Here is an 88,175-nt window from a genome sequence, read left to right on the forward strand (position 1 = left end):
GTACGGCAACCGCAAATATCTGGAAAAACAGGATTTCATTCTTGCCAAGCAGAAGGAGCGGCTTGCCGCCCAGCAGAGCAAGCTGGACGAGTTGACCCTGAAAGTTTCGGATATGGAGACCCTGCTGGAAAATGTTTCGGCTGCGGCCTATGACAAGGCGGTGGAGGTCGTGACGGACGTGGTACGCACCGAGACCCGCAAGGAAGATATGCGGATGATCGAGGACACGAAGAAGTGGGTGCTGTCCTCGGAACGCAAGGCTCCGCAGGCCACGAGAGAGTATGCAGCCCACCGTTTGGACGGCGTGCTGGACAAGTTTCTCAAGACCATGCAGACCACTACTGCACGTCTGCAAGAGAAGCTGCTGAAAACGGAAGCCCGGCAGAAGGGCAAGGAACAGGTCAAGGAGAAAGCACGGAATTCCGTTCTGCAACTACTGAACCGCTTGCAGGCAGAACAGGCGCAGCGGAATCCATCTGCACTTTCAACTGCGGAAAAGTCAGAAAATCGTTTTCAATAATAGTACGAGGTGATGTTTATTGAACAAAGAAGTCAACGAAGAACGTGCTCCCAGAACCGTTGAGGATGTGAAGGAGATGCTGGCAAAGCACTCTAACGGTGAAATCCAGCGGACGATCCAAAACTGCATCACGATTTTGCAGAACGACCATGTGCTGGCCGATGCCATCCGGCTGAACCTTTTGAGTGAACGCATTGACATTGTAAAGCCTGTGGGCTGGCCCCGCTCCGGCAAGACCCTGAACGACACCGACATGAAGTATATTCTGCGCCGGATGGAGAAATACGGCATCTCCAGCGAAAAGAAGATCGAATCCGCCATCCGCATCGTTGCCAACGAGAACCGCTATCATCCCATCCGGGATTACCTGAACGGCCTGAAATGGGATGGAACAGAACGGATAGCTCACGTCCTGCACCACTTTCTCGGTGCTGCGGAGGACGAATACACTTGCGAAGCCATGAAGATCTTCCTGCTGGGAGCCATCAAGCGGGTGTTCCAGCCGGGATGTAAATTTGAAACCATGCTCTGTCTGGTGGGCGGGCAAGGGTGCGGGTCGCCAGTGGCGACCTCAAAATGCTGCAGGCATTTTGAAGCACCGACCGAGCCGACAGGCGAGACCCGGGGAAGTCCACCTTTTTCCGGCTGCTGGCAGTCAAGGACGAGTGGTTCTCGGATGACCTGCGGCGGCTGGACGATGACAATGTGTACCGCAAGCTGCAAGGCCACTGGATCATTGAAATGTCTGAGATGATCGCCACCGCCAATGCCAAGAGTATCGAGGAGATCAAGAGCTTTCTCAGCAAGCAGAAGGAAACCTATAAAGTCCCCTACGAGACTCATCCTGCCGACCGTCTGCGTCAGTGCGTCTTTGCTGGCACGACCAACCGGCAGGATTTTTTGCCCCGTGACCGCACGGGCAACCGCCGCTTTATCCCTGTCCCAGTGGATGCGGAACTGGCCGAAGTGCACATTCTGGACGATGAAACCGAATCCCGCACCTATATCGACCAGCTTTGGGCGGAAGCCATGACCATCTACAACAGCGGCAACTATAAGCTGGCGTTCAGCCCTGCCATGCAGGAAACGCTGCAAGCCCACCAGCAGGACTTCATGCAGGAGGATGCGCAGGCTGGCATGATCTACGCCTTTTTGGAGGACTACACGGGTAACCGGGTGTGTTCCAAGCAGCTCTATGCGGAAGCGCTGGGCAACACGAACATCCCGGCTGAGTGGGAGACCCGCGCTATCTGCGAGATCATGAACACAGGCATTTCGCGCGGCGACATCCAAGGCTGGCAGGCTCACAAGACCGCCAAGCGTTACCCGAAGTACGGCGTTCAGAAAGGCTGGGAGCGCGTAACCAGCCCCGAAACCGGGGCTGAAGATTTCTCCGAAATAACGGATGCGGAAGCCAAGCAGCTGGGCTTTCCCTTCTGATGGACAGCGGTTAGACGGTCAGTTACAGGTTTGGTTACGCTGCAGTTACAGCGCAAAAACCGCATGATTGCTGCGTTTTCCGCTTTCTGTAACCATGTAACCTTAAAAAGATAAGAAAAAGTATAAAGTCCACCGAATGTCCTGCGTACAGAAAAAGAGAGTTTTCCTGCCCGGTTACAGGCGTTCGGTTACAAGGAATTGGAGGTCTGCCTATGAAGGAAGTTCGCGTTTGCGAAGCAATGAAGTCCCCGGTGGAGACTTCAAGCGACGGAACGGTCTTGCATCAGCAAGATGGAGGGACCAAGTCCCGACAAGTTCCGATTTGGGAAAAGAGCAATTTAACGCTGGAGGAAGCTGCGGCTTACTCCGGCATTGGCATCAACAAACTGCGTGAAATTACGAATGGAGATAAATGCAAATTCGTCCTTTGGGTGGGAAACAAGCGTCTGATTAAACGTCGCCTGTTCGATTGCTTTGTCGAGCAAGCATATTCTATTTGAGAGGCTGCCAAAGGCTGCAAATGTGAAACCGTCCTTTTCTCATTCGCTGCGGGTGGAAATCGCATGGTTGATGTGTTATACTGACACTGACCTTATAGATGCGCTTTTCACAGAAAGGAGTTTCTAAATGTCTGAAAAGCGCAAAGATAGCAAGGGCCGTGTTTTGAAGGATGGCGAAAGCCAGAGAGCAAACGGCACCTACGACTATCGTTATACCGATATCCACAAGAAACGGCGTTGTATTTACGCTAAATCCCTGACAGAGCTGCGGAAAAAAGAGGAAGAACTGTGGCGCGATCTGGCAGACGGCATCGACTACGCCGCCGGAGAGATGACGGTGGCTGATCTGGTTGACCGCTATATGAACCTGAAACGTGGGTTGAAACCCAATTCACTTCGGTCGTACAACACAGCGGTCAAGCGGATTCATGCGGACCCTTTCGGGCAAAAAGCCATCAAAACGGTAAAATTGTCCGATGCGAAAGGCTGGTTCGTGTTTCTGCATGACAGCGGTTTCAAGCAAAACACCATAGGAATCCTGCAAAGCGTTGTCAGACCGGCGTTTGAGATGGCGGTAGAGGATGACATCATCCGCAAGAATCCATTCAAGTTCAAGCTGTCGGACGTTGTGCCAAAGGACGCTTATGTGCGCAATGCCCTGACCAGAGAACAGCAGGAGAAATATCTGCAATTCGTTCAAGACTATGGCGGCAACTATTATGATGATATCGTCATTCTTATGGGAACCGGCTTGCGTGTGAGCGAGCTGTACGGCCTGACACGAGCAGATATCGACTTTGAGCGGCACTGCATCCATGTGCGGCGGCAGCTTTGTCGGACGGCTGAAAAGCCCTACTTTGTCACACCGCCGAAAACAAAAAGCGGCATCCGCAATGTTCCCATGACAGATACTGTTTGTGCAGCGTTGCGGCGTGTAGTAAAAGCCAGAGCATCCACAAAGGTGGAAGCGCTGGTAGATGGTTGCAGCGGATTTCTCTTTCTGGACAAGTCCGGGATGCCGAAGGTGGCAATGCACTTGGAAAACTATATGCGTGGCGTGCAGGGAAAGTTTGAGAAGGCGTACGGCAAACCTGTTCCGCGCATTACACCTCATGTGCTGCGACACACCTTCTGCACCAATGTTCAGCAGGCCGGGCTGGATGTAAAAAGCCTGCAATACCTGATGGGACACTCCAATGCCAGTGTGACATTGGATGTCTACACGCACAGCAGCTTTGAATCGGTTGAAAGAGCCTTTGAACAGATCGCCGGCAACCTGTGATTTTCGACGCATGAAGCGGAATTGCTTACGCCGAAACTTACGCCAAAACTTACGCCAATCACCCGGTAAGTGGCGTAGATTTGCGTAGAAAAGCGTGAATCGTGCAAAAACGGAGAATCTGGAAAAATCGGCTTGTGGCCTTGATAATTCTACAAAAGTCTACGTTTCCCGATATTCGTGATTCGACTCCAAAAGTGTGGTTTGGAAGGGCGGCATGTACTAAGCCGCAGCCCCATCCCATCCCGATGTCTTTTGAGGCAGGGTCTCTTCGGAGGCCCTGCCTCTTTTGCGTAACGGCTCCTTTTTCTGCCCATACTACGGGGCAGGGAAGGGGGCTTTTTATGTCGGGCCGGAGGGTGCTTGCGCTGTATGGGGCGCTTCTGCTGGGGTTTGCGGCGGTGGTCTGCCGGTTGTACTGGCTCTGCTCGAACACCGGATACGCAGCGCGGGCATCGGCGCAGAGCGAGGCCGTCCTGCGCCTGCCTGCGGCGCGGGGGAACTTCTACGACTGCGACGGCCTGCCGCTGACGGGGCTTTCGGAGCAGTGGCTGGCCCTCTGCTTCCCGGGGGAGGGCAGTTATGCGCGGCTCTACCCCTACGCGGACGCCGACGGACAGGCGGTGCTCTACCGGGAGCGGAACGCCTCCCGGCCCTTCCTGCTGGAGGTGGCGCAGGATGTGAGGGTGCTGGGCGTGCGGTGCTATGCTGTGCCCCGGCGGTACGCCGCCGCCCCGCTGGCGGAGCATCTCATCGGCTATCTGGACGGCGAGGGCCGCGGCGCGGCGGGCCTCGAAGCGGCGCTGGATGACATCCTTTCCACCGGCGGGCAGGACATCCTCCGGTGCGCGGTCACGGCGCAGGGGCGTTTGCGGCGGGGCAGTGAGCCGGTGCTGGAAAAGGCATCCGCCGCCGCGCAGGGGGTGCGGCTGACCCTCTCCCGCAGCATCCAGCGGGCCGCAGAGGGGGTGGCGGCAGAGAGCATGGCCGCCGGGTGCATCCTGATCCTAGAGGCCGGCAGCGGCAAGGTGAGGGCCTGCGTCAGCCGGCCCGGCTTCGACCCGGCCCATGTGGGCGAGAGCCTGACGGCCCCGGACAGCCCGCTCCTGAACCGCGCCCTCTCGGCCTATGCGGTCGGCTCGGTGTTCAAGCCGGTGGTGGCGGCTGCGGCGCTGGAAGCCGGGGAGGGGGACTTCGTCCGGGACTGCCCGGGGTACGACAGCTTGAACGGACAGGTCTACCGCTGCGCCGGAAGCGTGCCCCACGGCCTTGTGGGGCTGGGCGGCGCGCTGGAAAAGAGCTGCAATGGCTACTTCATCGAGCTGGGGCGGCGTCTCGGGCCGGAGCGGGTCCGGCAGATGGCGGCGGCGCTGGGCTTCGGGAAGGGGCAGGACATCGCGGCGGGGCTGCGGGCCTCGGCGGGCGTCCTGCCCGAGGCGGAGACGCTGGAAAACGAGGGGCAGTTCGCCAACTTCTGCTTCGGGCAGGGGGAGCTTCTGGCGACGCCTTTACAGGCGGCGGGGATGATGAACGCCATCGCGGCGGGCGGCGTCTACCGCAGCCCCCTTTTCGTGGAGTGCGTCGTGGACGAGGCCACCGGCGAGGAGCTTGCGCCGCTGGCCCACGGCTCGGCCCGGCGGGTGTTTTCCGAAGAGATGGCAAAGAGACTGCAAGGCCTGCTGGCGGGCGTCGTGGCGGAGGGGACGGGCCAGCAGGCGGCCCCTGCGGAGGGCACTGCCGCCGGAAAGACCGGTACGGCCCAGACCGGACAGTTCCGGGAGGGCGAGGAGCTGAAAAATTACTGGTTCGCGGGCTTTTACCCGGCGGACAGGCCCCGCTGGACCATCGTGGTGATGCAGGACGCCCAGACCGAGCCGGAGGTGTCCAGCGCCGCGGTCTTTGCCCGCCTGTGCGACGCACTGGCGGCGGGAGAGGACGGGTAGTTTTGCGTTTTTGCTTGCTTTTTTGGCCGGGGTATGTTACTATATACTTGTATCTGTATGTTTGTATCCCAAAATTGATAATAAAAGGAGCGTTTTCATCCATGGCAGTCAATGAAATCGTCGGCGGCGTTATCCTGCTCGTCGTCTCGGTCGCCATCTTTGCCCTTACCCTGATGCAGCACACCCACGGTCAGGGTCTGTCCGGTGCCATCAACGGCAGCGCTTACGGCGCAAACAACACCCGTCTGACCCCTGCGGATCAGATGCTGGCGAAAGTGACCCGCATCGCCGGTGTCGTCTTCTTTGTGGTGGCCATTCTGGCCTGCGTGTTCGCAAGCCGTCTGGCCTGAGTACGCGCCCGCAGCCCCGTGATGAAAGCGGGGCTGTTTTTCTGTTTGTATGGATAAGAGGGAAGAGCCGCGCCCCGGTGGGAGGGCGGGCCAAGGTAGTTAAGGAGAAAGAAAATCTATGTCAATGCGCGATAAGATCGAACACGCGATCCAGAACCAGCCCTGCACCGTCAAGGAGCTGAAGCAGAAGTTCGGCGGCGAGCGCGGCGCAGACCGCAAGGTGATGGAGGCTCTGGACGAGCTGGTGCGGGAGGCCGTCGTCTGCCAGCGTCAGGGCGTGTTCTTCACCGTCCGCTCCGGCCGTGCCGACAAGGCTCTGCTGTGCAAGGTGGTCAAGCTGGGCAAGAACTTTGCCTTCGTCATGCTGGAGGACGGCACCAGCGACATCTTCATCCCCGGCCGCTTCACCAAGGGCGCCATGCCCGGCGATGAGGTGCTGGTGGAGAAGTTCGAGCATCCCCGCATGGAGGGCAGCGACGAGGGCACCATCCTCGCCGTCCTGACCGAGAAGAACGATCTGGTGGGCACGGTGCGTCGGGTCGAGGGCCGTCTGCGCTTCGTGCCCGACGACTGCCCGGCCATCACCATGCCGCTGGCCCGGGACTGCGAGGGCGGCGCAAAGGACGGCGACAAGGTGGCCGTCGAGATCCTGAACCGCGGCAACCGGCAGGAGGATCACCGGGTGGGCGTCGCTATGCGCTTCGGCAGCTCCGACGAGGCCAAGCGCTGCGCCAAGGCCCTGCTCTACGCCAAGGACATCCGCACCCGCTTCCCGGATAAGGTCCGGGAGGAGGCCAAGAAGTTCGAGGGGGCAGAGATCTCCGAGAAGGACTGCGAGGGCCGGATGGACCTGCGCGCCCTGCCCATCTTCACCATCGACAGCGCCGAGACCAAGGACATCGACGACGCCGTCAGCCTGACCCGCACCTCTGACGGCGGCTTCGAGCTGGGCGTCCACATCGCCGACGTCTCCAACTACGTCAAGCCCGGCACCGAGCTGGACAACGAGGCCTTCAGCCGCGCCACCAGCGTCTACTACGCCGATCAGGTGGTGCCCATGCTGCCCAAGGCCCTGTCCAACGGCATCTGCAGCCTGAACGAGAACGAGCTGCGTCTGGCCTTCTCTTGCCTGATGCGTCTGGACAAGGACGGCAACCTGACCGACTACCGCTTCGTCAAGTCCATTATCCGCAGCCGGGTCAAGGGCGTCTACGCCGAGATCAACGCCCTGCTGGCCGGGACGGCGGACGCCGAGATCAAGGCAAAGTATGCTGACGTCATCGACCAGCTCCCCGCCATGAAGGAGCTGTACGGCCACCGCGCCCGCCTGCGGAAGGAGCGGGGCTGCATGGACATCGAGAGCGGCGAGGTCAAGCTCATCCTCGACGAGAACGGCCGCTGCATCGACGTCAAGAAGCGCACCTCCGGCGAGAGCGAGAGCATGATCGAGGAGTTCATGCTGCTGGCCAACCAGTGCGCTGCCCACTTTGCCCGGGTCAAGCAGATCCCCTTCGTCTACCGCGTCCACGAGGAGCCGAACGCCGAGAAGCTGGAGCGTCTCCACGCCCTGCTGCAGGCCTGCGGCATCAACGACCACTTCGCCAAGGAGGTGCCCACGCCCAAGGAGCTGAGCGCCATCCTCGAGGGGGTGCGGGGCACGCCGTATGAGCAGATCATCAACACCGGGATGCTGCGCTGTATGTCCAAGGCCCTCTACGAGGAGAAGCCCAAGGGCCACTACGGTCTGGTGCTGAAGGATTACGCCCACTTCACCAGCCCCATCCGCCGCTACCCCGACCTCGCCATCCACCGCATCATGACCGACCTGCTCAAGGGCACCGAGAAGGAGACCATGATCCTCCGCTACACCGACTTTGCAGAGCGCGCCTCCAAGCAGTCCAGCGAGCGGGAGGTCGTCGCCATGCAGATCGAGCGGAAGGCCGAGGACTGCTACAAGGCCGAGTATGCCCGCCGTCATCTGGGCGAGTGCTACGAGGGCACCATCTCCGGCGTGACCCAGCGCGGCCTCTTCATCGAGCTGGACAACGGCGTGGAGGGCTTCGTGCCCGCTTCCAGCCTGACCCCCTCCGGCACCAGCCTCACCGAGGGCGTCCGTCTGACCGACCCCGCCTCCGGCAAGAGCTGGAGCCTCGGCGACAAGATGATGATCACCATCGTCCGCGCCGACGTCAATCTGGGCAAGATCGACTTCGAGGTCGCCCCTGCCGCCAAGAACTGAGGAGGGGAAAACATGAGCATCCGTCATGCAGTCCCCGCCGATGTGGACACGCTGGCCGACATCGAAGCGGCATCCTATCCGCCCGCCGAGGGGGCGTCCCGGCAGAGCATCGCCGGGCGGGTGGCCGTCTACCCGGACCATTTCTGGCTGCTGGAGGAGGACGGCGGGGTGAAAGCCTTCGTCAACGGCCTCGTCACTGACCAGCCCGACCTCACCGATGCGATGTACGACGACCCCCATCTCCACACGCCGGAGGGCAGCTGGCAGATGATCTTCAGCGTCGTCACCGCCCCGGCCCACCGCCGGGAGGGCTGTGCGTCCCGTGTTTTGCGGCAGGTCTGTGCCGACGCAAAGGACGCTGGCCGCAGGGGCGTCGTGCTCACCTGCAAGGAGAGGCTCATCGGCTTCTACGCCCGGTTCGGCTTCGTGGACGAGGGCGTGTCCGCCTCCACCCACGGCGACGTCGTCTGGCATCAGATGCGCCTGACCTTCTGAACCTGTTTCTGTTCCGCCCCCGGTGCGCTGGGGGCGGATTTTTTTATGCAAACGGGGCGGTTTGCTGAAAAGTGCGTCAACTGGATGGTTTTGCTTGTTGTCTGCGGCGGGTGCGCAGGGTATACTGTTGCCATAAGGACGGCACAGAGATGTCGAAAAAGCGACCGAAACAGGGAGGTTTCTCTATGTACTATTCCAGTGGCAACTATGAGGCTTTTGCAACGCCGAAAAAGCCGGAGGGCGTCGATCACAAATCGGCCTATCTCATCGGCTCCGGTCTGGCGGCCCTGACGGCGGCCTGCTATCTGGTGCGGGACGGCCAGATGAAAGGCGGGCGTGTGCATGTGTTCGAGAAGGACCCCATCCCCGGCGGGGCCTGCGACGGCTATAAGTACGACGTGGGCTATGTGATGCGGGGCGGCCGCGAGATGGACAACCATTTTGAGGTCATGTGGGACCTGCTGCGCTCCATCCCTTCGCTGGAGACCGAGGGGGCCAGCGTGCTGGACGAGTATTACTGGCTGAACAAGGCCGACCCCAACTACTCCCTCTGCCGCGCGACGGTCAACCGCGGCGAGGACGCCCACACCGACGGCAAGTTCGGCCTGTCCGATAAAGGCGCCATGGAGATCATGAAGCTCTTCTTCACGCCCGACGAGGCGCTGGAGGATAAGAAGATCACCGATTACTTCGATGACGAGGTGCTTGGCTCCAACTTCTGGCTCTACTGGCGGACCATGTTCGCCTTCGAGAACTGGCACAGCGCCCTCGAGATGAAGCTCTACCTCAAGCGCTTTATCCACCACATCGGCGGCCTGCCCGACTTTACCGCCCTCCGTTTTACCCGCTACAACCAGTATGAGTCCATCATCCTGCCCATGGTGGCCTACCTGAAGGATCACGGCGTCCAGTTCCACTACGACACCAAGGTGGTGGACGTCCAGTTCAGCCTTGAGCCGGGCAGGAAGCAGGCTGTGGGCGTTACAGTGGACCACAAGGGCGAGGTGACGACCATCGGCCTGACCGAGAACGACCTGCTCTTTATCACCAACGGCGGCTGCGTGGAGAGCTGCACCGTGGGTGCACAAAACAAGGCGGCAGGCTTCGACCCCGCCATCCGGCCGGGCAACGGCTGGGATCTGTGGAAGAGGATCGCGGCGCAGGACCCCGCCTTCGGACACCCGGAAAAGTTCTGCTCGGAGCCGGAGCGGAGCAACTGGGAGAGCGCCACCATCACCACGCTGGATGAGAAGATCCCGCAGTATATCCAGAAGATCTGCAAGCGCGACCCCTTCAGCGGCCGCACCGTCACCGGCGGCATCGTCACCGTGAAGGACTCCAGCTGGCTGTTGAGCTGGACCCTCAACCGCCAGCAGCAGTTCCGCGACCAGCCCCGGAACCAGCTCTGCGTCTGGGTCTACGGCCTGTTCAGCGACAAGCCCGGTGACTACGTCAGGAAGCCCATGCGGGACTGCACCGGCCGGGAGATCTGCATGGAGTGGCTGTATCATCTGGGCGTGCCGGTGGAGGACATCGCCTCGATGGCCGAGAACAGCGCCAACACCGTGCCGGTGATGATGCCCTATATCGACGCCTTTTTCATGCCCCGGGCCAAGGGCGACCGCCCCGACATCGTGCCCGAGGGGGCAGTGAACTTCGCCTTCCTCGGCCAGTTCGCCGAGACGGCCCGGGACACCATCTTCACCACCGAATACTCCATGCGCACCGGCATGGAGGCCGTGTACACCCTGCTGGACATCGACCGGGGCGTGCCGGAGGTCTGGGGCAGCACCTACGACGTCCGCGCCCTGCTCGACGCAGCGGTCAAGCTGCGGGACGGCAGGAAGCTCACGGACATGGAGCTGCCCCTTATGGGCCGCATCGCCCTGAAGGAAGCGCTGAAAAAGATCGAGGGCACCGACCTCGAAAAGCTCCTGCGCCGCTACAACGCCATCTGAGCACGGCTCATTTTCAGAACGATATTCCTCCCGAACACAGAAGACCGGATGCTGCACGCCTGAGGCAGGAAGCAGCGCCCGGTCTTTTGTGCTGATTTGCGCGAGATTTCATAAAAAGTCGTACCCATAAAGGAGATTATTGTACAGGATGACCAGATTTGGGCTTGCCCTTTCGGCGGTTCTGTGGTAAGCTTAGAGCAAAGAGTGCGGCACGGCAGAAGAGAGGCTGTGCCGCTAAAGGTCCGGAACATAAAGGAGGTCATTTCTCGTGAAACACTTTATTTCTCGCCGCAATTTCCTGAAGGCCGCCGGTGTCACCGCCGCTGCCTCGGCCATGGCCGCTGCCGTCCCGCAGGCTTCCGCCGGCTGGCTGACGGGCAAGGACGCCGCCGTCACCATCCTGTACACCAACGACGTACACACCTACATTGATAACAAGTCCCCCAAGCTGACCTATGCCGCCATCGCCGCCCTGAAGCAGGGCTATGTCGATGAGGGCAAGCCCGTCCTGCTGGTGGACGCAGGCGACCACATTCAGGGCACCGCCTACGGCTCGATGGACGACGGCGCGACCATCATCGAGCTGATGAACGAGGCGGGCTACGATGTGGCCACGCTGGGCAACCACGAGTTCGACTACGGCATGGCCCGCGCCAAGGCCGTCATCAAGGAAGCGGACTTCCCCTATGTCTCCTGCAACTGGGTGGACCTGCGCACCGGTCTGCGCGTCCTGCCCGCCGTCAAGCTGTTCCCCGCAGGCGGCAAGTGGATCGCATTCGTGGGCATCACCACCCCCGAGTCCTTCACCAAATCCACCCCGGCCTACTTCATGAACGCCAAGCAGACCAAGTACATCTACGACATTCTGGGCGGTGACGACGGCAGAAAGCTGTACGACGCCGTGCAGAAGGGCATCGACAAGGCCAAGGCACTGGGCGCAGACGTCATCATCGGTCTGGGCCATCTGGGCGTTGACCCCTCCTCCTCTCCGTGGACCAGCGAAGAGGTCATCGCCAACACCACCGGCTTCGACGCCTTCATCGACGGCCACTCCCACACCGTTATGGAGAACAAGCAGGTCTACGACGCCGCCGGTAAGGCCGTCACCCTGACCCAGACCGGCTCCTACCTCGCCAACGTCGGCAAGATGACCCTCGCCGAGGACGGCACCATCACCACCGAGCTGATCTCCACCGCAGACGTCTCCGACGCCGCCGTGGCCGCTACCGCCGCAACGTGGATCAAGGAAGTGGACGAGATGCTGGGCGAGCAGATCGCCGTCACCGACATCAACTTCTACATCAGCGACCCCGCCACCGGCAAGCGCCGCATCCGCTCGGGCGAGACCAACCTCGGCGACTTTGTGGCCGACGGCATCTACACCTACTTCAACGAGATCGAGCAGCTGGACTGCGACATCGCCATGATGAACGGCGGCGGCATCCGCACCGACGTGAGCGCGGGCGCATGGTCCTTCAAGACCTGCAAGCAGATCAGCCCCTTTGGCAACGTGGCCTGCCTGATGGCCGTCACCGGCCAGCAGATCCAGGATGCGCTGGAGTTCGGTGCCCGCTTCGTCGGCCCGGAGGGCAAGGAGAACGGCGGCTTCCTGCACGTCGCCGGTGCGACCTATGAGATCCACACCGACATCCCCAACACCGTCCGCACCGACGACAAGAACGTCTGGCAGGGCAGCGCCACCGGCACGCCCCGCGTCCAGAACGTGCGCATCTACGACCGAAAGACCGGCACCTATGAGCCGCTGGACCTGAACCGCACCTACGCGCTGGCCGGTATGAACTACACCCTGCGCAATCTGGGCGACGGCTTCGCCATGTTCGACGGCGCAGAGCTGATCAAGGACTATGTCGCGGAGGACTACCTCGTCATGTCCACCTACGCCATGATCTTTGACGGCGCGACCGAGGGTATGCCGGTTCTGGCAAGCGCCAACAGCCCGCTGGCAAGCTACCCCGGCTACCTGCTGGATTATGAGGATCCGCATGGCGCAGGACGCATTCAGGTGGTCTGAGGGGTTTAGAGCGCTTTCCCGGCAGTAGCCCTCTCCGTCATTGCTTCGCAATGCCACCTCTCCCATGGGGAGAGGCACTGGCGTGCCGGTCAGGCCCACGCGGGACGAGCAAAGCTTACTCTATCCGAAAACAGTAGTGCCCTGCTACAGAGGGCAGCAGCTTCTAGACAAGAGAACTTTGTCAAGCTGCTGTGAATCTCTGTAGCAGGGCACTATATTTTATGCCATATTGAGCTTTCAGCGGTCAGCGGAAAGCGGCCCGACACGCCTGAGAGGGCAAGGCCGCTGACGGGGAGTGGCTTTCCTCCTGCGGCGACTTAACCCTTCGCAAACAACCCCTTCAGCACCAGAGGGGTGATGATGGAGGACGCGACGATAAGGAGGATGACTGCCGTGAAGAAGACGGAGTCCACCACCCCCACGCCGAGGCCCTTCTGGGCCACGATGAGGGCCACCTCGCCGCGGGTCATCATGCCGACGCCTACCTTGAGGGAGTCCGGCCAGCTGAAGCGGCAGACTTTCGCGGCGAGGCCGCAGCCGATGATCTTGGTGATGAGGGCCACCACCACGAAGCAGACGCTGAAGAGCAGGATGGTGGGGGTGAGGCCGCTGATGTCGGTCTTGAGGCCGATGCTGGCGAAGAAGACGGGGGAGAAGAGGGTGTAGCTGCTGATGTCCACCCGGCGCTCGATGTAGGACGCATCCTCAAGGGAGCAGAGCACGATGCCCGCGATGTAAGCGCCCGTGATGTCGGCGATGCCGAAATACTGCTCGGCGATGTAGGCCATCGCAAAGCAGAAGGCAAGGCTGACGATGGTGATGCGCTGGGTGTGGGGGTTGCGATGGTCCAGCCAGAGCATGGCCTTGTGGATGATGAGGCCGATGACGATGGCGGCCGCGAAGAAGAGGATGGTGTCCATCAGCACCTCCACGAGGCTGGTGTCCGAGCCGCCGCTGGCACCCAGCACGCAGGTGAGCACCACGATGCCGATGACGTCATCAATGACGGCGGCGCTGACGATGGTGGTGCCGAGGAAGCTCTTGAGCTTGCCCAGCTCCTGCAGGGTGGCCACGGTGATGGAGACGCTGGTGGCCGTCATGATGGTGCCGATGAAGAGGGCACGGTAGAACTCGGTGCTGCCCACCGCCGCAAAGCCGTAGAAGAGGCTGTAGAGCAGGGTGCCGCCCGCCAGAGGCACCGCCACGCCCACGCAGGCGATGAGGGTGGCGATGGGGCCAGCCCGCATCAGCTCCTGCAGGTTGGTGCCGAGGCCGGTGTTGAACATCAGCAGCACGACGCCGATCTCGGCGAAGATGGCGATGGAGTCGCTGGGCTGGACGAGATTCAGCAGACAGGGGCCGATGACGAGGCCCGCGATGATCTCGCCCACCACCTGCGGTGCCCGGCATTTGCGGGCCAGCAGCGCAAAGAACTTGGCGCTGATGAGGATGATGGCGAGGTTCCTGAATATGGAATACATAGATGATCCTTCCTTTGACGTTAGCAATCGTCCCGCTCCCCGAAGAAGCCCTGCCCCGCGCAGGCGGGCGGAAGGGGAGAAGAACACTTTTTATTATAGTCCTCCTCTCGCCGGAATGTAAAGGAAAACCGCCTCAGAAACGGCCAAAAATATCATGTAAAGAAGGTATGACAGGCATACTGGAAAACCATAAAGAGAATGGCAGGGCAGAGCGCGAAAAAAATCGCGCAGAAAAGCTTGACAATTTTCGCTGGGCTTGCTATAATAAGTTGCTGTCTGAACAGACACGCCGCACAGCCTGCGCGACGCCGCGCGGTCTGTGTACCCTTGGCCTCATAACCTTGAGGCCCTTAAGTCCAAAAGGAGGTGCTACAAAATGGCAAAGTACGAAACCATGCTGATTACCAGCGCTGCTCTCGACGAGGAGGCTTCTTCCGCCCTCATCGGCAAGTTCAAGTCCCTGATCGAGGCAAACGGTACCATCGATTCCATCGATGAGTGGGGCAAGCGCCGTCTGGCCTACCCCATCAACGATGAGGAGGAGGGCGTCTACACCGTGATCAACTTCACCGCCGATCCCAGCTTCCCCGCTGAGCTTGACCGTGTGTACAAGATCACTGAGGGCGTTATGCGCAGCCTGATCGTTGCCCACGAGGAGTAATCTTTTCGTGACGAAAAAGGAGTCCGTGTTATGTTGAATGTTGTAGCGATCATGGGCCGCCTTGTGGCGGATCCCGAGCTTCGCACCACCCAGAACGGCACCAATGTGTGCAGCTTCCGCATTGCGTGCGACCGCAACTTTGCCCGTCAGGGCGAGCAGCGTCAGGCCGATTTCATCGACATCGTCGCATGGCGCCAGCAGGCAGAGTTCGTCTCCAAGTATTTCCAGAAGGGCAGTCTGATCGCCATCGAAGGCAGTCTCCAGACCCGCCAGTATCAGGACAAGAACGGGAACAACCGCACGGCTGTGGAGGTCGTGGCAAACAACATCAGCTTCGCAGGCCCCAAGAACTCGAATGGCAGCAATCAGGGCGGCAGCAGCTATCAGAATGCTGCGCCGTCCTACCAGAACGCAGCGCCTGCCCGCCCGGCTGCTGTGGAGGCAGCTCCCAGCTACTCCGCCGGAAACGCAGACGACTTCGCCGTCATCGACGACAGCGACGACCTGCCGTTCTGATCCCGAACCGGTGTGAACCGTAAAAATCCAACAGGAGGTAATAAGCAATGGCTTTTGAAAGAACCGAAGGCTCTCGCCCCGCGCGCCCCATCCGCCGCGGCCGCAAGAAGGTTTGCAGCTTCTGTGTCGATCGCATCGACACCATCGATTACAAGGACGTGCCCCGTCTGCGTAAGTACGTTTCTGAGCGTGCAAAGATCATCCCCCGCCGTGTGACCGGCACCTGCGCTTTCCATCAGCGCGCCCTGACCGTGGCCATCAAGCGTGCTCGTCACGTTGCCCTGATGCCCTACGTCAGCGACTAATCTGAACTTATCAACCCAATCAAAATAATCAGCGATCAGCAAAGCGCCCCCGCCGATGACAAGGCAGGGGCGCTTTTTTTGCGGGGCGGCTTGACTTTTCCGCAGAATCGCATATAATAAAGATGTAAAGGTAATTGTAGAGCGATCCATTTCGTCTCACAAAGAAGAAAGAACCCCCTCGGAGCTGGTTCCTCCAAGGGGGTCCTTCTTTTGTTAGTGCTTACGGCCCGAGAACCATCCGTCAAGCCACTTGCAGATGTAGTAAGATGCTACATTCGCTGCGACGGACAGCATAAAGGTAATAAGAATATCCATTTCGCCTCACCCCCTTCCCAATAAAATGGGCGGAGTCAGACCGCAAGACTATTATAACATACGATATGACAAAAAGATACAGCAAAAAAGCGTCCGGCACCTCGTGTGAGATGCCGGACGCTTTCGCTTTCTTTGGTCGCTTACAGCGTCTTGCAGAACTCCTTCAGGTAGGCGCGGAAGGCCTCACCGATCTCGGGGTGCTGCAGGGCCAGCTCCACCTGCGCCTCCACGACCTTGAGCTTGTTGCCCATGTCGTAGTGCTTGCCGGTGAACTCCACCGCCGTCATGCCGCCGTGGCTGCGGGCATACTCGGCCATGGCGTCGGTCAGCTGGATCTCGCCGCCTGCGCCGGGCTTGGTCTGGGCGAGGATGTCGTAGATCTCGGGCGTCAGCAGGACGCGGCCAAGGATGGAGTAGTTGCTGAACTCCTGCCCCTTCTTGGGCTTCTCGATCATGTCGTCCACGAAGAAGTAGTTGTCGTGGATGGGGGTGGTCTTGAGGCTGCAATAGCGGCTCACGTCGGCCCATGGCACGGCAGACACGCCCGCGACCGGGCGGCCGAACTCCTCGTAGGCGCGGATGAGCTGGGCGCAGACCGGGTCCTCGCCCCAGATGACGTCGTCACCGTAGATGACCACGAAGGGGTCGTCGCCGGTGAAGGGCTTGGCCATGCTGACGGCGTGGCCGAGGCCGAGGGTCTGGTGCTGGCGGACGAAGAAGATGTTGGCCAGATTCGAGATGCCGAGGCACTCCTCCAGCATCTTCTCTTTGCCGGGGACGGCCAGCTTTGCTTCCAGCTCGGGGCTGCGGTCGAAGTGGTCCTGAATGATGCCCTGATTCCGGCTCACGATGATGAGGATGTCGGTGATGCCGGAGCGGACGGCCTCCTCCACCAGATACTGGATGGCGGGCTTGTCCACGAGGGGGAGCATCCCCTTGGGCATGGCCTTGGTGGCGGGCAGGACGCGGGTGCCGAGGCCCGCAGCGGGGATGACTGCCTTGGTGACTTTTTTCATGATTCAAACTCCTTCACGATAATAGTTTTACAGCTGGGTGCGATCAGCCGTAAAAAGCGTTGAGCAGGGCCTGCAGGTCGGGGCCGAGCAGCAGGGTAAAGAGGCTGCCGCCGAGGGTCAGGAGCAGGATGCAGAGAAAGACCGCCCCGAAGCTGACGCCGCCCTGTGCGCGGAGGACAGCCTGCCGCTGGCGGGCGTCGGGGAACTCGGACTGGATGCGGCGGATGCGGCTGGCCGCGCTGCGGCGGTAGAGCCATTTGCCGTACATCCCCCGCACCAGCATCAGCAGGAAGCTGAGAAGGGAGCAGACCCGGGCAAGGACCGTCAGGGCCGAGGCGCTGAGGGCCGGGGCGAAGCTGCTGCCCGAGAGCTGGAGCATCTCGATGAAGGTGGGGGCCGCCAGCAGCATCTCGGCGGCAAGGAAGCCGAAGGCCGGCTTCCACGCCTTGCGGTAGAAGAAATAGAACGGCCCGAACAGCAGCGCCGAGAAGCTCATGGAGATCTTGCTCTTTTGCAGCTGCATCCGGCTGTAGGCCGCCAGATAGGCGGGGGCGGCGGGGCCGATGTAGTCCAGCCAGTCCTGCCGGGCGATGCCGTCCATCCGGGCCTCTTTGCCGAAGGCCTCCTCGAAGAACTCCTTCTCGGGGTCGGCTGCGCCGCCGAACTGGCGGTACATCCGGGAGTAGTCGAAGCTGTCCTCCGTGGTGTCGGAGACAGGGGACGGCTCCTGCTCCTCGGGGGGGAGCACTGCGCCGCAGCAGCGGCATTTTTCTGCATCCCGCAGGGTGCGCTCGCCGCAGGCCGGGCAGGTGCGGAGCTGGCTCTCCTCGTAGGGGAACTTCCACTCGTAACCGGCGGCATGGGCGGGGCGGTGGATGCACTGGCCCAGCTTCTCATAGCAGGTGCGGTGATAGGGCGCGCCGCAGTCGGGGCAGACCACGATGTCATCCTGAAGGGTGAGCGGCTCGCCGCAGCCCTCACACGGACAGCCATAGTATTTTGGCATAACATCCTCCAATGATTATGGTAGTTATCAGTATTATACACTCAAAAGAGAGAAAAGAAAAGCCAGAAATCTTCAAATTTCCAGCACGATGGCATTTTTTCCTCTTTACTTTATCATGGATTCTGGGTATACTAATGAAGTATCTGTGTATAAACTGTATCTTTTGGGAGCGCCCCCGCCGGAAAGCCTCTCCCTTTGGGAGAGGTGGCATTGCGGAGCAATGACGGAGAGGGCAAGCCCGGCAGGACAGAGCTGCCATGCAGCGATAAGCAGGCCCTCTGTCAGAGCGATGCTGTTGCCGCGCCTGCAAGTCCGCGTCGGCGTCCTTGCCCTCTCAGTCACCTTCGGTGACAGCTCCCCCAAAGGGGGAGCCTTTGACGGAGAGAGCTACTGCCAGAGATGCTCCCAAAAGATTGAGACGAGAGGAATAAAACGATGATCACCACGGACGAACTGAAAGTACAGCTGGCCGACTACGGCAAGGCTGTGAAAGACCTGGAAGAGGCGCTGGCCATCGACGCCTCCCGCAAGCGCGTGCAGGAGCTGGAGCACACCATGTCCCGCCCCGGCTTCTACGACGACGCGGAGCTGAGCAAGAAAGTCTTCGACGAGGTCGGCGACCTGAAGGGCAAGCTGAACCGCTTTGAGAAGCTGCAGGGCCTCTACGACGACGCCGAGACCATGCTGGTCATGCTGGACGAGGAGTACGACCCCGAGATGGTGCCCGAGGCCGAGGAGGCCGTCAACGCAGTGGGCAAGGCGGTGGACGAGCTGCAGCTGATGACCATGCTGAACGGCGAGTACGACCACAGCAACGCCATCCTGACCTTCCACGCCGGTACCGGCGGCACCGAGGCGCAGGACTGGGCCGAGATGCTCTACCGGATGTACAACAAGTGGGCGCAGGCCCACGGCATGACCGTGGAGGTGCTGGACTATCAGGACGGCGACGAGGCCGGCATGAAGAGCGCTTCCATGATGGTCAAGGGCGCCAACGCCTACGGCCTGCTCAAGAGCGAGAACGGCGTCCACCGTCTGGTGCGCGTCTCGCCCTTCGACGCCAACGCCCGCCGTCAGACCAGCTTTGCCTCGCTGGAGGTCATGCCCGAGCTGGACAACACCATTCAGGTGGACATCCGCCCCGAGGACATCGAGATGCAGGTCTACCGCTCCTCCGGCGCAGGCGGCCAGCACATCAACAAGACCTCCTCCGCCGTCCGACTCATCCATAAGCCCACCGGCATCGTGGTCAGCTGCCAGACCCAGCGCAGCCAGTTCCAGAACCGCGACTACGCTATGGAGATGCTGAAGGCAAAGCTCTACCAGATCGCCAAGCAGCAGCATATGGACAAGATCGACGACATCAAGGGCGTCCAGAACGAGATCGCATGGGGCCACCAGATCCGCTCCTACGTCTTTATGCCCTACACCATGGTCAAGGACCACCGCACCAACTACGAGACCGGCAACGTGGACGCTGTCATGGACGGCGACCTCGACGGCTTCATCTTCGCCTACCTCAAGGCCGCCAGCCGTGGGGAGCTGCAGGAGGCGTAAGGTCTAAGGACTGGATAAAACAGAAGCACCCATCCTTTCCCGTGAAACGGGAGGGTGGGTGCTTTTTTGCTGAATAACCTCTCCGTCACGGCTGACCGTGAGCCGGAGCGAAGATAACCTCTCCGTCATCGCTTGCGCGATGCCGCAACCCGGCCTTGGCGAGCGGAGCGAGACTGAGAGGGCTACTCCAGATCCCCCAGTATCCCCGGCCAGAGGGCCTGCTCCTGCCGCATGGCGACGAAGCAGCAGTCGAGGTACATTTTATTCACCGCCGCGACGATGGTGCCCCGCAGCAGCCGCTTTTCGTCGTTGGCGTCGGGGTCGAGGTCGCGGATGGAGGAGCTGGCCCCGAAGATGAAGGGCAGGCAGTTCTCCACCTCGTCGCAGAAGGAGTCGTAGGCCTCGGCGGCGGTGCAGTGGGCGCGCTGCATCCGGAACAGCATCTCGATGTTTTCCAGCGAGAGGACGTTCTTGGACAGCACGATGTAGAGGAGAGCGGCCAGCTGCTCGCGGGAATACTTCTTTTTGACGGGGTGGGAGATGACTCCTTTCTTGACATAATTGCTCACCATCGAGGGGGTAAGCTCCACCCCGGGGAAGCCCCGGAAGCAGCTGTTGACCAGCTGTACGGTCTGGTCGAGATAGAGGCCCACGGCGGGCAGCTCCCGATAGCGCGGGAGGCTGAAGCCGGCGGCGCAGGCCGTGACACGGCGTTTCATTTCCTGATCCATGCTGGTAGTATAGCGCATTTTCACCTCCGGGTCAACCGTTTATGAAGGACTTGTAAAGAATTTTACGAATCACTTGACAGGGTTTTGAAAAACTGATATAGTGGACTCATCGAACGTAAAAAATGCGGCGGACACCCGCCGGAATGGAGATAGATGAGATGAAACGAATCGTTGTGGACTCTTCTGCCAGCCTGTATCAGCTGGACGGCGTAGATTTTGCTACCGTCCCCCTCAAGATCGTGACCGACGAGCGGGAATATCTCGACGACGGCACGCTGGACGCCGTGGAGATGGCGACCACCCTGCGGACCTACAAGGGCAAGACCAGCACCTCCTGCCCCAACATCAGCGACTGGCTGGAGGCCTACGAGGGTGCGGACGAGGTCTACGCCATCACCATCACCGGCACCCTGTCGGGCAGCTGCAACGCCGCCCAGCTGGCCGCCGAGGAGTATCAGGCCGAGCACCCGGAGGCAAAGGTCTTTGTGCTGGACAGCCTCTCCGCAGGGCCGGAGCTGGTGCTGCTGGCCGAGCACATCCGCGACCTGCTGGCCGAGGGGATGGCGTTTGACGACGTCTGCGAGGAGATGCTGCGCTACCGCCGCCACACCCACCTGCTCTTCTCGCTGGAATCGCTGGCAAATCTGGCCCGCAATGGCCGGGTGAAGCCCGCCGTGGCCGCTGTGGCGCGGATGCTCAACATCCGGGTCATCGGCAAGGCCAGCGATGTGGGCGAGCTGGACGTTCTGTGCAAGACCCGGGGCGAGCACGGCGCACTGGAGCGCCTCGTGCTGGAGCTGAAGAGCCACGGCTACGCCCACGGCAAGGTGGTCATCGCCCACTGCGGCAACCCCGCCGCCGCCGAGCGCCTGATGCATATGGTAAAGGCGGTCTTTGAGGGGGCGCAGGTGCGCGTGACCGAGTGCGGCGGCCTGTGTAGCTACTACGCCGAGCTGGGCGGTCTCATGGTGGGCTTCGAGGACGCAGACGCCTGATATAAAGCCTCTCCCTTTGGGAGAGGTGGCATTGCAAAGCAATGACGGAGAGGGCAAGCCCGTCTCCCGAGAGCCGCCGCACAGCGATAAGCAGGCCCTCCGTCAGAGCGATACTATCGCCGCGCTTATGATTCTCCGTCAGCATCCTTGCCCTCTCAGGCGCTCTGCGCCAGCTCCCCCAAAGGGGGAGCCTTTGACGGTGCGCTTGAAATCTCCGCATCTCTGCGCTATACTATTCCCATAAAAATGCTGCCGCAGGGCAGCAGGGGAGGCGCAGATGTTCTTTCGGCTGCCGGTCGTCCGGTTCTTCAATCGTGTCATCAACAGGGCCATGGTCACAGTGGCCTTTGTTTTGCTGCAGATCGGCTGGCTGCTCTGGGCCTTCTTCTCCCTCACGGCCGGAAAGGTGTGGGTGAATGCGGGGCTGAACGTCCTCAGCCTCTTCATCACCCTCTACCTCGTGCGGAAGGACGAGAACAGCGACTACAAGATCATCTGGCTCGTCCTCATCGGGCTGATGCCCCTGCTGGGCGGGGCGCTCTATCTGGCCTTTGGCAACAAGGCCCCCGCCAAGCGGATGCGCCAGCGGATGCAGGCGGTGGAGCGCCAGCACACCGCCGACCTCGCCCAGCAGCCGGGCCAGACCGAGGCCCTCGACCCCGCCAGCCGGGGGCTGTGCCGCTATATCGCCGACTACGGCCCTTACCCCGCGTGGAAGGACACCACGGCGAAATACTACCCCTGCGGCGAGGAGATGTACCCCGACCTTCTGGCCGACCTCGAGAGGGCGGAGCGGTTCATCTTCCTGGAGTTCTTCATCGTCCGCACCGGCAGGATGTGGGGCGGGGTGGAGGACATCCTCGTCCGCAAGGCCGCCGAGGGGGTGGACGTCCGGCTCATCTACGACGATTTCGGCAGCCTCTTGGGCCTGCCGTCGGACTTCGTGGTGCGGATGGAGCGGGCGCACATCCGGTGCATCCCCTTCAACCCCGTGGTGCCGCTGGTGTCGCTGGTCATGAACCACCGCGACCACCGGAAGATCGTGGTGGTGGACGGCAGCGTGGCCTACACCGGGGGCATCAACCTCGCGGACGAGTATATCAACGCCGAGGAGCGGTTCGGCTACTGGAAGGACGCGGCCCTGCGCACCGAGGGCGCGGCGGTGTGGAACTTTACGGTGATGTTCCTCGAGCACTGGAACGCCTTCCGCCCCAGCGAGACGGACTACACCCCCTTCGCGCCCCGGCCCGAGGCCCTGCCCGACCGGTCGGACGGAGTGGTGCAGCCCTACGGCGACAGCCCCCTCGACGAGGAGGCGCTGGCCGAGACGGTCTATCTGAATATCATCCATCAGGCCCAGCGGTACGTCTATATCTACACCCCCTATTTCGCGGTGGGGGAGACCATGCTGGAGGCCCTCAAGTCGGCGGCCAAGCGGGGGGTGGACGTCCGGCTGGTGCTGCCCGGCATCCCGGACAAGAAGCTGGTCTACCGGCTCACCCGGTCGTACTATCTGCCCCTGCTGCGGGCCGGGGTGCGCATCTACGAGTTCAGCCCCGGCTTCCTCCACGCCAAGTGCTACGTCAGCGACGACCGCGCCGCCGTAGTGGGCAGCATCAACATGGACTACCGCAGCCTCTACCTCCACTTCGAGTGCGGGGCGCTGCTGCTCTACAACAGCCAGATCGCCGTCCTCCGGGACGACGTCCTCCGCACCCTGCCCGCCTGCCGCGAGGTGCATCTGGCCGACTGCCGCACCTCCCTCCCGGGCACGCTGCTGGATACCGTGCTGCGGCTGCTGAGTCCGCTGATGTAGCCCTCTCAGGAGCCTTGCGGTATGGCGAAAGCCTCTCCCTTTGGGAGAGGTGTCACCGAAGGTGACGGAGAGGGCAAGCTCGTCTCCCGAGAGCCGCTGCGCAGCGATAAGCAGGCCCTCCGTCAGAGCGATACTATCGCCGCGCTTATGATTCTCCGTCAGCATCCTTGCCCTCTCAGTCTCGCTCCGCTCGCCAGCTCCCCCAAAGGGGGAGCCTTTGGCAAACCGGTCAGCTCTGTAAACTTTCCGTGCAGCGCTTGACTTTTGCGGGGAATCGCATATAATAAAAACAGAAAGTGTAAAGATAGTCCATTGGCTTCACCCCCAATGGAAAAGCCCCCTCGGAGCTGCAACTCCAAGGGGGCTTTCCTTTTTAGGCTTTGCGGTTCTTGTCGTACTTGTCAAGCCATTTGCAAATGAAGTGAGACACAACATCTGCTGCGACAGATACTAAAAGTGTAATAAGATAGTCCATTGTTTCACCCCCTCCCGTAAAGGATTACGGGGTGAACCGCAACACCAGTATAACACACTTTTCGACGAAAAGGAACACGAACGAACACATTCCGCCTGCCCGCGGGCGAAAGCCTCTCCCTATGGGAGAGGTGGCATTGCGAAGCAATGACGGAGAGGGCTAGCCCGTCTCCCGAGAGCCGCCGCGCAGCGATAAGCAGGCCCTCCGTCAGAGCGATACTATCGCTGTGTTTGTGATTTTCCGGCAGCATCCTTGCCCTCTCAGGCGCTTCGCGCCAGCTCCCCCAAAGGGGGAGCCACTGGCAAGTCGGTCCGCTCTGTAAACTTTCCGTGCAGCGCTTGACTTTTGCGGAGAAGCGCATATACTAAAGATGACGGATGTGGAAATAAATACGTCATCAGGCAACACCAAAAGAAAAGACCCCCTCTCGGAGCTGCAATCTCCGAAAGGGGGTCCTTTTTAGTGCTTGCGGCCCTTCAGCCATCCGTCAAGCCACTTGCAGATGTAGTAAGACGCTACATTTGCTGCGACAGACAGCGCAAAAGTAAAAACAAACTCCATTGGGCAACACCTCCCCTCCGATTGAAGTCGGCGGGCAAGGCCGCAAGACCAGTATAATACACTTTTCGACGAAAAGGAACACAAACGAACCCCTCATCCCCACTTTTCCGTGCAAAAAAGCGCGGAAAGCTTTCCTTGACGGCACAACCTTTCGTGGTTATAATTGGAGCAACAAAACAACACGAAAGGAGCAATTCTATGCAGGAAAAAAAGACCGAGCGCGCCCCGGGCAGCTACGAGGACTTCGTGGCCTACCTCGGCACGGTGCGCACCGAGGAGGAGCTGTTCTCCCCGCTGACCTACTGGTTCGTGGGGCAGAACTGCCCCGAGGACGTCTGCTTCCGCCCCCAGCTGGTGGAGGCGCGGGCCAAGGAGCTGGGCTTCTGGCAGGGCCTCACCTTCAAAGTCGAGCACTGGATGACCACGAGCCGGGCCGAGGCGGAGGCCGCGGGCCGCGAGGCGTTCCAGAGCCGCATCGGCGAGGACTACGCCGCCTACCGCGAAAAGGCCGAGGCCGCCCGGGAGCGGGCGCGCCGCCGCCGCCTCTCTTCGCCCTTCCTCTACATCCCAAAGTGCCTCGACGACATCCCCGTCCGGGACGTGAGCTGGCTGGTGGAGGGGCTGCTGCCGCAGGGCGAGGTGTCCCTGCTGGGGGCCGACGGCGGCACCGGAAAGGGCATCTGGCAGGCCCAGCTGGTGGCCTACGTCACGGCGGGAAAGACCTCCGGCTTCTTCCCCCAGCCCCCCGGACAGACCGGCCGGGTGCTCATCTTCGCCGGGGAGGACGACCCCTCCAAGGTGCTCAAAGCCCGCCTGATGGCGGCGGGGGCCGACATGAGCCGGGTGATGGTGCAGACCAGCGACGCCTACTTCTCCCGCACCGGCAACCCCCTGTGCATCCCGGACAAGAGCTTCGCCAAGTACATCGAGAGCGCCGCCCCCGCCCTCGTCCTCATCGACCCGCTCCAGAGCTTTCTGCCTGCGGGGGTGGAGATGGTCAGCCGCAACCAGATGCGGGCCGCCCTGCTGCCCCTCAAGGCCCTCTGCGCGCGGCTGGGCTGCGCAGCCCTCATCGCCATGCACACCAACAAGCGCTCCAACGTCTCGGGCCGCGCCCGCCTCGCCGACAGCTCGGACATCTGGGACATCGCCCGCAGCGTCCTCATGATGGGCCGGGACAAGAACAGCGGCCAGCTCTACCTCAGCCACGAGAAGAGCAGCTACGCCGCCCCGGCCCGCACGGCTCTGCTCCACATCGAGCAGACGCAGGTGGAGGGCGTGACCACGGCGGTGGCCGTCTTTGACAGCCGCACCGACAAGAAGGACGCCGACTTCGTGGAGGAGCGCCGCGTCCGCGTCGCCCAGACCAAGGCCGACGCCGCCCAGGCCATCCTCGACGTGCTGGCCGAGGCAAAGCTGGGCAGTATGCCCAACACCCAGCTCCGGGCCGAGGTGGTCAAGGAGACGGGGTGCAGCGAGAAGACATACAATCGTGCTTATGGTGAGCTGGTGAAGAGCGGCGAAGTGGTCAAACGAGTCATCCGACAAAAGGATGGAACGAACTCGTGGTATTCTTTCTCATCATACTGTAGTAAATTAGATGACCAAGTTCCAATATAATAACGTATATAAGTAATATTTTTGATGTTGGCCAATGTGGCCAAGTTGCTTTTGCTGACCAAATTCCAACTTGGTCTTTGGGCTTGAAGTTGGCCAGCATGACCAAGTTCGTTTTACGGCGTTGGTACGATGATATTTTGGAACTTGGCCAGATAACCTGCGTGGCTCGGGCCTGCCCGTGCATGAACCCCCGCGGGGCGGGGCATACTGCTCCCAAAGAGATGAAAGGGAGCGTATCGCGTATGACACACAGACAACAAGCCCTCCTGAGCTGGGCCGCTGCGGCGGCTGTGCTGCTGGCTGGCTGCCGCGGGGGCAGCCGCCCGGGGAGCATGAGCAGCTCGTCCGGCTCCACCGGCAGCGCCGTCACCACCCAGACCTCCGGCTGGCAGACCGGCCTCGGCGTCCTCACCGAGACCTCGGACGAGGGCCGCACCGGCACCATCCACACCATCGCCGCCGCCGTCCTGCTGGACGGGGAGGGGAAGGTGGCCGACGTGATGCTGGACGAGCTGGAGGTGGAGCTGTCCGCCGACGGCAAGGGGGCCGTCACCATGCCCACCGACTACCGCACCAAGCGCCAGAAAGGGGACGACTACCCGCTGGCGGCGGCGTCCTCCCTGAAAAAGGGCTGGGCCGAGCAGGCCGACGCCTTCGCCGACTACCTCACCGGCCTGACGCCCCAGCAGGCCGCCCGGCTGGAAACGGACAAGGACGGCAGGGCCGCCGACCCCGACCTGCTCTCCGGCTGCACCATCCGGGTGGACAAGTACCGGGACGCCGTGGCGAAGGCCTGCGCCAGCGCCGCCCCCCTCGGCGGGGCCAAGGGCGACCGGGTGAGCCTCGGCGTGGCGGCGGAGAACGCCTCCTCGGACGTCACCGCCACCGACGATAAGGACCTGAACGCCGAGGTGGAGCTGACCTTCGCGGCCCTGACGCTGGACGCCGATGGCCGCATCACCAGCGCCATCGGCGACATGGCCGAGCCTGCCCTCACCGTGGCCGCCGACGGCGGCATCACCGCGCCGGAGGCCGTCCGCACCAAGCTGGAGCTGGGCGACGGCTACGGGATGCGGGGCGCCTCCGCCCTCGGCAAAGAGTGGTACGAGCACAGCGCGGGCTATTGCAGCTACCTCAAGGGCAAGACCGAGGCCGAGGCGGCGTCCATCCCCGCCGACGGCTCCGACCCCGACCTCGCGGCCCTCTGCACCATCTCCATCGACGCCTTGCAGAAGGCCGTGGGGGATGCGTTTGAGAATGGGTCGCTGTGACAGAAAAAATCCCTCCCGACTTGACATCGGGAGGGAGAGTTGTTATACTAATAATAGAAAGGGCGCTGCGACAAGCGGTCAGCCCGGTTCAAGAGATTAGATTTTCAATGTGAAAACCGTCACCCTGCCCGGTGGCGGTTTTTTTGCGTCTTTCGCTCATGGGTAGCCTCACCTTTATCCAACCTCTCCGTCATTGCTGCGCAATGCCACCTCTCCTTGTAGGAGAGGCCTTGGCATACCGCAAAGCTTCACCTCTTCGCCAGAGGCTCCCCTACAAGGGGAGCTGGCGCGAAGCGCCTGAGAGGTTGTACGAAGGAGAGCCTGACCGTGAGCCGCAGCGATGACGGAAAGGTTTAGCAAAGACGGGCCTGCCCGTGAGCCTCTGGGAGCCTTTTCACCCCCAAACCTGCGCGAAAGGGCCTGAAACCTGCGTGAATCGCACTTGCGGGGGGCGGCAGGGCCGGTTATAATAGAATTACCGAAACACACCGCACGAATGGAGGTAACGACCATGAAGCGAACGAAACTTTTGGCCCTCGCCCTCGCGGGCGTGATGGCGCTGGCCATGCTGACGGGGTGCTCCGGCGGAAAGACGGAGGACAGGCGCATCGCGGAGAACGTCGCGGACATCATGAAGCGCAGTCACCCCAATGTGAAGGAGGTCTCCTACAGCGTCCCCGAGCTGAGCGGTGCGGTACGGTCTGCGTTCGCTCCGGGCTGGCTCAACGAGGCCGGGACAGGTCTCGAACGGGACGCCCTCACGAAGGATGGCCGGACGGTGGAAGTCTTTCTGAAGGACAGCCTGAAGGCGTATGAAGAGCGCAGCACCGTGTACTTCTTCGCCTTCGACGCGACCGGAGAGAGCGCCTATGCCCAGTCGGAGCGGTTCGTGCAGGGGAAAGCCCCGTCGCTCCCGGTCTTTTATCAGGGGGTGTCGATTACGGCCTACACAAAGATGCGCGTCGGGGTCTGCCATAAGACCGTCGGGGAGAAAGACTACTGCTTGGTGGTGCTTGTGTTGGCCTGAGTGGGGGGCCATTAGCAGGCCGGTCAGGCCCACGCGGGACGAGCAAAGTCTGATTTTTTCGGAAACAGTAGTGCCCTGCTACAGAGGGCAGGCCCTTCCGGTCTGTAAACTTTCCGCGCACCGCTTGACTTTTGCGGGGAAGGGCGTATAATAAAGATAGCAAACGTATAAATTACCCATCGGGCAACACCAAAAGAAAAGACCCCCTCTCGGAGCTGCTATCTCCGAAAGGGGGGCCTTTTTAGTGCTTGCGGCCCTTCAGCCATCCGTCAAGCCACTTGCAGATGTAGTAAGATGCTACATTCGCTGCGACAGACAGCACAAACGTATAAACGTATACCATCAGGCAACACCTCCCTTCCGAACAATGTCGGCGGGCAAGGCCGCAAGACCAGTATAGCATACTTTTCGACGAAAAGAAACAGAAACGAACACATTCCGCCTGCCCGTGGGCGAAAGCCTCTCCCTATGGGAGAGGTGGCATTGCGAAGCAATGACGGAGAGGGCAAGGCCGTCGCCCGAGAGCCGCCGTTGCCCCAAAAGGGGAGCCTTTTCACCCCCAAACCTGCGCGAAAGGGCCTGAAACCTGCGTGAATCGCACTTGCGGGAGGCGGCGGGGCAAGTTATAATAGAATTACCGAAACACACCGCACGAATGGAGGTAACGACCATGAAGCGAACGAAACTTTTAGCCCTTGCCCTCGCGGGCGTGATGGTGCTGGCCCTGCTCACCGGCTGCTCGGACAGCAGCTCCAAAGCCAAGCAGGTGGAAGAGTGCTTCCGCTCCCTAATGAAACAACAAGGGGGTGACTATCAGAAGGACGAGACGCTGGACAAAAAGCTCGAGGTCATCGCACAGCAGTTCCTGCCGGACTGGCTGGATGATAGAAATGGTGGGCTGACCGAGGATGCACGCAACATCATTAAAAATGAATTGGGAGACTATCTGGAGACAGGCTGTGTTTGGCTTTGGTATGGAGAAGTGAAGCCGGGCCAGAGCGCGCTGACGCAGGCGGAGAGTATGAAGCGATGCGATATGGTAGAGTTTACTATTCTGGAGCCCGGAACAAAACTGGAAGCCATAGCCTTTACAATGACGGGCGAGAAGAGTGACGGCCACCGCTATTACCTCGCACTGGAAACGAACGCCACCGTCAAGACCCCGCAGACTTGACACAGGAGGAGAGAGACTACTGCTTGGTGGTGCTTGTGTTGGCCTGAGTGGGGGCCAAAGCCTCTCCCTTTGGGAGAGGTGGCATTGCGAAGCAATGACGGAGAGGGCAAGCCTGTTTCCCAAAAGTATCTGCACAGCGATAAGCATTGGCTTTTGTCAGAGCGATGCTATCGCTGTGCTTTTTGTTTTACGATAGCATCCTTGCCCTTTCAGTCTCGCATTCGCTCGCCAAGGCCGGGTTGCGGCTCCCAGCGTCTGCTTCGCTGTCGCTTGCATCCTGCTGGCCGCTGCCCCAACAGCTCCTCCCTGTTTCCGCCGCTGGCGGCGGTCGTCGCCGTTGCCCCAAAGGGGGAGCCTTGGGCGGACGCCCCCCTGTCCTTTGTACAAATACACCGAAAACCCTGTCGGAAAGGGGCGGTCTGCGGGCAAAACGCAAAAAAATCGCTTTCCCTCTTGCCAAACGGGGCAAAACGCGCTATTCTATAGTCACAGTTTAACGGTTTAGCACGGTAAAGCGGTAAAACGAAGGCCGCGCCTGCTGACCCCTGAGGGAGGAACTTTGCATATGAAACGTCTGGTCTCTGCTTTTCTGGCCGGTGCGATGGCACTGAGCCTTGCGGCCTGCGGCGGTGCCGCATCCACTTCCACGGCTGCTTCTTCTGCCGCCGCCTCGGCCTCTGCCGCCCCGGCAAGCTCTGCCGTCGCCGACAGCGACCTCGCCTACATCCAGTCCAACGGCAAGATGGTCGTCGGCTACACCGTCTACGAGCCGATGAACTACACCGACGCCGACGGCAACTTCACCGGCTTCGACACCGAGCTGGCCACCGCCGTCTGCGAAAAGCTGGGCGTCGAGCCGGAGTTCGTGGAGATCAACTGGGACACCAAGGAGACCGAGCTGGCCGCCAAGAGCATCGACTGCATCTGGAACGGCCTGACCCTCACCGATGACCGGGAGGAGAACATGGCCTGCACCAAGCCCTACGTCAAGAACGCGCAGGTGGTCGTGGTGAAGGAGGGCACCGACTACACCTCTACCGCCGACCTCATCGGCAAGACCGTGGTGGCCGAGGCCGGTTCGGCAGGCGAGACCACCATCACCGAGAACGCCGACCTCTCGCAGGCCGACTACATCGCAAAGTCTGTCCAGACCGACTGCCTGATGGAGGTGGCCGCCGGGACTGCGGACGCCGCCATCCTTGACCTGACGCTGGCCTCTGCCATGATCGGCGAGGGCACCGACTACGCCGACCTCAAGATGGTGGACGAGCTGAACGTGGAGGAGTACGGCGTGGCCTTCCGCAAGGGCAGCGACGTCCCCGACGCCGTCAACACCGCCTTCGACGAGCTGAAGGCCGACGGCACCATGCAGGCGCTGGCCGACAAGTACGGCCTGACCCTCGCCGACTGAGATACATTATTATAATAAGATAGGTGTAGTGATCCTGTGACTGTGATTCTCGAGCGTCTGACCGGCGCATTCGCGCTCAACTGTGAGCTGTTTTTCCTGACGCTGCTCTTCTCGCTGCCGCTGGGCCTCGTGGTGGCCTTTGGCTCCATGAGCCGGTGCGCGCCGCTGCGGGGCGTTGTCAAGACCTTCGTGTGGGTCATCCGGGGCACCCCGCTGATGCTCCAGATCATCGTCATCTACCTCGGCCCGGGCCTGCTGGGCATGACGAACCCCTGGCCCTCCGGCGCTTCGGGCCGTCTGGTGGCGGCTGTGGTGGCTTTCGCCATCAACTACGCCTGCTACTTCTCCGAGATCTACCGCGGCGGCATCGAGGCTGTGCCCAAGGGCCAGACCGAGGCCGGGCAGGTGCTGGGCATGACCAAGAGCCAGATCTTCTTTAAAGTCACCCTCTTGCAGGTGGTCAAGCGCATCCTGCCCCCCATGGGCAACGAGGTCATCACGCTGGTGAAGGACACCTCGCTGGCCAACGTCATCGCCAACAAGGAGATCATCATGATGGCGAAGGAATACAGCGCCAAGGGCCTCATCTGGCCGCTGTTCTCGACCGCACTCTTCTTCCTCGTCTTTGTCGGCGCGCTGACGCTGCTGCTGGACTGGGCCGAGAAGAAGATGGACTATTTCCGCTGCTAAGGAGGATATAAACTATGGCATTACTCGAAGCCTCCGGCATCGGGAAGAATTTTGGGGAGACGAAGGTGCTGAAAGACATCTCCCTCACCCTCGAGCAGGGCGAGGCGCTGGCCATCATCGGCTCCTCCGGCTCGGGCAAGACGACCCTTCTGCGCTGTCTCAACTTCCTTGAGCGGCCCGACACCGGCGTCATCCGGGTGAACGGCGAGACCATGTGGGACGCCGCCGACCCCGCCACCCAGCGGGAGAGCGAGGTGCGGAAAAAGCGCCTCCACTTCGGCCTCGTGTTCCAGAACTTCAACCTCTTTCCCCAGTACACCGCGCTGGAAAACGTGATGCTGGCGGGGGAGCTTCTGGCCCGGGAGCAGCCCGGCTACAAGGCCGACAAAAAGGCCGTCCACGCCCGCCTCGAGGCGCAGGCCCGGGAGCTTCTGGCCCAGATGGGCCTGTCGGAGCGGGCGGGCCACTACCCCCATCAGCTCTCCGGCGGCCAGCAGCAGCGGGTGGCCATCGCCCGTGCGCTGGCCCTCCACCCGGACATCCTCTGCTTCGATGAGCCTACCAGCGCCCTCGACCCCGAGCTGACCGGCGAGGTCCTCCGCGTCCTGCGCGACCTCGCCGACCGCAAGACGACCATGATCATCGTCACCCACGAGATGCACTTTGCCCGGGACGTGGCCGACCGCATCCTGTTCATGGACGGCGGCGTCGTGGTGGAGGAAGGCCCGGCCCGCCAGCTCATCGACCACCCGCAGGAGGAGCGCACGAAGCAGTTTTTGGCGCATTACTCCGAATAAGATAGGCTATGGCCCTCCCCGCTCGGGAGGGCTTTTTTGCGTATGCGGCTCACGGTCAGGCTCTCCTCCGTCCAACCTCTCAGTCACCTTCGGTGACAGCTCCCCTAGTAGGGGAGCCTCTGGCGAAGAGGCGAAGCTTTGCGGTATGCCAAGGCCTCCCCTCGATAGGGGAGGTGGCACGCCGTAGGCGTGACGGAGAGGTTTAGCCCCTTTTGTGCCACTCACGCCGAAAACACCCCCATTCGCGCAGGTTTTATTGACATCCTCTTGATTTTTTGGTAAATTTGCATCAAGAAAGACCGGTTCTCGAATGACGAACAGACCAGAGGAGGACAGACTATGAGACTGAAAAGCGCACTCCGGCGGGGCGTAGCCGCTGCCGTCATCGCGGGCATCGTGGTAAGCTCCGGCATCCCGGCCTATGCGGGAACATGGAACATCGCCGACGGCGACATCACCGTGAAAGCGGGCGACGCCGAGGGGCCGAACAACGTCAAGCAGGGCGATAACGACTTCGTAAAAGATGAGGGCGACACCGTCATCACCGGCAAATCAGACGAGCACACCGTCACCATCGACACCTCCGAGGGCAACGTGGACGTCACCTTCGACGACCTGAAGATCGACGTCAGCGGCAAGAAGGAGGGGAATGGCAGCGATGACAGCCCTGTCCGGGAGAGCAATGCCGCCGTCACCGTGCAGGGCGACCACGATGCGACCATCGAGCTGGACGGCAAAAACGAGCTGAAGAGCGGCAGCTACAATGCGGGCCTCGAGAAGAACGAACACGAGTCGGAGGGCACCCTGACCATCAAGGACGACAAGGGCAAGGACGGCTCCCTCACCGCCGAGGGCGGCGACGGCGGCGCAGGCATCGGCGGCGGAAAGGAGAGTACCGGCAGCAACATCACCATCCGGGGCGGTACGGTGGAGGCTGTGGGCGGGAGCAGCGCGGCAGGTATCGGTGACGGCGCATACCGCGCGTCGGACGACACCGACGACCCGAACCCGGGAAAACTCTACATCTGCGGCGACGCCGAGGTGACGGCCAAGGCGGGGAGTCAGGTGGCAGACGCCAAGGTCCCGGCCATCGGCGGCAGCTACGGCGAGGTGCCCACGGAGGCCCTTTCTGACGCCGACCACAAGGTGACGGGGGGACGGCTGACCCGTCTGAACGCGGACGGCACCGAGATGGAGGGGATGGGCTACGACTACACCTCCACCCCTACGCCCCAGCCGGAGGAGGACGAGGACGACGACGATGACGACCCGCCCCCGGCACAGGAGAATGCCCCCGAACCCCTGCCCGGCGGCATGGTGGTCAAGGGCTTCTTTTCCAGCCGGGTCACCATCCAGCGGCTGGACGGCGAAACGCGGGATGACCTGTCGGAGCGCTTTCGGGAGTTGTGGATACCAGAGGTGGAGGAGTGGCTGATATTGACCCACGAACACGAAGAGGTAGAGCGAAAAACGAGTGAAGAACTCAGACGTGAACTCGACGAATTACTGAAACAAAAGCGGGAGATGGACTTCCAACTCGCGAAAAAAAGGGACGACCACCCGAGTTTGGATTGGTGGCTCGAGCCTGCGAGAGAGGAAACGCCGAGAATCGGGCTTGACGAGTCCCTGAAACAGCTGGCTTCCCAATTTGAGGACACCGCTCCCGAGGAGGATAAGCCACTGCTCGTTCCGGTCTACTCCCCTCGCACGGAGCGCCTGAGCCGCAGCGACGGCATTGCATGATACACAGAACGAAAGGAGACGTACTATGAGACTGAAAAGCGCACTCCGGCGGGGCGTAGCCGCCGCCGTCATCGCGGGCATTGTGGTAAGCTCCGGCATCCCGGCCTATGCGGGAACATGGGACATCGCCGACGGCGACATCACCGTGAAGGCGGGCGACGCCGAAGGCACGAACAGGGTCACACAGGGCGAGAAGGATGTGGAGGACACCGACACCGTCATCACCGGCAAGTCGGAGGAGAACACCGTCACCATCGACACCTCCGGCGGCGACGTGGACGTCACCTTCGACGACCTGAAGATCGACGTCAGCGATAAGGGCGAAGCTGCTGTCCGGGTCGAGGGCGGCGGCGATGTGACCATCGAGCTGGACGGCGACAACGAGCTGAAGAGCGGCGGCTACAATGCGGGCCTCGAGAAGGACGGCCACGAGCCAGAGGGCACCCTGACCATCAAGGACGACAAGGGCAAGGACGGCTCCCTCACCGCCGAGGGCGGCGACAAAGGTGGCGCAGGCATCGGCGGAGGAATGGAGAGCACCGGCAGCAACATCAAGATCACCGGCGGCACGATAGAGGCCGTGGGCGGCGAGGGCGCTGCCGGTATCGGCGGCGGTGTGTACGGCACAGGCCGCGACATCGAAATTTCCGGCGGCAAGGTGTCGGCCTCGGGCGGCGATATGGATGAAAAACTGGATCCCTCCCGCCCCGGCGCGGCTGGCATCGGCGACGGCGCAGGCACGGAAGGCCGCGAGATAGACCCGGATGCGCCGCCCAGCAACCCCGACAACCCCAATCACATCATCATCTCCGGCGACGCCGAGGTGGAGGCCAAGGCGGGAGCAAGCACCGGCGGCAAAACTGCGGCCATCGGCGGCGGAGATGTCGGCGAGATCTCCAATGACGTCCTCTCCAGCGGCCACAACGGCAGTCTGACCCGCTACGACCCCGACGGGAAGAAGATGGAGGACTACAGCTACGACCGGCGGACGCCCTCCCAGCCGGAGCAGCCGGACAAGCCGGACAAACCGGACAAGCCGGACAAGCCGGACAAGCCGGAACAGCCCGATGATACCGAGAACAACGACGACGAGGACGACGACGAGGACGACGCTCCGGACACGCAGGCTGGCGAGGTGCCGGGCCGTGTGAAGCAGATGTACGAGGCCATGGGCGTGATCACCCATCCGGATGGCACACAGGAGCTTGCAGATGTGACCACGGCAGAGTATGACCCGGTCAACAAGGTCCTGCGCTTCGATGCCCACGGTTCGCTCTTTTGGATGACAGGCGACTCGCTGCGGGAGCTTGCAAAGGAGGTCGATGAACTCCGCGTCCGATTCCTTGATGGGGAAGGGCAGGAGATGGAGGCAGTCATTCCGCTGGCCCGGATCAAAGATCTGGTCGGCGCGAAGGGTGCATTCGAACTCGAGCTGTCCCATGAAGGGCGTTATCGGTTCCGTGTTGTGGGGCAGACGGGATATGATAGAAAAACATTCTCGGATGAGACCGTCCTGCGCGAAAACGGCAAGGAACTGGTCCTCGTGTACCACGTTGGCGATGAGGAAGAGAAAGCACAGGAGACTGCCCGGGTGGAGGAGGCCATCGCCCGCCGCAGGCAGGAGAAAGAGCAATGGTGGGGAGTTGTCATCTCCGGTCTGGAAGGCGGCTCCCTGAGCGGACAGCCCGGGCTGACTCAGCCGGGAACGGGTGCCGTCGGTGACCTCAGCGGGCTGACGACTCTCTCGCCGGACAGCCTTACCACGGCCCAGCAGCCGAAGAAGCCCGCCTCCGACCAGACGGTGTGGAAGACATTTACCGGCAACATCGTGAAGCTCGCGGGCGGGAAGCAGGACGGCAAGAAGGACGACCCGGCCTCCTCCGTCGGAGACCTCAGCGGTCTCCCGACTCTCTCGCCGGACAGCCTTACCACGGTCCAGCAGCCGGAAACAAGCGCCCAGCAGCCGGAGACAAGCGGATGGGTAACGGACAGTCAGGGTGACTGGGTGTGGAAGCCGGGCAAGGATGACAGTCAGCCGCCGGATTTGAGAGGAAATTGGGAGACAAGAAAATGGATGGGGAGCAGCGACGATTATTGGTGGGAGTGGCAGCCGGTGCAGGAGGGTGATCAGTTATATTGGAAACCAATCCTGCAGACACGGATCAGGGATCCCTTTTATGACTCCGCAGATTGGGAGACAAGAAAATGGATAAGGGTCAGTCAGTCGCCGGATCATGCTTGGTGGAATTCTTTTTATGACTCCGTACGGGATTACGATTATGAAGGCTGAGAGCGTGCGCTGAGAGGGAGTGCAGCAGGAGGGTCCTGCGCAGGGGCAGACCTGCCGCTCCACTGCGCACAATCACCAAAAACCGCCGATAGAAAATAGCAATGTTGTACGAAGAAATCTGCCCAAAACCCCTTGCAAAATCACGATGAGCTGAGTATAATACCACTCATGAAACGCAAAACGTCCTGCCCCTCGTCCGGCAGGGCGTTTTTGTCGGCAAAAATCCGGCAAAGAAATGTTAAGTGACCGCCCGGGGAGGGGCTTTGTATGACAAAAGACATGACACAGGGCAGCCCGCTCAGGCTCATCCTTGCCTTTGCGGTGCCGCTGATGCTGGGCAGCCTGTTCCAGCAGTTCTACAATCTGGCCGACACCATCATCGTGGGCCGCTTCGTGGGCGTGGATGCGCTGGCGGCGGTGGGCAGCGTGGGCGGCCTGAACTATCTGGTGCTGGGCTTCGTCAACGGCATCGCCTGCGGCTTCTCCATCCCCATCTCGTGGACCTTCGGCGCGAAGGACTACCGCGAGATGCGGCGCTACACCGCCAATACCGTCTGGCTGAGCCTCTTTTTCGCCGCCGTGCTCACGGTGGTGACGGTGGCCCTGACCCGGGCGGTGCTGGTCTGGACCAATACCCCCGACAACATCATCGACATCGCGGACATCTACATCCGCACCATCTTCTGGGGCATCCCCTTCACCCTGCTGTACAACGTCACCAGCGCCCTCATGCGTGCGCTGGGCGACAGCAAGCGGCCGCTGTACTTCCTGCTGGTGGCCAGCGTGCTGAACATCGGCCTCGACCTGCTCTGCATCCTCATCTTCCGGATGGGGGCCTTCGGCGCGGCCTTCGCCACCGTGTTCAGTCAGGCGGTGGCGGGCATCGGCAGCCTCGTCTACATCGTCCGCCACTACCCGGAGCTGAAGTGGAGCGGGGAAGAGGGCCGTCTGAGCGCCAGCCACTGCCTCAAGCTCTGCAACATGGGCATCCCCATGGGCTTGCAGTGCAGCATCACCGCCATCGGCAGCGTCGTGCTGCAGGGCGCGGTGAACGGTCTGGGCAGCAGCATCGTGGCCGCACAGACCGCAGGCGGCAAGGCGGCCCAGTTCCTCTCGGTGCCGCTGGAGAGCATCGGCACCGCCATGACCACCTACGCCAGCCAGAACATGGGCGCCCACGACCTGAAGCGTGTGGACAAGGGCGTCACCACCGCGCTGGGCATCGGCTGCGTCTACAGCGTGGCCTCCTTCCTCATCCTGCGGGTGATGGACGTGCCCCTCATCAGCCTCTTCCTCGAGAGCAGCGAGGTGGAGATCATGGCCAACGCCCGGAGCTTCATCTTCTGGAACAGCCTCTTTTACATCCCGCTGGCCGTCCTCATCATCTACCGCTACACCATTCAGGGTCTGGGCTACTCGGGCCTTGCCATGTTCGCAGGCGTGGCCGAGATGGTGGCCCGCGTCATGGTGGGCTGCTGGTTCGTGCCCCTCTGGGGCTATTTCGCGGCCTGCATCGCCAACCCCGTGGCATGGTTCTTCGCCTGCTTCTTCCTCATCCCGGCCTACTTCGCCGTCCGCAAGCGCCTGACAAAGGAGCTTGCCGCAGCGCGGGTGGAGGATTGAGGGGGAGCTTCGCTCAAGCCTCTCCCTTTGGGAGAGGTGGCATTGCGAAGCAATGACGGAGAGGGCAAGCCCGTCTCTCAAGAGCCGCCATACAGCGATAAGCAGGCTCTCCGTCAGAGCGATGCTATCGCTGCGCCTGCGAGTCCTCGCCAGCATCCTAGCCCTCTCAGTCTCGCTCCGCTCGCCAGCTCTCCCAGAGGGAGAGCCATTGGCAGGCCGGTCAGGCCCACGCGGGACGAGCAAAGTTTGATTTTATCGTAAACAGTAGTGCCCTGCTACAGAGATTCACGGCAGCTTGACAAGGAATATTGTCCCGAAGCTGCTGCCCTCTGTAGCAGGGCACTATCTTTTATGCCATATTGAGCTTCCAGCGTCCAGCGGAAAGTGGCCCGGCACGCCAGTGCCTCTCCCTATGGGAGAGGTGGCATTGCGAAGCAATGACGGAGAGGGCTAGGACGCTACAGAAAAAACAAAAAGCGCAGCGATAGCATCGCTCTGACAAAAGCCGGTGCGTATCGCTGTGTAGATGCTCTTGGGAGACGGGCTTGCCCTCTCAGTCACCTTCGGTGACAGCTCTCCCAGAGGGAGAGCCTTCAAAGCTCTCCCATATTTACAAATCCCCCCAAAACCGCTATACTATATATAGTTGTGTCAAAAACGAGGAGGCGGGACGATGGAGCGGGAGCTGGAACAGCTGGAAGGCACGGTGGAGGACATCATCTACCAGAACGAGGACAACGGCTACACCGTGTTCGAGGTATCGGGCGGCGGTGTGGTAACGGTGGTCTGCGGCGTGGTGGGGGAGCTTCATGCAGGGGAGAGCGTCGTCTGCCGGGGGCGGTACGAGAACCACGCCACCTACGGGCGGCAGTTCCACGCACAGGAGTGCGAGACCGATATGCCCAAAGACCTCGAGGCCGTCTATGCCTTCCTCGCCAGCCGGTCGCTGCCCTACATCGGCGCACGGACGGCGGACAAGATCATCGACAAGTTCGGCGCGGCGGCGCTGGAGGTCATCGCCAACGACCCCGCCCAGCTCACCCTCATCCCGGGCATCTCGGCGGACAAGGCCGACCGCATCCAGCAGGAGTTCAAGCGGATGTTCGGGATGCGGGAGCTGATCGCCTATCTGGCCCAGTTCGAGATCAGCCCCCGCCGGGCGATGGAGGTCTTCCGCACCTTCGGCCCGGGGGCCATGACGGCCATCCAGCAGAACCCCTATCTGCTCTGCGGCGAGCCGCTTCAGCTGGACTTCCGCCACGCCGACAGCATCGCCCAGTATTACCAGATGGCAGGGGACTGCGCCCAGCGGCTGGAAGCCGCCCTCCTGCGCACCCTCCGCCACAACGCGGGCAACGGCCACACCTGCCTGCCCCGCGCCCAGCTGCTGGCCACGGCCTCGAACTTCATCCACCAGCCCCCCGAAAAGCTGGACGAGGCCCTCGCCCGCTGCCTCGGGGCGGAGACGCTGGCGGAAAAGACCTTCGACGGCACGGAATATATCTACCTGCCCGACCTTCTGGCCGCCGAGCAGGACATCGCCGACCGTCTGGCCCTGCTGACGAAGCGGGGGAAGCAGACGGCCCACGGCCTCGACAAAAACATCCAGATCTTAGAGCTGGCGCAGGGCTTCGCCTACGCGCCCCTGCAGCGGGAGGCCATCCGGAAGGCCATGACCGAAAACTGCCTCGTCCTCACCGGCGGCCCCGGCACCGGCAAGACCACCACCGTCAACGCCATCCTGCAGCTTCTGGAAGATCAGGCCGAGCGGGTGGCCCTCTGCGCCCCCACGGGCCGGGCCGCCAAGCGCCTGAGCGAGCTGACGGGCCGCAAGGCCTCCACCATCCACCGTCTGCTGGAGGTGGACTACACCGGCGGCGTGGTCAGCTTCATCCACAACGACAAGAACCTCCTCAAATGCGATGTGGTCATCCTCGACGAGATGAGCATGGTGGACGTCAGGCTGTTTCAGGCCCTTATCGCGGCCCTGCGGTACAGCTGCCGCATCATCATGGTGGGCGACGCCGACCAGCTGCCCAGCGTCGGCCCGGGCAATATCCTCGGCGAGGTCATCCGCTCGGGGCTGGTGCCCACGGTCTGCCTCAACGAGATCTTCCGGCAGGCGGCCCAGAGCCTCATCGTGGAGAACGCCCACCACATCATCTCGGGCGAGCCGCTGAAAAAGGGCGGCAAAACGGACGATTTCTTCTTCCTTGAGTCGGACGGCGACGCGGCGCAAAAGCTCGTCTGCGACCTCGTGACCACCCGCCTGCCCCGCAGCTACCAGTTCGACCCGGTGAAGGACATTCAGGTGCTCTGCCCCACCAAGCTCGGCCCCACCGGCACGCAGGCCCTCAACGTGGAGCTGCAGGCCCTGCTCAACCCGCCCCAGAAGGGCAGGCCCGAATTGCAGAGCGCGGCCCGGGTCTTCCGGGTGGGCGACAAGGTGATGCAGGTGCGCAACAACTACGAGATCACATGGCAGCGCATCGGCGGAGAGCAGGGGGTAGGGGCGTACAACGGCGACATCGGCATCGTGGAGTCCATCGACCCCCGCAGCCGCTCGATGGTGGTGCGGATGGACGACCGGCGGCTGGTCTATCCCGCCGAGAACCTCAACGAGCTGGAGATCGCCTATGCCATCACGGTGCACAAGAGTCAGGGCAGCGAGTTCCCGGCGGTCATCCTCCCGGCGGCGCAGGTGCCGCCCCGCCTGTGCTACCGCAACCTCTTCTACACCGGCGTCACCCGGGGCCGGAAGCTCTGCATCGTGGTGGGCCGCCGGGACGTCGTCAACCGGATGATGTCCAACGTCCGCCAGAACCTCCGCTACAGCGGCCTCGCGGCCCTGCTGGCGGAGGCTCTGCCGTCGGAGCAGGAAAGATAAAAGAGGATTGACAGGCGGCCTGCCCGTGAGCCACAGGCGGGGATAACCTCTCCGTCACGCCTGACGGCGTGCCACCTCCCCTATCGAGGGGAGGCCTTGGCATACCGGAAAGTTTCGCCTTTACCCGGAAAGTTTCCCTCTTCGCCAGAGGCTCCCCTACAAGGGGAGCTGGCGAGGAGCCTGCGACGAGACTGAGAGGTTGTACGAAGGACAGCCTGTCCGTGCGCCGCCGCAAAGCCCCCGCAAAGGGTTTCTTTTTCCCCTCAGATATGCTATACTATAATGTGTTTTGATGACCCTCGCCCGGAGATGGGCGATCGCAATAGAGAATGGGGCAGCAGAGAAAGGAATTCACGACTATGGCACAGAACGACATCGGTATCGATCTTGGTACGACGACCATCATCATTGCGCAGGAGGGGCAGGGCGTCGTCCTCAACCAGCCCAGCGTAGTGGCGGTGGACACCCGCAAGAACTGCGTGCTCGAGGCAGGAGACAAGGCCCTCGCAATGGTGGGCCGCACGCCCAACTACATCTCCGCCATCTTCCCGCTGAAGGACGGCGTCATCAGCGACCACACCATGACCCGCGAGCTGATCTGCCGCTTCGTCAATCAGGTCTACAGCTCCCACATGGTCAAGCCCCGGGTGGCCGTCTGCGTGCCCGCCGCCATCACCGGCATCGAGAGCGACGCTGTGGTGGAGGCCGTCATGGCCGCCGGTGCCCGTCAGGTCTACCTCATTGATGAGCCGATCGCCGCCGCCCTCGGCTCCGGCATCGACATCACCGTCCCCGATGGCCGGATGATCATCGACATCGGCGGCGGCACCACTGACATCGCCGTGCTGAGCCTCGGCGGCAAGGTCAAGGCCACCAGCGTCCGCGTCGCGGGCAATCACTACGACGAGGAGATCCTCAAGTTCGTGCGCAACAAGTTCAGCATCGCCATCGGCCAGCGCACCGCCGAGAACCTGAAAAAGAACGTGGCCTGCTGCCCCCAGAAGGCCGACTTCAACGAGACGATGGAGATCAAGGGCCGCAGCCTGCTCACCGGCCTGCCCGTCCGGGTCAACGTCTCCACCGCCGACCTCTACGAGCCGGTCATGCGCCTGAGCGAGCAGATCGGCACCGCCGCCCATCAGGTGCTGGAAAAGACGCCCCCCGAGCTGGCCGGTGACATCTACCGCAACGGCGTCGTCCTCACGGGCGGCGGCGCACAGCTCCACGGCCTGCCCGAGTACCTCAGTCAGGAGCTGAAGGTGGAGGTGACGGTCTCGCCCGACCCCGTCAACTGCGTGGCGCTGGGCACGGCCATGAGCCTGCGGATGGGCGACAAGCTGGAAACCGGCTTCACCGACGCCACCCCCCGCATGGGCCGCCGCTGAGGGCTTGTTCACAGTCTGGTGAAGAAGAACATGATTTTTGTTCATAGTTGTTGAATCGACCCGGAAAATATTGTATAATACTTTCAAATCGGTTTTTGCTGTCCGCCCGGCGGCCGGCAAAGAAAAAAGTAACTAGGAGGAAGACCATGGATTTAGGTTATGATGTGATCGTTACCATAACCGGTATTGTGCTGGTGTTTCTGATCCTCGTCCTGCTGATGGCCATCATCACGCTGGAGGGCAAGATCTTTGACGCCATGAACAGCAAGAAGGCAGCCGCCAAGGCTGCGTCTGCTGCAAAACCGGCTGCTCCTGTGAAACAGGCCGCTGCGCCCGCTGCCGCACCCGCAAAGGCTGCTGCCCCGCAGGTGGAGGCAGGCATCCCCGGCGACGTTGTGGCAGCCATCATGGCAGCCATCTACTCTATGGGCAACGGCAAGTACGTGCTGAAGGCAGTCCGCCGCGGCAAGAATGGCTGGGGCAAGGCTGGCGTCAACGACACCACTGCGCCCTTTTAACACAGGAGGAAAAACATGACTCAGTTTATTGATACTCTGGTCGGTATTTTCCAGAGTTCCGGCTTTGCCCGGTTCGGTGAGCCGGGCGGTATGCTCTACGCCGTGATGATCTACGTGGGCTGCTTCCTGCTCTACCTTGCGATCGTCAAGGAGTTCGAGCCTCTGATCCTGCTGCCTATGGCCTTCGGCATGATCCTGGCCAACCTCCCCGGCAGCGGCGTCATCCATATGCAGTATTTCGTCGGTGACGGCCTCGAGCACCCGATGTGGATCGAGATCCTGAACAACGGCGGTCTGGCCGATATGCTCTACATGGGCGTCAAGCTGGGCATCTACCCGCCGCTGATCTTCCTCGGCATCGGCACCATGACCGACTTCGCCCCCCTGATCTCCAACCCCAAGAGCCTGCTGCTGGGCGCTGCCGCTCAGTTCGGCATCTTCGGCACCTATATGGGCGCTCGTCTGCTGGCCGCGACCGGTCTGGTGGACTTCACCCAGAAGCAGTCCGCCGCCATCTCCATCATCGGCGGCGCAGACGGCCCCACCGCTATCTTCGTCACCTCCCGTCTGGCGCCTGAGCTGCTTGGCTCCATCGCCGTCGCGGCCTACAGCTACATGGCTCTGGTGCCCGTCATCCAGCCCCCCATCATGAAGGCTCTGACCTCCAAGAAGGAGCGTACCGTCGTGATGAAGCAGCTGCGCACCGTGACCAAGACCGAGAGGATCATCTTCCCCATCATGGTCGCCATCATCGTCTCCCTCATCGTGCCCGATGCCGCCGTTCTGGTCGGTATGCTGATGCTGGGCAACCTGATGAAGGAGTGCGGCGTCGTGGATCGTATCCAGAAGACCGCTGGCAATGAGCTGATGAACATCATCACCATCTTCCTTGCCCTGTCCGTCGGCTGCACCACCTCCGCCAACACCTTCCTGAACAACCGCACCCTGTTCATCATCGTGCTGGGCCTCATCGCCTTCTCCTTCGGCACCGCTGCCGGTGTCATCTGCGGCAAGGTCATGTACATCCTCACCGGCGGTCAGGTCAACCCCCTGATCGGCTCCGCAGGCGTTTCCGCTGTGCCTATGGCTGCCCGCGTCTCTCAGAAGGTGGGCCAGAGCGAGAATCCCTCCAACTTCCTGCTGATGCACGCCATGGGCCCCAACGTGGCCGGCGTCATCGGCTCTGCCGTCGCTGCTGGTATCCTCATCAACATCTTCGGCTAAGCATTTCCTGAATATCTCCGCTCCATCGTGGTATTTTCCGCGATGGGGCGGTTTTTGTTTTGGGGCTTTTGGAATCGTCTGAAAAGCTGCCCTCTTCGCCAGAGGCTCCCCTACTAGGGGAGCTGTCGAGCGATAGCGAGACTGAGAGGTTGTACGGAGGTGAGCCTGACCGTGAGCCGCAGCGGAACGAAACCTCTCCGTCACGCCTGCGGCGTGCCACCTCCCCTATCGAGGGGAGGCCTTGGCATACCGGAAGGTTTTGCCTTTACCCGGAAAGTTTCCCTCTTCGCCAGAGGCTCCCCTACAAGGGGAGCTGGCGAGGAGCCTGCGACGAGACTGAGAGGTTGTACGGAGGACAGCCTGCCCGTGCACCGCCGCCAAGCCCCCGCAGCTCTACCCGACGAGTTTCCTCTTATTATGTACAACTTTTTCGAAATGTGATATACTATAAATCAAGTGGTTTATCCAGAAATGAACGAAAAGAACAGGTGAAACAATGGCAACAGATCTCGCACAACAATTCTGCGCTTTGCGTGATACCTATATTGAAAAGCAGTTCGGACGGCTGAACGAGATGCAGCGGCAGGCGGTGTTCACCACCGACGGCCCGCTCCTCATCCTCGCGGGGGCAGGCAGCGGCAAGACCACTGTGCTGGTCAACCGCATCGCCAATCTCATCCGCTTCGGCTCGGCCCACGGCTCGAAATGGACGCCCCGGGAGGTCACGGAGGAGGACGTGAAGGCCCTGCGCACCGCCATCATGACCGGCACCGACGCCCCGGTGTGGCTGGACGGGATGCTCCGCCAGAACGCCGTCCGCAGCTGGAACGTCATGGCCATCACCTTCACCAACAAGGCCGCCGGAGAGCTGAAAGAGCGCCTGCGCCGGATGCTGGGCGGGGAAGAGGGGGATGAGGTCTTCGCCTCCACCTTCCACTCCGCCTGCGTCCGCATCCTCCGCCGCTGGGCCGAGGAGATCGGCTACCCCCGCAGCTTCACCATCTACGACACCGACGACGCCCAGCGGGTCATGAAGACGGTGTACAAGGAGCTGAGCGTGGACGACAAGTTCTTCCCCATCAAGAGCGCCATCAACCAGATGAGCCGCTGGAAAGACCAGCTCATCAGCCCCGAAGAGGCCCTGCGCACCCCCGCCCGGGACACCAAGGGCGCCCTCGCGGCCAAGGTCTACGCCGCCTATGAGCGGAAGCTCAAAGAAGCTGGTGCTTTCGACTTCGACGACCTCATCTACCAGACGGTCATCCTGCTGTCGGAGCACGAGGACGTCCGCGAGTTCTACCAGAACAAGTACAAATACCTGCTGGTGGACGAGTATCAGGACACCAGCGTGGCCCAGTTCCGCCTCGTCAGTCTCCTCACCGGCCCGGAGAAGAACATCTGCGTCGTGGGCGACGACGACCAGAGCATCTACCGCTTCCGGGGCGCGACCATCGAAAACATCCTCAACTTCGAGCGCATCTATAAGGGCACCAAGACCATCCGCCTCGAGCAGAACTACCGCTCTACCTCCAATATCCTGAACGCCGCCAACTGCGTCATCCAGCACAACACCGAGCGGAAGGGCAAGACCCTCTGGACCAAGAACGGCGAGGGCGACAAGGTGCAGGTCTACACCGCCGAGAACGAGCAGGATGAGGCCATGCACATCGCCGACGTCATCGGTCAGCACCTCAAGGCGGGCGGCCATCTGGCCGACCACGCCATCCTCTACCGGATGAACGCCCAGTCGGCCCCCATCGAAAGCTATTTCACCCGCGCCGGCATCCCCCACAAGATCGTGGGCGGCCAGCGCTTCAACGACCGCAAGGAGGTCAAGGACATCCACTCCTATATGTCCATCGTGGCCAACCCCCGGGATGACATCCGCCTCCGCCGCATCATCAACGAGCCTGCGCGTAAAATCGGCGCAACGACTGTCGAGGTCATCGCCGACCTCGCGGCCCAGCAGGGCGTGAGTATGCTGGACGTCATCTCGCAGGCCGACCAGTACGCCAAGCTCAGCCGCGCCATCGCGCCGCTGTATAAATTCTGGGACATCTACCAGAAATTGCAGGAGTCGCTGGAAACGAAGACGCTGGACGAGTTCGCCGCCGATGTCATCGAGCTGACGGGCTACCGCGCCATGCTGGAGGCCGACGCCGCCAAGGGCCATGAGGACGCCGCCGACCGCCTGCAGAACCTCGGCCAGCTGGTCAACAACGTCAAGAGCTACTGCGACCAGCACGGGGAGGAGGCCTCCCTGGAGGGCTACTTGGAGGACATCGCCCTCATCAGCGACATCGACAGCTACAACGAGAGCGCCGATCAGGTGGTGCTTATGACCATCCACTCCGCCAAGGGCCTCGAGTTCCCCTATGTATTCCTCATTGGCATGGAAGAGGGGGTCTTCCCCAGTGAAATGAGCAAGTATTCCGAGGCCGACCTCGAGGAGGAGCGCCGCTTGGCCTATGTCGGCATCACCCGCGCCAAGAAGGAGCTGTACATCTCCAACAGCGTCACCCGGATGCTCTATGGCCGCACCCAGCGCAACGAGCCGAGCCGCTTCCTCCGGGAAATCGAGCCGGAGTACCTCGAGGAGACCCGCAGCCCGGTGCTGGAGCAGCGCTCCCGTCTGGGCGGCTGGGGCAGCAGCTGGGGCAGCGACACCGTCCCGGGCGGTGCGTCGGGCTACTCCGGCCCCTCCGGCTGGGGGCGTTCGGCCTCCGGTCGCGGTGGCTACCTCAATCAGGAATACAACGCCCCTTCGTCCGGAAACCGCGGCTTCGGCGCGGACTATGCGGGCCGGGGCAGTACCGCGTCGGGCTATGGCAGCAGCTCCGGCCCGTCCGGCTTCGGCAGCGGCTATGGCCGCCCGACGGCCCCCAAAGCGCCGGTCCGGCCCGCAGGCGGCGGCGTAAGCCCGGCTGCTCCTGCGCCCCGTCCCGCCTCCACCGGCCCCAAGCACTACGAGCCGGGCGACATCGTGGAGCACAAGGTCTTTGGCCGGGGCGAGGTGCTGAAGGTCAAGCCCGCCGCAGGCGACCAGATCGTGGAGATCCGCTTCGAGAAGGTGGGCGTGAAGAAGACCATGGCAAACTATGCGCCCCTTGTGAAGATAACGACGGAGGAATGAGAAAAAATGATGACTGTCCGATTGATCGCACACACGCCGGAGCCGGAGAAGGTGGTGGCGGCGGCGGCGAAGCTCTGCTACTCCGACGCCCACATCACCGACCTTCTGGACGGGCTGGATGAGGAAAAGACCGCCCGCTTCCTGACCATGCTCAGCGACGTGGGCCACGCCAGCCCCATCGAGCACGCCAGCTTCACCTTCGGCATCGAGGGGGTGAGCCGAACCCTGCTGGCCCAGATCACCCGCCACCGCATCGCGTCCTTCAGTGTCCAGAGCCAGCGGTACGTCCGTCTGGACGATTTCCGCTACGTCATCCCGCCCGAGATCGAGGCCATCCCCGAGGCAAAGGCGGCTTTCCTCGAGAGCATGGACGAGGATGCCAAGCGCTACCTCGACCTTGTGCAGAAGCTGGAAGAGGGCCACACCGCCCGCCTGATGGCCGAGGGCCTGCCCGAAAAGCAGGCCCGGGCCAAGGCCTCCAAGCAGGCCAACGAGGACGCCCGCTTCGTCCTGCCCAACGCCTGCGAGACCAAGATGGTCGTGACCATGAACGCCCGCAGCCTCCAGAATTTCTTCCACCTCCGCTGCTGCAGCCGCGCCCAGTGGGAGATCCGGCAGCTGGCCGAGGAGATGCTGCGGCTGGTCTACCCGGTGGCACCCCATCTCTTCCGCACCGCCGGCCCGGCCTGCGTGTCCGGCCCCTGCCCGGAGGGCAGGATGTGCTGCGGCCGCACCGCTGAGGTCCGCGCCCGGTACGCCGCGCTGAAAGGGGAGAGGGCAGAATGAGCAAGGGCAGGCTTTTCGTCCTTGAGGGTCTGGACGGCTCCGGCAAGGCCACGCAGGCAAAGCTTCTGGCCGCCCATCTGGCCGGGAGCGGCCGCAGGGTGATGGAGATCACCTTCCCGGACTACGAGAGCGATTCCAGCGCGCTGGTAAAGATGTACCTCTCCGGCCAGTTCGGCAGCAGGCCCGACGACGTCAACCCCTACGCCGCGTCCAGCTTCTACGCTGTGGACCGGTACGCCAGCTATAAGACCAAATGGGGCAGCTTCTATGAGGCGGGCGGCATCGTCATCGCCGACCGCTACACCACGTCGAACGCCGTCCACCAGTGCTCCAAGCTCCCGCCCGACCAGTGGGACGGCTTCCTCCGCTGGGCCTTCGAATATGAGTACCAGCTTTTAGGCCTGCCCGCGCCGGACGCCGTCGTTTACTTACAGGTAGACCCCGCCGTGAGCCAGAAGCTCATGACCGGCCGCTACCACGGCGACGAGAGCAGGAAGGACGTCCACGAAAAGGACACCGAATATCTGGCCCGCAGCCGCCGCGCCGCCGAGTACTGCGCGGAGCATCTGGGCTGGGCCACCGTCCACTGCACGGCGGACGGGGCCATGCGCACCATCGAGGACATTCAGGCCGAGGTGCAGGCGCTGGCCGGAAACGTGCTCGGATAACCGCGAAAAAGGGAGGGATACTATCGATGTATCGTTTGATGCAGCCGTCTGAAGAGGCGGCAGTCGTGGCACTGTGGCAGGCAGAGCGGGGCGACAGCGCCGCCTTTGCCAAGACCGCTCTGGAACAGTTCGCCGGGGTGGAGAATGTCTATGTCGCCGAGGAGAACGGACGGCTCGAGGCCGCTGCGCTGGCCGTGCCGGTCACCCTCAGGGGCCGCAGCGGCAGCTATCTTTATGGCCTGTGCGGGAAGGGTGAGCTGCTCCTCGCGGGCCTCGTGGACTATCTCTGCGCCCAGCAGAAGCTGCGGGGGGCGGGCTTCACGGTGGCTGTGCCGCAGGGGCAGGAGCAGGCCGCTCTGCTGGAAAGCAAGGGCTTCCGCTGGGCCTTCCCCCTCCGCTGCCTGCCCCGGGAGGTGTCCCGCAACCTGTGGAGTCAGGCCGAGTTCGACTCCGTCACCGCCCGCAAGCTCTGTGAGCTGCGGGAGCGCTTCTGCCCCGACACCGTCCAGCTCCCGCCGGAGCGGATGGCCGTCGTGCTGGGCGACCTCTACGCCCGGGGTGCCACCATCGTGTCCAGCGGGAAGGGCTACGGCGTCTATTTCCGCCGGGAGGACACCCTCTACTTTGTGGAGATGATGGCCGAGGACGACCGCTCTGCCGAGGTGCTGATGGAAGCCGCCCGGGAGAAGGAGGTCATCGTGGAGCGCGCCGTCATCACGGTGGGCGCGGCCCAGAACCTCTTCCTCGGCGAGGGCAGACGGCAGGATTACGGCATGATCCGGTTCGACGCCGAACCCTTCGACGTGGAAGAGAGCTATATGCGGCTGATGATGGAGAGCTGAACGGACGATAAAGGAGTGCGTATGGCACAACAAGGAAAGAAGAAAAAAGGCGGAGCAGCAAAAGTTATATTAGCTGTGCTGCTGGTCGTGATCCTGACGGCGGGCGGCTGTCTGCTGGCCGCGAAGAAAGAAATAAACGGCAGCGCGTCTGCCCAGAGTGCGGTGAGCGTGAGCATCCCGCAGGGCAGCGGCGTGGCCGCCATCGCCAACCGCCTCAAGGAGGCGGGCGTCATCCGGTATCCCCACCTCTTCCGCTGGTATGTGGGCCGGCAGGGCGCGGCAGCGAAGCTCCAATACGGAGAGTTCGAGCTTGCCCCCGGCAGCTCCTACGATGCCATCATCGCGGCCCTCTCTGCCTACGCGCAGGCCGACAGCGTCCGGCTGACCTTCCCCGAGGGCACGACGGCCATCGCCATCGCCCGGAAGATGGAGGACGCGGGCTTGTGCAGCGCCGAGGACTTCCTTGCGGAGGCCAACACCGGCGATTTCAGCTCGTACCGGTTCTGGCAGTACGTCCCGGACGACAAGGACGCCCCCGACCGCTTCCTCAAGTGTGAGGGCTATCTTTTCCCGGACACCTACGACTTTTTGAAGGACGACACCGTCCATCATTATGTGGAGACGTTCTATGCCCACTTCGATAAGCAGATCACCGACGAGATGTATACGGCGATGGACGAGCAGGGGATGACCCTGCCCGAGGTGGTGACGCTGGCGTCCTTCGTGCAGGAGGAGGCGGGCAACGCGCAGGACGACAACGTGGCGCAGGTGTTCCGCAACCGTCTGGCCGAGGGTTCGCCCTACCCCAAGCTCCAGAGCAACACCTCCAGCTACGTCCAGAGCGACGCCGACAACAACTATCTCTGGAACTGGGTCGCGCCCTATTACGGCGGCTGGGACAGCATCCCGGAGAACATCCGGACGGCCTACGACACCTACACCTGCACCGGCCTGCCTGCCGGACCCATCTCCAACCCCGGCATCGCGGCCCTCTGCGCCGCCCTCGCCCCCCAGCCCGACGAGGAGGCAGAGGACGCCTATTTCTTCGTCACCGACCGCAAGGGAAACTACTACTACGCCCGCACCTACGCAGACCATCAGAAAAACTGCGATGCGGCGGCAAAAGTCAATAAAAGCTTAACGTAAAAGAGGAATATCATGTTACAGATACCGGAACTTCTGGCCCCGGCGGGCGACCTCGAGCGCCTGCGGTACGCCATCAACTACGGCGCGGACGCCGTCTACTGCGCCCTGCCCGAGTTCGGGATGCGCTCTGCACCCACCAACTTCACCCCCGAGCAGCTGACAGAGGGCGTCATCTACGCCCACGCCCGGGGCCGCAAGGTCTACCTGACCATGAACACCCTGCCCACCAATGAGGAGGCCGACCGCCTGCCGCAGGCCATCAAGGACGCGGCTGCCGCCGGTGTGGACGCCTTCATCGTGGCCGACCTCGGTGTTCTGGACGCCTGCAAGACCTTTGCGCCCGACATCGACGTCCATATGTCCACCCAGACCGGCATCACCAACTGGGCCGCAGCCCGCGCCGCCTACAACATGGGCGCGAAGCGGGTGGTGCTGGCCCGGGAGATGACCTTACAGGACATCGCCACCCTCCGGGACAAGACCCCGCCGGAGCTGGAGATCGAGGCCTTCGTCCACGGTGCCATGTGCATGAGCGTGTCGGGCCGCTGCCTGCTCTCCAACTACATGGCGGGCCGCGACGCCAACCGGGGCCAGTGCGCCCAGCCCTGCCGCTGGAAGTATTATCTCAGCGAGGAGACCCGCCCAGGCCAGCTCTACGAGATCGGCGAGAACGAGGACGGCAGCTACATCCTGAACGCCAACGACCTGTGCACCGCCCCCTTCCTCGACCTCATCTGCAAGGCGGGCGTGGACAGCCTGAAGATCGAAGGCCGCGCCAAGACCTTCTACTACGTCGCCAGCGTGACTGCCGCCTACCGCCGCGCCCTTGACCAGTATCTGGCCGACCCCATGAACGAGAGCTTCGAGCTGCCGGAGGAGGTGCTGGCCGAGCTGACCCGCACCAGCCACCGCCACTACTCCCCGGGCTTCTACTTTGGCAGGGAGCAGGCCCGTCAGGCCACCGACAGCGCCACCTACATCCGCGAGTGGGAGTTCGTGGGCACCGTGGACGGCTGGGAGAACGGCGTCGCCAGCTGCCAGCAGCGGGGCAAGTGGAGCCTCGGCGACACGCTGGAGGCCCTCTGCCCGGATGGCCGCAGCATCCCGCTGACCCCCGCGTGGATCAAAAATGAGGCCGGTGAGCTGGTGGAGTCCACCCCCCACGCCATGGAGCACTACACCATCCCCACCCCCGAGCTGCCGCCCCTGAGCCTGCTGCGGCGGAAGGTCTGAGGGATACTGCAAACACAACGGATGTACGAAAGCAACAAAAAAAGAGGGTCTGCTATGAGCAGTGTGGTAAGCAGCAAGATAACCGGAAAAGAATATCCGCTTTCCAAGATATTCAGCTCGGATTTTGAGTATCATATCCCGGGCTACCAGCGCCCTTATGCATGGACGGAAGATGAAACGGGCGCGCTGTTCGATGATTTATATGGATTTTTCCAGACAGAGAACACAGAAAATTTCTTTCTGGGTAGCATCGTCCTTATCAAGGATGAACAGAACCGCTATGCCGATGTCATCGATGGACAGCAGCGCCTGACGACACTGTCCATCCTGTTTGCAGTTCTTGCCGACACATTTGACAACGAAGACTATAAGATGGACTGCAAAAAATATTTGCAGGAAAAGGGCAATGTATTGGAGGGCATCGAGGCCCAGCCGAGATTATTCCTCAAGGAAAAAGACCAGCCGTTTTTCCATAAGTACATCCAGAATATTCAGCTGGACGCATTGGGGCAGCTGGATCCGGCGGTGTTGGACACCGAGGCAAAGCTGCATATCCAGAAAAACTGCGCTGTGCTTCGCGAGAGTTTTGCTGAAATGTTCAGCAATGACGATGATCGGCTAAGATTTACACAGTTTTTGCTGACCCGTTGCTATCTGGTGGTCGTTTCGACGCCGAGTCAGGAATCCGCATTCCGTATTTTTACGGTCATGAACAGCAGGGGACTCGACTTATTGCCGACAGACATCATCAAATCGACTGTTATTGGAAGTCTTCCCAAAGAAAAACAGCAGGGCTACACGGAAAAATGGGAAGGGCTGGAGGAGTTGACAGGACGTGACGGGTTCAATGAAGTGTTTACTCACACCCGTACTATATTTGTAAAGGAACGCCAGAAAAAGACCCTTCGGGAAGAGTTTGAAGAGTACGTGTTAAAGACGGTATCCCCGGAACAGCTGATCGATGACTATCTTGTACCTTATACGAATGCCTACGTTCAGCTGAAAAATTGCGAGTTCACTGCTACGCATCATGCAGACGAGGTAAACGGGCTGCTTTTCTGGCTGAACAAGACCAATAACTCCGACTGGATGCCACCTGCTATCAAATTTCTCGCAGAGCACCCGAATGATTCGAAATACGTTCTCTGGTTTATCCGAAAGCTGGAAAGGCTGGCATCTTATCTACTGGTGACCGCGCAGGATGTCAACCACCGCGTAGACCGGTATAAATGGCTTCTGGTGGAAATGGAAAGTCGGCCTGACAGCACGCTGGCTGATCCACTGAGAAACATTGAGCTTACTGACTGGGAAAAAGAACAATTCCAGCAGACACTGGATGGCGAAATTTATACGATGACCGCACAGCGCCGTAACTACATCATCCAGCGGCTGGACTCTTTCATGAGTGACGGCGGGGCATCGTATAATCAGAAGCTGTTTACCATCGAGCATGTCCTGCCGCAGCATCCTCCTGTCCATGGCAGTTGGCTGGAACTCTGGCCGGATGAGCAGGAGCGTAAATATTGGCTCAACCGCATCGCAAATCTTGTGCCGCTGACCCGGCAGAGAAATTCTGCGGCACAGAATTATGGCTTCGCGACCAAGAAGGAAAAATATTTCCAGTCAAAAGGCGGCACGAGTTCCTATGTTCTCACGACGCAGGTCATCAATGAGCCTGTATGGACGCCGGATGTTGTGAAAAAGCGGCAGGCGATGCTGAGCGACGTGTTTGCAGAAAAGTGGGAGTTGAATCCTTCCCGGCAAAGTGGGACAGACGAAGGTCTGTTTTTGCTGGCTGGTCGCGGGAGCAGCGCTATGGGGTATCCTATCGATAAAGACTGTTTTCTGGTATTGAAGGGCAGCCGCATTGCCCCAGATGTGACGAGTGGATTGCCGCAGAACTATGTGGAACAGAGAAAAACTCTGCTAGGGATCGGTATAATACAGAATAACGTATTTGCCGAGGACAATGTATTCACCAGTGCCTCTGCTGCGGCATCTATTATACTTGGCCGTTCGTCCAATGGCCGCAGAGAATGGGCGAAGCTTGATGGCCGCACGCTGGCACAATCTGGACATTAAAAATCACATCATAACGTAAAAGCGCCCCCGTCAGTGCATGGCTGACGGGGGCGCTGTGTTCAGTAGGAGATCATTCCGGCTTGACCTGCAGCTCCTGCTCACAGTAGATGCAGCGATACTTGCCGTTGGAGCTGAGCTCGAAGATCTGGTCGCACTCTTCCTCGATGGAGGAGATGCAGCGGGGGTTCTTGCACCGCACGATGTTGACCAGACGCTTGGGGGGCTGGGGCTTTTCCTTCTTGATGGCCCGGCCATTTTCGATGACGGTCACGCTGATGTCGGGGTCGAGATAGGCCAGCACGTCGAGGTTGAGCCAAGAGGCGTCGCCCTCCACCTTGATGATGTCCTTCCGGCCCGATGCAGCCTTGTGGCTGCGGGCGTTCTGGATGAGAGCCACACTGGAGGTGCGGTTGCCCTTGATGCCCAGCAGATCCATCAGGCCGATGGCCGTACCTGCCTTGATATGGTCGATAACGATACCGTTCTGAATCTCATCAATGTTCAGCATTTCAGTTGTCCTCCTTGTCTGCTTTGGGGTCCTTAAGGCCCAGCAGTGTCATAATAAGTGCCATCCGGACGTAGACACCGTTCTGCACCTGCTCGAAGTAGGCGGCGCGGGGGTCGTCGTCCACATCCAGCGCGATCTCGTTGACGCGGGGCAGGGGATGCAGCACCGCCATGTCGGGCTTGGCGAGGGCCATCTTGTCCTTGGTGAGGATGTAGCTGTTCTTCAGGCGGATGTAGTCCTCCTCGTTGAAGAAGCGCTCCTTCTGGACGCGGGTCATGTAGAGGATGTCCAGCTCGGGCATGGATTCCTCGAGGCTGCGGGTCTCCTTGTAGGGGATGTGGTTGGCCTCGAGGACGTCGGTGATGATGTAGTCGGGCACGCGCAGCTCCTCGGGGCTGATGAGGACGAAGCGGATGTTCTCGCAGCGTGCCATCGTCTTGATGAGGGAGTGGACGGTGCGGCCGAACTTCAGGTCACCGCACAGGCCGATGGTCAGGTCGTGGAGACGGCCCTTGCGGCGGCGGATGGTCATCAGGTCGGTCATGGTCTGGGTGGGGTGCTGGTGTCCGCCGTCGCCTGCGTTGATGACAGGGATGCGGGAGTACCGGCTGGCCCGCAGCGGTGCGCCCTCCTTGGGGTGGCGCATGGCCACGATGTCGGCGTAGCAGGACACGACGCGGATGGTGTCGGCCACGCTCTCGCCCTTGGATGCGCTGGACACGTTCTCACTGGGGAAGCCAAGGACATGGCCGCCGAGGTTCAGCATCGCGGCCTCGAAGGAGAGGCGGGTGCGGGTGGACGGCTCGTAGAACAGGGTGGCCAGCTTTTTGTGGGCGGCCACATCCTGATAAGCGGCCGGGTCGGCGCAGATGTGGTCGGCCAAATCCAGCAGAGAGGTGATCTCCTGCTGGCTGAGATCCAACGGATCGATCAGATGACGCATAGTGTTTTGTTTCCCTCCGTCAAAGAAGCTTTCGAAGAATCGAGAAGTCGAAGAAATTCGTGTAGTAGCTCAGCGAACGCATGACGGGATGGCAGAGCCGGTTGTAGCAGATCTCATCCAGCAGCAGCATGGCCTCGCCGGGGGCCAGACGCATGGCGGCGCGGATGGATTCGTCCCCGCAGCTGGCCTTGAGGTGGGCCACATTGGAAGCCACCTGCTGGCGGCACTCCCGCTCCAAGACCTCGAATACGTCGCCCGACAGGTCGATGCGGGTGAAGTCCCGGCTGCCGAAGAGGGCGCGGGGCAGGTAGTCGATGGAGTAGATGACGGGGGTGGTGTCGGCGAGGATGCGCTTCTTGATGCAGATCACCTCGTCGCCCGGCTCGATGGCAAGCTCCCGGGCCAGCTCTTCGTTGGCGCGGACGGGATAGATCTGGATGCCGTCGGCGTGGGGGTAGCTGCCAAAGCTGCGGATGAGCGGGTAATACTCCAGCTTCTGGTCCAAGCGGCTGCGCAGGCCCAGCACGCTCCGGTTGACCACTGTGCCGATGCCGCGCACCCGCTCGATGTAGCCCGCACGCTCCATCTCACTCAGGGCGTCTCGGATGACGGTGCGGCTGACGCCGAGTTCGGCGGCAAGGTCCACCTCCGCAGGCAGACGGTCGGCCTGTGCATAGCGGCCGGTGCGCAGTTCCTCCAGCAAGGCGCTGACGATGCGGTCGCTGATGACAGCGCCGCCCAAGCGGCTGGAAGGGGATAAGCTGGGATCTCTCATGGTTCGTTTCCTCCGGTACACGGGCAGGGCGGCCCTGCCTGGACTTCAGAAAAAAGCCCTGCCCGGGCACAAGGATGCCCGGCAGAAACTTTTTCTACAAATATTATAACATAAATTGACAATGTTTCAAACGGCATTTATACTGGAATCGACCGGAAAGTATGATTTTATTTTGGAGGGATAGAGCAAGAATGGAAGTTCTTCTGCACAAAGGGTGCGGCAGGCCCGAAAGCCGCACCATGACCCTGCGCCCCGCCGGGCCGGAGGATGCCGCCGCCTTCTACGCTTTGCAGAACGAGGTGCGGGCCGGGATGCCCCATCCGGAGCAGTTCGTGCCCGACACGCTGGAAAATATCGCCCGCTATCTGCGGGACGACCTGTGCATCGGCGGCTGGGACGGCGGGCGGCTGGGGGCCTACTTCATCCTGCGCTACTGCGGGCAGGACGAGCACAACTATGCCGCCTTCATGGGCATCCCCAAACCCGCGTGGGACGGCTGGGCCAACGCGGACAGCGCCATCGTCCATCCCGACTACCGGGGCAACGGCCTGCAGCGGAAGCTGCTGGAAGCAGCCCTGACCCGGCTCCGCCCCGGCATCGTGGGCATCGGGGCGACCGTCAGCCCCGACAACCAGTACAGCCTCCGCAACGCCCTCGCCTGCGGCTTCGAGATCGTCTGCCGCCGGGAGATGTACGGCGGCTATGACCGGTATCTGCTGGCGAAGAGATTAAAGTAGGCGGGAGCCGTCAAACAAAAATAGCATTTAAGACAAAAGAATAGTATAAATACAGGAACCCGGAACCAGTTTGAATGCCAATCGAGGTGTTAAACGGTTTCGGGTTCCTGTGCTATTTATTCAGAGAAGTACGCTGAAACAGGAGTATTTTAACAATGTTGCTTATAGTCCGTTAACTTAAAAGCCGGTTACCTATATACTTCAAATGAAGGGGGAATTGAGTTGATTACGGTCGAACTTGGAAAGAAAATCAAACAACTAAGGATGAAAAAAGGACTTAGTCAAGAAAAATTTGCGCTTGAGATAGGAATGGATAGAACCTATTTTGCGTCTGTAGAAGCGGGAAAACGGAATATATCCATCTGCAATATTAAGAAAATTGCAGATGGACTTGAGATTTCGCTCAGTGAACTGTTTGAAGGCTTATAAATGTAACAAAAGGAGAAAAACAATGGCTTTGAATGCAACGAGTCCAGAGCACCAGATGCAAATCATTGCAGGAACAGAAGGTCGGAAGAAGGGACATAAATTTGAAAAAACACTGACAGAGCACATCAATGAGCTTGACAATAAATTGTTTTATCCGGTTGAAGGGAATACACTACATGTTTTTTGTGGAAGTCCAGCAGAGATTCTTTTACAATATATAGCAAATGACAGGAATGTCAATGTTTATGATGTAAAAGCATGGTGGCTGGGTGGACTTGCAACATCAGGAGTAGGGGATGCTCTGCAGGACGAAGAAGGAAATCCTATTACGAAATGTAAGTCGGATGTCCTTTTGCAGATAACAAGTAGCAGGGGATTGGAAACTATTGGTGTGTCAGTAAAAAATTGCAATAAGAAGACTCCAACAAACGACCAAATGTACTTTACTACTGCAAAAGCATTTTGTTATCTGCTCAGAACAAATGGAATAAGTGTCAGTTCGATGGGAGAGCAGGGAATGTCGATGTTCTGTGGAGATATAGGATTTCGTCCACTCGATATTATGACTGCCCAGCAGTTGAATTGCCGTAATTCAGACCCGAACCGTTTCTATTGGGAAGAATTGCCTTGCGAAGCTCAGCAGGAGTGGAAGGAAATTTTTACCGTATGGCAGGACTATATTACGATGCTTCTTTTCCAGAAAGCATACAAAGATGACCCGTATCCACCGGATTATTTGCTGCATCAAACAGTTCGGTATAGTGATTTTGAACAATGTGATATAGCAGTATTTTCAATGGAAGAAATCGTTGCCATATCAAAGGCGTATAGTGGTTTTGAGCTTTCACCGTATGTGATAAGGAAGGGAACCTATAAGAACAATAACAAAATCCATTATGCACCTAGATTTGGCTTTATTCAATTTCAAAGAGGTGGCCAAAGACAGCATCCGACACAATTGCAATTCAATTTGAAAGCAGGATATTTCAGAAAGATTTGATGTCAAAGAATTGTTGATATAAAGCTTTTGCGATGCAGGCAGCCAAAATAGGGGGAACAGCATTGCCAATGGCCCTTCGGATGTCTCCCCATTTTCCGGTAAAAATGAACTCGTCGGGAAAAGATTGTGCACGGGTAGCTTCCCGGATGGTAAGAGAACGTGTAGAAGAAGGATGAACATTACGACATCCGGAAATCATACTGAAATTTGTGGAGATTGTAGAGCAAGGTTCGTCCCAACGGATGCGTTTATAGGTGGTATTAAATCCACTTGGAGGTCTAAGTGCAGGGTCGATGTTTTCGTGCGCACTATGACCTTCAGGAACATTTTTTAGCCACTGGATGACATGAGTTGGATGAGAAATGCTCCAATGAAGCGGGTCAAGAGAAGATTCTCCAGACTCCAAGAAAGGCAAATCAAAAGTAGCATCACGAAAAGTCAATTTTTGTGTATCAGAAGGTATGCTGTCAGGAAAAATAAATTTCTTGTTTAAGTCGCTACGGACGCCAACGAGAAAAAGGCGTTCGCGGGTTTGGGGAACGCCATAATCAGAAGCATTTATTTCATGTCGTGTAATACTGTAACCGGTTGAGGAGAAGGCGCGAAGAATGCAGTCTATAAATAATTCTCCATCCGATGTTTTCATTGAAGTAAGGAGGCGTACATTTTCCATTACAAATATTTTAGGACGCAGAACAGATACGATGTGAACATAATATTTGTAAAGCTGATTTCGCACGTCTTCTGGATCACGTTTACCGGCAAGACTGAATCCCTGACATGGTGGACCGCCGATAATCAAATCAATAGGCCCATATTGCTGTTGCCAAGAGAATAAATCTTTGTCAGTTATGGAGCATATATCATGTGCGAGTAAAGTGCTGTGAGGAAAATTGTGATGATAAATCTGGCACGCAGATTCATCAATTTCAACATGTCCGATGACGTTGAAGCCGGCGGAAGCAAAACCCAATGACATTCCACCACACCCGGAGAAGAGAGCAATAGCCTTTGGCGAAGCGCTAGATTTTGGACATTGAGCACATTTGTAAAGCTCAGATAGCTTTGCACGATAGGGGTTGTAGGATAAAGGAGAATATGCAGAAAGCAGAGATTTGTATTCTTCGGGCGATTTTATATTTTTGGGAAGCGCATGGGAAGCGAATTGAGAAGGACGAATTGATTTTTTTTGAATATTTAAAGTGCCTGCATTGATGGCGTCGATAAGTTGCGTTAAAATAGCATTTAGCTTTTCTAAATCGTAAGGGGAAGGAATAACTTTATTTCGTTCCCAAGAGGAAATAGCGGCTTTTGTATAGCCAGAAGCAACAGCTAATTTCGATTGACTGATATGGTATTTTAATCGTTTTGCTTTCAAATCAGCGTAGCACATTAAAAGAAACTCTCTTTCATTTATGAAGGAAATACTGTATAGATAATATTATACAGAAAATCAGGAAGGAATCAATAAGGGAATAGCTACAAAAAGACCGGAGACTTCTATCGCAGAGGTCTCCGGCCTTTATCGATTATCAGTTGAAAAATATTATGCCGCCTTCGTCAGGGAGATCTCCTGCTTCATCTTATGCCGCACCACCAGCAGGCAGCCGAGGTGCACCAGCGCCGTCAGGATCCAGCTGATGGGGTAGCTGAGATAGAGGGTAGTGGTCGAGCGGAACAGCTGGAAGATGGTGGCGATCCAGACCAGACGGAGCAGGCAGCTGCCCACGAGGCTGACCACCATCGGCAGGACGGAGTAGCCCCGTCCGCGCAGACAGCTGGCCAGCACGTCCATGCAGCCGCAGAGCAGGTAGGTGGTGCAGATGATATGCATACGGGCCAGACCGGCCGCGACCACGGCCTCGTCGGAGGAGTAGAAGTGGAGCAGCTGTTCGCCCAGCAGGGAGGCACCACCGCCCAGCACGAGGCCGGTGACGGCGGCGCAGAGCAGACAGTTGCGCATGACGCGGTCGAGGTTGTCGTAGCGGCGTGCGCCCATGTTCTGGCTGGTGAAGGTGACGGCGGCCTGCGCGAAGGCGTTCATGGCCGTGTAGACGAAGCCCTCGAGGTTGGAGGCGGCCGAGTTGCCCGCCACGATGGTGGAGCCGAAGGAGTTGACCGCCGACTGGATGACGACGTTGGAGAGGCTGAACACGGTGCTCTGCAAGCCGGCGGGCAGGCCGATGCGCAGGATCTGGCCCAGCGCCCCCGCGTGGAAGCCCAGATGGCCGAGGTCGAGGTGGAGCGGGCCTTTCTCCTTCACTAGCAGGGCCGTGACCATGCAGGCGGAAACAGTCTGGCTGATGATGGTGGCCAGCGCGACGCCCGCCACGCTCATGGAGAAGAGGATGACGAAGACGAGATTCAGCACCACATTGATGACGCCCGCCACGGCCAGACAGAACAGAGGCCGTTTGGTGTCGCCCACGGCACGCAGCAGCGCCGAGCTGAAGTTGTACAACATGGTCATGGGCATCCCGATGAAGTAGATCTTGAGGTAGAGGGTGGACAGGTCGATGACGTCCTCAGGGCAGCTCATCAGCTCCAGCAGGCCCCGGGCCGCGAAGATGCCCACCACGGCCAGAAAGAGGCCGCTGACGAGGCCCAGCGTCACCGACGTCTGGACGGTGGTGTGGACGCCCTCTTCGTCCTTTGCGCCGAAGCAGCGGGCCGCGACGACGTTCGCGCCCAGCGACAGGCCCACGAACAGGTTGACCAGCAGGTTGATGAGTGCGCCGTTGGAGCCCACGGCCGCCAGCGCCGTGCTGCCCGCAAAACGGCCCACGACCACCACGTCAGCCGCATTGAACAGCAGCTGCAGGATGCTGGATGCCGCCAGCGGCAGGGAAAACAGGATGATCTTTTGCAGCATGGGGCCGCTGGTCAGATCGCCGGTCCGGGAATTTTGTGTCATGGAAATACTCTGCCTCCTCGAAGATCAGAAGATCACTCACGAAAAAACGCGCCGTCCAACAGCGGACGACGCAGATATATCTATATTATAATACAGGCTTGTGTAAAACACAAGCAAAAAACAGGTAAATTCGAGTCGTTTCCGTACAAAAAAAGCACCCCCGCAGATGCAGGGGTGCCATTGCGAAACAGAAGCTTACTTCTGGGTCTTCATGTAGATGTGGTGAGGCAGACCGGCGATGTACAGCGGGGTCAGCTCAGCCTGAATGAGAGGCCGTGCGTAAGCGAGGAAATCTTCGGTCATCTGGGTATGATTCTCGTTCATCCAGCTCAGCGGCACCTTCTTCTCGAGGTTTGCCACTTCGCTGATGGGGTGCAGCTCGGTGGTGCACTGGTAGGGGCTGTTGGAGATACGCTTCAGGGCCACCATCTGGCCGGTGACGCCCTCAAAAGCAGCCTTGGCGGCAGCACCGCCGACCTGATAGGCCTCGGTGATGTCGGTGCGGCTGGTCAGGTGTCCGGCGCAGCGCTGCAGGGTGGAAAGCTCGATGCAGCGGGTCTTGGTGTCCAGATTGCGGGCCACCACGTTGGCCAGATAGCGGGCGGTGCCGGTCAGGGCCTTGTGGCCGAAGGCATCCACTGCGTGGACGTCATCTGCCAGCTCGCAGACGTAGCGGCCATCCTCCAGCTTGACGCCCTCCGACACAGCGATGACGATGCTGGGCTTCTTCTCCTGCATCATCCGCACCTTCTCGACGAAGTGCTCCACGTTGAAGGGGACTTCCGGCAGGCAGATCATATCCACGCCCTCGCAGTCGTCGCTCTTGGCCAGCGCGGCGGCGGCGGTCAGCCAGCCGGCGTTGCGGCCCATGATCTCCACGACGGTGACGTACTTGGTGCCGTAGACGGTGGCGTCACGGATGATCTCCTTCATCACCACGCCGATGTACTTGGCCGCAGAGCCGTAACCGGGGGTGTGATCCGTGACCATCAGGTCGTTGTCGATGGTCTTGGGCACGCCCATGAAGCGGATGTCGCTCTGGATGCGCTCGCCGTACTCCGCCAGCTTGCCGATGGTGTCCATCGAGTCGTTGCCGCCGATGTAGAAGAAGTAGCCGATGTTCAGCTTCTCGAGGATGGCGAACAGCTTCTTGTACACAGTCTCGTCGGTGTGCCAGTCGGGCAGCTTGTAGCGGCAGCTGCCGAGGAAGCTGGAGGGGGTGCGCTTGAGCAGCTCGATGTCAAGGTCATCGGTCAGCAGGGTGGACAGGTCAACGACCCGCTCCTCCAGAAGACCGGCCACGCCGTTGCACATACCGTAGACGATGTCTGCGCCACGGCTCTTGCAGCTCTCGAACACGCCCGCCAGACTTGCGTTGATGACAGAGGTGGGGCCGCCGGATTGGCCAACGATTGCATTTTTACCCATGATGATTTCTCCTTTTTTGTTTTTCTGTTTCGGCATTATTTTAAACGTGCAGGTGCACGAAAACAGACGCGGGGAAAGGAAAAAGACGATCCCTTACAGGCAGATGTGGCGGGGCGTGCCGTTGACGTAGACGGGAGTGACCTCGTCGAGGATCAGCGGGCGGGCGTACTCCTCGAACGCCGCCGTCACCTGCATCCCGTCGGGGGCGATCCAGTCCAGCGGCACCTTCTTCTCAAGGTTTGCCACCTTCTGGACGTCCACTGCCTCGGTGATGCACTGGTAGGGATATTCGGATACGCGCTTGAGCGCGATCATTTTGCCCGTCTCACCGGCAAAGGCTGCTGCCGCCGCAGCGCCGCCCACGGCGTAAGCCTCGTTCACGTCGGTGCGGCTGGCCAGATGGCTGGCGCAGCGCTGCAGCGTCGAGAACTCGATGGCGCGGCTCTTGCAGTTCAGCTTGTCGTGGATGAGGTCGGACAGATAGCGGCTGGTGCCGCTGAGGATGGCCTTGTGGCCGAAAGCGTCCAGCTGGCCTGCCGTGGAGACGAGGTCGCACAGGTAGGTGCCGTCGGCGGTCTTGACGCCCTCGCTGGCCGCGATGATGACATTGGACTTCACCCGCTGCAGCTCGTCCACCTTGGCGAGGAACTTGTCCGGCTCGAAGGGGACTTCCGGCAGAAGGATGAGGTCGGGGCCGTCGCAGTCGTCGCCGCCCGCCAGACAGGCCGCACCGGCCAGCCAGCCGGCGTGACGGCCCATGATCTCGGCCACGGTCACGCTCCGGATGTCATAGACAGAAGAGTCGCGGATGACCTCCTTGAGGATGGTGGCGATGTACTTGGCCGCAGAGCCGTAGCCGGGGGTGTGGTCGGTGAGGCAGAGGTCGTTGTCGATGGTCTTGGGCACACCGATGAACCGCACCGTGCTGCCCACCTGTGTGCCGTAGCGGCTGAGCTTGGCGATGGTGTCCATCGAGTCGTTGCCGCCGATGTAGAACACTGCGCAGATGTCGTACTTGTCAAACAGGGTGAACAGCTTGACGTAGGGCGTGGAGTCTGCCTCCGGCTCGGGCAGCTTGTAGCGGCAGCTGCCCAGATAGCTGGACGGCGTGCGCTTGAGCAGCTCGATGCTGAGCCGGTCGTCCAGCAGGACGTTCAGCTCCACAAGCTCCTCCTTCAGCAGCCCCTCGATGCCGTGCTTCATGCCGTAGACTTTGTCTGCGCCCAGACTGCAGGCGGCCTTGTAGACGCCCGCGAGGCTGGAATTGATGACGGCGGTGGGGCCGCCGCTCTGGCCGATGATCACATTCTTGGCCATGAGAACCTCCTTGTATCATTTACCGATAAATTGGACTTCCTGTGCGCCGCAGCGCCGCTCCGCGCCCTGTCCCTTCCGAGGCCCGCACACCCTGCACAGTGTACAGGCGGGGGCAGAGCCAACAATCGGCAGCCGCAACTCGCACAAAAATTCTAGCAGGTCGTGCAAGCACTTCGAGAAATGTGTGCAAAAACCTGCTCTACTCCTATTGTAACCGTTTTGCCTGTTGTATGCAAGCCCTAATTGGTTGCAGAGGCAAAAAAATTATGATAAAATAGGGTTCACACAGCGCTGACGGGCCGCAGCGGGGGATAACCCGCCCCATCCCGGGCAGACTATCATCAGAACCAAACGAAAGCGGGAACACCTTTATGGGCATTTCACATGAGTATCACAGCACCAGCCGGAGACGGCGGGGCGGCGCGGGAGGCCTCGCACGGCTCGCAGGGGCCGCAGCGGGCATCCTGCTGGTGAGCTTCGCCATCACGGTCATCCTCGAGCACGGGCAGAAGCAGACCGAAGAGCTGCCAACGGTGACGGCCAACGGCACGGCGCAGAATATCCTCGCCCCCCTGCCGATGCAGGGCGGGGCGGACAGCAGCGCCGACAGCACCGCCCCGGCAGCAGACGGCACCGCCGCCGTGACCTTGGAGCAGTTCGGCCCGGCCCGCCAGACGGCGGGGGCCTACAGCGTCAGGGCCTACGACAGCAGCGTCATCCGCCAGCCCGCCTGCGGGCAGGTCGATCTGAGCTACTTCTCCGACGCGGCCTTCCTCGGCGACAGCCTGACCGTGGGCTTCTCGGATTACAGCATCAACCTCGGCGGCGCGCTCATCTGCGGCTACACCGGCGTCGGCCCGGACGCCATCGTCAACCGCAGCGCGGTCAAGAGCAGCGTGCGTGGGCCGGAGGTGGCGCTGGATGTGCTGGCCGCCGCCCAGCCCAAGAAGCTGTATATCCTGCTGGGCACCAATACCCTGACCACCGTGGGCGCGGCAGACCGCTTCCTCGCCTATTACGGTCAGATGCTGGATGTCCTGCGCCAGACGCTGGGCGAGGGGTGTGTCATCTATGTCCAGTCCATCCCGCCCGTCCGCCCCGAGGCGGCCGTGGAAAAGCCGGGCCTTGCCTCGGACATCATCCGCTCGGTGAACGAGCAGCTGGCCCTGCTGGCCGCCGACAAGGGCTGCGTCTACCTCGACCTGTGGGAGACGCTGGCCGACGGCGAGGGCAACCTGAAAGAGGTGCTGGCTGCGCCGGACGGCGTCCACTTCTCGGCGGGCAACGGCTACGGCGCGTGGGTGACGTATCTGCGCAACCACGCCAAGTACGCGGCGGACAACGTCTGGACGCCGGGCAGCGCCTACGCAGGCTGAACATCAGAATAAGAAAAAACATCCGCAGTGCGCCCGTTCCGGGCCGCTGCGGATGTTTTGCTGCAAAAAGATCCCGCCCTCTGCATCCGGGATGCAGGGGACGGGATCGCTGCTTTTATAGGGGAAGAGCTTACTTCAGCTTGCTCTTTGCCTTCATGCGCTGCTCGTGGTTGAGGATCTGCTTGCGGATGCGCAGGTTCTCGGGAGTGACCTCCAGCAGCTCATCCGGAGCGAGGAACTCAAGGCAGCCCTCAAGGCTCAGCTTGCTGATGGGGATGAGGCGCAGGGCGTCGTCAGAGCCGGAAGCACGGGTATTGGTCAGGTGCTTGGTCTTGCAGACGTTGACGTCCACATCCTCGCCGGAAGCGGTGTAGCCGATGACCATGCCCTCGTAGACCTTCTCGCCCGCGCCCACCAGAAGGGTGCCGCGCTGCTGGGCGTTGAACAGGCCGTAGGTGACGGCCTCGCCGGTCTCGAAGCTGACCAGAGAGCCGGTGGAGCGGTTGGCGATCATGCCAGCCCAGACATCATAGCCGTCGAAGATCTGGTTGATGATGCCCTCGCCGTGGGTGTCGGTCAGGAACTGGTTGCGGTAGCCGAACAGGCCGCGGCTGGGCATACGGAACTCCAGACGCACGCGGTCGGTGCCCAGAGACTCCATCTGCTGCAGGATGGCCTTGCGCTGGCCCAGACCGGTCATGACAGCACCCTGATACTGGGTCGGGACGTCGATGACGACGTGCTCCATAGGCTCGTAGGTCTTGCCGTCGATGACCTTGGTCAGGACGTGCGGGGGAGAGACCTGCAGCTCATAGCCTTCGCGGCGCATGGTCTCGATGAGGATGGACAGATGCATCTCGCCACGGCCCATGACGCGGAAGGAATCGGTGGTGGCAGAGTCCTCCACCTTCAGGGCGACGTCCTTCAGCAGTTCCTTCTGCAGACGGTCACGGATCTGGCGGCTGGTGACGTACTTGCCCTCGCGGCCGGCCAGCGGGCTGTCGTTGACGGAGAAGGTCATCTCGACGGTGGGGTCGTTGATCTTCACGAAGGGCAGCGGCTCCACGCTGGAGGGGCTGCACAGGGTGTTGCCGATGGTGACGTCCGGCAGGCCGGAGAAGGCCACGATGTCGCCTGCGGTGATGTTGTCGCAGGGCTGGCGGCCATTGGCCTGGAAGTCATACAGCTTGGTCAGACGGCCGCGCATCTTCAGGTCGGGGTTGTGCCAGTCGCAGACGACCACTTCCTCGCCCACCTTGGCGACGCCGTTCTGGATGCGGCCGATGCCGATGCGGCCCACGAACTCGTTGTAGTCCACGGAGGACACCAGCATCTGGAAGGGAGCCTCGGGGTCGCCCTCGGGGGGCCGGATGGTGCTCAGCAGGGTGTCGAACAGGGGGACCAGATCGGTGCCGGGCACATCGGGGTCGAGGCTTGCGGTGCCCTCACGGCCGCAGCAGAACAGCATGGGGCAGTCCAGCTGCTCGTCGGTAGCGCCCAGATCCATCAGCAGGTAGAGCACCTCGTCGATGACTTCCTTGATGCGGGCGTCGGGGCGGTCGATCTTGTTGATGGCCACCACGAGGCTCAGGTTCTGCTGCAGAGCCTTCTGCAGCACGAAACGGGTCTGGGGCATACAGCCCTCGGCAGCGTCCACCAGCAGCAGGACGCCGTTGACCATCTTCAGCACGCGCTCGACCTCGCCGCCGAAGTCGGCGTGGCCCGGGGTATCGACGATATTGATCTTGACACCCTTGTAGGTGCAGGAGCAGTTCTTGGCCAGAATGGTGATGCCGCGCTCACGCTCGATGTCACCGCTGTCCATGACACGCTCTGCCACGACCTGATTGTCGCGGAAAGCGCCGCTCTGATGCAGCATCGCGTCCACCAGCGTGGTCTTGCCGTGGTCAACGTGAGCGATGATAGCGACATTGCGCAAATCGTTACGAACCATAAAATACAACCTCTCTATTTGGAATCTCTGTAGAAGTTACGTCATACGATTTAAGTTTATATCATCCGGGGGTGGTTTGTCAAGATTGTATAAAAAATTTTTGGAGGATTCGGCGTTTTGCCCGAGAATCGGCCTTCGATTTGGGCGGCATTGCGGGGCAAAACGTGTTATACTTAATACACCAAAGTTGGATAGATCCGTTGGAGGTGTGTCTATGAAACTGACGTTTTTGGGTGCCAACCACGAAGTGACCGGCAGCTGTACCCTTTTGGAAGCGGCGGGACAGCGCTACCTCATCGACTGCGGGATGGAGCAGGGCAAGGATGTCTACGAGAACCAGCCCATCCCTGTTGCACCGGGCGAGATCGACGGCGTGCTGGCCACCCATGCCCATATCGACCACACGGGCCTGCTGCCCCTGCTGGTGCGCAACGGCTTCCGGGGCAGAATCTATGCCACCAAGCCCACGGCAGAGCTGTGCAGCATCATGCTGCGGGACTCGGCCCACATTCAGGAGTTCGAGGCCGAGTGGAAGAACCGCAAGGGCCAGCGCTCCGGCGCGGAGCCGGTGGAGCCGATGTACACCATTCAGGACGCCGAGGCGGCCATCGCGCTGTTCCGGGGGTTCGACTACAACAAAGAGGTCGAGCTTGCCCCCGGCCTCGTCATCCGCTTTGTGGATGTGGGCCATCTTCTCGGCTCGTCCAGCATCGAGATTTGGGTGACGGAGAACGGCGCGACCACCAAGCTCGTCTTCTCCGGCGACATCGGAAACCTCCATCAGCCCATCATCAAGGACCCCACCTACCTGAAGGATGCGGACTATGTCTTTATGGAGTCCACCTACGGTGACCGCTGCCACGGCCCCAAGCCCGACTATGTGGGCGAGCTGGCGAAAATTTTGCAGCGCACCTTCGACCGGGGCGGCAATGTGGTCATCCCGAGCTTTGCGGTGGGACGCACGCAGGAGCTGCTCTACTTCATCCGTGAGATAAAAGAAAAGAACCTCGTCACCGGCCACGGCTGCTTCCCGGTCTATATCGACAGCCCGCTGGCCATCGAGGCCACCCGCATCTTCAAGGATACCGACCCCTCCTGCTTCGACGAGGAGGCCAACGCCCTGCTGGCCAAGGGCATCGACCCCATCCAGTTCCCGGGCCTGAAGGTCAGCGTTACCAGCGACGAGTCCCGCGCCATCAACACTGACCCCGTGCCCAAGGTCATCATCTCGGCCAGCGGAATGTGCGAGGCGGGCCGTATCCGCCACCACCTCAAGCACAACCTCTGGCGGAAGGAGTGCACCATCCTCTTCGTGGGCTATCAGGCCGTGAGCACGCTGGGCCGCTCCCTGCTGGAGGGGGCAACGAACGTCAAGCTCTTCGGCGAGTCCATCGAGGTGCAGGCTGAGATCTGCCAGCTTACCGGCCTTTCGGGCCATGCCGACAGGGAGGGCCTGCTGAAGTGGGTGAACTCCTTCGAGCCGAAGCCCAAGCGGGTCTTCGTCATCCATGGCGAGGACGAGGTGGAGAATATCTTCACCCAGACCCTCACCGAGCAGGGCTTCACCGCCTGTGCGCCCTACAACGGTGAGCAGTGGGCCATCGGGGCCGAGGGTGCTGTCTGCCTGAAGGAAGGCACCCGCACCCGCATCGAGCACCGCGTCAGCGAGGGTGCAGCCCGTGCGGCCACCGTCTTCCAGCGGCTGCTCAGCGCAGGCAAGCGCCTGCTGCGGGTCATCGAGCACAACGAGGGCGGTGCCAACAAGGACCTCGCCAAGTTCGCCGACCAGATCAACGCCCTCTGCGACAAGTGGGACAGATGAGCAGGATGCCCCGGCCGCAGTAAAATCGAATCAGATGCCCCGGCCCGAGCCGATGTGTACGCACACGGCCCGGGCCGTTTTTTTGCCTGCGACAGGGGCAAAGCGCGATTTTCTGCGCGTTTTCGCACAAGTTTCCGACTATTTCGCAAAATCTGTTGACTTCGCAGCGGCGAGATGCTACCATATGGCACAAGAAAAGACGAAAATGACAAGTAATGGTTGTTAACTGCGCCCGGGAGCCGCTTGGCATTTTTGTCCCGGCGGGGTGCGATGGCAGAAGCGCCCCTGCCGGAAAAGCATCTGCCGAATCAAAAAAGGAGGTCTCTGGATGATAGAATACAAGCTCTCGCTTGCGTCCTCCGGCGCAGTAAAGACGCCGGGCAGCATGGATGCGCTGCAGCTCGGCTACAGCAGGAACTGCGGCGTCTACCGGCTGAGGGTGAGCACCGCCGACGAGTGGAAGGGGATGACCCTCCGGGCGTTCTGGCACACGCCGGGCGGCAGCCCGCCCGCGTCGCTGGTGAAGGATGGGGTGGTGGAGGTGCCCGCGCTGGTCACGGCAGTGCCCGGCGAAGGATGCATCACCTTCGAGGGCAGCGACGGCGTCCGCACCCTCACCAGTGCCGACCTGCGCTACCGGGTGGCCGCAAACTCCGGCACAGAGGACGGCACTCTGCCGCCGCCGGGCACTCCGGCATGGCAGCAGCTGGTGGGTCAGCTGGAAGAGGCCGGTGCTGACGTGGAGAAGAGCGCTGCGCGGGCCGAGACGGCCCAGAGCAGCGCGTCGGACAGCGCCGCCGCTGCGGCCCGCAGCCTGAAGACTCTGCAAGAGGGCATCGCCTCGGGAAACTTCAAGGGCGAGAAGGGCGACCCCGGTGCACGGGGCGCACAAGGCCCGAAGGGCGACACAGGCCCGCAGGGGCCGAAAGGCGAAAAAGGCGATACTGGCCCGGCAGGCCCCGCCGGTGCGACCGGCCCGCAAGGCCCGAGGGGCCAGACGGGCGCGGCGGGAAAGGCGGCGGAGGTGGATGCCACCCTCGCCGTGTCAGGCGCAGCGGCAGATGCCAAGGCCGTCGGCAGCGCGTTGGCCGGGAAAGCCGCTGCCAGCCATACTCACAGCTACGCCGGTTCTTCCTCGGCGGGCGGTACGGCCAACAGTGTCAACGGATTCACCTTTGCGGCCCAGACGGCCGACCCCGGTGCAGGCAGCAGCCTTGCCACCAACAAGGTGCTCATCGTGTATGCGTAAAGGGGGCAGAAGATGGCAAAGGGAATCTATGTAGGTGCGGGCGGCGTCGCCCGCAGGATGAAAAAAGCCTATGTCGGGGTGGCGGGCAAGGCCCGTGCAGTCCGGAAGATGTACGTCGGCGTCGGGAACAGGGCGCGGCTGTGCTACAGCGCAGAGCCGGAGTATGCCGGGACGGGTGCGCCTCTCGCGGCCCCGAAGTACGGCGCAAAGGCCGCAGCGGCAAGGAACTGCGCGCTCATCGGGGGCGGACGCTTCGCTGGCACGGCCTCGAACGCGGTCTGCAATACGGTGGACGCTTACGACACCTCCCTCACCCGGACGGCCCCGGCGGCGCTGGGGGACAAGAGGTATCTGCATTCCGCCGTGCCGCTCGGGGCGTATGCTCTGTTTGCGGGCGGGACTGCTACGCCGACCGCCCGAGGGGGCCATAACACGGTGGATGCCTACGACGCTTCCCTCACCCGGACGTCAGCCGCCGCGCTGAGCAGGATGCGGACGAGGATGGGCTGCACGGTGCTTGGCTCCCGTGCGCTCTTTGCCGGAGGCGGACAAGGCGGCCTTACCACGGGCGGCGCTTTCACGACCGTGGACGTCTACGATGAGGCCCTCACCCGGACGGCGGGCACGCCGCTGTCCACCAAACGGTTCTTCCCGGCGGGCGCGACCGTCGGGAGCCATGCCCTCTTTGCAGGCGGCACCCCCAAGGATGGCAGTCTTGTGGTGGACGCCTACGACGCTTCCCTGACCCTCACGGCGGCGGCAAACCTGAGCAGTGCCCAGAACAGCTATGCCGCGGCGGCGGTGGGCGGATATGCCCTCTTTGCGGGCGATACGGCCGATGCGGATGTCTACGACGCCTCCCTCACCAAAACAACGGTCAGCATCCTCAGCGCGGCAAGACAGCCGGATGCGGTGACGGCCGGTGGGTATGCATTTTTCGCAGGCGGCGATGAGTCCAGCACGGTGGATGTCTGCGACGCCTCGCTGACCAGAACGACCCTCACTGCTCTGAGCGAGGCGAGGAACAGCATGGCCGCTGCCGCCGTCGGGGACTATGTGCTGTTCGCGGGCGGCAGGAACACGGAAAGCCTCTACCATGACACCGTTGACGTTTATACCATATAAGGAATAGGAGGAAACTCAGAATGGCACGTTACAAGATCTACGACAACAGCTCCGATGTGATCACCCCGGTGGGCGAGGTGCTCACCGCCGAACAGTGGCTCGACCGCTACCCGTGGGGCCGCTTTGCGAAGATGATCGTGGGCGGCGGTGTCATCAACGGCAGCGTGGCCCTCATCTTCGACGAGGCCGTGGAGCGCTGCCGCAGGGCAGGCTGTGACTTCAGCGGCTGCACCACCGACGAGGACTACCTCGCCGCCATGGAGGCCTTCGAGGACGCCCCGCCTGCGGACACCGGCGTCTCCGACCAGACCCGCATTGCGGACGCGCTGGAAGACATGGTGGCCCTGAGCCTGCCGGATGCAGAATAAGAAAGGAGACGAAAACATGAGCAACAAGGAAAAACTGGCCGAACGCTGGGAGCAGGGCCGCATCTCGGAGGCTATGCTGCGGGTGTATGTCCGCAAGGGCATCCTCTCCAAGGCGGAGCTCGAAGAGATCTGCGGGAAGAAGGGCGGAGCGGAGGACTGAAGATGTCGATTTGTGAATACAGCCTCCGCCGGGACTCCACCCGGCAGCTCTCGCCCAGCTTCAAGGTGCGGGAGTTCGGCTGCAAGGGCAGCGACGTCGTGCTCCTCGACGAGGAGCTTGTGGTGCTGCTCCAGTGCATCCGGGAGCACTTCGGAAAGCCCCTGCATATCACCAGCGGCTACCGCACCGCTGCCCACAATGCCGCCGTCGGCGGCAGCAAGTCCAGCCAGCACCTGCTGGGCCGGGCGGCGGACTTCTGGGTGGAGGACACCCCGGTGGCCTCGGTCGCCGCCTACGCCGAGACTCTGCTGCCCGCCCGGGGCGGCATCGGGCGCTACCCGAAGGACGCAAAGCACTCCACCCGCAAGACCGGCTGGGTGCACATCGACACCCGGGCGAACAAGAGCCGGTGGAGTATGTGAGGACAATAACATTATAATCTAACAGAAAAGCGGCCCTCTCCCTGTTTTTCGGGGAAAGGGCCGCTTTTGGGTCTCTGAAATGGAATGCGGGTCAAAAACTGGGTCAGAACATAAAGAAAGACGCTGATTCTTTACGAACCAGCGTCTAAAAAAGATGGAGCGGGCAATGGGAATCGAACCCACCTCCTCAGCTTGGAAGGCTGATATACTAGCCGATGTACGATGCCCGCATATTCGATTTTGCCGGGATGCAAGCAGTATTATAGCATGTTCCGGGGCAAATGTCCAGTCTTTTTTTGCGCAAAGAGGGCCGGGGGAGAAACCTTTGCCGAAGAGCTGGCGTTTGCCTGTTTACTTTGGAGCAGTTTTATTGTAAAATAGACAGGAGATAAAAACGGCAGCGCACAGCGCGGCCAAATCTGATACAGGTGGTGTATGTTATTATGGCATTGAAATATCAGCGTATCCTTCTGAAGATCAGCGGCGAGGCACTCGGCGGCGAGAAGGGCACCGGCTTCGACGAGCCGACCATGGACGCGATCTGCGGCGGCGTGAAGAAGGCCCACGAGCTGGGCGTCCAGATCGGCATCGTCGTGGGCGGCGGCAACTTCTGGCGCGGCCGTTCCAGCGGCAAGATGGAGCGCACGCTGGCCGATAAGATCGGTATGCTGGCAACGGTGATGAACGCACTGGCCGTCTCCGACAAGCTGGAGCAGCTGGGCGTGCCGACGGAGGTGTTCACCTCCATCACCATGCCGCAGGTGGCCCCGGCCTTCACCCGCAAGGATGCGCTCCGTGCGATGGATGCGGGCAAGATCGCCATCTTTGGCGGCGGCACCGGCAACCCCTTCTTCTCCACCGACACGACCACGGCCCTGCGCGCCGTTGAGGTCAGCGCCGACATCATGTTCAAGGCCACGATGGTGGACGGCGTCTACGACAAGGACCCCCACAAGTACCCCGACGCCAAGAAGTACGAGACCCTCACCTTCACCAAGGTGCTGGAAGACCGTCTGGCGGTCATGGACGGCACCGCAGCCACCCTCTGCCGGGACAACAAGCTTCCCATCCTCGTGTTCGATCTGGCCGACCCCGACAACATCGCCCGCGCCGTGCAGGGCGAGAATGTGGGCACGCTGGTCTACGAGGGCTGAGCATACCGCCCCGCTTCCGACAATAGAATGAACCAGACGCGTCCTGCGGCTGGTGAAAATTGATAACAAACAGGAGACTAGGACAATGAGCAGCAACACCAAGGCATTTGAAGACAAGATGAAGAGTGCAGTCGAGCATCTGGAGCGCGAGCTGAAGACGGTGCGCGCAGGCCGTGCCAACCCCGGCGTTCTGGACAAAGTGACCGTGGATTACTACGGCTCTCCCACCCCCATCCAGCAGGTGGCTTCTGTGGCTGTCAGCGAGGCCCGCACCCTGACCATCACCCCGTGGGACCGCACGCTTCTGCGTGCCATCAGCAAGGCGATCCTCGCCAGCGATGTGGGCATCAACCCCATCGATGACGGCCAGACCATCCGCCTGAACTTCCCGGCCCCCAACGAGGAGCGCCGCAAGCAGCTGGCAAAGGAAGTCTCCAAGATGGGTGAGGAGGCAAAGGTCGCCGTCCGCAACGTCCGCCGCGACGCGATGGATAAGGCCAAGGCCATGAAGAAGGCCGGTGAGCTGACCGAGGACACCCAGAAGACCATGGAAGAGGATGTCCAGAAGCTGACCGACAAGTATGTGAAGAACATCGACGCTGCCGTGGAAGAGAAGCAGAAGGAGATCATGTCCGTCTGAGCCTGACCGCTGTAAGCAGGAAGGTGCCGTGCGCTGAGAGAAGGTGCGCGGCACTTTTTGCCAGACGAATCGTAGAGGAAGAAGAGCATGGAACATCCAAAGGATTTTGCAAAGGGACTGTCCATCGGCATCATCATGGACGGCAACGGCCGCTGGGCCAAGAGCCGGGGCCTGCCCCGCACCGCCGGACACAAGAAGGGCGCGCAGGTCTTTCAGGACATTGCGGACTACTGCGATGAGCTGGGCGTGGAGTCGGTGTATTTTTACGCATTCTCGACCGAAAACTGGAAGCGCCCCGCCGAAGAGGTGGGCGCCATCATGCGGCTGTTCGGCGAATACCTCATCAAGGGCTTCGACTACGAGAACCGGAACGTCCGCATCTGCTTCATGGGCGACCGCACGGTGCTGGAGCCTAAGCTGCAGGAGCTGATGAACAAGCTGGAGCGGGACTCTGCCTGCAAGACCGGCCTGACCATCAACATCGCCATCAACTACGGCGGCCGGCCGGAGATCGTCCGCGCAGCCCAGCGCCTCGCGGCCAAGGCGGCTGCGGGCGAACTGAAGCCGGAGGACATCACGGAAGATGCCCTCTCGGCCCAGATGTACACGGCAGGCCAGAAGGACCCCGACTTCATCCTCCGCCCCAGCGGGGAGAAGCGGCTCTCCAACTTCATGCTCTGGCAGGCGGCCTATTCGGAGCTGGTGGAAATGGACGTCCTGTGGCCCGATTTCACCCGCGGCGACCTCGACGCCGCCATCACGGAGTTCAACCGGCGCTCCCGCCGTTTCGGCGGCCTGTAAGGCGTTTCACACCCAGATGCCGCGCAGCCTGCGCGGCCCCCGGCGGGCGTCCGGTATTTCCTCGGGCGCTGATGCCGCTGCCTCTGCCGCAGCAGGGGAGCGGCTCCCGGACGAAACAAAGGAGAACATGAAACTATGAAAACACGAGTCATCACAGCTGTGGTGGGCCTGTTCGTCCTTGCGGGCGTCCTGTTCACCTTCAATACGCTGGTGTTCAATCTGGTCATTGCGGCCATCACCCTCATCGCCCTCCATGAGATCTACTCTGCGCTGGGCTTCGAAAAACAGGACTGGCCGCTGCTGGGCATTCTGGTGCCCTACACCCTGCTCATCATGCTGTCGAGCTACAGCATCTACCGGGCGATGGTGATGCCCGCCTCCTTCTTGGTGGTGCTGTTCTACGCCATCTATCTTGTGGTGCGCAACGGCGTCATCAGCTACCAGAAAGCCAGCGGCCTTGTAATGTTTTCGGGCATCGTCATCTTCTGCTTTTACTCCTTCATCCGGCTCAAGGAGCTGCTGCCGGTAGAGAAGTTCGGCTATGACGCCATCTTCTTCATCCTGCTCATCCTCTGCTTCGCATGGGGCGGCGACACCTGCGCCTACTTTGCGGGCCGCGCCTTCGGCAAGCATAAGCTCTGCCCGGTGGTCAGCCCCAAAAAGACGGTGGAGGGCGCTGTGGGCGGTGTGCTGGGCACGATGGTGTTCGGCGTGCTGGTCACGGTCATCTACTCGGTGGCAGCAGACCGGATGGAGGCGTTCACCCGCTCCAACATCGGCGTGTCCATGTATATCATCATCGCGCTGCTGGCCTGCGTGGCCGCAGTGCTGGGCATTTACGGCGATCTGTTCGCCAGCGTGGTCAAGCGCCAGTGCGGCATCAAGGACTACGGCACCATCTTCCCGGGGCACGGCGGCATCCTCGACCGCTTTGACAGCGTGATGTTCATCGCGCCCTTTGTCACGATGGTGGTCATCGCAGTGTTCTACTACTAAAAAGAACAGGAGGTAGCGCTTTATGGCTAAAAAAATCACGCTGCTGGGTTCCACCGGCTCCATCGGCACCCAGAGCCTCGACGTTATCCGCGCCCAAGGGTATGAGGTGTTCGGTCTGTCGGCCCACAGCCAGACGGATAAACTCTTACAGCAGATCGAAGAGTTCCACCCCAAGTATGTCTGCATGACCAGCGAGGCCGGGGCAGAGAAGCTCTCAGCTGCACTGGCGGGCCGCGCTGACGCGCCCAAGCTCCTGACCGGCCCCGAGGGGCTGAAGACCCTCGCCGCGATGGATGGCCCGGACGTGGTGCTGAACAGCGTGGTGGGCATCGCGGGCCTCGGCGCCAGCCTTGCCGCCATCGAGAGCGGCCATGACCTCGCCCTCGCCAACAAAGAGAGCCTCGTCACCGGCGGACATCTCGTGACGCAGGCGGTGGCGGAGCACGGCGTCAGGCTGCTGCCGGTGGACAGCGAGCACTCGGCCATCTTCCAGTGCTTGCAGGACAAGGAGAGCGCCAAGAGCCTGACGAAGATCCTGCTGACGGCCTCCGGCGGCCCCTTCTTCGGGATGAAGACCGAGGAGCTGCGGGGCAAGACCAAGGCCGACGCCCTCCGGCACCCCAACTGGAACATGGGCGCGAAGATCACCATCGACAGCGCCACCCTGATGAACAAGGGCCTTGAGCTGATCGAGGCGGTGTGGCTGTTCGGCCTCCCCCCCGAGAAGATCCAGATCGTCGTCCAGCGCCAGAGCATCGTCCACTCGGCGGTGCAGTACAGCGACAACTCCATCATCGCCCAGCTGGGCGTGCCGGATATGCGCATCCCCATCCAGTATGCGCTGACCTACCCGGCCCGTGTGCCGGGCGTCGTGCCGGAGCTGGACTTTACCACCCTCAAGCTGCTGACCTTCGATGTGGCCGACGAGGAGACCTTCCGCTGCCTTGCCGCCTGCAAAAAGGCCATCAAGAAGGGCGGTCTCGGCCCCTGCGCTGCCAACGGTGCCAACGAGGAGGCCGTCAGGCTCTTCCTTGAGGATAAGATCGGTTTCCTCGACATCGGCCGTCTGGTGGAGGCCGTCGTGGACAGCGACAGCTTCGGCGGCAGCTACAGCCTCGCGGATGTGTACGAGTGCGACCGCATGGCCCGCGCCTTTGTGAGAGCACACCTGTGAGATAGGAGAAAGAATGTCAGTTTTCATCACCTTTGCGGCTGCGCTGCTCATCTTCGGCGCAGTCATCGCCATCCATGAGTTCGGCCATTTTGCGATGGCGAAGCTCTGCGGCGTCCAAGTCAACGAGTTCTCCATCGGCATGGGGCCGGCCCTCATCAAGACCTACCGCAAGGGCACCCAGTACACCCTGAGGCTCCTGCCCGTGGGCGGCTTCGTGGCGCTGGAAGGGGAGGAAAGCCCCGAGAGCACGCAGGCCGAGGGCGGGAACGAAGAGGACGCCGCCCCGGCCATCCCGCCGGAGGTGCTGGCACAGCGGACGGGCAAGCCTCTGAACGAGGCCGCCGTCTGGCAGCGGATGCTGGTGATGGCAGCAGGCGCGGTGATGAACTTCGTGCTGGGCTTTGTGGTGCTGCTGCTCCTCATCTCGCTGCGCAGTGAACCCATCACCAGCAAGGTCATCTATGCCGTGGAGGACAATGCCCTCTGCGGCCAGACCGGCCTGCAGGCCGGGGACGAGATCGTGGCCGTCAACGGGCGGCACTGCTTCGTGGCCAACGATATGCTCTACGAGCTGATGCGCACCGAGAGCTACCGTGCGGCCTTCACCGTCCGCCGGGACGGGAAGCTGGTGGAGCTGCCCGACGTCCAGTTCGACACATGGCAGGATGCACAGGGCCAGACCCATATGACGCTGGGCTTCACGGTCTACGGACTTAAAAAAACACCGAAGAATGTCTTGAAAGAAGCGGCCAACAGCGTCATCTACTATGGCCGGATCATCTACACCTCGCTGGCTGACCTGCTGCGGGGCCGCGAGAGCATCAACGACCTGTCCGGCCCGGTGGGCATCGTGACCGCCATCGGGCAGGCCGCCAGCTACGGCTGGGAGGATGTTTTCGAGCTGCTGGCGCTCATCACCATCAACCTCGGCGTCTTAAATCTGCTGCCGTTCCCGGCGCTGGACGGCGGCAAGATCGTCTTCCTGCTCATTGAGGCAGTCACCGGCCATGCTGTGCCGGAAAAAATTCAGGGCAGTCTGACCGTCGCCGCCTTCGCGCTGCTGTTCGGCCTGATGCTCTTTGCAACGTACAATGACATCGTCCGGCTCGTGACCGGAGTGATCTGAAAGGGGAAGTACCATGCGGCAGCTGAAGCGTGAAGTCAAGATCGGAAATGTGACCATCGGCGGCAAGAATCCCATCGCCGTGCAGACCATGCTGAACGTCCCGGTGGAGGACATCGAGGGCAATGTGGCACAGGCCAAGCGCTGCGAGGCGGCGGGCTGTCAGATCCTGCGGGTGACCTGCCCCAGCGCGGCGGATGCCAAGTGCATCGAGGCCGTCAAGAACGCCGTCAATATCCCCATCGTGGCAGACATCCACTTCGACTACAAGGCGGCTCTCGCCTGCGCCGACGTGGGCGTGGACAAGATCCGCATCAATCCGGGCAATATCGGCGACGACGACCGGGTGAAGGCGGTGGTGGACGCCTGCCAGCAGAAGAACATCCCCATCCGCATCGGCGTCAACGGCGGAAGTCTGGAAAAGCACATCCTTGCAAAATATGGTGCGCCTGTGCCCGAAGCGATGGTGGAGAGCGCGCTGTACCACGTCCGCCTGCTGGAAAAGTTCGATTTCAACAACATCGTGATCTCCATCAAAAACTCCAACGTCCCCCGCATGATGGAGGCCTACCGCCAGCTCAGCGCCGTGACGGACTATCCGCTCCATGTGGGCGTCACTGAGGCGGGCACCTACCAGATGGGCCTGCTCAAGAGCGGCATGGGCATCGGCGGGATGCTGCTGGAGGGCATCGGCGACACCATCCGCGTCTCGCTGGCGGCCGACCCCGAGAAGGAAGTGGAAGCGGGCTACAACATCCTGCGCGCCGTCGGCTTCCCGGTGGCCGGCCCGGAGGTCATCACCTGCCCGACCTGCGGCCGCACCCAGTACCCCTGCACCGAGATCGCAAACGAGGTGGAGCGGCGGCTTCAGGGCTGCAAGAAGTCCATCAAGGTGGCCGTCATGGGCTGTGTCGTCAACGGCCCCGGCGAGGCCCGGGAGGCCGACATCGGCATCGCCGGCGGCAAGGGCGAGGCGGTGCTTTTCGTCCACGGCGAACCCGTCCGGAAGCTGACGGGAGAAAATATCCTCGACCAGTTCATGGAGGAGATTTATAAACTGTGATTTTGCAGAATAAGCTTGGGCTGACGAATGAGGCCGAGCTGGCCCGGGCAGAAGAAAAACTCAGCAAGACCCGGGCGCTCGAGCTTTATGACACCGGTCTGCTGGATACCTTCGAGGTCGGCACCTTCAAGGGGCTTGCGGCCATCCATAAGTATCTGTTCGGAGACGTCTACGAGTTTGCGGGACAGATGCGGACGGTGAATATCGCAAAGGGCAATTTCCGCTTTGCGCCTGTGATGTACCTGCGCCCGGCACTGGAAAGCATCGATGCAATGCCGCAATCCTCCTTCGATGAGATCATCGAGAAGTATGTGGAGATGAATGTGGCCCATCCGTTCCGGGAGGGCAACGGCCGCAGCACCCGCATCTGGCTGGATGCGATCCTCAAAAAGGAGCTGCATCAGGTCATCGACTGGAGCCGCGTCGATAAGGGGGACTATCTCCTTGCGATGGAGCGCAGCCCGGTCAAGGATGTGGAGATAAAGGCCCTGCTGCGCGCCGCCCTGACCGAAAAGATCAATGACCGCGAGGTCTATATGAAAGGCATCGACGCCAGCTACCACTACGAAGGCTACCATGTCTTCAAGACAGAAGATTTGACCTAAAAGCAACTTACTGCCACGCCCATCCCGGGCGCGGCAGTTTGTGTTGTTATCTGATAGAAAAAAGGAGTACCATTGTGACACCACTTGTTTCCCAGCTATGGCCGCAGTTTATGGCGGACCCGGACTTTGCGGCCTGTTTTGGCCGTGTGGTCGTCGAGCACGCCCAGATGCTGCGGCAGGAGCGGCAGGTCATTTTCACGCTGCGCAGTTCTGCCCCGCTGGACAAGGGGCTGTGCGCACGGCTGCTGGCCTCCCTCGCGCCCGACTATGAGGGCTTTGAGCTTCGCATCCACAACCTCTTCGGCTACGCCGCGCTGGACGAGAGCGGACTGCGGGAGCTGATGGAGGAGATGAAGCGGGACGGCGTGCCCATCAACGGCTTCCTCGACCGATGCCGCATCACCATCACCGGCCAGAACATCACCATCGGCGTCTGCCATGGCACGAAGTTTTTGCAGGAGATGCAGTTCGAGCGGCTGCTGGCGGAGCGTATCGCCGCCCACACCGGCGTGAAGCCCAAGGTGACGCTGGAAAGCAGCGTGGGCGAGGCCGAGCAGCGCCAGATGGAAGAAAAGCTGGAGCGCAAAATTGCTCCTCCTGTCGTCAAATTCGAGCGGAAGAATACGGCACCCTCCATCAAGGTGGAGGGCCTCGACCTCACGGACAAGCCCGTTACCATCTTCCACGGCAAGATGTTCTCCCCCAAGAACCTCACCCCCCTCAAGGACTTGGGCGGCGAGGGCGGAAAGTGCATGATCTGGGGCGATGTTTTCTTCACCGAGGTGAAGGGCAGCTTCCGCAAGATCTATACCGTCTCCATCACCGACTACACCGGCTCCATCAACCTGAAGATCCGTGCGCAGGAAGGGGAGGACTGCTCCAAGTGGGAGTCCATCCCCAAGGGCACGACGGTCGTGGTGCGGGGCGACTGCTCCTACGACAAGTACGAGCATGACTATATCGTCTGGCCCTACGATGTCCTCTTCGTCGAGCGCAAGAAGCGGGAGGACAATGCTCCCGTCAAGCGGGTGGAGCTGCATCTGCATACCAAGCTGTCCAGCATGGACGCCTTCTGCGACCCCGGCGGTATCGTCAAGCTGGCCCATCGGATGGGCCACCCGGCCATCGCCATCACTGACCACGGCGTCTGTCAGGGCTACCCCGAAGCCATGCTGGCGGCGGACGCCATCCACAAGACCGACCCGGACTTCAAGCTCATCTACGGCTGTGAGGCCTACTTCGTCGATGACATGATCCCCTGCGTCTACGGCGTGAAGGACGAGCCGCTGAACGGCGAGTTCTGCGTCTTCGACACCGAGACGACGGGCCTCGACCCGGGCGTGGAGTACCTGACCGAGATCGGCGCAGTCATCGTGCGGGACGGCGAGGTGGTGGAGGAGTTCGACACCTTCGTCAAGCCCGGCAAGCCCATCACGCCCAAGATCACGGAGCTGACCGGCATCACCAACGAGATGGTGGCCAATGCCCCCGGCGAGGCCGAGGCGCTGGAAGCCTTTCTCAAATTCGTGGATGGCCGCATCCTCGTGGCCCACAACGCCCACTCCTTCGACATCCGGTTCCTCCGCGCTGCCGCCAAGCGGAGCGGCATCGAGTTCGAGCCGACCTATATCGATACCCTGACCATGGCGCAGGCCATGTACCCCGGACTCCACAACTACAAGCAGGGGACTATTAACAAACATCTTGAGCTGCCCGCCTACGAAGCTCATCGCGCCTGCGAGGATTCCGCCGCGCTGGGCCGCATCTTCTGCGTCATGCTCAAGGATCTGGAGGAAAAGCAGGTCACGGCCGTCAGCGGCATCAACACCGGACTCGGCGGCAACCGTGAGGTGCTGAAAAAGAAGTATTACCACCTCATCATCCTCGTGCGCAACCAGATGGGCCTGAAGAACCTCTACAAGATCGTCAGCGAGGCCCACGTCAACTACTTCTTCAAGAAGCCCCGCGTGCCCCGCAGCCTCCTCAACAAGTACCGCGACGGCCTGATTTTGACCTCGGCCTGCGAGGCGGGCGAGCTGTACCGCGCCATCGTGGAGGGCCGCTCCTACGAGGAGCTGAAGAAGATCGCCTCCTATTACGATGTTCTGGAAGTCCAGCCGCTGGGCAACAACGCCTATATGGTGCGGGACGGCAAGGTGGAGAGCGAAGAGGTCATCAAGGACTTCAACCGCACCGTCATCCAGCTGGGCGAAGACCTCCACAAGCCCGTCATCGCCACCGGCGACGTCCACTTCACCGAGCCGGAGGACGCCATCTACCGCTCTGTTTTACAGGCGGGCAACGGCTTCAAGGACGCGGACAATCAGCCGCCCCTGTTCTACCGCACGACGGAGGATATGCTGGACCAGTTCCGCTATCTGCCCAAGGAGAAGGCCTACGAGATCGTCGTGACCAACCCCCGCAAGATCGCGGCCAGCATCGACGGCAGCGTCCGCGCCATCCCGCGCGGCACCTATCCGCCCAGCATCGAGGGCGCAGAGCAGCAGCTCCGGGACGCCACATGGGCGCACGCCAAGCGGGATTATGGCGACCCGCTGCCCGAGATCGTGGAGAAGCGGCTGCAAAAAGAGCTGGACTCCATCTGCGGCCACGGCTACGCCGTCCTGTACGTCATCGCGGTCAAGCTGGTGGCCTACTCCAACGCGGGCGGCTATCAGGTGGGCAGCCGCGGCTCGGTCGGCTCGTCGGCTGTGGCCCACTTCTCCGGCATCTCGGAGGTCAACAGTCTGCCGCCCCATTACCGCTGCCCCAAGTGCAGGCACAGCGAGTTCATCACCGACGGCAGCGTAGAGGACGGCTTCGACCTGCCCGACAAGAACTGCCCCGCGTGCGGCACCCGGATGCTGGTGGACGGCCACGACATCCCCTTCGAGACCTTCCTCGGATTCTACGGCGACAAGGAGCCGGATATTGACCTGAACTTCTCGGGCGAATATCAGTCCAACGTCCACCGCTACACCGAGGAGCTGTTCGGCAAGGCCAACGTCTTCAAGGCGGGCACGGTCTCCGGCATTCAGGACAAAACAGCCTATGGCTACGTCAAAAAATATCTGGATGAGCGGGGGAGAACGGTCAACCACGCCGAGGAGAACCGCCTGACGCTGGGCTGCACCGGCGTCAAGCGCACCACCGGCCAGCACCCCGGCGGCATGGTCGTCGTGCCCGACACCTACGAGATCTACGACTTCTGCCCCATCCAGCACCCGGCGGATGATGTGGCGGGCGGTCTGCTGACCACCCACTTCGAGTTCAAATACCTTCACGACACCCTGCTCAAGCTGGATGAGCTGGGCCACGATATGCCCACCTTCTACAAGTATTTCGAGGAATATACCGGCATCCCGGTGGACAGCATCCCCATGAACGACCCCAAGGTCTACAGCCTGCTCACCAGCCCGGAGGAGCTGGGCGTCACGCCGGAGCAGATCGACAGCCAGACCGGTACCTTCGGCATCCCCGAGATGGGCACGAACTTCGTGCGCGGGATGCTTGTGGAGGCCCGGCCCAAGAATTTCTCCGAGCTGATCCAGATCTCAGGCCTGTCTCACGGCACCGACGTCTGGACGGGCAACGCCGATGAACTCATCCGCAGCGGTACCTGCACCATCGCGGAGGTCATCGGCTGCCGCGACAGCATCATGCTCTACCTGCTGCGCAAGGGTCTCGAGCCGAAGATGGCCTTCGACATCATGGAGGCCGTCCGTAAGGGCAAGGTGGCCAAGGGCGGCTTCGCGCCCGGCTGGGAGGAGGCCATGCGGGAGCACGAGGTGCCGGACTGGTATATCGAGAGCTGCCGCAAGATCAAATATATGTTCCCGAAAGCCCATGCCGTGGCCTACCTGATGTCGGCCATCCGCCTCATGTGGTTCAAGCTCTACCATCCGCAGGCGTTCTATGCGGTCTATTTCACTGTCCGCGGCGATGACATCGACTACGAAGCTGCCGTGGGCGGTGCGGCGGTGGCCCGCGCCCACATGAACGAGGTCAAGCGCCGCCTGAAGGAGGAGAAAAACGCCAAGGACGAGGACGTCCTCGTTTCGCTCCAGCTGGTCAACGAGATGCTGGTGCGGGGCTACGAGTTCCTGCCCATCGAGCTGGGCAAGAGCCGCGGCTCGAAGTATGTGGTGGAGGACGGCAAGGTGCGCCTGCCCTTCTGCTCCCTGAAGGGTCTGGGCGGTGCCGCCGCCGATGCGCTGGAAAATGTGACCATCCACGGCGAAGAATACCTCTCCATCGAGGAGCTGCAGCAGGCCTCCGGCGTCGGCAGCAGCATCATCGACCGCCTGCGTCAGGTGGGCGCTCTGGGCGACCTGCCCGAGAGCAGTCAGGTGAGCTTCTTCTAAAAAGATGTTGACACCATATGCGACACCATATATAATGGAAATAGGAGAATCAGGATGTCAAAATGGGATAAACTGTTGGCAAGGATATGCTCTTTGAGCAAAGACCTCCGGTTCGACGAACTGCGCAGGGTCTTGGAAAGCTATGGCTATGAGATGAGCGCACCCCGGAGCGGCAGCAGCCATTACACCTTCCGCAAGGCAGGCTGCTATCCCATTACGATCCCGAAGCATGAACCGATCAAGAAAGTCTATGTCGAAATGGTGAGACAGATCGTAGAGAGCGAGGCGAAGAACGATGAAGACGCTGAATGATTATCTGGCGCTGTCCTATCGGATGGAAATTATCAGGGACAGTGACGAGGGCGGTTTTGTGGCCTCTTATCCGGATCTCCCGGGCTGCATCACCTGCGGAGAGACGGAGGAAGAGGCGCTGAAAAACGCTTTGGACGCCAAAAAGGCATGGCTGGAGGCCGCGCTGGAAGAGAACATTGAAATTCCTGAGCCGGACAGTCTGGAGGCGTACTCCGGGCAGTTCAAGCTGCGCCTGCCCCGAAGCCTGCACCGCGCTCTCGCAGAGCATTCGCAGCGGGAGGGCATCAGCATGAACCAGTACTGCGTGTACCTTCTGGCGAAGAATGACGCCCTTCACGCCGGGTAAAAATCAGTATAACTACAAAACGACCTCTGCGACCGGATGACCGGAAGCAGAGGTCGTTTTGTGTTGCGGGTATTGCTTTGAACAGGGGAGAGGCTTACTCCACGCTGATCATATAATAGTAGACCGGCTGACCGCCGCGGATGTGGCTGACCTCAACGTGGTTGGGGCACTTGGCCTTGACGATCTCGGTCACCTTCTCGGCATCCTCGTCGGAGACGTCGCAGCCGGAGATGATGGTGACAAAGCTGGAATCCTTCTTGCACATACCGCGGGCCAGACGATAGGTGGCCTTGGTGATGTCGTTGGAGGTAGAGACGATCTTGCCGTTCTCCAGTGCCATGATCTCACCCTTCCGGATGCGCTTACCGTCGTACTCGCTGTCGCGGGCGGCGTAGGTGATGAGGCCGGTGGATACCTTGTCGGCGGCGGACATCATGTTGATGGTGTTGGCCTCGACGGTGGCGGAGGGGTCAAAGTTCAGCAGAGCCGTGATGCCCATGGGGACGGTGCGGGTGGGCAGGACGACCACCTGACGGTCGGCCAGCTTCTGGGCCTGCTCAGCAGCCATGATGATGTTCTTGTTGTTGGGCAGGACGAAGACGGTCTTAGCCGGGACGCTCTGGACGGCGGCGAGGATGTCCTCGGTGGCGGGGTTCATGGTCTGACCGCCGGAGACGACCGCGTCAGCGGACAGGTCGGTAAAGACGGCCTTCAGGCCCTCGCCGGCGGCGACGGCAACAAAGCCGTAGTCGCGGCTGGGGTCAACGGCAGCGTAGATGAACTCGCTGGCCGGGTCGGGCTTCTTCTCGGCGGAAGCCTGCTTCTCGAGGCTCTTGCCCTGCTTCTGGCGGGCAAGGAACTGCTCGTGCATATTCTCGATCTTGAAGTTAGTGAGGTAGCCGTACTTGATGGCCTCGCTCAGGATCTTGCCGGGGTCGGCGGTGTGGACATGGAGGTTGATGACGTCGTCGTCCTCGATGCAGACCACGCTGTCGCCGTTGGATTCAGCGAAGGCACGCATCTTTGCAGCGCTTGCGCCCTCGTTCTTGTTGATGAGGAACTGGGTGCAGTAGCCGTTCTTGATGTCCTCGACCTTCATCAGGTCATCGGTAAAGACGCCCTTGCCCGCGTTCGCGGTGGAGAGCTTGGCCTTGTTGGGGGCAGCCTCGCCGCCGGCCACGATGTCCTCCCCGTGGAAGACCTTGCCCATGCCCTCAAAGATGATCATGATGCCCTGACCGCCGGCATCCACGACACCGGCTTTTTTCAGGACGGGCAGCAGGTTGGGGGTATCCTCCAGAGCCTTCTGGCCCGCAGCGAGGACGACGTCCCACAGCTCGGCCACATCCTCCTTGCCGCAGGCGGCAGCTTCCTCCGAAGCGACGCGGGCCACGGTCAGGATGGTGCCCTCGGTGGGCTTCATGACGGCCTTGTAAGCGCCCTCGACGCCCTTCTTGAGCGCAGAGACGATGTCGGCGGCGTCGGCCTCCTTCTTGCCCTCCAGAGCCTTGGAGAAGCCGCGGAACAGCAGGCTGGTGATGACGCCGGAGTTGCCGCGGGCGCCGCGCAGCATGGCGGAGGCGGCGGTCTTTGCGGCCTCGCCCACGGTGCAGCTGTCGTCCATGGCCTGCAGCTCACGGACGGCTGCGCCGACGGTCATGCCCATGTTGGTGCCGGTGTCGCCATCGGGGACAGGGAAGACATTCAGCTCGTCCACGCGGGACCGCTGGTTGTTGATGTTGTTTGCGCCGGAAATGATGGCGTCGCGCAGGATCTTACCAGAAATCATTGCTTTTTACTCCTTATATCTTCCCGGTATCCCCCGGGCGGGCTTTGTCTCGTCAGGCAACCACGTCATCGACCGATACGACCACGCGGGCGACCTTCAGGCCGGTGGCCTGCTCCACCTCGTCCTTCACGCGGTGCGAGATGGCACGCGCGGCGGTGGAGATGTTCAGCCCGTAGCTGACGGCAATGTGCAGCTCGATCACGAGACGGCCCTCTTCCTGTGTGACACGGACGCCCTTGGCCGAGTCGTCCACGCCGCGCACGGCGCAGCGGACGCGGTCGGTCAGATCACGGGGGGCCATTGCGGCCACGCCGTAGCATTGTTTGGTTGCTTCGCCCACGAGCGTGGAAAAATACTCGGCTGAGAAGCTGACATCTCCCAGCGGAAAACGGGAAGTGATCATAGTCGCTCTGCTCCTTTTATTCATGATTGTACCCCTGTCCGCACGGCGGCGGGGCGGCGCGCAGGCCCAAAGGGCGGCGTACCGCTCTTATTATACAACTTTCTTCGGAAGCTGTACAGCACATAATTGCAGATGCAAAGGGGAAAAGTCTGGCACGGATCGCCGGCTTCGGCCTGTTTCGACACCGCGAGCCGGTATACTGGAAGACAGACGAAGCCGCCAAGGGCCGTATTCCTAGTGTTAGTATAGCACAAAATCCTTCGCTGTGCATCCATTTCGTGAATATTTATCCGACGGAACAAAAAGTGATTGTGAATAAAATATAAAACATGGCGCAGACATCTTTATCTTACTATGAAAAAGTGCTAAAATCTAAAGTGGAAAGAGTAGGACTGCATCCGGCGCAGGATGCAGGAATATTTGATCAAGGTGATGAAGACAGGAATTTGCTGCGGCTGCACAGGAGCTGCGGCCCCGGCGGCGGAAAAAGTTCATAATAGGAGTTGTTTTCATGAATATTCTGTTTTTCCTTTCCCCCAAGCAGGACCTGATGTATGTGTACGATGACTTCACCCTTCGCCAGACGCTGGAAAAATGGGAGAACAACCGCTACGCATCCATCCCGGTGCTCAACCGCAAGGGCGAGTATGTGGGTACCCTGACGGAGGGGGACATCCTGTGGGGGCTGAAGAAGTTCCACGGCCTTGACCTTGAGGCGGCGGAGGATGTGCCCATCCGGGACTTCGCCCATAAGCGGGACTACAAGGCCGTCACGGTCACCACGAGCATGGACCAGCTCATCGAGGCGGCCATGAACCAGAACTTCGTCCCCGTGGTGGACGACCGGGGGATGTTCATCGGCATCGTCCGCCGTCAGGCCATCATCCGCTATTGCTACGACCGCTCCCGCGCTGCCGCCTCAGAGCAGCGCAGAAAGCCCGAAAAGCGTGTCCCGGCTGCGGCTGGGGTGCGGTAAAACAGGAAAAGGCCCCGCCGCTCTGCATGAAATGTGCAGGGCAGCGGGGCCTTTCTATGCCTGTGGGAAGGGGAGAGAGGAGCTTCAGCCCACGGTGAGGCTGGAAGCGGTGAGCCGGTGGGTCAGGACAGCCTCGGCGTCCTCGCCGCCCATGGCCAGCA

The 88,175-nt window shown here is 61.0% G+C and carries 72 protein-coding genes, 1 tRNA gene and 2 pseudogenes; 60 read left to right on the plus strand and 15 right to left on the minus strand.

All coding sequences use genetic code 11. The features are described from left to right. From LKD23_RS05130 to LKD23_RS12960, 10 genes and pseudogenes are all read left to right on the plus strand, one after another. Window positions 1-520: pseudogene (locus tag LKD23_RS05130) on the plus strand (hypothetical protein); the annotation flags it as partial. Between the two features lie 76 nt (window positions 521-596). Then, window positions 597-1,960: pseudogene (locus LKD23_RS05135) on the plus strand (virulence-associated E family protein). 212 nt (window positions 1,961-2,172) lie between these two features. After that, the gene (locus LKD23_RS05140; RefSeq protein ID WP_349138462.1) at window positions 2,173-2,460 is read left to right on the plus strand and encodes an excisionase; all 288 of its coding nucleotides are present in this window, start codon (window positions 2,173-2,175) and stop codon (window positions 2,458-2,460) included. A 127-nt stretch (window positions 2,461-2,587) separates the two neighbouring features. Next, complete coding sequence (locus LKD23_RS05145) at window positions 2,588-3,742, plus strand: site-specific integrase (protein ID WP_207698196.1); 1,155 nt, start codon at window positions 2,588-2,590, stop codon at window positions 3,740-3,742. 341 nt (window positions 3,743-4,083) lie between these two features. Then, the gene (locus tag LKD23_RS05150) at window positions 4,084-5,682 is read left to right on the plus strand and encodes a peptidoglycan D,D-transpeptidase FtsI family protein (RefSeq protein WP_227620727.1); all 1,599 of its coding nucleotides are present in this window, start codon (window positions 4,084-4,086) and stop codon (window positions 5,680-5,682) included. A gap of 101 nt (window positions 5,683-5,783) precedes the next feature. After that, on the plus strand, window positions 5,784-6,032 hold the full coding sequence (secG, locus tag LKD23_RS05155; protein WP_227620728.1) for a preprotein translocase subunit SecG: 249 nt from the start codon (window positions 5,784-5,786) through the stop codon (window positions 6,030-6,032). Between the two features lie 118 nt (window positions 6,033-6,150). Next, on the plus strand, window positions 6,151-8,271 hold the full coding sequence (gene rnr, locus LKD23_RS05160; RefSeq protein ID WP_227620729.1) for a ribonuclease R: 2,121 nt from the start codon (window positions 6,151-6,153) through the stop codon (window positions 8,269-8,271). Between the two features lie 12 nt (window positions 8,272-8,283). Further along, window positions 8,284-8,766: a GNAT family N-acetyltransferase gene (locus LKD23_RS05165; RefSeq protein WP_227620730.1), complete on the plus strand. Its 483-nt coding sequence runs from the start codon at window positions 8,284-8,286 to the stop codon at window positions 8,764-8,766. A 185-nt stretch (window positions 8,767-8,951) separates the two neighbouring features. After that, on the plus strand, window positions 8,952-10,724 hold the full coding sequence (locus LKD23_RS05170) for an oleate hydratase (protein ID WP_227620731.1): 1,773 nt from the start codon (window positions 8,952-8,954) through the stop codon (window positions 10,722-10,724). 268 nt (window positions 10,725-10,992) lie between these two features. Continuing rightward, entirely contained in the window at window positions 10,993-12,756 is a 1,764-nt protein-coding gene (locus tag LKD23_RS12960) for a bifunctional metallophosphatase/5'-nucleotidase (protein WP_227620732.1), read from the plus strand. 317 nt (window positions 12,757-13,073) lie between these two features. Here LKD23_RS12960 and LKD23_RS05180 read toward each other — a convergent pair whose 3' ends face one another. Further along, window positions 13,074-14,237, minus strand: a complete 1,164-nt coding sequence (locus LKD23_RS05180; RefSeq protein WP_227620733.1) for a cation:proton antiporter — start codon at window positions 14,235-14,237, stop codon at window positions 13,074-13,076. A gap of 376 nt (window positions 14,238-14,613) precedes the next feature. Here LKD23_RS05180 and rpsF point away from each other — a divergent pair, with 376 nt between their 5' ends. The 3 genes from rpsF to rpsR are packed head-to-tail and all read left to right on the plus strand — an operon-like array spanning window position 14,614 to window position 15,719. Then, window positions 14,614-14,898, plus strand: coding sequence for a 30S ribosomal protein S6 (gene rpsF / locus LKD23_RS05185; RefSeq protein ID WP_015563883.1), 285 nt, complete (start codon window positions 14,614-14,616; stop codon window positions 14,896-14,898). 30 nt (window positions 14,899-14,928) lie between these two features. Then, complete coding sequence (locus LKD23_RS05190) at window positions 14,929-15,414, plus strand: single-stranded DNA-binding protein (RefSeq protein ID WP_227620734.1); 486 nt, start codon at window positions 14,929-14,931, stop codon at window positions 15,412-15,414. A 47-nt stretch (window positions 15,415-15,461) separates the two neighbouring features. After that, the gene (rpsR, locus tag LKD23_RS05195) at window positions 15,462-15,719 is read left to right on the plus strand and encodes a 30S ribosomal protein S18 (RefSeq protein ID WP_227620735.1); all 258 of its coding nucleotides are present in this window, start codon (window positions 15,462-15,464) and stop codon (window positions 15,717-15,719) included. Between the two features lie 455 nt (window positions 15,720-16,174). Here rpsR and LKD23_RS05200 read toward each other — a convergent pair whose 3' ends face one another. Continuing rightward, window positions 16,175-17,050, minus strand: a complete 876-nt coding sequence (locus tag LKD23_RS05200) for a UTP--glucose-1-phosphate uridylyltransferase (protein WP_227620736.1) — start codon at window positions 17,048-17,050, stop codon at window positions 16,175-16,177. Between the two features lie 43 nt (window positions 17,051-17,093). Next, complete coding sequence (locus tag LKD23_RS05205; RefSeq protein WP_227620737.1) at window positions 17,094-18,056, minus strand: RING finger protein; 963 nt, start codon at window positions 18,054-18,056, stop codon at window positions 17,094-17,096. 435 nt (window positions 18,057-18,491) lie between these two features. On the opposite strand from LKD23_RS05205, the gene prfB reads away from it, so the two are divergent. Then, a complete protein-coding gene (gene prfB, locus LKD23_RS05210) occupies window positions 18,492-19,613 on the plus strand; it encodes a peptide chain release factor 2 (protein WP_227620738.1) in 1,122 nt (373 codons plus the stop codon). A gap of 182 nt (window positions 19,614-19,795) precedes the next feature. Here prfB and LKD23_RS05215 read toward each other — a convergent pair whose 3' ends face one another. Continuing rightward, window positions 19,796-20,362 carry a DUF1836 domain-containing protein gene (locus tag LKD23_RS05215; protein WP_227620739.1) on the minus strand — a complete coding sequence of 189 codons (567 nt, stop codon included), beginning with the start codon at window positions 20,360-20,362 and terminating at the stop codon, window positions 19,796-19,798. Between the two features lie 140 nt (window positions 20,363-20,502). On the opposite strand from LKD23_RS05215, the gene LKD23_RS05220 reads away from it, so the two are divergent. The 23 genes from LKD23_RS05220 to LKD23_RS05330 all read left to right on the plus strand — a co-directional run bounded on the left by LKD23_RS05220 (window position 20,503) and on the right by LKD23_RS05330 (window position 53,741). Next, on the plus strand, window positions 20,503-21,339 hold the full coding sequence (locus tag LKD23_RS05220) for a DegV family protein (RefSeq protein WP_227620740.1): 837 nt from the start codon (window positions 20,503-20,505) through the stop codon (window positions 21,337-21,339). A 277-nt stretch (window positions 21,340-21,616) separates the two neighbouring features. Continuing rightward, on the plus strand, window positions 21,617-23,155 hold the full coding sequence (gene cls, locus LKD23_RS05225; RefSeq protein ID WP_227620741.1) for a cardiolipin synthase: 1,539 nt from the start codon (window positions 21,617-21,619) through the stop codon (window positions 23,153-23,155). A 1,234-nt stretch (window positions 23,156-24,389) separates the two neighbouring features. After that, complete coding sequence (locus tag LKD23_RS05230) at window positions 24,390-25,811, plus strand: AAA family ATPase (protein ID WP_227620742.1); 1,422 nt, start codon at window positions 24,390-24,392, stop codon at window positions 25,809-25,811. Window positions 25,812-26,053: 242 nt separating this feature from the next. Further along, a complete protein-coding gene (locus LKD23_RS05235) occupies window positions 26,054-27,082 on the plus strand; it encodes a hypothetical protein (protein ID WP_227620743.1) in 1,029 nt (342 codons plus the stop codon). 511 nt (window positions 27,083-27,593) lie between these two features. Continuing rightward, entirely contained in the window at window positions 27,594-28,109 is a 516-nt protein-coding gene (locus LKD23_RS05240; RefSeq protein WP_227620744.1) for a hypothetical protein, read from the plus strand. 670 nt (window positions 28,110-28,779) lie between these two features. Continuing rightward, the gene (locus LKD23_RS05245; protein ID WP_227620745.1) at window positions 28,780-29,283 is read left to right on the plus strand and encodes a hypothetical protein; all 504 of its coding nucleotides are present in this window, start codon (window positions 28,780-28,782) and stop codon (window positions 29,281-29,283) included. 565 nt (window positions 29,284-29,848) lie between these two features. After that, entirely contained in the window at window positions 29,849-30,694 is an 846-nt protein-coding gene (locus LKD23_RS05250; protein ID WP_227620746.1) for an amino acid ABC transporter substrate-binding protein, read from the plus strand. A gap of 42 nt (window positions 30,695-30,736) precedes the next feature. After that, window positions 30,737-31,384, plus strand: coding sequence for an amino acid ABC transporter permease (locus LKD23_RS05255; RefSeq protein WP_227620795.1), 648 nt, complete (start codon window positions 30,737-30,739; stop codon window positions 31,382-31,384). A gap of 14 nt (window positions 31,385-31,398) precedes the next feature. Continuing rightward, window positions 31,399-32,181, plus strand: coding sequence for an amino acid ABC transporter ATP-binding protein (locus LKD23_RS05260; RefSeq protein ID WP_227620747.1), 783 nt, complete (start codon window positions 31,399-31,401; stop codon window positions 32,179-32,181). Window positions 32,182-32,520: 339 nt separating this feature from the next. Next, the gene (locus LKD23_RS05265) at window positions 32,521-33,924 is read left to right on the plus strand and encodes a hypothetical protein (RefSeq protein WP_227620748.1); all 1,404 of its coding nucleotides are present in this window, start codon (window positions 32,521-32,523) and stop codon (window positions 33,922-33,924) included. 25 nt (window positions 33,925-33,949) lie between these two features. Continuing rightward, the gene (locus LKD23_RS05270; RefSeq protein ID WP_227620749.1) at window positions 33,950-36,214 is read left to right on the plus strand and encodes a right-handed parallel beta-helix repeat-containing protein; all 2,265 of its coding nucleotides are present in this window, start codon (window positions 33,950-33,952) and stop codon (window positions 36,212-36,214) included. Window positions 36,215-36,481: 267 nt separating this feature from the next. Then, window positions 36,482-37,837: an MATE family efflux transporter gene (locus LKD23_RS05275; protein WP_227620750.1), complete on the plus strand. Its 1,356-nt coding sequence runs from the start codon at window positions 36,482-36,484 to the stop codon at window positions 37,835-37,837. A 673-nt stretch (window positions 37,838-38,510) separates the two neighbouring features. Then, window positions 38,511-40,724 carry an SF1B family DNA helicase RecD2 gene (gene recD2, locus LKD23_RS05280; RefSeq protein ID WP_227620751.1) on the plus strand — a complete coding sequence of 738 codons (2,214 nt, stop codon included), beginning with the start codon at window positions 38,511-38,513 and terminating at the stop codon, window positions 40,722-40,724. Window positions 40,725-41,083: 359 nt separating this feature from the next. Then, the gene (locus LKD23_RS05285; protein ID WP_227620752.1) at window positions 41,084-42,109 is read left to right on the plus strand and encodes a rod shape-determining protein; all 1,026 of its coding nucleotides are present in this window, start codon (window positions 41,084-41,086) and stop codon (window positions 42,107-42,109) included. A 146-nt stretch (window positions 42,110-42,255) separates the two neighbouring features. Further along, window positions 42,256-42,627, plus strand: a complete 372-nt coding sequence (locus LKD23_RS05290) for an OadG family transporter subunit (RefSeq protein ID WP_227620753.1) — start codon at window positions 42,256-42,258, stop codon at window positions 42,625-42,627. A gap of 15 nt (window positions 42,628-42,642) precedes the next feature. Further along, entirely contained in the window at window positions 42,643-43,851 is a 1,209-nt protein-coding gene (locus LKD23_RS05295) for a sodium ion-translocating decarboxylase subunit beta (RefSeq protein WP_227620754.1), read from the plus strand. Window positions 43,852-44,347: 496 nt separating this feature from the next. Beyond that, a complete protein-coding gene (locus LKD23_RS05300; protein ID WP_349138458.1) occupies window positions 44,348-46,984 on the plus strand; it encodes an ATP-dependent helicase in 2,637 nt (878 codons plus the stop codon). A 6-nt stretch (window positions 46,985-46,990) separates the two neighbouring features. Further along, the gene (gene thyX, locus LKD23_RS05305) at window positions 46,991-47,770 is read left to right on the plus strand and encodes an FAD-dependent thymidylate synthase (RefSeq protein ID WP_227620756.1); all 780 of its coding nucleotides are present in this window, start codon (window positions 46,991-46,993) and stop codon (window positions 47,768-47,770) included. Continuing rightward, window positions 47,767-48,438 (plus strand): dTMP kinase, encoded by a 672-nt coding sequence (locus tag LKD23_RS05310; protein WP_227620757.1) that lies wholly within the window; start codon window positions 47,767-47,769, stop codon window positions 48,436-48,438. Before thyX ends, LKD23_RS05310 begins: the two co-directional genes overlap by 4 nt. 26 nt (window positions 48,439-48,464) lie before the next feature. Beyond that, window positions 48,465-49,280: a hypothetical protein gene (locus tag LKD23_RS05315; RefSeq protein ID WP_227620758.1), complete on the plus strand. Its 816-nt coding sequence runs from the start codon at window positions 48,465-48,467 to the stop codon at window positions 49,278-49,280. Between the two features lie 21 nt (window positions 49,281-49,301). Next, a complete protein-coding gene (gene mltG, locus LKD23_RS05320; protein WP_227620759.1) occupies window positions 49,302-50,426 on the plus strand; it encodes an endolytic transglycosylase MltG in 1,125 nt (374 codons plus the stop codon). Window positions 50,427-50,438: 12 nt separating this feature from the next. Beyond that, window positions 50,439-51,659 carry a peptidase U32 family protein gene (locus tag LKD23_RS05325; RefSeq protein WP_227620760.1) on the plus strand — a complete coding sequence of 407 codons (1,221 nt, stop codon included), beginning with the start codon at window positions 50,439-50,441 and terminating at the stop codon, window positions 51,657-51,659. A 54-nt stretch (window positions 51,660-51,713) separates the two neighbouring features. Then, window positions 51,714-53,741, plus strand: coding sequence for a DUF4357 domain-containing protein (locus LKD23_RS05330; protein ID WP_227620761.1), 2,028 nt, complete (start codon window positions 51,714-51,716; stop codon window positions 53,739-53,741). A gap of 70 nt (window positions 53,742-53,811) precedes the next feature. Here LKD23_RS05330 and LKD23_RS05335 read toward each other — a convergent pair whose 3' ends face one another. The 3 genes from LKD23_RS05335 to LKD23_RS05345 are packed head-to-tail and all read right to left on the minus strand — an operon-like array spanning window position 53,812 to window position 55,967. Then, a complete protein-coding gene (locus LKD23_RS05335; protein WP_227620762.1) occupies window positions 53,812-54,249 on the minus strand; it encodes an aspartate carbamoyltransferase regulatory subunit in 438 nt (145 codons plus the stop codon). A gap of 1 nt (window position 54,250) precedes the next feature. Then, window positions 54,251-55,192 carry an aspartate carbamoyltransferase gene (gene pyrB, locus LKD23_RS05340; protein WP_227620763.1) on the minus strand — a complete coding sequence of 314 codons (942 nt, stop codon included), beginning with the start codon at window positions 55,190-55,192 and terminating at the stop codon, window positions 54,251-54,253. A gap of 19 nt (window positions 55,193-55,211) precedes the next feature. Beyond that, entirely contained in the window at window positions 55,212-55,967 is a 756-nt protein-coding gene (locus LKD23_RS05345; protein ID WP_227620764.1) for a GntR family transcriptional regulator, read from the minus strand. Window positions 55,968-56,158: 191 nt separating this feature from the next. Between LKD23_RS05345 and LKD23_RS05350 the strand changes: the two genes are divergently transcribed. From LKD23_RS05350 to LKD23_RS05360, 3 genes are all read left to right on the plus strand, one after another. Beyond that, window positions 56,159-56,704 (plus strand): GNAT family N-acetyltransferase, encoded by a 546-nt coding sequence (locus LKD23_RS05350; protein WP_227620765.1) that lies wholly within the window; start codon window positions 56,159-56,161, stop codon window positions 56,702-56,704. Between the two features lie 222 nt (window positions 56,705-56,926). Next, window positions 56,927-57,133, plus strand: a complete 207-nt coding sequence (locus tag LKD23_RS05355; protein WP_227620766.1) for a helix-turn-helix domain-containing protein — start codon at window positions 56,927-56,929, stop codon at window positions 57,131-57,133. 22 nt (window positions 57,134-57,155) lie between these two features. Beyond that, complete coding sequence (locus tag LKD23_RS05360) at window positions 57,156-58,133, plus strand: hypothetical protein (RefSeq protein WP_227620767.1); 978 nt, start codon at window positions 57,156-57,158, stop codon at window positions 58,131-58,133. Here LKD23_RS05360 and LKD23_RS05365 read toward each other — a convergent pair. From LKD23_RS05365 to LKD23_RS05380, 4 genes are all read right to left on the minus strand, one after another. Further along, a complete protein-coding gene (locus tag LKD23_RS05365) occupies window positions 58,120-59,526 on the minus strand; it encodes a DNA cytosine methyltransferase (protein WP_227620768.1) in 1,407 nt (468 codons plus the stop codon). The two genes, LKD23_RS05360 and LKD23_RS05365, sit on opposite strands and share 14 nt — an antisense overlap. A gap of 153 nt (window positions 59,527-59,679) precedes the next feature. Next, the gene (locus tag LKD23_RS05370) at window positions 59,680-61,047 is read right to left on the minus strand and encodes an MATE family efflux transporter (RefSeq protein ID WP_227620769.1); all 1,368 of its coding nucleotides are present in this window, start codon (window positions 61,045-61,047) and stop codon (window positions 59,680-59,682) included. Between the two features lie 195 nt (window positions 61,048-61,242). Beyond that, window positions 61,243-62,475: a 6-phosphofructokinase gene (locus tag LKD23_RS05375; protein ID WP_227620770.1), complete on the minus strand. Its 1,233-nt coding sequence runs from the start codon at window positions 62,473-62,475 to the stop codon at window positions 61,243-61,245. Between the two features lie 93 nt (window positions 62,476-62,568). After that, entirely contained in the window at window positions 62,569-63,792 is a 1,224-nt protein-coding gene (locus tag LKD23_RS05380) for a 6-phosphofructokinase (RefSeq protein WP_227620771.1), read from the minus strand. Window positions 63,793-64,163: 371 nt separating this feature from the next. Here LKD23_RS05380 and LKD23_RS05385 point away from each other — a divergent pair, with 371 nt between their 5' ends. After that, the gene (locus LKD23_RS05385; RefSeq protein WP_227620772.1) at window positions 64,164-65,168 is read left to right on the plus strand and encodes a GDSL-type esterase/lipase family protein; all 1,005 of its coding nucleotides are present in this window, start codon (window positions 64,164-64,166) and stop codon (window positions 65,166-65,168) included. 130 nt (window positions 65,169-65,298) lie between these two features. Here LKD23_RS05385 and typA read toward each other — a convergent pair whose 3' ends face one another. Further along, window positions 65,299-67,122, minus strand: coding sequence for a translational GTPase TypA (gene typA / locus LKD23_RS05390; RefSeq protein ID WP_227620773.1), 1,824 nt, complete (start codon window positions 67,120-67,122; stop codon window positions 65,299-65,301). Between the two features lie 214 nt (window positions 67,123-67,336). Here typA and LKD23_RS05395 point away from each other — a divergent pair, with 214 nt between their 5' ends. The 6 genes from LKD23_RS05395 (at window position 67,337) to LKD23_RS05420 (ending at window position 72,268) form a co-directional block, all read left to right on the plus strand. After that, window positions 67,337-68,944, plus strand: coding sequence for an MBL fold metallo-hydrolase RNA specificity domain-containing protein (locus LKD23_RS05395; protein WP_227620774.1), 1,608 nt, complete (start codon window positions 67,337-67,339; stop codon window positions 68,942-68,944). 328 nt (window positions 68,945-69,272) lie between these two features. Beyond that, window positions 69,273-70,193, plus strand: coding sequence for a collagen-like domain-containing protein (locus LKD23_RS12905; RefSeq protein WP_304999966.1), 921 nt, complete (start codon window positions 69,273-69,275; stop codon window positions 70,191-70,193). 12 nt (window positions 70,194-70,205) lie between these two features. Continuing rightward, the gene (locus tag LKD23_RS05405) at window positions 70,206-71,318 is read left to right on the plus strand and encodes a Kelch repeat-containing protein (RefSeq protein WP_227620775.1); all 1,113 of its coding nucleotides are present in this window, start codon (window positions 70,206-70,208) and stop codon (window positions 71,316-71,318) included. Window positions 71,319-71,338: 20 nt separating this feature from the next. Next, window positions 71,339-71,686, plus strand: coding sequence for a hypothetical protein (locus tag LKD23_RS05410; RefSeq protein ID WP_227620776.1), 348 nt, complete (start codon window positions 71,339-71,341; stop codon window positions 71,684-71,686). Window positions 71,687-71,702: 16 nt separating this feature from the next. After that, window positions 71,703-71,846, plus strand: coding sequence for an XkdX family protein (locus LKD23_RS05415; protein WP_227620777.1), 144 nt, complete (start codon window positions 71,703-71,705; stop codon window positions 71,844-71,846). Window positions 71,847-71,848: 2 nt separating this feature from the next. Beyond that, window positions 71,849-72,268 (plus strand): YcbK family protein, encoded by a 420-nt coding sequence (locus LKD23_RS05420; protein ID WP_227620778.1) that lies wholly within the window; start codon window positions 71,849-71,851, stop codon window positions 72,266-72,268. A 155-nt stretch (window positions 72,269-72,423) separates the two neighbouring features. Here LKD23_RS05420 and LKD23_RS05425 read toward each other — a convergent pair. Then, a tRNA-Gly gene (locus LKD23_RS05425) sits at window positions 72,424-72,498 on the minus strand. Between the two features lie 213 nt (window positions 72,499-72,711). Between LKD23_RS05425 and pyrH the strand changes: the two genes are divergently transcribed. From pyrH to LKD23_RS05480, 11 genes are all read left to right on the plus strand, one after another. Beyond that, window positions 72,712-73,422, plus strand: a complete 711-nt coding sequence (pyrH, locus tag LKD23_RS05430) for a UMP kinase (RefSeq protein WP_227620779.1) — start codon at window positions 72,712-72,714, stop codon at window positions 73,420-73,422. A gap of 85 nt (window positions 73,423-73,507) precedes the next feature. Continuing rightward, on the plus strand, window positions 73,508-74,062 hold the full coding sequence (gene frr, locus LKD23_RS05435) for a ribosome recycling factor (protein WP_227620780.1): 555 nt from the start codon (window positions 73,508-73,510) through the stop codon (window positions 74,060-74,062). Between the two features lie 87 nt (window positions 74,063-74,149). Next, on the plus strand, window positions 74,150-74,863 hold the full coding sequence (gene uppS, locus LKD23_RS05440; protein ID WP_227620781.1) for a polyprenyl diphosphate synthase: 714 nt from the start codon (window positions 74,150-74,152) through the stop codon (window positions 74,861-74,863). A gap of 135 nt (window positions 74,864-74,998) precedes the next feature. After that, window positions 74,999-75,859: a phosphatidate cytidylyltransferase gene (locus tag LKD23_RS05445; RefSeq protein ID WP_227620782.1), complete on the plus strand. Its 861-nt coding sequence runs from the start codon at window positions 74,999-75,001 to the stop codon at window positions 75,857-75,859. 22 nt (window positions 75,860-75,881) lie between these two features. After that, window positions 75,882-77,033 carry a 1-deoxy-D-xylulose-5-phosphate reductoisomerase gene (gene dxr / locus LKD23_RS05450; protein ID WP_227620783.1) on the plus strand — a complete coding sequence of 384 codons (1,152 nt, stop codon included), beginning with the start codon at window positions 75,882-75,884 and terminating at the stop codon, window positions 77,031-77,033. Window positions 77,034-77,046: 13 nt separating this feature from the next. Then, complete coding sequence (locus LKD23_RS05455) at window positions 77,047-78,159, plus strand: M50 family metallopeptidase (protein WP_227620784.1); 1,113 nt, start codon at window positions 77,047-77,049, stop codon at window positions 78,157-78,159. 13 nt (window positions 78,160-78,172) lie between these two features. Continuing rightward, a complete protein-coding gene (ispG, locus tag LKD23_RS05460; protein WP_227620785.1) occupies window positions 78,173-79,219 on the plus strand; it encodes a flavodoxin-dependent (E)-4-hydroxy-3-methylbut-2-enyl-diphosphate synthase in 1,047 nt (348 codons plus the stop codon). Next, window positions 79,216-79,824, plus strand: coding sequence for a protein adenylyltransferase Fic (fic, locus tag LKD23_RS05465; RefSeq protein ID WP_227620786.1), 609 nt, complete (start codon window positions 79,216-79,218; stop codon window positions 79,822-79,824). The genes ispG and fic overlap by 4 nt, the downstream gene beginning before the upstream one ends. A 110-nt stretch (window positions 79,825-79,934) precedes the next feature. Beyond that, the gene (locus tag LKD23_RS05470; protein ID WP_431834196.1) at window positions 79,935-84,188 is read left to right on the plus strand and encodes a PolC-type DNA polymerase III; all 4,254 of its coding nucleotides are present in this window, start codon (window positions 79,935-79,937) and stop codon (window positions 84,186-84,188) included. 93 nt (window positions 84,189-84,281) lie between these two features. After that, window positions 84,282-84,500, plus strand: coding sequence for a toxin HicA (locus LKD23_RS05475; RefSeq protein ID WP_349138457.1), 219 nt, complete (start codon window positions 84,282-84,284; stop codon window positions 84,498-84,500). After that, window positions 84,484-84,846, plus strand: a complete 363-nt coding sequence (locus tag LKD23_RS05480) for a type II toxin-antitoxin system HicB family antitoxin (protein ID WP_227620789.1) — start codon at window positions 84,484-84,486, stop codon at window positions 84,844-84,846. The genes LKD23_RS05475 and LKD23_RS05480 overlap by 17 nt, the downstream gene beginning before the upstream one ends. Window positions 84,847-84,940: 94 nt before the next feature. Here the strand turns inward: LKD23_RS05480 and LKD23_RS05485 are convergent, their stop codons facing one another. Both LKD23_RS05485 and LKD23_RS05490 read right to left on the minus strand, forming a co-directional pair. Then, complete coding sequence (locus tag LKD23_RS05485) at window positions 84,941-86,635, minus strand: DAK2 domain-containing protein (protein ID WP_227620790.1); 1,695 nt, start codon at window positions 86,633-86,635, stop codon at window positions 84,941-84,943. A 52-nt stretch (window positions 86,636-86,687) separates the two neighbouring features. Continuing rightward, the gene (locus LKD23_RS05490) at window positions 86,688-87,038 is read right to left on the minus strand and encodes an Asp23/Gls24 family envelope stress response protein (RefSeq protein ID WP_227620791.1); all 351 of its coding nucleotides are present in this window, start codon (window positions 87,036-87,038) and stop codon (window positions 86,688-86,690) included. A 329-nt stretch (window positions 87,039-87,367) separates the two neighbouring features. Between LKD23_RS05490 and LKD23_RS05495 the strand changes: the two genes are divergently transcribed. Together LKD23_RS05495 and LKD23_RS05500 are read left to right on the plus strand one after the other, a co-directional pair. Beyond that, on the plus strand, window positions 87,368-87,535 hold the full coding sequence (locus LKD23_RS05495) for a hypothetical protein (protein ID WP_227620792.1): 168 nt from the start codon (window positions 87,368-87,370) through the stop codon (window positions 87,533-87,535). A gap of 14 nt (window positions 87,536-87,549) precedes the next feature. Next, window positions 87,550-88,014, plus strand: coding sequence for a CBS domain-containing protein (locus LKD23_RS05500; protein WP_227620793.1), 465 nt, complete (start codon window positions 87,550-87,552; stop codon window positions 88,012-88,014). Window positions 88,015-88,175: the final 161 nt, after the last annotated feature.

It is taken from the genome of Faecalibacterium butyricigenerans, from assembly GCF_020687345.1.
GTDB lineage: Bacteria > Bacillota > Clostridia > Oscillospirales > Ruminococcaceae > Faecalibacterium > Faecalibacterium butyricigenerans.

Excerpts from the sequence above, each read along its gene's own strand:
- LKD23_RS05140 (WP_349138462.1), top strand. The coding sequence starts at position 2,173 with ATGAAGGAAGTTCGCGTTTGCGAAGCAATGAAGTCCCCGGTGGAGACT.
- LKD23_RS05145 (WP_207698196.1), top strand. The coding sequence starts at position 2,588 with ATGTCTGAAAAGCGCAAAGATAGCAAGGGCCGTGTTTTGAAGGATGGC.
- LKD23_RS05150 (WP_227620727.1), top strand. The coding sequence starts at position 4,084 with ATGTCGGGCCGGAGGGTGCTTGCGCTGTATGGGGCGCTTCTGCTGGGG.
- secG (WP_227620728.1), top strand. The coding sequence starts at position 5,784 with ATGGCAGTCAATGAAATCGTCGGCGGCGTTATCCTGCTCGTCGTCTCG.
- rnr (WP_227620729.1), top strand. The coding sequence starts at position 6,151 with ATGTCAATGCGCGATAAGATCGAACACGCGATCCAGAACCAGCCCTGC.
- LKD23_RS05165 (WP_227620730.1), top strand. The coding sequence starts at position 8,284 with ATGAGCATCCGTCATGCAGTCCCCGCCGATGTGGACACGCTGGCCGAC.
- LKD23_RS05170 (WP_227620731.1), top strand. The coding sequence starts at position 8,952 with ATGTACTATTCCAGTGGCAACTATGAGGCTTTTGCAACGCCGAAAAAG.
- LKD23_RS05180 (WP_227620733.1), bottom strand. The coding sequence starts at position 14,237 with ATGTATTCCATATTCAGGAACCTCGCCATCATCCTCATCAGCGCCAAG.
- rpsF (WP_015563883.1), top strand. The coding sequence starts at position 14,614 with ATGGCAAAGTACGAAACCATGCTGATTACCAGCGCTGCTCTCGACGAG.
- LKD23_RS05190 (WP_227620734.1), top strand. The coding sequence starts at position 14,929 with ATGTTGAATGTTGTAGCGATCATGGGCCGCCTTGTGGCGGATCCCGAG.
- rpsR (WP_227620735.1), top strand. The coding sequence starts at position 15,462 with ATGGCTTTTGAAAGAACCGAAGGCTCTCGCCCCGCGCGCCCCATCCGC.
- LKD23_RS05200 (WP_227620736.1), bottom strand. The coding sequence starts at position 17,050 with ATGAAAAAAGTCACCAAGGCAGTCATCCCCGCTGCGGGCCTCGGCACC.
- LKD23_RS05205 (WP_227620737.1), bottom strand. The coding sequence starts at position 18,056 with ATGCCAAAATACTATGGCTGTCCGTGTGAGGGCTGCGGCGAGCCGCTC.
- prfB (WP_227620738.1), top strand. The coding sequence starts at position 18,492 with ATGATCACCACGGACGAACTGAAAGTACAGCTGGCCGACTACGGCAAG.
- LKD23_RS05215 (WP_227620739.1), bottom strand. The coding sequence starts at position 20,362 with ATGCGCTATACTACCAGCATGGATCAGGAAATGAAACGCCGTGTCACG.
- LKD23_RS05220 (WP_227620740.1), top strand. The coding sequence starts at position 20,503 with ATGAAACGAATCGTTGTGGACTCTTCTGCCAGCCTGTATCAGCTGGAC.
- cls (WP_227620741.1), top strand. The coding sequence starts at position 21,617 with ATGTTCTTTCGGCTGCCGGTCGTCCGGTTCTTCAATCGTGTCATCAAC.
- LKD23_RS05230 (WP_227620742.1), top strand. The coding sequence starts at position 24,390 with ATGCAGGAAAAAAAGACCGAGCGCGCCCCGGGCAGCTACGAGGACTTC.
- LKD23_RS05235 (WP_227620743.1), top strand. The coding sequence starts at position 26,054 with ATGACACACAGACAACAAGCCCTCCTGAGCTGGGCCGCTGCGGCGGCT.
- LKD23_RS05240 (WP_227620744.1), top strand. The coding sequence starts at position 27,594 with ATGAAGCGAACGAAACTTTTGGCCCTCGCCCTCGCGGGCGTGATGGCG.
- LKD23_RS05245 (WP_227620745.1), top strand. The coding sequence starts at position 28,780 with ATGAAGCGAACGAAACTTTTAGCCCTTGCCCTCGCGGGCGTGATGGTG.
- LKD23_RS05250 (WP_227620746.1), top strand. The coding sequence starts at position 29,849 with ATGAAACGTCTGGTCTCTGCTTTTCTGGCCGGTGCGATGGCACTGAGC.
- LKD23_RS05260 (WP_227620747.1), top strand. The coding sequence starts at position 31,399 with ATGGCATTACTCGAAGCCTCCGGCATCGGGAAGAATTTTGGGGAGACG.
- LKD23_RS05265 (WP_227620748.1), top strand. The coding sequence starts at position 32,521 with ATGAGACTGAAAAGCGCACTCCGGCGGGGCGTAGCCGCTGCCGTCATC.
- LKD23_RS05270 (WP_227620749.1), top strand. The coding sequence starts at position 33,950 with ATGAGACTGAAAAGCGCACTCCGGCGGGGCGTAGCCGCCGCCGTCATC.
- LKD23_RS05275 (WP_227620750.1), top strand. The coding sequence starts at position 36,482 with ATGACAAAAGACATGACACAGGGCAGCCCGCTCAGGCTCATCCTTGCC.
- recD2 (WP_227620751.1), top strand. The coding sequence starts at position 38,511 with ATGGAGCGGGAGCTGGAACAGCTGGAAGGCACGGTGGAGGACATCATC.
- LKD23_RS05285 (WP_227620752.1), top strand. The coding sequence starts at position 41,084 with ATGGCACAGAACGACATCGGTATCGATCTTGGTACGACGACCATCATC.
- LKD23_RS05290 (WP_227620753.1), top strand. The coding sequence starts at position 42,256 with ATGGATTTAGGTTATGATGTGATCGTTACCATAACCGGTATTGTGCTG.
- LKD23_RS05295 (WP_227620754.1), top strand. The coding sequence starts at position 42,643 with ATGACTCAGTTTATTGATACTCTGGTCGGTATTTTCCAGAGTTCCGGC.
- LKD23_RS05300 (WP_349138458.1), top strand. The coding sequence starts at position 44,348 with ATGGCAACAGATCTCGCACAACAATTCTGCGCTTTGCGTGATACCTAT.
- thyX (WP_227620756.1), top strand. The coding sequence starts at position 46,991 with ATGATGACTGTCCGATTGATCGCACACACGCCGGAGCCGGAGAAGGTG.
- LKD23_RS05310 (WP_227620757.1), top strand. The coding sequence starts at position 47,767 with ATGAGCAAGGGCAGGCTTTTCGTCCTTGAGGGTCTGGACGGCTCCGGC.
- LKD23_RS05315 (WP_227620758.1), top strand. The coding sequence starts at position 48,465 with ATGTATCGTTTGATGCAGCCGTCTGAAGAGGCGGCAGTCGTGGCACTG.
- mltG (WP_227620759.1), top strand. The coding sequence starts at position 49,302 with ATGGCACAACAAGGAAAGAAGAAAAAAGGCGGAGCAGCAAAAGTTATA.
- LKD23_RS05325 (WP_227620760.1), top strand. The coding sequence starts at position 50,439 with ATGTTACAGATACCGGAACTTCTGGCCCCGGCGGGCGACCTCGAGCGC.
- LKD23_RS05330 (WP_227620761.1), top strand. The coding sequence starts at position 51,714 with ATGAGCAGTGTGGTAAGCAGCAAGATAACCGGAAAAGAATATCCGCTT.
- LKD23_RS05335 (WP_227620762.1), bottom strand. The coding sequence starts at position 54,249 with ATGCTGAACATTGATGAGATTCAGAACGGTATCGTTATCGACCATATC.
- pyrB (WP_227620763.1), bottom strand. The coding sequence starts at position 55,192 with ATGCGTCATCTGATCGATCCGTTGGATCTCAGCCAGCAGGAGATCACC.
- LKD23_RS05345 (WP_227620764.1), bottom strand. The coding sequence starts at position 55,967 with ATGAGAGATCCCAGCTTATCCCCTTCCAGCCGCTTGGGCGGCGCTGTC.
- LKD23_RS05350 (WP_227620765.1), top strand. The coding sequence starts at position 56,159 with ATGGAAGTTCTTCTGCACAAAGGGTGCGGCAGGCCCGAAAGCCGCACC.
- LKD23_RS05360 (WP_227620767.1), top strand. The coding sequence starts at position 57,156 with ATGGCTTTGAATGCAACGAGTCCAGAGCACCAGATGCAAATCATTGCA.
- LKD23_RS05365 (WP_227620768.1), bottom strand. The coding sequence starts at position 59,526 with ATGTGCTACGCTGATTTGAAAGCAAAACGATTAAAATACCATATCAGT.
- LKD23_RS05370 (WP_227620769.1), bottom strand. The coding sequence starts at position 61,047 with ATGACACAAAATTCCCGGACCGGCGATCTGACCAGCGGCCCCATGCTG.
- LKD23_RS05375 (WP_227620770.1), bottom strand. The coding sequence starts at position 62,475 with ATGGGTAAAAATGCAATCGTTGGCCAATCCGGCGGCCCCACCTCTGTC.
- LKD23_RS05380 (WP_227620771.1), bottom strand. The coding sequence starts at position 63,792 with ATGGCCAAGAATGTGATCATCGGCCAGAGCGGCGGCCCCACCGCCGTC.
- LKD23_RS05385 (WP_227620772.1), top strand. The coding sequence starts at position 64,164 with ATGGGCATTTCACATGAGTATCACAGCACCAGCCGGAGACGGCGGGGC.
- typA (WP_227620773.1), bottom strand. The coding sequence starts at position 67,122 with ATGGTTCGTAACGATTTGCGCAATGTCGCTATCATCGCTCACGTTGAC.
- LKD23_RS05395 (WP_227620774.1), top strand. The coding sequence starts at position 67,337 with ATGAAACTGACGTTTTTGGGTGCCAACCACGAAGTGACCGGCAGCTGT.
- LKD23_RS12905 (WP_304999966.1), top strand. The coding sequence starts at position 69,273 with ATGATAGAATACAAGCTCTCGCTTGCGTCCTCCGGCGCAGTAAAGACG.
- LKD23_RS05405 (WP_227620775.1), top strand. The coding sequence starts at position 70,206 with ATGGCAAAGGGAATCTATGTAGGTGCGGGCGGCGTCGCCCGCAGGATG.
- LKD23_RS05410 (WP_227620776.1), top strand. The coding sequence starts at position 71,339 with ATGGCACGTTACAAGATCTACGACAACAGCTCCGATGTGATCACCCCG.
- LKD23_RS05415 (WP_227620777.1), top strand. The coding sequence starts at position 71,703 with ATGAGCAACAAGGAAAAACTGGCCGAACGCTGGGAGCAGGGCCGCATC.
- LKD23_RS05420 (WP_227620778.1), top strand. The coding sequence starts at position 71,849 with ATGTCGATTTGTGAATACAGCCTCCGCCGGGACTCCACCCGGCAGCTC.
- pyrH (WP_227620779.1), top strand. The coding sequence starts at position 72,712 with ATGGCATTGAAATATCAGCGTATCCTTCTGAAGATCAGCGGCGAGGCA.
- frr (WP_227620780.1), top strand. The coding sequence starts at position 73,508 with ATGAGCAGCAACACCAAGGCATTTGAAGACAAGATGAAGAGTGCAGTC.
- uppS (WP_227620781.1), top strand. The coding sequence starts at position 74,150 with ATGGAACATCCAAAGGATTTTGCAAAGGGACTGTCCATCGGCATCATC.
- LKD23_RS05445 (WP_227620782.1), top strand. The coding sequence starts at position 74,999 with ATGAAAACACGAGTCATCACAGCTGTGGTGGGCCTGTTCGTCCTTGCG.
- dxr (WP_227620783.1), top strand. The coding sequence starts at position 75,882 with ATGGCTAAAAAAATCACGCTGCTGGGTTCCACCGGCTCCATCGGCACC.
- LKD23_RS05455 (WP_227620784.1), top strand. The coding sequence starts at position 77,047 with ATGTCAGTTTTCATCACCTTTGCGGCTGCGCTGCTCATCTTCGGCGCA.
- ispG (WP_227620785.1), top strand. The coding sequence starts at position 78,173 with ATGCGGCAGCTGAAGCGTGAAGTCAAGATCGGAAATGTGACCATCGGC.
- LKD23_RS05470 (WP_431834196.1), top strand. The coding sequence starts at position 79,935 with ATGGCGGACCCGGACTTTGCGGCCTGTTTTGGCCGTGTGGTCGTCGAG.
- LKD23_RS05480 (WP_227620789.1), top strand. The coding sequence starts at position 84,484 with ATGAAGACGCTGAATGATTATCTGGCGCTGTCCTATCGGATGGAAATT.
- LKD23_RS05485 (WP_227620790.1), bottom strand. The coding sequence starts at position 86,635 with ATGATTTCTGGTAAGATCCTGCGCGACGCCATCATTTCCGGCGCAAAC.
- LKD23_RS05490 (WP_227620791.1), bottom strand. The coding sequence starts at position 87,038 with ATGATCACTTCCCGTTTTCCGCTGGGAGATGTCAGCTTCTCAGCCGAG.
- LKD23_RS05495 (WP_227620792.1), top strand. The coding sequence starts at position 87,368 with ATGGCGCAGACATCTTTATCTTACTATGAAAAAGTGCTAAAATCTAAA.
- LKD23_RS05500 (WP_227620793.1), top strand. The coding sequence starts at position 87,550 with ATGAATATTCTGTTTTTCCTTTCCCCCAAGCAGGACCTGATGTATGTG.